The sequence below is a fragment of the Acetobacter ascendens genome, assembly GCF_001766235.1.
Classification (GTDB): domain Bacteria; phylum Pseudomonadota; class Alphaproteobacteria; order Acetobacterales; family Acetobacteraceae; genus Acetobacter; species Acetobacter ascendens.
Window position 1 is genome coordinate 341094 of record NZ_CP015164.1, and the last position, 114118, is coordinate 455211.

Sequence of the window (114118 nt, forward strand, 5' to 3'; positions counted from 1 at the left end):
CGCCCACCAAAGGCGTTACGCCTACACAGCACCCCAAAGGTTCCGGTCTGTTCTGATCGGAAAGGTCTGACGCATGTCCGACCTATTTGCTAAACCCGGTATGGATACAAACCAGCCTGCAACGCCGGCCCATGTGCGGCGGTTGCCAGAGGTTATTGTTAACCGCATTGCTGCGGGTGAGGTGATAGAACGCCCTGCTGCAGCGGTGAAGGAACTGGTTGAAAACGCCATAGATGCAGGTGCCCGCAGGCTGGAGGTTTCTCTGGCAGGTGGGGGTGTGGACCGCATTATCGTTACGGATGATGGTGGGGGCATGTCAGCCGATGATCTGGCTTTGGCGGTAGATCGGCATTGCACATCCAAACTGCGCGATGAAACATTGGTGCATATCAGCACGCTTGGTTTTCGGGGGGAGGCTCTGCCTTCAATCGGGGCGGCAGCGCGGCTGTGCATTACCTCTCGCCCAAAAGGGGAAAGTGGTGCGTGGCGGATTAGGGTAGAAGGGGGCAAGGTCTCCCCCGTTGAACCCGCAGCCGGTGCGCCGGGCACCAGCGTAGTGGTGGAAGATCTGTTTTTTGCCACCCCCGCCCGCCGTAAGTTTCTGAAAAGCGCGCGTGTGGAAGGCCGGCACGCTGAAAACGTGGTGCGGCGTCTGGCCTTGGCTGTGCCGCAAACGGCTTTCCGGTTTGTGCTGGATGAGCGCGTGCTGTTTGATCTACCCGCGCAGGATATGGCCGCCCGTTCTGCTGCTCTGCTGGATGCCAGCGAGGCTGATGGTTTTTTAGAAATTGCAGGTGAGCGCGATGGTATGACCCTAAGCGGGTTTATCTGCCCGCCATCGGTTCATCGTTCCACGGCTAATGGGCAGTTCATGCTGGTGAATGGTCGCCCCGTGGTGGATCCGGTGCTTAAAACCGCCGTGCGCGTGGCCTATAGACGCGTGATCGAGCCCGGCAGGCACCCTGTTGTGGCACTTACGCTCACAGTGCCGCCTGACCGAGTGGATGTAAATGTGCATCCAGCCAAAACAGAACTGCGCTTTGCGGATGAAGCCAGCGTGCGTTCCTTGGTTATTGGCACCATTCAGCGTGCGTTAGAGCATGGGGCTGGTAGCGTGGGCGTGCGGCCTGTTCTGTCCTCTGCACCACGGCAGGCACGTATTTGGTATCCGCCAGAAAAAGAGGCAGCACCGCCGGTTCCTGCTCCTGCGTTCCATGCCCCCACGCCAGAGGGTGTGCGTTTTGCAGAAGGCCGCTTGCAGTTTGGTGATGCCCCGGCAGCCAGAACTTTGCCGCCTGTTGCCATGCCTTCATCCGGTGCGGGGTGGGATGCTCCAGCAGTCAACACCGCAGCCCCCACGCAGGCTATGCCAACCTATGTGGCGGATGGAGCATCTGCGCAGCCAGTAGCGGCGGATCACCCCTTGGGTGCGGCGATCGCACAGGTGTTGGATACATATATTCTGGCCGTAGCCGCAGATGGCAGCTTGGTGCTGGTAGATCAGCACGCAGCGCATGAACGGCTCACGCATGAGCGTTTGCGGGCGCAGTTTTTAAGTGGGCATGTGCAGGCGCAGCGTTTGCTGGTGCCCGATGTGGTGGATCTGCCCCGCGTGCAAGTGGAACTGCTGTTGGCACGCCAGCCCACGCTGGAAAAACTGGGTGTGGAAATAGAAGCCTTTGGCGGCGACTCCGTTTTGGTACGTGCCTTGCCCGCCATGCTGCGCAGCAGTGATGCTGTAAACCTACTGCGTGATCTGGCTGAAGAGCTGGAAGCGGATGAAAACGGTGCACCGGATGAAATGGCAGCGCTTGATGGGCGGCTGGATGCTGTAATTGCCCGCATGGCCTGCCACGGCAGTATTCGGGCCGGGCGCAGGCTGAGCGTGGAAGAAATGAACGCGCTGCTCCGCCAGATGGAAGAAACACCCCGTGCAGGCACATGCTCACACGGGCGGCCAACGTGGCTGAAGCTTAGCAAGGCCGATCTCGAAAAGTTGTTTGGCCGCCGTTAAGGATATGGCTGTTCTGCGTGGTGTGATCGGCTGAACGTGAACGGCTACCTGCTGGTATCAGCCAGTAAAAAAGAGCAGGTTTGCAGCATCTTCATATAACCTGAATGGTGGTGATGCCGTGCAGCCCATCCTGCTTTCGCTCATAACCTATCTTCCTCTTGTTGCGGCGCTGGTGGCATTTTTTGCCCCTGGCAGGCCAGAACAGCAGGATAGTACAGCCCGATGGGTTGGGCTGTGGAGCAGCCTGATTACCCTTGGCCTTAGCGTGCTGATGTGGCTGGAGTTTGATCCTACCCAGCCCGGCCTACAATTTGAAACACGCCTGCGCTGGATGGGGGATTACGGTATTTCCTACCATACGGGGGTGGATGGCATCAGCTTGGTGTTTATTCTGCTTACGGCGTTTCTTACCCCGCTGGCGTTGGGGGCAGGTTGGCGCAGCATGCAAACACAGGGGCGGCAGTTTGTGGCCGCCATGCTGGCGTTGGAAACAGCTTTGTTCGGCCTGTTTTCCGCACAGGATATGCTGCTGTTTTACGTGTTTTACGAAGCAACGCTTATTCCCGGTAGCCTGATGATAGGCGTTTGGGGTGGGCCAAAGCGCGTTTGGGCTTCACTTCAGTTCTTTCTGTTTACGTTTGGTGGCTCGTTGTTCATGTTGGTGGGGCTTATCATCATGTGGCTGCAAACGGGCACCACGGATATTCCGGCCTTAATGCATGCAGGATTCTCCCAGCCCTTGCAGGGGTGGTTGTTGCTGGCCTTTTTGTTGGCCTTTGGGGTCAAACTGCCGCTGTTTCCGCTGCACGCGTGGCTGCCCGATGCGTATTCCGAGGCCCCAACACCGGCTTCAGCCATGCTTTCTGGCGTGCTTTCCAAAACCGGCGCTTACGGGCTGTTGCGTTTTGGGGTGCTGATGTTCCCCGATGCGGTGCGGCTGTTTGCGCCCTATGTGCTGGCCCTTGGGGTTGTGGCCATTATTTACGCGGCTTTTGTGGCCTTTGCCCAAACAGACATGAAGCGCGTGATTGCGTATTCCTCCTTTTCCCACATGGGCATGATTGCCGTGGGGCTGTTTACGCTGACAGCGGAAGGTATTGATGGTGCAATTTTCCAGATGCTCTCGCACGGGGTGGTGATTGCAGCGCTCTTCTTCTGCGTGGCAGCGGTGGCGTGGCGGGCCGAAACGCAGCAGATTGATGCACTGGGTGGCGTTGCGCGCCAGATGCCGGTGCTGGCTTTGTTGGCTATGCTGTTTACCATGGCCAATGTGGGGCTGCCGGGCACGGGGTCCTTTGTTGGGGAATTGCTGGTACTTATGGGCGCTGTGCATGTGTCCTTCTGGGTGGCGCTGCTGGCAGGTAGCACCATGATTATGGGCGCAGTTTACATGCTCTCATTCTATCGGCGGGCGTTGTTTGGCGGCGTAAAAGGCACGGTTAGCCTACTGCGAGATCTAACTGCCGCAGAAATTGCCGTGCTGGCCCCGCTGGCTATTGTAACGTTGTGGATGGGAGTGCATCCGGGCAGTTTTACCCGGTTGTTTGACCCCGTCATCATGCAGGCCATACACGGCAGCGCGGCCAATGTAGCTTCGGCTTCTGGCCATGCTGTTCTGCATGTGGCAGCCCGCTAACAGGGCTTGAAAGCTCAGATTTTTCTAGTTGGGCAGTTCTGGCACATCCTGTGCTGGAGCTGCCTTTCGTTTTGATGTGTCGGGGCTAAGAATAATCCCAGCCGAGGCCGCAACTACGCATAAAATTCCACAGAGCTGAAGGGGAGATGGCGTTTCGTGCAGGATAACCGCGCCAGCCACCGTGGCGCATACGGGTTCCAGACTGCTGAGCATGCCAATATCGCGGGCGTTCAGGTTCTGCATGGCCAGCATTTCCAGAGAATAGGGCAGGGCGGAAGAACAGAACGCCACCAATACGCCCAGCCCCAACATGGCAGGGGCTGAAAAGCCGATAACCAGTGCAGGCACAAAGCAGGGCAAAAACACAACGCACGCCCCGCATGCCATGCCCAGTGCGCAGGCATGTGCCCCCGGCACTTTGCCAGCCACACGTTGCCCGAACAGAATGTAAAGCGCCCAGCAGAGTGCGGCCAACAGGGCAAACCCTACACCTGTAAAATCGGTTTTGGTGGATGCAGATGGGTTAAGCACCAGTGCCAACCCCAGCACGGTAAGCAGAATCCAGCCAATATCAGCCAGCTTGCGAGAGCCCACAAAAGCCACAACAAGCGGGCCAATAAATTCCAACGTTACGGTTGTGCCCAGCGGAATGTGTTGGAGTGCCAGATAGAAGCAGAGGTTCATGCCTGTCATGGCCAATCCGTAAGGGATGACCAGCCGCAGAACAGGAACGGACAGAAATCCCCAGCTCCTAAAAAACGGCACCAGCATAAAGGCTGCCAGGCAAACACGCAGGCCCACCACCCCAGATGTGCCAAACACCGGGAAAATGGATTTGGCGAGGGAGGAGCCAAACTGAATGCACACCATGCTGGTTAACAAATAAGACAGAGCCAGCAGGCGTGTGCGAAGGGGCAGGGCAGTAAAAGTGGAAGATGGGGCTGCTGTCATGCACACCCATCTAGAGGCAGATACGCAAGCCCTATGCCGCCCAGCCCATCTGCCGCGTTGGAGAGCGGGTTAAACATCCAGCAGGTCATCTACGGTGCGTGCATGTTCCTGAATAAACGCAAAGCGCAGTTCTGGCTTACGGCCCATCAGGCTTTCTACCCGCTGGCGTGTTGAGAGCCGGTCTTCTTGCGGGGTAACAACGCGCAGCAGGGTGCGGCGCTTGGGGTCCATTGTTGTTTCTTTCAGATCCCCCGGTGGCATTTCCCCCAGCCCTTTAAAGCGGGAGACATCAATTTTGCCACGCGCCTTGAACTCGGTTTTCATTTTGCGTTCACGGTCTGCGTCATCCATGGCGTAAACCGATTTTGCACCTTGTGTCAGGCGGTAGAGCGGGGGCTGGGCCAGATACAGATGGCCGTTGCGGATAAGCTCCGGTAGCTCACGGTAAAAGAATGTCATGAGCAGCGAGGCAATATGCGCGCCATCCACGTCTGCGTCGGTCATGATAATCACGCGGCCATAGCGCAATTTGGAAAGGTCGAATCTATCGCCCGATCCACAGCCCAGCGCTTCAATCAGATCGCGCAGTTCCTGATTTCCACGCAATTTTTCTGCTGTGGCGCTGGCAACATTTAGAATTTTACCGCGCAGGGGCAAAACGGCCTGTGTTTCACGATTACGGGCCTGTTTGGCAGAACCACCAGCCGAGTCGCCCTCTACCAGAAAAATTTCTGTATCCGGGGCAAATTCCTTGGTGCAATCCGTCAGCTTGCCGGGCAGGCGCAGGCGGCGGGTAGCACTTTTGCGCGGTGTTTCCTTCTGCTCCTTACGGCGCAGGCGTTCTTCCGCCCGTTCTATGGCAAAGCCCAGCAGCGTATCGGCCTGTGGCGGGTTTTGCGCCAGCCAGTGGTCAAACCTATCCCGCAAAGCCGTTTCCACCAGCTTGCTGGCGCTGGATGAGGTGAGTTTTTCCTTAGTTTGGCCTTGAAACTGCGGGTCACGAATAAATACAGAAAGCCGCCCCGCGCTCATGCCCAGCACATCTTCTGCCGTAATGGCAGAGGCTTTTTTGATGGAGCGTTGGTCCCCCCAAGCGCGCAGGCCTTTTACCAGTGCGTTGCGGAATCCGGTTTCATGCGTGCCGCCTTGCGGGGTGGGGATAGTGTTACAGTAGGACACCAAAGAGGCCGGGCCGTTTTCTAAAAACGCCACAGCCCATTCTACCTTGCCATTATCTGTGCCGTCTGCTGCGGGCGGCAGAGGGGCCTCTCCAGCCCACAGAGGGGTAAGTAGCGGGGCCTTGGGGCCAAGCTCATCTGTCAGGCTGTCTGCCAACCCTCCGGGGAAGTGCAGGGTGGCTTCTGTTGGTGTTTCATCTCCTGCTTTGATCAGCGCCGGATCGCAGGACCAGCGGATGGTGACGCCACGGAACAGAAAAGCCTTGGAGCGGCAGAGCCGGTACAGGCGAGAGGGCACAAAGACATGCGTGCCAAAAATTTCAGGGTCTGGCTGAAAGCTGATCTGCGTGCCGCGCCGATTAGGGGCAGCGCCCACTTTTTCCAGCTTTGTTACGGGTTTGCCGCGTTCATATACTTGTTTCCACACAGTACGATCGCGCGCAATTTCCACTTCCATGCGGGTGGAAAGCGCATTCACTACAGAAGAACCAACCCCGTGCAAGCCGCCAGAGGTAGCGTAAGCCTTGCCAGAAAACTTACCGCCAGCATGCAAGGTGGTAAGAATAACTTCCAGCGCAGAACGATCGGGAAAGCGTGGGTGTGGGTCTACCGGAATACCGCGCCCGTTATCCCGAACGGTCAGGCGGTTTTCTGTATCCAGCCGCACATCAATGGTGTTGGCATGGCCGGCCACGGCTTCATCCATGGCGTTATCAAGAATTTCTGCCGCCAGATGGTGCAGGGCACCTTCATCCGTGCCGCCAATATACATGCCGGGCCTGCGGCGTACAGGCTCCAGCCCCTCCAGAACCTCAATAGCGCTGGCATCATAGGCCTGTGCCGAATCTGCCTGCGTTCCCGGCTTGGCATCACGGGTTTTGCCGGTGGAGGATTTGCGGGCCGGTGGGGTATTGGAAAACAGATCGCTCATGCGGGAAATCTGTCCCGCGTTGGCGCTGATTCGTCAAGCGTAGTGGTGAGGGGGCGGCAAGCTTTTAACGGCTTCCTTGCCAAAGCCCCCTTACCAGCGCGCTTTTTATGCGCGGCGTGTGGTACGGCGGCGCGTTGTGGTGTGCGCAGAACGGGAAGCAGAAGGCGCTGCGCAGGTTTCAAAGGAAGCGGGCTGCGTAACGTCCTTGGCATCGGAATAGCTGGAAAGATCTTCCCCGCTTTCCAGTGCGTTCACTTCATCAAACATGGCAAGGCGCTGCTGGCAGAAAATGGTGCCAGACTGCAAGCCACGCTCAGACTGCACGTTGGCCAACTGCGTGATGTAATCATCATGCTCCTGCTGGGCGCGGCGGCCATAGGTGGTGCGGAAGTAGCCGTTCAGGCGTTCTTCTTCCCGCAGGAGGGTGGTGCGAAACTTGGCCACGAATGCGTTGTAGCGGTCCTGCGCACTGCAGGACAGTGCTGTAACCATCAGTTCGCTTTTAAGGCCCTGCACGTTAAAGGCTTCGTGCGCAGGGGAGTGGCCACATTCGCTAGCGGCAAAGGAAGCCGAGCTGTGCAGAACGCCCGCGGCAAGAACCCCCGCGGCAAGGAAACGGGAAAAGGACATAGTACCTCCGACAGATGCTGGGAAGGGAATACCGCATTCACGCAAGAAAGAAACGGGTATTTTTTCATACCGTCTGCCTGCTTTGATAAGTGCGGATAGGCCAGCATGTTATTTTGGCGTAAAAGTTGGAAAAATAGGCGGCTCTGTTTAACAGAATATTTGCGGTTAAAAGATGTTTTCGCGCAGTTGTGTGGACGTTGATATGCGACAAGCTGCCCACCAGTGCTGTATGCCTCTTCCTTCCTGCTGCGGGATGTTTTAAAGGCAGATGCGAATCATGCTTTGTGGGTAGGGGGCAGATGCCCGGTTTGGGCCTCTTTCCATTCAGCCCCGAAGCGTGCAGAAGAGATTGCAAGTTTAATTGATACAACAGAAGCGGAGCTGTCGAGTGCGCTTACGAGGAATTGCCGGTTTGGCGCTAACTGGTGGGATGCTTGCCGGCTGTGCAACAACGGGCGGCCCTATTCATGTCGGGTCCCCCAATCCCTTTGGGTACCTTAAAAAGTCTGCCGTGTGCAGCACAACGCCTATCAAGAAAGAGGCCGATGGCTCACTTTCCACCACCATGACCGTGCGGTCTGATGATGGTCTGTGCGAAGTGCTGGTAGATCAGCCCGGTGGCAAGGCGTATGCATCCTTTGGGGTTTCTCCTGCGCCAGAACACGGCAAGGCGTTCCTGTACACGCTGGATAGCGATACGCACGTTACCTACACCCCAACACTGGGCTATGCTGGGCAGGATAAATTTACGGTTATCCTTATTCCCGGTCCGGGCCAGCAGCGCACGCGCCTGACAGTGACGGCTCAGGTAGATGCAACGGGCGTGGTTATCCCGCACGCGGCTGTAACTGCACCTGCGGCAGAAGCTCCTAAAAAGAAAGCAGTCGTGCGCAAGGCCGTTACGCGTAAGCGTTAATCTGCCCTGCTGCCCTGTTTTTGGGTGCTGAAATTAAAAAACGGTGTTCCAGAAATGGAGCACCGTTTTTTTATGCCAATACGCTCCGGGTAAAACCCGGCAGCGTATTGGGCAGAATAAAAATTAAATGGAAAATGTAATAGGTTCGGCCAACGGACGTTTCAGCCCTGCGGATTCTGCCTGTTTTACCAGATCATCCAGCGTGGTTTTGCCCATCTGCGTAATCAGTTTCTGATCAAACTTATCCCAACATGGGGTCAGAACTTTCTGAAACAGCGCACCCTGCGGGCCATCATTGGCATCGGCATCTGTGTTCAGCACGGCTTCAATAATATCCACCAAGGAAATATCGCGCCGGGGGCGGCCAAGCCGATAGCCCCCACGTGGGCCACGAATGCTTTCCAGCAAACCAGAACGGGAAAGAGCCTGAAGCAGTGGTTCTATGCCACGCCGCGCCAGTTCGGAGCGTTCTGCAATATCAGCAGCACTTACCGTGCCGGAACGCCCGGCGTGAAACGCAACATCCAGCATAATAAGAACGGCGGTCATGGCTCTATCACGACGGAGGATCATGCAAAACAGTCCCTGTCCTGGTTGGGGGTATGGTTGATCATGTTTTATTTCCAGATCTTATGTTCAGTATAGCAGCACAGATATGGTTTATCTACGCTATAAATTCGTATTATATGGGTCTGAGATTTGTAAAACAGACATGGGAGAGCTTCTAATGGCAGCATCAACGCAGGAAAAAGAGGATTACGGCTTTGCCGCACCCAGAGGGCGGGTTTACGAGTCTGTCCTTAATCTGGTGGGGGGCACGCCGCTTGTTGCGTTGCCACGGCTGACACAGGAAGATGAATTAAAAGCCCGCGTGCTGCTGAAGCTGGAATTTTTTAACCCGCTTGGTTCTGTAAAAGACAGGATCGGCACCGCCATGGTGCTGGATGCTGAACGCAAGGGCCTGATTACACCGGGCCGTACCCTGCTGGTGGAACCTACATCGGGTAATACGGGTATCTCTTTAGCGTTTGTAGCGGCTGCACGGGGCTACAGGTTGATTGTGACTATGCCAGAGGGGGCTTCTATTGAGCGGCGGCGTATGCTGCGCCTAATGGATGCACAGGTGGAACTTACCCCCGCACGTTTGGGTATGGCCGGGGCTATTGCCCGTGCGAATGAAATTCTGAACGAAACCCCAGATGCATGGATGCCAGACCAGTTTGATAATCCGGCAAACCCCGCAGTGCATGCCGCCACCACGGCAGAAGAAATCTGGGTAGATACGGATGGCAAGGTGGATGCGGTTGTGGCTGGTGTTGGCACAGGCGGCACGGCTACAGGTATTGCAGAAGCCCTAAAGCCCCGCCGCAATACTCTACAGGTTTTTGGTGTGGAACCGGCAGAAAGTGCGATTCTGAATGGTGATGAACCCGGCCCCCACGGCATTCAGGGTATTGGCCCCGGTTTTTGCCCGGCCACGCTGAATACAAAGCTGCTGGATGGCGTTATCACTGTTTCTGAGCGTGAGGCCATTGCCGCTGCACGCCGATGTGCGCGTCTGGATGGTATTCCGGTAGGTATTTCTTCCGGCGCATCCTTGCATGCCGCGTTACAACTGGCTGGGCAGGATGAATACAAGGGCAAAACCATTGTAGCCATTGCGCCTTCCTTTGCCGAACGTTACCTTTCCACACCTCTGTTTACCGGTCTGTAAGGCCGGTTTTTAGCAGTCAAGTTTGGCCTATTGGCCACAAAAAAGCCCGTTCGGCCATGTGGCCAACGGGCTTTTTTTGAAGCTGTAAAGCTAAAGCAAGTTTTTAGCGGAAAATAATTTCCACACGCCGGTTCTGGGCTTCCTTGGTGTTGGGGCCTGTTGTAACCAGCGGATGTGTTTCACCATATCCGTGAATATCAATGGTAGTACCCGGCACGCCATCACGCATCAGTTCGGCTTTCACCACTTCCGCACGGCGGAGAGAAAGCCGCATGTTGTATTCTTCACCCGCTTTCTGGCCGGGATGGGCAGAGGAGTTATCCGTATAGCCAGAAACCGTAATGCGGGTAAGCGCCACATGGGCGGCAGCTTGCGCCGCTACACCAACAATAGAACGTGACCGATCTGTAAGGTCGGATTTATCCCAATCAAAGAACACCAGATAGCTGCGGGCGGCTGCCGGGGCGGGTGCTGCCACAATAGGTGCTGGCGGAGGTGGGGGCGGGGCCGGATTGAATTCATACCGCAGCCCCAGCATGAGGGTGTGGTTGAAATCGGTTTTGGTATCGTGATGCCCGCTGGAGAACTGATACGGGTGTGTCTGGTTGATGCTGTTGATAGTGCCGCCAATAGTGCCCCATGATGTAGCGCCATGAGACTGCGGGCCAAGCATTGTCCAGAACCGATATTCCGCTGTGGCAGAAAGCCCAACAACCCACGGAATGGGGAAGGCAAGGCCAAAAATGCCCTGATAGGCAAAGTTGCCAAACGTGCCACCCATTTTTTCTGCAAGCTGGTTGCCCGGTGCGGTTACGGATGTGCGCATGGCTGTCCAGCCATAGCCAATACCGGCCCCAAAATACGGAAACAGCCACGGCTTGCCGATATCCAGATCAAACAGGGCATTAGCCATAACGCCATAAGTCTGGCGGCGGCCATCTGCACGGCTGTTGAAGGTATTGGTGACAAACCGCTGATAACCTATGCTGCGGTAATCGCCTTCAACTTCCACACGGAAGCCGTTGCCCAAACCCCAACCGATGGAGCCAATACCCGCAGCGCCCGTGCGCCAGCGGTCTCGCCCATCAGGAAACTGGGCGGACGTACGTACGCGCTGATCCTGGTTAAAGGTGGCACCGCCTTCACCCGCAATATAAAGCCCCTGCACAGGCTGGGCTTTTGCGGTTACGGCAGCACACAACAGAAGCCCCGCGGCCAGCGGCGCAGAAAGCAGCGTTTGCGCAAGCAATTTCTGGCGCGGCTTCATGGTCTTCTCCCTGCTATGGCAGTAGTCGCGCGATACGTCCGGCATCGCATCTAATAGTACGAAGGCACACATGCTTGCCTTCTTTGCTGTAAAGTTGCCCGCTGTGCAACAGGTAGAACGGCCAGTTGACACAAACAGACGGGATTTATGTGTAATAAATGCCGCAGGCGTGTGCGATAAGCCACAATTAAGCAAATTGTATCAGAGCAGTATTGCTTCAAACGAAGGGCTGAAGCTGTCCGATTCAATTTCCAGAACCCATAAATCGGGGTCAAACTTAACCTGACGTTCTATAAACTTTTGAATCTGTTCCGCATCAACAGGCGTATTACCTGTCGCGCGCAACCATGCAGGTTCACCTTCTGGTGTACGAGTCTGGCTTAAAACCACGCCAGAACCGTTGCGTGCCGCCAACACCACCAGAATGCCACCTGCATCCGGGTCTCCCTTACGCAGGAGCATGGCGGATCGGCCATCCTGCCCGCTTTGGCGGAGTATGGCGCGGGCCATGATATCGGTTTTAAGGCGGGGTGGGGGGGGCATGTATCCTGCTTTACGGGGCTGCGGAAATCTGAGGAGCCGTTACGGCATCATCCGGAATGGCGTTGATGGCCGTTTTATACCACTCTGGATTCTCCAGCACGTTGCGCGCCACGTTCACATCCCGGTCAGTGCCCAGAGCGGCCGGACAGGTTTTGCGAATGGACATGATCTGAGAAACGGGAATCGGAAAGCGGGCATTGCGTGAAGCCGTAATGGCGGCCTGATTAGCCACTTGCCCTTCTGCCAGATCATGCAGATTTTTTTCTACATCTGCGGCACCAAGGCTGGTGCAAACCTGCGGCATCACGCCAAGCCCCTGCAACGGCCAGCGCAATGGGGCTATTACACGGCTCCATGTTACAAACAGCTCACCTTCATCGGGCAACTGTGCCACGGTTTGCACCAAACCTTTGCCTAAGGTTGCGCTGCCAATTACCACTGCACGGCGATGGTCCGCCAAGGCTGCGGCCAGAATTTCTGCGGCACTTGCGGTACGTCCATCTACCAGAATGGCAATGGGCAGGCCGTTTGTCATGTCACCACCTTGCACGGCCCATATATGGTTGGCCTGCGCATCCCGCCCACTGGTTACGGCGGCCACGCCTCTATCAAGCAGCAGGGCGGCGGCGGTTACGGCCTGTTGCAGCACACCGCCACGGTTGCCGCGCAAATCTATAATCAGGCCTTTTAAGTGCGTATCCTGCACGGCCTGATCCAGATACTGGCTCATTTCCTCTGCGGTATCGGAGGAAAAGGCCGTAACGCGCAGCACCACAATGGAGCCACTGGCAAAAGCAAATACGGTTTCGGGCGGTGTTTTGGCGCGGCGTAAGGTTACGGTGCGCGCACGGCGTTGGCCGGGTGTGAGCAGGCGCAGCACAACGGGGGTATCTTCCTCTCCCCGCAGCCATTCCATAACCGTTTCTGGTGTTTTGCCTGCCGTTAAACGGTTGTTGACGGAAAGCAGTCTGTCACCTGTATCTATGGCGGCTGTCCACGCCGGGCCGTTGGCATTTATGGCGGATATAACAAGGTAGCGGCCACTTTGCCCAAGACTGACGCCAATATCTGCTTCTCCACCCACGCGCGCAGCCCGATCCGAGGTGGCGGAAGTGGGGCCAATGTAGCGAGAATAGGAGTCTAGGTGGTTAAACAGTTCATCAAAAAACGCCTGCACCAGTTCTTCGCGGCTGGTTGTGCGCACGGCAAGGGAATGTGCGCGTGCGGTATCCAGAAAATCTACGACAATTTGTGCCCAATCATCCGCTGAACCCTCTGTAGGGGCTGGGCGGGAGAGCAGGCTGGTCTGGCCAGAAAGAAGCTGGATATTGGCACCGCGGGAATCGAAGGATAGGGAAGGATCAAGCGCTGAAAGGCTGGCCAGCCCCCAAAGTGTGAAATCCCGATAGCTATGCGCTTCCAGCGTGCGTGGCTGCAAAAACTGAAGAGCCGTGCTGATAACGGATTTAACCATCAGCATATCCGGCACAGGGGCCTTGTCTGGTACCGCAGCGGCGGATGCAGGTTGTTGTTCTGCTATAGGTGATGCGGATGCAGCCGCCTGTGTTGTGGAGGCAGAGCCCGGAGCACTATCTGGTAGCGGTGTATCGGATTTGCTTTGGGCGTGCAGGGGGGCAGGTTGGCAAAAAAGCAACACAGCCAGCACCATGCCCGGTAAGGCACGCGGCAGACCACGCACAAACCAGATGGCGTTTTCAGTGCTCATATACGGCATCAGTCAGCATCAGCGTACCTCGCGCCGGGCAGGTGCCCGCCAAGGTAACTGAAAGCACAGCCCCACTTTGCACGTGGGGGTGATGTGCCGAGGCATGGGTGTGCTGCGAGTCGTCATTCATCCCTGTGCGATCCGGAAAAGCTGACCATGCAAGGAAAGACGGAGTTCCGGTTTTCGTCAATCTCACTCGCAAGCCATGCCGTGTTGCTGTCATGACATGGGCAAACATTTTCTGGCCAACAAACGGGGCAAGAAAGATAGCAGCCAGCCGGTTCAGACTATCCTGCATGATGGTAGCTGCCCGGCGTTCTGTAAAGTTTAGCTGTGATGCTAAAGCCACATCTGGCGCAGGCAAGCGAGTATCAGCCTGCGCAGAGGAGTCGTTTATGTGGGTTAAGGCGCGGTGTGCCAGCAGATCTGCATACCGGCGGATAGGGCTGGTAAAATGTGTGTAGTGGCCCAGCCGTAGGTCATAATGTGATGCTGCGCGGGTGCTATAGCGCGCCATGTGGCGTGGGCTATCTGGGCTGGGCTGCGCATGGGTGCGGAATAGTGCTGGCAATGCCTGCGCTTGCAATTTTTCCGCCGCGATCTGATTAGCCAGAATCATGCACGCCGCCACCATATAATGTGCTTCCTGAGTGTTACGCGACACAAAGGCACAGGGTTGCCCGGTGGTATCAAACTGTACGTTCCAACCCGTTTCTTCCCGTTCCATCACACCGCGCTGCGTGGCTGCCTGCCGAATAGCGGCCCCTACATTACGCAGTGCGGGAAGTAGGGCAGATGGTAGCTGGGCCGCAGGATGTTCGGGCGGCAAGGTGGGCTGATGTGCGGGTGTATCAAATACTTGCTGCACGGCTTCGTATGTCAACCGCGCTGCACTTTGCATAATCCCTTGGCCAATTTGGGCAGAAACCACATGCCCTGCAGGGGTGATGTGCATATCTGCAAACACACAAAATCGATCCTGCCCCGGAAGCAGAGAACAAGCTTGCGCAGAAAGAGCCAGCGGCAGCATGGGTACCACTTTGTCTGGCAGATAAATGGAATTGCCCCGTTCTTGGGCTTCTTTATCCAGCGCGGAGCCGGGCTTTACCCAATGCGCTACATCGGCAATGGCCACGATAAGATGAAAACCCTCGGCCGTTTGTTCAGCCCAGAGTGCATCATCAAAATCATGCGCCGAGGCATCATCAATGGTGATGAGTGGCAGGTGGCGTAAATCTGTGCGGCCAGAAGGTGCTGGTGCGCCCTGTAAGGCAGCACTTTGCTGTGCGATCTGCTGGGCTTCGGCCTCGGCCTGCTCTGAAAATGCCGTGGGTGGATGATGGATCAACAGGCTGAGGCGCGAGGGCATGCCTGCATCATTCGCCTTGCCTAAAATGCTATGCACATGCCCCGCATAAGCGCCATTGGGCAGAGTATGAGGTGTTGCCAGCCCAATCTGCTGTGGTGTGAGCGGGAGAGAGCTTGCGTCTTCTTCTGGTGTAAGCGGCAGGTTTAACCGGGCATCACATGGTAACAGCAAGGGTTCCGGTGTACTGGCAGGGGTAACGGGTAGGTTGTTATCAAGCCGGGTAAGCAGCCGCAGGCCACGGACCTCGCGCTTTTGGGTGCCTGTTGCCGGTCGCAGGCGCACAAGCACGATATCGCCGGGAAAGAGATACGGTGTATCCGGCGGCTTTATCAGCAATACAACGGGGCGGGACAGAGCATCATCGGCCAAAAAGCCAGCCGCGCTGCCATCATCTCGAATATAGGACACCCGCATACGGGCGATATCAGGCAGGCCGATGGATGCCTTGAGTGTGCCGGGAGCAAGATCAAGCAGGTTTTCCGCAACAGCCATATCGTGCAGCAGGGCACGTATGGCGGCCTTTTGCCGCATGGGAAGCCGGAAGTTGCGCAGAATGTCTGTTAACCCGGTGGCAGTTCCGGTGCGGCTTTCAAGAAAAGCCCGTAGCTCCTGCTCAGATGGCAGGGCAGAAACATACGGGCTTGCCGACATGACAGATTACTCGGTTTCGGCTTTTTTCTTGCGCGTTGTGGTGGTGGCCTTCTTTTTGGCGGGCGCCTTTTTCTTGGGGGCCGCTTTTTCTGCACCATCTGCATCAGCCTTGGCTGTGCTTTTGGTTGCGGTTTTCTTTTTGGCTGCCGTTTTTGTGGTGGTGGCCTTCTTTTTGGCGGGCGCCTTTTTCTTGGGGGCCGCTTTTTCTGCACCATCTGCATCAGCCTTGGCTGTGCTTTTGGTTGCGGTTTTCTTTTTGGCTGCCGTTTTTGTGGTGGTGGCTTTCTTTTTAGCACCAGCCTTGGCTTTTAGGGGTTTGCCCTTGTCTACCAACAAGGCCACGGCCTCATCCAGCGTTACGGCATCCATATCCGTGCCACGCGGCAGGGTAGCCACTATCTGGCCATGCTGCACATACGGGCCAAAGCGGCCTTTGCGCACCATAACTGGCTCACCATCCTTGGGGTGCACACCCAAATTGCGGATAGAGGCCAGCTTTTTAGCCAGTGCATCCACAGCACGGTTGAGGCCAATGGTCAGAACATCATCGTCCTTGTCCAAAGATCCGTACACCGCGCCCATTTTTACAAACGGACCAAAGCGCCCAAGCCCGGCCTGAATGGGCTCGCCCGTTTCGGGGTGAATACCAACAAGGCGCGGCAGAGAGAGCAGGCCAAGAGCCTGATCCAGCGTAATGCTTTCCCCAGTGATATTTTTGGGCAGGGAGGCACGTTTGGGCTTGGCTTTTTTGTCTTCTGGGTTGGGTTCACCCTGCTGCACATACAGGCCCCACGGGCCTTGGCGCACGGTAATATCCTCATGCGTTTCCGGGTTCTGGCCCAAAAGGCGCATACCGTCCTTAAGGGCGGCCTCATCACCTTCTTCCGCGCTGTCGGCCGTTAAGCGGCGGGTGTACTGGCATTCCGGGTAGTTGGAGCAGCCAATAAACGCGCCATAACGGCCCAGCTTCAGGCCAAGGCGGCCTGTGCCGCAGGAGGGGCAAACCCGTGGGTCTGATCCATCAGCGCGTTCGGGGAAGAAGAATGGCCCCAAGTCCTTATCGAGTGCATTGAGCACATCGGTAATGGTGAGTTCCTTGGTGCCGGATACGGCTTTGGAAAAATCGTTCCAGAACGCGGCCAGAACCTGCTTCCACTGCGCGCGGCCACCGGAGATATCATCCAGCAGTTCTTCAAGGCTGGCGGTAAAGCCCGTATCCACATACCGTTCAAAGAACGAGACAAGGAAGGCCGTTACCAGCCGCCCGCGTGCTTCGGGAATAAAGCGGCGGTTTTCTAGGCGCACGTAGCTGCGGTCTTGCAGTACGGTCAGAATAGAAGCGTAGGTAGAGGGGCGACCAATGCCCAGCTCTTCCATCTTTTTGACCAGAGATGCTTCGGAATAACGCGGTGGCGGCTGTGTGAAGTGCTGCTCGGCATCCACTTTTTCGCGCTTGAGCGGGTCTTTTTCCTGCATGCTGGGCAGCATACGGGCATCATCATCCGCTGCTTTCTCGGTATCATCGCGCCCTTCACGGTAGAGCTTGAGAAAGCCCTCAAACGTGATGATGGAGCCATTGGCACGCAGCACGGTCTGGCCGGAGGGACCTGCGATATCTACTGCCACCTGATCTAGCGATGCAGATTCCATCTGGCTGGCAACAGCACGCTTCCACACCAGTTCGTACAACCGGCGCTGGTCATTATTCAGGAATCGGGCAACGGATTCAGGCGTGCGGGACACATCGGTGGGGCGCACGGCCTCATGCGCTTCCTGCGCGTTCTTGACCTTGGAGGTATAGATACGCGGTTTGGCAGGCACATATTCTGTGCCAATTTTCTGGCCGATATGCTGGCGAATAGCGTTGATGGCTTCTTGCGCCATCGTCACGCCATCGGTTCGCATATACGTAATCAAACCTACGGTTTCACCACCCAGATCCATACCTTCATAAAGCTGCTGGGCGGTGCGCATGGTGGTTTGCGCGCTCATGCCCAACTTGCGGGAGGCTTCCTGCTGCAAGGTGGAGGTGGTGAACGGCGGTTGCGGATTGCGGCGAACCTTGCGGCGTTCGATAGATTTTACGGCAAGGTTTTCAGCTTCCACCGCTTTTTTGGCGGCCTCGGCCAGTTCCGCATTGTGCAGATCAAACTGATCCAGCTTTTTGCCGTTCAGATGTGTTAGCCGAGCGCTAAAGGCAGCACCTGCGGGGGTAAGCAGCGATGCAATAACGCTCCAGTATTCCCGCGGTTTAAAAACCTCAATCTCGGCTTCCCGCTCACAAATCAGGCGCAGTGCCACAGATTGCACACGCCCCGCACTGCGAGACCCCGGCAGCTTGCGCCACAACACGGGGGAAAGCGTAAAGCCCACCAGATAATCCAGCGCCCGGCGGGCCAGATAGGCCTCAATCAGCGGGAAATCCAGATCCCGCGGGTGCTCCATGGCGTAGCGAATGGCAGATTTGGTAATTTCGTTAAACGTAACGCGCTGAACGTCTACCCCTTTCAGGGCTTTGCGTTCTTCCAGCATGGCGCGCACATGCCACGAAATGGCTTCACCCTCACGGTCCGGGTCAGTGGCCAGATACAAACGGTGTGCGCCTTTAAGCGCTTTGACAATGGCGGCAACCTGCTTCATGCCCCGCTCATCAGACTGCCACTTCATGGCAAAGTCTTCATCCGGCAGCACGGAACCATCCTTGGGTGGCAGATCGCGCACATGCCCGAAGGAGGCCAGCACCGTGTAGCCATCCCCCAGATATTTGTTGATCGTTTTTGCCTTTGCGGGCGATTCGACCACAACAACGTCAGTCATACTCTCTCCGACCTGCCTGCAAGCAGCACTTACCCTGCCGTTTCTGCCTGATTATCCGCCAGACCGACCATGCCCCCAGAATAAGTGGAGACGCAGCCGGAAAGCTCAAGTTCCGTGAGCGCGACAAGCACGGCAGAAGCCGAGAACTGGCAGCGCCTAATCAGATCGTCAACCGCTATGGGCGTAAAGGAGAGGAGCGAAAGCAGGTTTTCACGCACATCTTGTGCGGTGGAGGGCGCTGAAAAATGCGGTTTTAGGGCAATTGGTTCTTTTTCATCCACATTTTGGGGAGAAGCAAAAAATGCAGGCTCCGGACGGTCTAAAACAAAAGGCAGACCGGTTTGAGCAGAGGATGCAGATTTTTTTTGGCGTGGCGCAGAAACGCCGGGAAGGGATACGATAGAGCCAGCAGGTTGAGGGACGACTGGTGGCAGATGCGGCAAAATATCTGCCACACTTTCTGTGAGAATAGCGCCGTTACGCAAAAGATTGTTACTGCCCCGGCAACGCGGGTCTAGCGGTGAGCCGGGAACAGCAAATAATTCCCGCCCGTAATCCACCACCATGCGGGCCGTAATGAGGGTACCGGAATGGGGTGCAGCTTCTACCACAACACACCCAAGGCCCAAGCCTGCAATAAGCCGGTTACGGCGTGGGAAGTGGCGGGCCAAAGGGGCCGTGCCCAGCGGGGCTTCAGTGACCACTGCGCCTTTTTGGGCAATTTCTGCCTGAAGGTTGGCATTTTCTGGCGGGTAGGGGCAATCCAGCCCGCCAGCAATGGCGGCAATGGTGCAGCCTTGGCGATGCAGTGCGCCTTTATGGGCAGCTTTATCAATGCCGCGTGCCAAGCCGGAAATAACACTTAGCCCGGATTCTACCAGCTCTGTTGCAAGGCTTTCTGCCAGCCGCATACCCTGTGCCGAGGCATTGCGTGCGCCCACAATGCTTACCCCCGCACGGCTGAGGCATAAAACATCACCCAGAACACTTAGCACAGGTGGCGCATCTGGAATCTGACGTAAAAAAGCAGGGTAATCTGCATCAAAAAGTGTGAGGAAACAGCCTCCCATCTGCAAGGTGGCGTCTATCTCCCGCATCACCACAGCCATGGGGGGTATCACCGGCTGGTTGCGGCCTTTCACTGGCAGATAAGGCAGGGCTTCCAGCGCTTCTGCGGCAGAACCGTATTTATCTACCAGTTTCCGCCATGTGCGTGGGCCAACCTGTTCGGTACGTGCCAGACGAAGGCAGGCGGGCAGGGATGTCATGCTTGGGTAATCAGGCAGCCAAATTGCGGATCACGGCTTCTTCTCACCAATCCGCGGTTCTTTTCCGCTGAAAATGCGGACAATGTTTTCATGATGCCGCGCAATCACCAACACACTGATAAGCACAGCCGCCAAGGGCTTGGGGGAAGCCTGAAAGGAAAAGCCATAAAGTGCCAGCAACACCACCGGCATGATGATGAAGGCTGCCAAAGCCCCGGCAGAAGAAATACGCGTGAGCTTGGCAACACTCAGCCACGTGGCGCAGCCAGCCAGCCCGGTAAGCGGAGAAAGAGCCAGCATGGCACCCAGCCCGGTTGCAACACCTTTACCGCCCTTAAACCCCAGAAAAATCGGGTAGCAATGCCCCACCACAGCGGCCAGAGCCGCTACGGTTACGGTGCGGTCTGAAAAATCAGGCGGGGTCATAATCCAGGCAATGGCAACTGCCAAAAAGCCCTTGGCAGCATCTAGCAGCAGTGTTGCTGCGGCCAGATCCTTACGGCCTGTGCGCAGCACATTGGTGGCCCCGATATTGCCGGAACCAATTTTGCGCAAATCTCCTGCACCCGCCAGATTGGTAAGGAGCATGCCAAAAGGCACGCTGCCCAGCGTATAGCCCATGAACGCCATGGCCGCGACAAGCTTTAAGGCATAGGGAGGCAGGGATTCCATTATGCCTGTCCTGCCGCATACACCCGGCGGCCAGCTTTCCATGTGCCAAGCACGCGGCCTTCTAGCGGGCGGCCATCAAAGGGTGTGTTTTGCGCACGGCCCGGCAGTTTACCAGCCTCTACCAGCCAGCTTTGTTCGGGATCGAACAGGCACAGATCAGCCGCAGCACCCACAGCCAGCGTGCCGCATTCTGCACCTAGCAACTGCGCAGGGCGGTGGGTGAGCAGGGAAAGTGCTTGAGGCAGCGTGAGCGTGCTATCATGCACACGTGCCAGCGTAACACCCAGAAGCGTTACCAAGCCTGTGCCACCGGTTGCGGCCTGCGCAAAGGGCAGGCGCTTATCATCCGCATCACGCGGGAGATGGTCCGAGCCAATGGCGTCTATCGTGCCATCAGCCAGTGCTGCGCAAATGGCCAGCCGATCATCCTCGCTCCGCAATGGGGGCGAGAATTTGGCATAGGTGCGGAAATCGCCAATCGTGTTTTCGTTCAGGTCAAAATACGGCGGAGCGGTATCACACGTTACATTCAGCCCGCGTTCCTTGGCCTGCCGAATAAGGGCCACACCTTCACCGGTGGAAACATGGGCAAAATGCAGGCGTCCGCCCGTAAGTTCAGCCAGACGAATATCCCGCGCAATCATGATGGCTTCTGCTGCGGCCGGAATGCCGGGTAGCCCCAACCGTGTGGCCAAAGCCCCAGCCGTGGCGCAGCCAGACCCTGCCAATGAGGGTTCTTCAGGGTGCTGTACAATCATGGCCCCAAAGCCGCTGGCGTAGGAAAGGGCCAACCGCATCAGGCGTGCGGGGTCTAGCGCACGTGCACCATCCGTAAAGGCTACGGCACCGGCTTCGTGCAGTAGGCCAATTTCTGCCAGTTCCTTCCCTTCGCACCCTTTGGTGAGGGCACCGTAGGGCAAAATAGTGATAGCCCCGGTTTCTTCCCCACGGGTGCGGAGCATCCGCACAAGGGCCGGGTTATCTATGGCCGGTTTGCAGGTGGGCAGCACGGCAAGGGTGGTAATGCCCCCGGCAGAAGCGGCCCGCGCGGCGGAGGAAACGGTTTCACGGTATTCATATCCCGGTTCACCAATTTCTACGCGCATATCCACAAGGCCAGGGCACAGCACAGCGTTTTTGCCATCAATAACGGTGGCATTTTCTGGCGTGCCTTCGGCTCCGGCTTTATCCGTGCCAACAATAACGCCATCACGCACCAGCAGGCGGCCGGGTTGGTCCAGCCCGGATGCAGGGTCTATCAGGCGGACGTTTTCAAATAAAAGGGTATTCATGCGGCGGGCCTGCTGCGGGTAAGGCGGTCCAGAACGGCCATGCGCACGGCAACGCCCATTTCAACCTGTTCCTGAATGACGCTCTGGCTAGAATCAGCGACAAGACTGTCTATTTCCACCCCACGGTTCATGGGGCCGGGGTGCATAACCAGCGCATTCTTGCGGGCCAACTGCAACCGGCGCTGATCCAGCCCGAAAAAGCGGAAATATTCACGCGCGCTGGGGATAAGGCCGGAGGACATGCGCTCACGCTGCAAACGTAGCATCATCACTACGTCCACATCCTGCAAGCCTTCTTCCATATTGTGGAAGATTTCCACCCCGCGTTGCTTCATGGCGCCGGGCACCAGCGTTGGCGGGCCAACAAGCCGCACTGTGCTACCCATGCCAGTAAGCAGGAAGATATTGGAGCGCGCCACGCGGGAATGTGAAACATCCCCACAAATGGCCACTTTCAGCCCAGCCAACGTGCCCAAGTGGCGGCGAATTGTCAGCGCATCCAGCAGGGCCTGTGTGGGGTGCTCGTGCATGCCGTCACCAGCGTTTACCACGCTGGCTTCCACCTTTTGCGCCAGCAGAGCCGGTGCGCCGGATTGAGAATGACGCACCACCAGCAGGTCTGTCCGCATAGCGTTGAGCGTTGCGGCCGTGTCCAGCAGCGTTTCACCCTTGTTCACCGAGGATTGGGCAACGGACATATTGATAACGTCCGCCCCCAAACGCTTGCCCGCCAGCTCGAAAGATGTGCGGGTGCGCGTACTATCCTCAAAGAACAGGTTGATAAGGGTGCGCCCCCGCAGCACATCGCGCGGCACCTTGCGGGAGCGGTTTAACAGGGCATAGCTTTCGGCCAGATCCAGCAAAGGCTCGATCTGGTCGGGCGTCATGCCTTCCAGCCCGAGCAGATGCCGGGTGTGGCGGCCGGAAAAGCTAGCCATGCAGAACGGCTCCCAAACGGGCGAGGGTTTCATCCTTGCCCAGTGCTTGCAGGGTGGCATCAATGCCGGGGGAGGTGTTGGAGCCTGTTACGGCAGCGCGCACAGGCTGGGCCACCTTGCCCAGCTTCAACTCATGCTTTTCAGCAAAGGTGCGCAGGGTGGTATCAATGGCTTCTGGGGTAAAATCTGGCACGGCGGCCAAGTCACGCGCCAGTTCACCCAGCATGGTACGGGCTTCTGGTGTGAGCAGCTTTTGCGCTTTGTCATTGAACGTTAGCGGCACCTGACGGCCAAGGAAAGCTGCACTTTCTGCCAGTTCAACCAGCGTGCGTGCGCGTTCCTTCAGCCCCGGCATCAGGGCGGCCACGCGGGCGCGGGTGGTTTCATCCACGCTTACGCCATCCATCTTTTTAAAGCGTTCCATCACATCGTTGGTCAGGCGTTCATCATCCGCCTGCCGCAGCCATACGGCGTTGATGTGCAGCAGCTTGGCGTAATCCATGCGGGAAGGAGAGCGGCCAACGCCATCAATATCAAACAGCTTGATCTGCTCTTCACGCGAGAGGATTTCCGCATCCCCGTGACCCCAGCCCAGACGCAGCAGATAGTTGCACAGGGCTTCGGGCAGGTAGCCCATTTCACGGAATTCCACCACAGATTGTGCACCGTGGCGTTTGGAAAGCTTAGCGCCATCCGGTCCATGAATAAGCGGTAAATGCCCAAAGCGTGGCAGGTCCCACCCCATGGCGCGGTAAATCATGGCTTGGCGGAAGGTGTTGGTTAAGTGGTCATCACCACGGATCACGTGGGTAATGGCCATATCGTGGTCATCCACCACAACGGCGTGCTGATAGGTGGGGGTGCCATCGGAACGCAGGATGATCATGTCATCCAGTTCGGCATTGGCAACGCGCACTTCACCCTGCACGAGGTCATTGATTGTGGCTTCCCCTTCACGCGGGGCTTTAATACGCACGGCAAAAGGTGCGCCAGCCGGAGCTTCGGATGGGTCCCGATCCCGCCACATGCCATTATAGCGCGGGGGCAGGCCTTTGGCCTTGGCGTCCTCACGCATTTGGTGCAGCTCTTCAGGCGTGCAATAGCATTTATAGGCAAGGCCCTTTTCCAGCAGATCAAGGGCCACTTCCCGGTGCCGAGCCTCACGCGAGGACTGGAAGACCGGTTCTTCATCCGGTTCAATTCCCATCCAGGCCAGACCGTCAAAAATAACGTCTACAGCCTGTTGGGTGGAACGCTCACGGTCGGTATCCTCAATACGCAGGAGGAACTCGCCGCCGTGATGACGGGCAAAGAGGAAATTGAACAGGGCTGCGCGGGCGTTGCCAATATGCAGCAGGCCTGTAGGACTCGGAGCGAAGCGTGTACGGATGGTGGTCATGGGGTGGTTCCATACCATGCGCAAGCGCAAGGAGCCATATGCCACGCCTGATGTTACACCTGCATTCTAGGAACAAAGGCGGCTGGTGCTGTGGGCACCGGTGGGCTTGGCGCTGGGTGCAGTGCTGTATTTTGGCTTGTTGCATTCAGAACCCAGCCTGCTGGCGGGGGGTATGCTGCCGTGCGGTGTGGCTGCGCTGGCCAGTATTGCGGCGTGGCGTATGCGTTATTCGCTTTGGGGGCGTCTGCTCTGGGGTGGGTGCATAACTGTGGCCCTTGGGTTTGCAGCAGCTTGGGGTGGCACGCACAGGCATACGCCCATGCCCGATTTGCCCCGCTTTGCCACAGAAATATCGGGCACGGTGCAGGTCATAGCCCTGTTGCCACCAGAAGATGGCACGGATGCACCGTTTGAGCGCAGAGTAGATCTGGCGCAGGCTGTTTTTTTATAATGCGCTGGATGATGGCATGCCGCCCTTACGGCGCGTGCTTTCTGTGTATCTCCAACCAAATGATTCAGCAGAGCTACGGGTGGGGGATCAGTTGCGCGTAAAGGTTCTTTTGCAGCCGCCACCATTTCCAGCACTTCCCGGCGCGCGAGACAGACAGTTTGAGGCATGGTTTGCCAATCAGGCCGGAAGTGGCCGTGCCTTGGGGCATGTGCAGCGTGTCACAATAGCGCAAACAGGGCAGGGTTATAAACTGCAACTGTGGTTTGAAAGCCTGCGTGAACGTATAAATGCGCGCATTCACACCGTTTTACCCGGCCCGGAAGGTGGCGTGGCGGCTACCGTGCTGGTGGGGGCTTCCGAAACTGTGGAAAAACAGGTGCGTGAAGATTTTGCGGCCTCCGGCTTAGCGCATCTTCTGGCCGTTGCTGGGCTGCATCTGGGTATTGTGATGGGCCTTGTTATGGCAGCAAGCCGCCTGCTTTTGGCCACCACGGAATACACAGCCTTGCGTTGGCCCTGTAAGGCCTTGGCCGCTTTATGCGCGTGGGGTGTGGGGCTGGTTTACGTGTTGCTGACAGGGGCACATCTGCCTGCCCAACGCAGCCTGTTAATGGCCGCAGTGGCAGTGCTGGGTATTGCAGCGGGGCGGCGCGTTGTTTCCATGCGCGGCTTGGCAGTGGCGGCCTGTGTGTTGGTGCTGTGTATGCCGCAGGTGGTTGTGGGGGTTGCGTTTCAGATGTCCATGGCGGCGGTTATGGCGCTGGTGGCTGGGTATGAGGTGTTGCAGCCAAAACTTACGCGTTGGCGGGCCAGTAAACCGGGGTTTGGGCACTGGCTGGCATGGCACAGTGCTGTTTTGGCATTAACCAGTGTGCTGGCAGGCTGCGCCACCTTGCCGGTGGCTATGGCGCATTTTGGCGTTATCCAGCCGTTTTTTGTGGTGGCCAACATGGTGGCCGTGCCGCTGATGGCTGTGTGGATTATGCCGTTTGGCCTGCTGGCCGTGGGCTTCATGCCCCTGCATATGGATACCCCGTTTTTGTGGCTGATGGGTGCAGGTGTCCGTCCCGTTATATGGCTGGCGCATATAGTGGCGCACTGGCCTGCTGCACGTATGGCTGTGCCACACATGCCGGGGTGGGGGGTGTTGGCCGTTATGCTGGGGCTGTGCTGGATATGTTTATGGCGGCAGCGCTGGCGTTGGGTTGGGTGCGCTGGTTTGGTGCTGGGCATGGCAAGCCCGTGGCTTGTGGCACAACCCGATGTGGTGATCAGCCCGGATGGCGGCCTAGTGGGTGTGAGATGGGGTGGTTGCCGTCCTCCCCGCACGGCATCGCAATGTGCCAGAATGGTCGTTGGAAGAAACGACTGCGCGAAAGGACGGCAGATGAAGGATACAGTGATAGGCGTTGATCTGGCAAAGAACATTTTCCAGGTTCATGGAGCTTCGCGTGCGGGCGAGGTGATGTTTCGCAAAAAGCTGCGTCGTCAGCAGTTTATGCAGTTCATGGCCACGCAGCCGCCTGCTCTGGTCGTTCTTGAAGCGTGCGGGAGCGCGCATTACTGGGCTCGCGAACTGGCAGGAGCTGGTCACGAGGTCAGACTGATCGCTCCGCAGTATGTGAAGCCTTTCGTGAAGCGCCAGAAGAACGATGCTGCTGATGCGGAAGCGATTGTCATTGCGGCCCGTCAGCCGGAAATGCGCTTTGTCGAACCACGCACTGAAGCGCAGCAGGCGCGTGGCGTTCTTTTCCGGGCCCGGCAGCGTCTGGTGCACCAGCGCACGGAACTGGTGAATGCCCTGCGTGCCGTTCTGTATGAATTCGGTCTCGTCGTGCCACAGGGGATTGCGCATATCAGACACATTGAAGCCATGCTGGATGAGGCGGTTCTGCCAGAGGCTGTGAAGCAGGAATGCCTTGATCCGCTGCGACAGATTTCGGAGCAGAGTGTGCGGATTGATGTCAGAACAAAGAAGATCAGGATGCTTGCCCAGGAAAGTGAAAACACCTGCAGATTGCAGAGCATGCCTGGAGTGGGTCCTCTGACCGCTCTTGCGATTGAAGCTTTTGCGCCTGACCTGCAGAGCTTCCGGCGCGGGCGCGACTTTGCTGCGTGGCTGGGGCTGGTGCCCCGTCAGTTCTCATCTGGCGGAAAGGAAAGGCTGGGGAAGATATCAAAAGCCGGGCAGGCTGATATCCGCAGGCTTCTCATCATGGGCGCCATGACCCAGGTGAACTGGGCCAGCCGTAAGGCCCCTGCACCGGGAAGCTGGCTGGCACGGATGCTGGCCCGCAAGCCCCGTATGCTGGTAGCCATTGCGCTGGCCAACAGGATGGCACGAGCCATCTGGGCCATGGCAACAAAACAGGAGGATTATCGGGATCCGGCCCTGTCCGTGGCAGCCTGAGCGATGGCTCGGCTCCCGCGGATGGAACCGGTAGGGGTGTGAGAGGGCGATGACCTGAATGGGCGCATGATCGTCTGATCCGGATCGGAAAAACCAGTGGATTTCTCTGTGCTTTAAAGCACGCCTGTGAGATTTGGATCTGATCCGCTGATCACCATACTGGCCAGTGGCTTCTGAAAGGCCACATCAACAGGCCTTACAGAAGACCGCACACGATCACACGTCAATATGGGTCAGAAAACTCTTGCATAACGGACGGCAACCATATGTGGACGGCTCCCCCTTATGTGGACGGCTCCCCCTTGCAAGGGGCTAGGCAAGAAAATGATCGGATCTTTGCTTCCATATGTCCGGCCTGTTGATGCGGCCATAGGGTCGCTGGCCAAGATGGCTTCCGCAGCGTGAGCCCCAAACACAGAAGCGGTCTTTGATGACCACTGGTTGCCACGGGTTTTCTCACGCCATGGATCGATCGATCACACCATCTGCTCTATTACTTGCAAGCCACGACCTCAGCTCGGCACGAGAGCGTCAAATGTCAGCGCATCGTGCCAGGCTAAGCTCAAACAGCAGCTGCGCCGGGTTGCTGCAGAAGGCGCTTATAGTGTTCGCCGCTGACCATCAGTTTCCAGGCAATCCGCGCAATCTTATTGGCAAGGGCCACCGCTGCGAGTTTCGGTTTTTTGCGCTCCAGCAATTCACGTAACCAAGATGAGGCATTCTTCCCATTGGTCCGCCGGGCATGCGACACGACTGCGGTCGCGCCAACCACCAGCGTGCTTCGCAAGACCTCATCGCCAGCGCGTGTGATTCTGCCAAGCCTTGTTTTTCCACCGGTTGAGTGATCCCTGGGCGTCAATCCGATCCAGGCCGCAAAGGCTCGACCCGATTTGAACAGATGCGGATCAGGCGTTTTCATCATCAGCAGCGCTGCGCCGATCGGGCCAACGCCCGGAATTTTCGCAAGACGCTGACTGCATTCGTTGGCGCGGTGCCATGCCATCACCTTGCCCTCAAGCTGTTCGATTTCACCTTGCAATTCAGCATATTCCTTTGCGTGAAGGGCAAACAACTCGCGCGTCAATGTGGGCAGGCTTTCGTCCGCAGCGATCCGATCAAGGAGTGCCTCAATCCGGCACATGCCTTTGGGCGCCGTGATCCCAAACTCGGCAGCATATCCCCGGATCGTATTGGCGAGCTGTGTGCGGTTCCGGATAAGTCGTGCCCGCATTCCAATCAGCATCAACGCTGCCTGCTCTTCCTCGCTCTTGAGCGGGACGAACCGCATTGTAGGCCGACTCATCGCTTCACAGAGGGCTTCCGCGTCGGCGGCATCGTTTTTCCCGCGCTTGACATAAGGCTTCACGAGCTGCGGCGCGATCAGCTTCACTGTGTGTCCCAGACACGAGAGCACCCGCCCCCAGTAATGGGAGGCGCCACAGGCCTCAATCGCGATTTCAATCGGGGGCAGTTTCTCAAAAAACTTTACCATCTCCCGGCGGGATAGCTTCCTGCGCAAAACAGGCTGCTCCTTCGCGTTTACACCGTGCAATTGGAAAACACTTTTTGACGTGTCCATGCCAATACGGATAATTTGTTCCATGGGTGGCCTCCTCTGTGAATTCTGCAACGACTTCACCTTGGCACATCGCGATGCCGTTGGGAGCCGTCCACCCCATCACAGAAGAAATTCCGGTAAGGTCTATGTCATAGGCCAATCCCGCGCAGTGCGGCCTGTTATGCAGGTATGGGGGCAATATTTTGCCCAGCCCATAGAAATGTTCCCGCCAGAGGGGGAAACGAAATGTTCCCGCCAGAGGGGGAAACGCCCGATGGCGCGCTGACATGCGGGGCAGAAGATACGCCAGATACTTGCGTGGCTTTGCTGCACGGGCAAGGTGTGGTGGTGCGCAGGCAGGATGCCTCAGATGGACGTGTGCCATTGTCTGCCGATATCTGCACGGGGGCGGATGTGGTTATCAGCGTAGCACCCTTACGTGCTTCCTGCCTGAATGTGCCCATAAGGCTGGATCGGTTTTCAGCGTGGGAAAACGGGGCGGAAGCCGTGTTTTTGCATAAAAGCAGAAATGTGGTCAGAACAGATCGTGCATGGCGCGGGCAACGCCCGTGGGTGTTAAAGTCCGGTGGCCACGGTATGCCTGTTCTGCCACTGGCACCTTCTGAATAAGTGAAAGGATGCTTATTCAGGCGTATCTTCAAACGCTTCCATCACGCGGCTGGAATACACAAGTGCTGCCCCGGCATTCAGCGCCACGGCCACGCCAAGGGCTTCTGCAATTTCTTCCTTGCTGGCACCGGCTTTTTTGGCAGCGGCAGAATGCACGGCAATGCAGCCATCGCACCGGGTGGTAACAGCCACGGCCAGCGCAATCAGTTCGCGCGTTTTGTCATCCAGATGCTTTTTTTCTGGCAGGGGTGTTTCCAGCGTTTGCAGTCCTTTAAGAGTATTGGGTGTAAGGGACGCCAGCGTTTTGACATTCTGTGCCATGTTTGCGCGGTAAGCATTCCAGTCTGTCATGATCGCCTCTCTCAATTATGTGGTCTAAACCGATCACAACTGCATCAGATGTGGCGCTTTTTGTCACGACACGGTTAGGAGAGGCTTGTACGCTTGCGGAATGTGCGGTGGAGCCGTTATCGGGCAGGGTTATGACACAGACAGACATGAACGGGGCATCGGTCGCAACACGGCTGGGGCCATTGGCAGTTTACCAGCAGCGTATTGCCGCAGGGGAACTGAAGAGTGATCCAGACCAGCTGCGCGTTATAACGCGGCTGAACACCTTGTGGCAGGAGCTTGCAACCATGCCAGCCTTGGCCGCGCCAGTGCCAGCACAAGGGATGGAAGGCAAGGCCAAAGGCCTGCTGGCTGGTTTGGCCCGCAGGTTGCGCCCGCAGGCAGATACCTCGGCCTCTCGCCCGGCGCGCCCGCGTGGGTTGTATATTGTGGGCCGTGTGGGGCGCGGCAAAACCATGGTGATGGATCTGTTTTACGCCTGCGCACCTGTGCAGAAAAAAGCACGTATCCACTTTTTGCGCTTTATGCAGGATGTGCACCGTGATGTGCATGATCTTAAAGCTGCCAACCCCAATATGGCAGACCCCATTCCACCTTTGGCCAAAACCATTGCCAGTAAGGCGCAGCTTCTGTGCTTTGATGAGTTTCAGGTGAACGACATTGCCGATGCCATGATTCTGGGTCGGCTGTTTGAGGCCCTGTTTGCCAATGGGGTGGTGATTGTTGCCACTTCCAACACAGAGCCTTCGCAGTTGTTCCAGAACCGCCCGGGGGCCGATGCGTTTAAACCATTTATTGCCGTTATCCAGCGCGAACTGGATACGATTGAGCTGGATTCGCAGCGTGATTACCGCCGCGGGCGGGAGCAGGACCGTGAAACATGGCTTGTACCAGCGGATTCTCAGGCTAAAAGCAGGTTGGATAGAATTTTTGCCCGCTATGCAGGGGATGAAAAGGCCGCCCCAGTGGACTTAAAGTTCAGCGGGCGCGTGTTCGAGGTGGATCAGGCAGCAGGCCCGGTGTGCCGGTTTGATTTCAACTCTTTGTGTGGCAAGCCGCGCGGGCCGAATGATTATCTGGCGCTGGCAAAGCGCTTTCCGGTGGTTGTTGTCGATAACATTCCGTGCATGGGGCAGGATGATGCCAACCTTGCCCGGCGCTTCATCACGCTTATAGATGCCTTGTACGACAACGGAAATCTGCTGTTTGCCTCGGCTGATGCCCAGCCCGACCAACTGTTTACAGATGGGGATGGCGCCGATGCGTTTGCACGCACAGCATCACGTCTCGCTGAGATGGGAAGTGAAAGCTGGCTGGAGCATGGGGCGCAGGCTGCGCAACAGGCCCACAGCCTCTCTAGAGCGTGACATCCCACGCCCTTGTTCCCGCCACATACGCGGTCTAGCTCTTTGATACAGAACAAGCCGAAAGCGGGATGGCTTTCCGGCAAAAAGGACACAGGGGACGCTCCGCGCTATGGGGCGGAGTGAAGAAAAAATGGTCCGGTTTACGGTGGAGAACGACACAATATCTGGCCAACGGCGCGCATGTGCCCCGTGGCAAGGAGGAATGTGAGATGGCGGTTTCGGACGTACTGGCAACCGCTCTTAACGGTGCCAATATCGCTTACCTTGCGGATCTGTATGCCCAGTGGGCAAAAGATCCCAAAAGTGCGGATCCGTCCTTCGATATTCTGTTCAGCTCACTGGGCGATGATGAAGCCGCAGTGCTGAAGGATGCCGTTGGGGCCTCTTGGGCGCCACGCCCTTCCATTATCACGGGGGATGAACCCGCACCTGCTCCGAAGGGGAAAGGTGGCCCGGCTGGTGGGTTGGCCGCGCAGGATAGCCTGGCCATTGCCCGGCTGATCCGTGCGTATCGTGAATACGGCCATCTGGAAGCCTCGCTTGATCCGCTGGGCCTGAAGGAACCTCATAAAACCGAGGAACTGGACCCCGCCACATACGGTTTTGGTGAAAAAGACCTGAACCGCGAAGTGTTTATTGGCTCGCTGCTTGATCCGCTGCTCAAGGGCAAGAACACGGCCAAGGTTTCCGAGGTTATTGCAGCACTCCGTTCTGTGTATTGCGAAAGCATTGGCGCGGAATACATGTATGCCCGTAACCACGAACAGCGCGAATGGCTGCGCAAACGCTTGGAAGGCGATAACTGGCGCGCCCACGTAACGGTGGAAGAGCAGAAAGTTATCCTAGCTAACCTGACCGAAGCCGAAGGTTTTGAGGCATTCTGCCAGAAGCGTTACGTGGGCGCCAAGCGTTTTGGTCTGGAAGGGGGCGAAATCTCCATTCCATCCCTGCACGCCATTATTGATTCCTGTGCCAGCCAGGGGGTGACATCGGTTGCCATCGGTATGGCGCATCGTGGCCGCTTGAACACGCTGGTTAACGTGGTGCGCAAGCCTTACGTGGCTATCTTTAACGAATTTGCCGGTGGTTCCTTCAAACCAGATAACGTTGAAGGTTCGGGCGATGTTAAATACCACCTTGGTTCCTCCACAGATGTAGATGTGGCAGGCAAGGCAGTGCATATTTCGCTCCAGCCCAACCCTTCACATCTGGAAGCGGTTGATCCGGTTGTGTGCGGTAAGGTGCGCGCCATTCAGGATGATGCGGGCGATACGGAAAAACGTCTTTCCAGCCTTGGCGTTATTATCCACGGTGATGCTGCATTTGCCGGACAAGGCATTGTTTACGAAACCTTTGCCATGTCCCAACTGCCGGGATACCGCACGGGTGGCACCATCCATATGGTGGTGAACAACCAGATTGGCTTTACCACCAATCCGGAATGTGGGCATTCGGGCGTTTACGGCACCGATGTTGCAAAATCCATTGAAGCCCCCGTGCTGCATGTGAATGGTGATGATGCCGAGGCGGTAATTTACGTTTCTCGCCTTGCAGCAGATTACCGTCAGGCTTTTGCAAGTGACATTGTGCTGGATATCGTCTGCTATCGTCGCCACGGGCATAACGAAACGGATGAGCCAGTCTTCACTCAGCCGGTCATGTACAAAGCCATTGCCGCGCATGATACCCCGCACACGCTTTATGCAAAACGCCTTGTAAAAGCAGGCGTTGTGACGGATGACGAAGTGAAGGCCCAGTGGGATGCCTTCCATGCCAAACTGGATGATGATTACAAGGCTGCCCAGTCTTACAAGGTGAACAAGGCAGACTGGCTGGAAGGTGGCTGGAAAGGCTTGGTGGCTGCTGGTCATGATCCGGAACGCGCCTTCCCTGAAACAGGTGTTGCACTGGATGCGCTGCGCAAGATTGGCGAAGCCATTACAAAAGTGCCAGAAGGCTTCAACCTGAATTCCAAAATTGCCCGCCAGCTTAAGGCCAAGGCAAATATGTTCAGCTCGGGTGAAGGGTTTGACTGGGCAACCGGTGAGGCTCTGGGCTTTGGCTCCCTGTTGCTGGATGGCCACCGCGTGCGTCTTTCTGGTGAGGATTGCCAGCGCGGCACGTTCAGCCAGCGTCATGCCGTTTGGACGGATCAGGAAAACCAGACACCCTTTACGCCGCTGAACCATATTCAGGACAAGCAGGCAAAAATCGAAATCTGGAACTCGCTTCTTTCAGAATACGGTGTGGTTGGGTTTGAATACGGATATTCCGTGCGCAACCCGCAAACGCTGGTGCTGTGGGAAGCCCAGTTTGGTGATTTTGCCAACTGTGCTCAGGTAATTATCGATCAGTTCATTGCTTCGGGTGAAACCAAGTGGCTGCGTATGTCCGGTTTGGTCATGCTGCTGCCGCATGGTTACGAAGGGCAGGGGCCGGAACATTCTTCTGCCCGTCTGGAACGTTATCTTCAGCTTTGTGCTGAAAATAACATGTTTGTTTGCAACATCACCACGCCAGCAAACTACTTCCATGCCCTGCGCCGCCAGCTCAAGCTGGATTACCGCAAGCCGATGATCCTGATGGAGCCGAAGTCTCTGCTGCGGCATAAACTTGCGGTTTCCGCTCTGGCAGATTTTGGTCCGGGCACACGCTTCAAACCCGTGATTGGCGAAATTGATGATCTGGGTGCCGATAACAAGGTGCGCCGCGTGGTGATCTGCTCTGGCAAGGTCTATTACGATCTGCTGGCCGAACGCCGGGAAAAAGGCATTAAGGATGTTGCCATCCTGCGTCTGGAACAACTCTACCCCTTCCCGGAAGCAGCCCTAGCCGCCGAACTTAAGCGCTATCCTGAAGCAGACATTGTCTGGTGTCAGGAAGAAACGGAAAACGGCGGTGCATGGCATTTTGCAGACAGGCGGATTGAAGCAGCTCTTGTTGCCGCAGGCCATAAGGCAGGCCGCCCGCAATATGTGGGCCGTGCCGCAGCAGCCAGCCCGGCCACCGGCCTTGCCCGTATTCATGCGGCAGAGCAGGCGGACTTGGTTGAACGCGCATTGGGGCTGAAAAAGTCTGGCTGAACCGGATTAGGCTGAATTGAAGAAAACGGCCCGCAAATACGGGCGCCCCCCCGGTGCCACTGCCAAAAGTTCAAAGTGGCACCGGGGATTTAAAAGAAGATGGGGAACAGGATGTCTGTCGAGATCAAGGTGCCGACACTGGGTGAAAGCGTAACCACAGCAACCGTGGCCAAATGGCTGAAGCAGCCGGGCGAAGCAGTGCAGGCAGATGAACCGATTGTTGAGCTGGAAACCGATAAGGTGAGCGTGGAAGTTTCTGCGCCGCAGGCTGGTGTTCTGGGCCCGCAGGCTGCCAAGGAAGATCAGGAAGTGGAAGTGGGCGCACTGCTGACCACTCTGGAACCTGGTAAGGCCGGTGCAGCACCAGCCGCCAAAGCCGCAGCCCCGGAAAAGAAAGCAGAACCCGTAGCTGCTGCCGCTCCGGCAAAAGCAGCCGCGCCAGCACCTAAGGCCGCAGCACCTGCTCCGGCAGTGGATGCCGGTGCCGCTCTGCCAGCAGCCCGCAAGATGATGGCAGAAAACGACCTGAGCGCACAGCAGCTTGCAGGCACTGGCCTTGGTGGCCGTATTACCAAGGGTGATGTACTGGGCTTTTTGGCTAACCCACAGGCCGCAACACCAGCCGCAGCCCCCAAGCCGCCGCGCAATGATGACCCGCGTGAAGAACGCGTGAAGATGACGCGCCTGCGCCGCACCATTGCCCGCCGCCTGAAGGAAGCACAGAACACGGCGGCCATGCTGACAACGTTTAATGAAATCGACATGTCCGGCGCTATGGCGCTGCGTGCCGAATATCAGGACTCGTTTGTTAAAAAGCACGGTGTCAAGCTGGGCTATATGTCCATCTTCTCTCGCGCTGTTGTGGCAGCCCTGAAAGAGTTCCCGGCTATTAACGCAGAAATTGACGGTGATGATGTTATCTACCGTGATTTCGTAAACCTCGGCATTGCCGTGGGTGGGCCAAACGGGCTGGTGGTGCCGGTTATCCGTGATGCCGACAAAATGGGCTATGCCCAAATTGAAAAAACCATTGCAGGTTTTGGCAAGGCTGCACGTGAAGGTACGTTGAAGCTGGATCAGCTTTCTGGCGGCACCTTCTCCATCACCAATGGCGGTATTTACGGCTCTTTGCTGTCCACCCCCATCCTGAACGCACCGCAGTCTGGCATTCTGGGCATGCACTCCATTCAGGAACGCCCGGTGGCCGTGAACGGGCAGGTGGTGATCCGCCCGATGATGTATATTGCCCTTTCTTATGATCACCGCATTGTAGATGGCAAGGAAGCCGTCAGCTTCCTTGTGCGGGTGAAGCAGAACGTGGAAGACCCGCGCCGCCTTCTGATTGAAGTCTGATAGCGCGGTTGCCGAAGGGGTGAATGTGCACCTCTTCGGCCAATTTTTCTGCATATCACTACGTGAGCGAGACGAGACCCATGCCGATTGAAATTAAAGTTCCCACACTTGGAGAAAGCGTTACGACCGCCACGGTGGGGAAGTGGCTGAAACAGCCGGGTGAAGCTGTAAAAGTGGATGAACCAGTTGTTGAGCTGGAAACAGATAAAGTAAGTGTGGAAGTGCCTGCTCCGGCATCTGGTCGGCTTGAAAATCATGCCGTAAAAGAAGGTGATGAAGTAGAAGTTGGCGCTGTGCTGGCTACGCTGGAAGCCGGTGCCGCAGGTTCTGCGCTCGCCGCAAAAGCTACTGCACCTGCTGCCAAGGCAGAAGATGCCAAACCAGCCGCAGCACCAGCAGCGCAGGCTCCGGCAGAAACAGATTATGATGTTGTAGTTATTGGTGCAGGCCCCGGTGGGTATGTGTGCGCCATTCGTGCTGCACAGCTTGGCTTTAAAGTGGCGTGTGTGGAACAGCGTGCAACACTTGGTGGCACCTGCTTGAACGTGGGTTGTATTCCTTCCAAGGCATTGCTTCAGTCTTCCGAAAACTATCATGCAGCCGGGCATGATTTTGCCGCTCATGGTGTGGTGATTGATAGCGTAAAGCTGGATCTGGCCCGTATGCAGGCCCGTAAGGCAGATATTGTGGGCGCCAACGTGAAGGGCGTTGAATATCTGTTCAAGAAGAACGGCATCACCTGGCTGAAAGGCCACGGCAAGGTGGAAGGCACAGGCCGCCTGAGCGTGGATGGCAAGCCGGTAACCGCTAAGCACATTGTTATTGCCAGCGGCAGCAATAGTGCCAACCTGCCTGGCATTGAGATAGATGAAAAAGTTATTGTCACCTCCACCGGTGCGTTGGAACTTTCTGAAGTGCCCAAGCGCCTTGTGGTGATTGGTGGCGGTGTTATCGGTCTGGAACTTGGTAGCGTATGGGGCCGTCTGGGTGCCGATGTAACTGTTGTTGAATTCCTTGATCGTCTGGTGCCGGGCACGGATAACGAGGTGGCCTCGCAGTTCCAGAAGCTATTGGTGAAGCAGGGCTTCAAGATGAAGCTGGGCCATAAGGTCACCAAAGCCGAAAAAACCAAAAAAGGCGTGGTGCTGACGGTTGAACCTTCAGCCGGTGGCACTGCCGAAACGCTTGAGGCCGATGTGGTTCTGGTTGCTGTGGGCCGCACGGCTGCCAGCAAGAACATGGGGCTGGAAGAAGCTGGTATTGCGCTGGATAAGCGTGGCCGTGTTGAGGTGGATGCACATTACACCACCAGCGTGCCGGGCATTTACGCCATTGGCGATGTAATTGCAGGCCCCATGCTGGCCCATAAGGCAGAAGAAGAAGGCGTAGCCTTGGCAGAACTGCTGGCTGGTCAGGCTGGGCACGTGAATTACGATGCTATTCCGGGTGTAATTTACACATGGCCGGAAGTTGCTTCTGTTGGCTTTACGGAAGAACAGCTTAAAGACAAGGGCGTGGCTTACAAAATCGGCAAGTTCCCCTTCATGGCCAATGGTCGTGCCCGCGCTTTGGGCATGACGGATGGCTTTGTAAAGGTGCTGGCAGATAAGCAGACAGACCGCGTTCTGGGTGTGCACATTATTGGCCCATGTGCTGGCGAACTGATTGCTGAAGCCACAATGGCCATTGAATTTGGGGCCTCTGCCGAAGATATCGGTCGCGTGTGCCACGCACATCCAACCCTGAGTGAAGCCGTGAAGGAAGCCGCGCTGGGAGCTGACAACCGCGCGATCAACATCTGAAAGTTTCCTTCTAGCTGAAAGTGGTGCCATACTCTCTCCTATTCAGAAGATGGGAGAGAGGTGGCATGTTCGTGCCAAGGCATCCAACTGTATGGGCAATGGCTGGTAGCCTGCTTTTGGCACCGGGTGGGCTTGCTGCGGCCCAAACGCCTGCGCCAGATGCAGCCTCTCAAACCGAAGAATCCCGCCCAGAAAAATCATCCATACAGGGTGATGGCGCGCAAACACAGGCTCCTACGCAGGAAGCGCCGGATGGCCATGTGCCTTACGCACCACCACCCGAGGAAGCCGCGCAGCTTCCCCCCATGCCTGTGGTGGATAATGAGGAAGCCCGTAAGGAAGCCGATAGCCTTACGCGGGATTTCCGGCACGAAGTGCCCGTAGCCCTTAAAGTTTCAACTGCACGTAAAACCGCATGGATCGCACTGGCCCGCCAGCAGTTGGAGCAGGCCGGGTATGTTATTGACCGGCCTCAGGTGCTGGTGGTGGTGGATCGTAACCCTTCGGTGCAGCGCCTGTGCCTGATTCTGACCCTGCCGAATGATCCAGACTGGCAGGTTATTGGCAGCACCAAGGTTTCTACAGGCACTACGGGGCGCAAGTATTATTACATTACGCCCACCGGAGTGTTTACCAACACGGCAGATCGGCTTGGTTACCGTGCGCTTGGCACCAAAAATGAAAATGGGATCCGCGGCAACGGTATCAAAGGCATGCGGGTGTGGGATTTTGGCTGGCAATGGGCCGAAAAAGGTTGGCTACCCAGCCGGGAAAAAGGTCAGATTCGGTTGGAAATGCACGCAACAGATCCCGTTTATCTGGAGCAACGGCTAGGCCACACGGCATCTGAAGGATGCATCCGTATTCCGGCATCGTTAAACGTGTTTATAGATAAGCACGGCTTGATAGATGCGGAATATGAGCAATGGGCCGCCGTAGATATGCGCTTTAAAGCCCTGTTACGGCCAGATAGAAAGCCCACAGCTATTTCAGGCGTAGCCGTAGTGGTGGTGGATTCGGCTGATTATCGTCCAGATTCAGATAAAACCGCAGCACTTAAAGAAAATGCAGGCCCATCCAAATTAGCTGCGCGAGGGTAAAATTAGGGCGGACAGGGTGTAACTGTTTGGGGGGCTATAAAACCGCAAACGCCGCCTGTGCCTGCCTGATGCCTCAACAAAAAGGTGTGCCACCCGTAAGCAGCACGCCTTTTTGTTTCAACCGGTAAAACTGGTTTTTCTTACCAGATATTACAGGCCAGCAGGCACTTTGCCGCCGTTTTCGGCCAATTTCTGGCGGACTTCTTTAATCAGCCATACGTTCATGGTGGCGCTATCGTTCGTGTCACCCGTATAGCCCAGTTCGCCTGCCAGTTTCTTGCGGGCGTCCAAGGAGCTGTCGAGGCCCAGAAGCTTCAGCAGATCCACAATGGATTCCTGCCAGTTCAGGTTCTGGCCATTTTTTGCAGCCATATCGGCCAGCACGGCATCAACATTTACCGGTGAGCCAGCAGGCGGAATGGAACCCGGAGCCGCAGCGGCAGCAGCAGAAGGCTGTGCACCAGCGTTGGCAGGGGATGTGGTGTCTGGCGTGGCAGCCTTGGCATGATGGAAAATGGCGGAGAGAATGGAGCCAAAAATGCTCATGTTCAGAAATCCTTTCGCAAGAGCCAGCATGACTTTTACAATACAAGAAGCAGAATGCTTAAAGGCAAGCCATGCAATACCCCTAAGCATACAGCAGCATTGCTTGTTGCATAGAGCGCTTAATGCTTTCTGAATATTAAGTTTTTTTACAAGACATGGCCGGAAAAAGGCAGCCTATACCACACAGGCAAAGCAGGCAGAACATAAAAAAAGGGGTATGGGCCAACTGGCAGCCCATACCCCTTTTGTGCACCGATTTAAAAAATCAGTAGCGGTAATCGTGGTGCTTGAACGGGCCGTTAACGTGCACGCCAATATATTCAGCCTGCTCTTTGTTCAGCTTGCTCAGATGTGCGCCAACCTTGGCCAGATGCAGGGCAGCAACCTTTTCATCCAGCTTTTTGGGCAGGGTGTACACCTTGGCTTCGTATTTACCTTCCGGCGCTGTCCACAGTTCAATCTGGGCCAGTGTCTGGTTGGTGAAGGAAGCGGACATCACAAAGGAGGGGTGGCCCGTGGCGTTGCCAAGGTTCACCAAACGACCTTCGGACAGAACAATCAGGCGCTTGCCATCGGGGAACACAACTTCGTCCACCTGTGGCTTGATGTTGTCCCACGTGAAGTTACGCAGCGCGTTGATCTGGATTTCAGAATCAAAGTGCCCGATGTTGCACACAATGGCGCGGTTTTTCATGGCGCGCATGTGGTCAAGCGTAATCACGTCCACGTTGCCGGTGGCGGTTACAAAGATGTCACCACGGAGGGCACCTTCTTCCATCGTTACCACTTCGTAGCCTTCCATGGCGGCCTGAAGGGCGCAAATGGGGTCTACTTCCGTAACCAGAACGCGGCAGCCTGCATTGCGCAAGGAAGCAGCGGAACCTTTGCCCACATCACCATAACCGGCAACAACGGCAACCTTGCCAGCCATCATCACGTCTGTGCCACGGCGGATAGCGTCCACCAGGCTTTCACGGCAGCCATACAGGTTATCGAACTTGGATTTGGTAACGCTGTCGTTCACGTTAATGGCCGGAACTTTCAGCGTGCCTTTTTTCTGCATTTCCCACAGGCGGTGTACACCTGTTGTGGTTTCTTCAGAAAGGCCTTTCACGTTGGCCAGCAGTTCGGGGTATTTGTCGTGCATCAGCACGGTCAGATCACCGCCGTCATCCAGAATCATGTTCGGGGTCCAGCCATCGGGGCCCTTCACTGTCTGTTCAATGCACCACCAGAATTCTTCTTCCGACAGGCCTTTCCATGCAAATACGGGAATGCCCGCAGCAGCAATGGCAGCCGCAGCGTGGTCCTGCGTAGAGAAGATGTTGCAAGATGACCAACGCACCGTGGCTCCAAGGGCCACCAGCGTTTCAATCAGCACGGCGGTCTGGATGGTCATGTGCAGGCAGCCGGCAATGCGTGCGCCTTTCAGCGGCTTGCTCTGGCCGTATTCCTCGCGCAGGGCCATCAGGCCGGGCATTTCGCCTTCGGCAATGGAAATTTCCTTGCGGCCCCACTCAGCGAGAGAGAGATCCTTAACCTTGTAATCGCTCATATTATCCTGTCTTCCTGTGCAGATCGGGCTTTTCTATACAGCGTGGGGCAGGTGGATGCCAGCCGAAACAGGCATGGCAGATGCAGCACCTGTATGCTTGCCGCTTGCATATGGGCTTTTTTTCTGGTGTCCAGATGCAACATATCCTGAATGATCTTTGAGGCTACGCCGGGTTTTTTGAATGTCTGTGCTTCGTTCTGTTCTATTTAACGTTCTGGCTTTTCTGCTTACGCTGCTTATGGGTTTTGGGGCTTTTCCCATTCGCTGGTTTGCGCACAGGCTGGCGCTGCCTTATGCAAAATTGTGGTCTCGGCTGGTTTTGGCGCTGTTTCGCAGCATCTGCGGTGTAAAGGTAGAAATTACGGGGCTGGAGCATCTGCCTGCCAATGGTCCGGCACTTATTGCATCCCAACATCAATCCGCTTTTGATACGCTGGTATGGATGCTGCTGCTGCCCCGGCCGTGTTATGTTATGAAGGGTGAATTGCGGCGTATTCCACTGCTTGGCCCCATGCTGGTTTTAACCGGTATGATGCCTATTGAGCGTGCAGCAGGGGCCAAGGCTATGCGCATGTTGTTGCAGGAAACAGACAAAGCCCTGAAGGCAGACCGGCAGATTATTATTTTTCCTGAGGGCACACGCACGGCACCGGGTGAGCACGTAGCACTTAAACCGGGCATTGCCGCCATGGCCAACCACGCCAAACTGCCGGTTATTCCGGTTGCTACCAATTCTGGCCTGTTCTGGGGGCGCAATGCGTTTTTCAAACGCTCTGGCGTTTTGCACATTGCCATTGGCCCAGCCGTAGGCCCAGCCAAGCGTGCGGCCTTGCTGGCGGATATTGAAACAGGGTGGCGCGAACAAGAAAAAACATTTCAGCCGATAGCTTGATGGCAGGGGATAAAACCCCAAAAGCATGTGGATAACTTTGTGGAATTTATCTTGACCAAATGCATGGGCACATCAGTAATCGGGGCTGTTTTTCTGTAAATATCTGTAAAATGCAAAACGAATACTTTGTAAATTTTTTGTGAATGGCAGAGATCTCGCGTTTTTGTCTTTCATATTAAGAGCTTTTTTTTAAGCGGGTGTTTGCGCACAAAAAGCAGCATCAGGTTTTCCCCTACAAACTGTTTTGAATATGACAGAATAAGGGCGAAGCACCCTTGCCTGTGGATAAAAGGCGGGACTCTGTAGAAAACCGCCATGAATGTTCAGGAAAAGGGTGTGAATGAAAAAAGCTTTTCTTAGTTTTGCTGTGGGGGCTGGCGGCTGCTTTTTGGTTTTAAGTGGCTATTGGTGGGCAAGTGCGCAGTATCTGCAAAAGCAGGCAGATAACATGCCATCTGGGTGCCAAGCGCATTACACATCCCGCGCGGTGAATGGATGGCCGTGGTATGCGCAGTTGGATACGCAAAATACGCGCATGGTATGCACGCCATTATTAGCGGCGCGCTCTTCTGCTTTTCAGATCATTTACGCTGCAGCCCGCGTTACGGCAGATACCGCTTTCTGGCGGCCCTTTTCCATACATGTGCGGCTGATTAGCCCGATGGTAATGGAAACACTCCATGATGAGCAGGAAGGGGAAGATGCTCCCGTTATGCTGCGTATGGAGGGAGACCCCATAGAACTTGATCTTCCGTTAAGCAGAAAGGCGGCAGGCCATGCCGTTTTCCAGGTTTCTTTTCTGCATGTACTGTTTCCTGCTGGTGCCAGTCAGATGGGCGATATGGTGCTGCAAAATGTGCGCGGCAAAGCCTTTTGGAACATGCAGGCTACGCAGGAACAAAGCACTGCCGCCATTTTTGTTAAGGCCCAGCGTTGGGGCATAACAGATTGGCAGACGGCGTTGGAGCATGTGCAAGCCGCTGTTGCTATTCCTGGGCCTGCAACAAATGTGAGAGAAAGTGTTTTTCCATCTAATGGTGCCGCTGCATGGCCCGATGTGTTGGTGCAACGTTTTACAGCCCGTTGGCGTGATCTGAACTTGAACATGACAGGGCAGGTGCGCGGAGGAGAGCTTTTACGCCCTACGGGTGATTTCTGGCTAAGCGTTGCAAACTGGCAGCCTTTTTTAGAAAACTTGCGGCGTGAAGGCACACTCTCTGCGCAGGAGGCCTCGGGCATGGCTACCATGCTGGCACGTATTACGCGGGAACAGCCGGGTAACCTGCAAATGCCGTTGATGTTGCGCAACGGCACCATGCAGTTGGGAACACTTCCTGTTTCTGCCTTGCAACCTGTTTTTCAGGCGGCGCGCCATGCAGCGCAAGAAGCCGGAGCACAAACCGGACATGCATCTGCAAACTGAAGGGCTTAGAACGTATCTTTTTCGCGGCGCAGTTGTGCAAAAGCTTGCACGTTTGGGGCGCGTAAAAAGGGGTTCGTGGCGCGTTCCATCCCCAATGTAGAAGGCACGGTAGGTTTGTTTTCAGCCCGCAGGCGGCGCACTTCTGCCACACGTTCCTTTAGGGCGGCATTATGTGGCTCTGCATGCAAGGCAAAGGCGCTGTTGCCCAACGTATATTCGTGCCCACAATAAACGCGCGTTGTATCCGGTAGGGCATCCAGCTTATGCAGGCTTTCAAACATCTGCTCGGCAGTGTCTTCAAACAGCCGTCCACATCCAAGGCTAAACAGCGTATCCCCACAAAATAGGGAAGGCGGGTTGGGGAAGTCATAGCAAATATGCCCCAGCGTATGCCCCGGAACAGCAATAACGGTGCCGGTGCATGCACCTACGGCAATGCTATCTTGGTCATGCAGTGCAATATCCAGCGGCGGCATACGCTGTTGTTCGGCAGCGGGGCCAACCATGTGGGCATGATAACGTTGGCGCAGCGCTTCTGCGCCGCCAATGTGGTCATGATGATGGTGCGTGAGCAAGATCAGATCCAGCCGCCCGCCTTCCTTTTCAATAAAGTTGGCAACGGGTGCGGCTTCTCCGGGGTCTATCACTGCGGTTGTGCCTGTTTCCGTATCACGCAGAAACCACGCGTAATTGTCGGATAGAACGGGAATGGCCTGAACATCCAAAGGCATGGGGAAAACTCCTGCTGTGAAAGTTTGGGAATAGGGAAGGCAAATCATGACGGCGTCACAAACCGTATGATAGACATGCAGAATGCTCGATGTCATGCCGCCGGAAAGCAGTTTTTACACAACAGCAAGAGGCCAGTGTTTTCTGGCTCTGGTTGGTGAACGCCTGCGCTGGTTCTGGCCAGATCTGGGGCAGCAGCATGCTGTGCTGGGTTTGGGGCATGCCGCTGCGTATCTGGAAAAGCTGGAGAGCGGCAGAAATACGCCAGCCTGTTTGGTTGCGGCCAATGCGCCGCAATGGGGTGCAGCATCCACCCTTGGCCGAAGTTGTGTGGTGGATATGCACAGCCTGCCGTTTCAGCCCGAACAGTTTGACCGTGTGCTGATGGTGCATGCACTGAATGATCGCAAAAAATCCGTGTCTATTTTGCGGGCTGCCGGGCAGGTCATGAAGCCCGATGGCAGGCTGTTGTTAATTGTGCCCAGCCGTTTTGGTGGTCGGGCACGATTACGGAGCACGCCGTTCCGGCACGATGCGGCTTTTTCTCGCCGATGTCTCAAACACATGCTGGCAGCCGCCATGCTCAAGCCAGAACAGTGGGATGAAGCTCTTTTTCTGCCCACAGGTGCCATGCGCTGGATGCGCCATAACGGGCGAAAAATGGATATTGCAGGCAAGGTGCTATGCCCCGGCGCAGGTAGCCTGATACTGGTGGAAGCGGTGCGGGATGAGTATTCAGCGCTTTCTCTGCCAGTAAAGCTGCGGCAGCGCTGGCTCTCCCGTTCCTTGTTGCCTGTAAGGAGCACTGCAAAGGCTATACAGGACAGAAAATACGTTTCACGCATTTCGCGGCGCTGAATAGATTGTCATTAACCGGCTGTCATGGTGTTATCCGCCGGATTTCATAGCAGGTTGGGGCCGGGTTCCATTTTCACCTCCTTTGTTCTTTGCAGTTTGCTGGCGATATTTGCTGCGCTGGGCGTTTTTGCAGTGCTGCCAGACAGGCTTCTGCGCGGCGCTGCGGTTTGGCGGGCAGAAATTATGGGTGGCCTGTGGGCGCTCTCTGGCGTGTTGGCCATTGTAGGGGCTGCGTGCAAGCTGGAGGGCGAACTTAGCTGGTTTCCGGTTTTTGGGCTGGATGGCCCGGCCTTGCCTATGCTTGTTTTGCTGGCGTTTGCTGGTGGTGTAGCAGGTAGTGGCGCAGCGGCGCTGGCGTGTGTGTTTGTGGGCGTGGGTTTTCTGGCTCTTTCTCCGCTTGTTTTTGGGTTGCTTACGGGCACGGCTTTGGTGCTTCTTGCCGCAGGTGGGTGGCGCAGTGTGTGCCTGCCATTTGCCGTGCTGCCAGCCTGTATTCCCGCTGATAGCCCCTTTTGTGTACCGCTTTTGTGCCTGACAGTGCTGCTGATGGGGTGGGCTGTTTCTGTGCAAAAGGGGCCTACGGCTGTGCTGCCCGGTATGGTTGGGCTGTTTCTGCTGGGTCGTCTTTTGGCAGAAGTGGGTGAGCTTTCCGTGCTGCCGCAAGTCATACTGGTGGCGAGCGGCTGTTTGGTGGCGGCAACAGGCACTTTGCAGGCTATGCGGGATAAAGATCTGGCACGTATTGCATCAGGCCTATGTGCAGCATGGTATGGCATACTGGTGGTGGCCGTTGCGCTGGCTCTTGTTTCCAGTTTTGGCGGTATGGAAACATTCCGTATGGCCATTATTCTGGGTATGGGCGCGCCCATGCTGGCTCTTATTGGTTTGCTATGGCTGGCCCAATGGCAGCAGGCAGAACCAAAGCGCCGCATTGCCTCTCTTTCCGGGCATGTGCTGGTTGCGGGCTTGTTAATGCTGTTTTCCATTATGCCACCATTTGGCGGGTTTGCCGTTTTATGGAGCCTGCTTGTTGGCGCGTATGATGCCATTGCCGTGGCGCAACCTATTGGCGCGTTAACTATCATGCTGCTGCTTACGCTGCTGGGCAGCATTATGGTGCTTATGGGGGCCGGGTTGCTGCGGGCAGGTGCGGCCCTGCTGTTTCCTTCCACTGTTTTTCAGCCGCATCGGGCCCCCGTGGCAGCCGAGTTTGTGTGGCCAAGCTGGATATGTGCCGGGGCGGCCATGTTGCTTGTGCTGTTGCCGGGGGTATGGCTTTCGCTGGCAGACCATCTGGTGGTGGGGCCTGTTGTGCCACCGCTAAAGTGGAGCCGCATTGCCACAATTTGGTTGGAAGGCGGAGGGGCCAGTTTTACGCCTGTCTTTACCTTTTTGGCATTAGGTGCGGCCTTGGCTGCTGCTGCCATGCTGGTGCGGCTACTGGGTTTTCTGCCTTTTGGGCGTGTTATCAAACCCGTGCCAGTGTGGCGCCAAGGGGCACCGGTGATACAGCCAGCAGAAGGGCGCACAGTTTCTTACGAGGGCGCGGCTCCTTTATGGCCTGCCTGCATGGCGCTGTTTGGGCTTGCACCAGAAACCCGAAAGGACAGAAGGCTGGCCCGCCGTGGCCGTGTTGCTTTGCGTTATGGCAGGCGCTGGTTGTTTCGGGGGGCCGAATGGTGTGAAACACAGGACCTTGTGCTGATTCTGCTGCTTTTGGGGGGCGGCCTGCTGGTGGGGCTGTTTGTAGGAAAATGAAGCAGGATTTGACATGGGGCTGGGCGTTTGGCTGCGTTGCTGCTCTGGCTATTCAGGCTGCCCTTATGGTGCTGGTGGCGCCGTGGTTTGCGGGGTGGGTGCATCGTCTTGCAGGCAGATTGGTAGGTGAACCGCGCTTTCCCGCAGGGGGAAGGTGGCAGGAAATCTGGCATCAATTCCGCCGTCCGTCATTATATGGGCGGCAAGATGGGCTGAACGGCATTTTTTGTGCCTTGGCGTTGGTGCTGGCGGTGTTGGCTTGTGGGTTGGTGCCGGTATTTACACTCACAATGCCGGGCTTTCCCGCACCGGGTATGCTGCTTGTATGCACCATTTTGGTGGCCGTAGGTGTTTTACTAGATCTGCCTCAGGCCGTGCAGGAGGCCTCTGCTGCACAACAAGGGTGCGCAGCCATTGTGGCAGATGCGTTGTTGTTGCCTGTGTTAACGCCCGTGCTGTTATTAACCGGAGCACATGATCTGGTTGCATTTTTGGGCAGGTTGCATGTGCTTTCTCCCATTACAGAAGGTGCGCCTTACGTTTTGGCAGGTGTGGCGCTATTTCTGGCAACAGCCCTTGCACGGCGGGATGAGCAAACAGCCTCTGCCACACTTTCTGGCCCGGATAGAGCCATGTGGCTTTTGGCCGCAGATTGTATGCAGATGTGTTGGGTTACGCTGGCAGCAGATGTGGCATGGGCAGGCAGCTTGGCCATGCCGGGAGAAAGCGGGGCTGAAAACTGGCTGACCCAATGTGTGGAAGGCATGGGCCTGTGGATGTTCAAACTGCTTGTGGCATCCTTCATGCTGGCGGTGCTGCGTATGGCTTTGCTGCCTGCGGGCCGCCGGGCACGGGTGCGGCTGGGCGCCATTTTTCTGCTGGGCGTTCTGGCATGGCAGGTTACTTCCTCTCACGTTGCTGCTCCGTCTGCTGAGCCGGAAAACCACAACGTTGAGGATGAAAACACCCAAGGCTATTCCACAGAGCCAGCGCCAGAAGGAGAACCTTCATGACACTGGCCGCCATTCTCATGCCCTTGCTGGCGCTGTGCGTTGTGGCGCGGGGTATCGGGTTTTTGCCTTTGTTGGGCCTGGTTGCTGCTGCTGCCATGTTGGTGGATGGGCATACCCCTTTGCAGCAGGCCGGGGCGGCTATGGCCGTAGTGTTTGCCATAGGGCCGGTGCTGTTTCTGCTGCGCTATCAGCATGATGCCGCGCGGGAGCGTACGGGAAGTGCCATTCCGTTTTTTGCACTGGGGCTGATGGTATTGCTGCTTCTGGCTTGCACGCGCGCAGGTGTTGCGGTGTTTCCTGCCAGTTTATGCGTGGTTGTGGCTGGTCTGGTTTCGGTTATCTGCCGGCACAGCATGGTATGGCAGTGGGCTGGGTTGCTTACATGCGTTGAGGGCGTGTTGTTGTGTGGCGTGCAGGCGTATCAGCCCTCTGTGGTGGGTGTGGCTGGCTTGGCCGGTGCCGTTGTGGCTGTGCTGGGCGGTATGTGCATCCATCGCATTATGCCGCGTGTGGTGCCATTGCGCCCGCCATCTGCGCGTAAAAAATCTTCTCCCGACTCTCCAGAAAAGAACGGAGATGCAGCATGACAGGCACAGCAGGGGCCGGCATGTTTCTGGCAGCACTGGCGTTTGTATGGCCCTTTTTGGGGGCAGCAGCCGTATGCGCGGTGCCTGTAGCACGTAGCCGTGAGTTGGCAATATGGATGTCCGCCATAGGCTGTGTGCTGGCGCTGGCTGTTTTTGTTTTCCCCGCATCGGGCGCTGTGGCTGCCGGGTGGGATGATGACCCCGTGCAGCGTGCTGGGCGTGTGATGCTGGCTTTTGGCCTGCTGCTGATGGTGCTTGAAAACGGCATCCTGCATGACAGGCTGGTGCGCAGCCTGCCGCATGTTTCCACCGCCTTGGCGGGGCTTGCCTGCGTTGCGCCAGACCCCGCTGTGGACTTGGGTATTCTGGAAGCTGCTTTGGCATGGGGTGTATTTGTTTTTACGCGCCCGGCTGGGCAGGCCAGAATGGGGTGGGGGCTTATCCGCAATGGCTCGGTTGGCACGTTTTTGGTGCTTTCTGGCCTGTTGCTGCCAGCCAATACCGTTGTTTCCGGCTTGCTGATGGCCTGTGGTTTGGTGGTGTTAACTGGCCTTTCTCCGTTTGGGCAGTTCTGGCAGGATGAAAACGACACCTTTCTGTTTCTGCCATTTGCTGGGGCCGCCTTGCTGCTGGCTATGCGTTTGCGCACGCATGGGGGCGAGGCATTTGAAACGGCTCTTGTGTTATGTGGCCAGCTTTCTGTGTGGCTTACAGCTTGTGCCGGGCGCTTTCCAGACAGGCAAAGGTTGTTCCGCACCTTTCCATCCGCATTGGCGTTGATAGCTGTTGGTATTCAGGCCGATGTCGCAGCTTTGTTGTTTTTATGCGGTTGGTGCCTTGCAGGCGGCGGGCGTGCGGGCCGTGGTTGGGCTGTTAACACCTTGGCCTGCTTTCCACCGGGTGCGCCGTTTGTGGGGTGTCTGCTTCTGCTTTCCATGATGAGTGATTGGTCATGGCCGTTGGCGCTGCTTACGGTTGCGGGCATTTTGGCGGCGGTTACGCGGGCTGTGCCTGCGCGGGACATTACGCATCATTTCTGGCCGCAGGATGCTGCCGGGCGGGTGGCCTGTTCCGTGCTAACAGCAACGGGCCTGCTGGTGCCATTGGCCATGATGCTTGGAGCTTTCTGATATGAATGCAGCTTCTCATATCTGGGCGGGTGAGGAAACAGAAACCCCGTGGCGCTTTAGGCTGCAAGAAATGGCATGGCGTGATCTGGTAGATGCGCTCAAGCATGATGATCTGCCATTTGTGGGCCTGTGGTGTGATGGCACAGATGTGCACGCACTGTTTCTGCCAGATGGACAGCCATTGGCGGCCACGTTGGCGCTGGAAGATAGCCGATACCCTGCACTTTCCCCCGCAAGAGATATTTCCTGCCTGTATGAACGCCGCATTTATGATCTGTATGGCGCAGAGGGCATGTGGGCGACGGATGTAAGACCTTTATTGGATCATGATGTGTGGTCATCCTCCATGCCTTTGGCGGAGCATCCGGGTGCAGGAGGTGGGCAAAAAGGGCTTATCCATTTCCAGCCCGCAGAACATATGCACCAAGAGGGTGACATGGCAGATGGCTGGGGCCCAGCTACAGGTGGTATGGAACCGCCTTTGCATGTGGCGCTGGCTCTGCGGGAAGGGCGTATTCGCGCAGCGGAAACCGTAACAGGTTATGCGCATAGGGGTATGGAGCTGCGCTGGCGTAATAGCCGTGTGGAAGATGCCTGCAAACTGAGTACACGTGTGGCGGCCGGGCAGTCTGTGGCGCATCAGGTGGCATTTTGTTTGGCTGTGGAAGATGCCTGCAAGGAGCAGGTAGGCCCGGAAATCCGGTTGTTGCGTGTTGCGTTGCTGGAACTGGAACGTATTTGCCACCATCTGTTTCTGCTGGCGGATATGGCGCGCCTTGCTGGCGCACGATTGGTGGCCTCTGCCTGCATGGCATTACGAGAGCGGCTGATACAGGAAGCTGCCCCCATTACCGGCTCACGCTTGCTGATGGATGTATGCGTGCCCGGCGGCCTCTCCCTACGCCACGCCACGCAAATGGGCGATATGTGTGGCCGCCTGTGTGAAGTGGCAGAGCGTGATTATCCGGCCTTGTTGGCCTTGTGGCAGGAATATCCGGGCCTTTCCATGCAGTTGGCGGGTATGGGTAAGGTTACGGCAGATTTACTGGAGCGTGTCGGGCTAGATGGCCCTACAGCACGCGCTGCCGGGTGGGATTGTGATGGCCGCCGCATGATGCCGGGTTACGAAGGCATATGGCGTTTTACCTCAGGCAGGCAGGATGGCACGACGGAAGACCGCGCTATGCTTTTGCTGGAAGAAGTAGGCGAAAGCCTGCGTATGTTGGATGAAGTGGCATCCCGCATTGGGTTAACAGCAGGTGGCAGTGTGCAGCTTTCCATGCAGGATAGTGAAGGCACAGGCATGGTAGAAGGGCCGTGGGGCGGCATTTTGTACTGGGTGAGCCTAAAAGAGGGCCGGGTGGAACAGGTGTTTGCCCGCAATCCATCTTCCGCCGCTTTGTTAACGTTTGAGGCTATATTGCCGGGGCATCAGCCAGATGATGTTGCCTTGCTTGCGCGATCATTGGATATCAACGCAGCAGCTCTGGATCAGTAAGCTGTGCAGGCGGGCGGAATGAAAGGCAAAAACACATGGGGCTGATACGCGCAGTATTTGATGCAGCCTTCAAGCAGGATATGCAGCGCATGAAGCCCGTAGGCCCGCGCTGGCCGCTGCTTCTGTTCCATGTTGATACAGGTGGCTGTGGTGGCTGCGGAATGGAACTTCAGGCCCTGCGATATGCGCCATACGATATGGAAGGCGCAGGTTTTGGCTTTGTAACATCGCCCCGCAATGCCGATGTGTTGCTGATAACGGGTGCACTCACTCGTGCCATGGCTCCGGTGCTGGAAGCAGCATGGCAGGCCATGCCAACCCCTAAAGGGCTGATTGCCATAGGAAGCTGCGCTTTAGATGGCGGCATGTTTCCTGAAAATTATACAGTATTGGGTGGGTTGGAGCGCCGGGTTTCCATAGATCTGAAAATACCCGGCTGCCCGCCAGCGCCTCAGGATGTTTTAAACGGCCTGTGTTCCCTGTTTGGCAAACAGGCCGTGCCCCCAAAGGAAGCTGAAACCTCAGCCGTGTGAAGGGGCTGGGGTTTCTTCTATGTCGTCTTCATCGGTTTGTAGGTCTTCCGCTGCTTTTTTAAGCCGCAGAAAACTCAGGCGGCTAAGCGGCAGAAGGAAAACGTAAATCACGCCCGCAGCGGCCAAAGCGGCCCACGGATCTGCCACCAGCACCACAGCATAAAGCCCGGTGCCCAGCATAAGGGGCAGAACATACTGAGCAGGCACTTTGAAGTTCTTGAACGACCATACCGGCAAAGTAGAAACCAGCAGCAACCCTGTGCTTGCCAAGGTAAGCGTGGGAATCCACGGTAGGCGTGTTAGCCGGTAAAGCCAGTCTATGCCCAGCTTTTGTGCTTCCAGCCCCAAAAAGAGCGGGAAAAGAGCCAGCCCGGCACCCGCGGGGGCTGGTACGCCGGTAAAGAAGTTACTGGCATATTGGGGCTGATGATGCTCGCCATCCAGATTGGCGTTAAACCGTGCCAGCCGAAGCGCCATGCACACGGTAAACATAATGCACGGCAGAAAAGCATAACGTCCGCCATCCTTTAGTGCCCAGAAATACAACAGGAAGGAAGGCGCTACCCCAAAGCACAAAAAGTCAGACAGGCTGTCAAACTCAGCGCCAAAGCGGGTGGAACCACGCAGCAGCCGGGCAATACGGCCATCCAGCCCATCAATAAAGGCGGAAATCAGCAAAGCCACGGCAGCGGCCTGAAAACGGCCATCCACCGCAAAGCGCATGCCCATAAGGCCGCCGCAAAGCCCCAACATAGTGAGAATATTGGGGATGAGCCGGTTAAAGGATGGCCCGCGTATTTTGCTGCGTACCCGCCGCCGCAAACGGCGACGACGGCGCGGTGTTTCAGAAGTCTGCTGCGCAGGAGCAGAGGGAGATGAGGAAGGTTGTGTCACGATTGCTCTGTTTTACAACCGCGCCATGACGGTTTCACCGCCTACCATCGTCTGTCCGACAGAAACCAGAGGTTCCACACCCGGCGGCAGATACAGATCTGTGCGGGAGCCAAAGCGGATAATGCCAAAGCGCTCACCAGCTTCTACTTTATCGCCTTCCTTTACGGAGCAAACAATGCGGCGCGCCACCAGCCCGGCAATCTGCACCACAGCCATCATACGGCCATCAGGCAGGGTAAGGCTGAGGGCGTTGCGTTCATTCTGTTCGGAAGCCTTGTCCAGGCTGGCGTTCAGGAACAGGCCGGGGTGATAGGCAACCCGTGTGACTGTGCCTGCTGCGGGCATGCGGTTAACATGCACATCCAGCACGGAAAGGAAGGTGGCAATGCGCCATACCGGTGTTGTGCCCATATCCAGCTCTGCCGGTGGGGCTACTTTTTCGATAGAAACAATGTGCCCATCAGCCGGAGCTACGGCGACATCATTACGTGCCGGTGTGACCCGCGCCGGATCACGGAAGAAATACAGGCAGAAGCCAAAAAAGCCTGCGCTGGCATGGCCCACGCCGCGCAATACGGGGTAGCGCAGTTTACGGCCAGCCCAGTAGGCCAGAGCAGCCGTGGCACCAGATGCCAGAAGGAAAGGGCGCGCTTCCCGGTGCGGGCGCGCAACAACTAGTTTAAGCGAAGCAAGTAGCGACATAAATAATCCTTACGCGAAAGCCGACATGAAGGGAAGAAAACGGGAAGGCACCTAGGAGTTCCTTCCCGTCTGGCCGATGTTTCAGGCCATGGTCTTCAGGGCTTCCCGCACGGCGGCAAAAGCTGCATCCGCAGCCTGTGCATCCGGGCCGCCAGCCTGCGCCATATCGCGCCGCCCACCGCCACCTTTGCCGCCCATGGCGGCACTGGCAGCACGCACAAGGGCTACAGCATCTACTTTTTCCACCATTTCCGGGCCAACGGCAGCCACAACGCTGCCTTTGCCATCAGCGGTGGAAATCAGTACCACCACATCGGCATTGCCCTGCTTGAGAATAGTTTCGGCCAGCCCTTTGAGTTCACGCGGGGGTGTTTCACCCATATTACGGGTGGCCAGACGTACTGCGCCAATTTTATCCACTCCCGCAGCAGCCACGTTGCCGGTGGCGAGTTGGCGCTGCAAATGGGCAATCTGTTTTTCCATCTGGCGGCGTTCTTCAAGCACAGCGGCCAGACGCTCTGGCGCGTCAGCTACAGAAACCTTCATCATCGCGGCCATTTGGGTCAGGCGCTGTTCGTTAGAAACAGTCAGATCCTGCGCAGCTTTACCAGCCACAGCTTCAATACGCCGCACACCAGCAGAAACGCCGCTTTCTGAAACAATGCGGAACTGCCCGATATCCCCCGTGCGGTTCACATGCGTACCGCCGCACAGCTCCATAGACCACGGGTTTTGGTTGTCCGTGCCAGCGCCCATGGAAACTACGCGCACTTCATCACCGTATTTTTCACCAAACAGGGCGGTAGCCCCTTCGGCAATAGCTTCATCCGGTGTCATGGAGCGCGTGACAACCTGCGAGTTATCGCGGATACGGTTGTTCACTTCGGCTTCAATGGCAGCCAATTCCTCATCCGTAATGGGGCGAGGCTGGCTTACGTCAAAGCGCAGGCGTTCGGCTGTGTTCAGGCTGCCTTTTTGGGCCACATGCGCACCCAGATGGCGACGTAGAGCCTCATGCAGCAGGTGGGTGGCAGAGTGATGGGCGCGAATGGCGCTGCGGCGGTCATGGTCCACCGTAGCGGTTACAGCCATGCCTGGGCGCAGTGTGCCTTCTGTTACCGTGCCGTAATGCACGATCAGATCACCGGCTTTTTTCTGCGTATCCGTAATGGCAATTTTAACGCCAGATGCCGTCAGGAAGCCGGTATCACCGGCCTGACCACCACTTTCACCATAAAAAGGTGTCTGGTTCAGCAGCACAGCTACTTCGGAGCCAACCGAGGCTTTTTTCAGGAATTCATTGCCAGCAATAACAGCCTGAACTTCACCATCAGCCTGTTCTGTGCTGTAGCCCAGAAATTCGGAAGCCCCAAATTTGTCGCGCGCTTCAAACCAGATGGTTTCTACGGTTGTATCGCCAGAGCCTGTCCATGCGGCGCGGGCGCGTTGGCGCTGCACAGCCATGGCATCTTCAAAGCCTTTAACGTCCACATCATGGCCGGAACCACGCAGGGCATCCTGCGTAAGATCCAGCGGAAAGCCGAACGTATCATACAGGCGGAAGGCCACATCGCCCGGCAAAGATGCGCCACTGGCCAGATGAGATTTTTCTTCTTCCAGCAGGTGCAGGCCACGGTCCAACATGGCTTTAAAGCGTTCTTCCTCACCGCGCATGGTTTCACGGATAAGAGCTTCACCATGCACCAGTTCAGGATACGCACCGCCCATCTGCTGGATAAGAGCAGGCAGGAGTTTGTAGAACGTGGGTTCTGTGGTACCCATCATGTGCAGGTGGCGCATGGCGCGGCGCATGATGCGGCGTAGCACATAGCCGCGGCCATCCTTGGAGGGCAACACGCCATCGGCAATCAGGAAGGCGCTGGAGCGCAGATGGTCGGCCACAACGCGATGGCTGGCCTTGAACGGGCCCTCAACCGCCTGATGTGTCAGATCTGCCGAGGCCTGAATAAGGGCTACAAACGTATCTGTATCGTAGTTATCGCGCTTGCCCTGCATGATGGCGGCAAAGCGTTCTAGCCCAAGCCCTGTATCAATAGAGGGACGCGGCAGAGGGGAACGCGTGCCCGGTGGGTCTTCGAAATACTGCATGAACACGAGGTTCCAGATTTCTACAAACCGATCCCCATCTTCATCGGGGGAGCCGGGCGGGCCACCGGGAACATCCGGGCCATGGTCGAAAAAGATTTCGGAGCAAGGGCCGCAGGGGCCGGTATCACCCATCCGCCAGAAGTTATCTGATGTAGGAATGCGGATAATGCGACTGTCATCCAACCCGGCAATGGAACGCCATAGGCCCGCGGCATCTTCGTCTTCTGCAAATACAGTGACCAGAAGTTTGTCTTTGGGCAGGTTGAAGCCCTTGGTGACCAGATTCCATGCAAATTCAATGGCTTCGGGTTTGAAGTAATCACCGAAGGAGAAATTGCCCATCATTTCAAAAAACGTGTGGTGCCGTGCTGTATAGCCCACATTGTCCAGATCGTTATGCTTGCCGCCGGCGCGTACAACCTTCTGCGCAGTGGTTGCGCGAGAGTAGGGGCGCGTTTCCTGGCCGGTAAACACGTTCTTGAACTGCACCATACCCGCGTTGGTAAACAGCAGGGTGGGGTCGTTCTTGGGAACCAGAGACGATGAAGGTACGATCTGGTGACCGTTGCTGGCAAAATACTCCAGAAAAGCGGTGCGAATTTCGTTTGTTGTCAGCATGGCGTGAGGCAGACGATCCTGAAACTGGTTGGGCACGTGATGCTTCCACACTTGCGGAAAGGGGCCTCACGGCCAGATGAAAACGGCAAGGTTCTCTTAACCTGTGTTCCTGATGTAGCGCACACTGCGCTGATCTGAAAGAGGGCAGAGAATGGCCGGTGATATGGCCAAATTATGTATCGGACGTTTGGTGCGGGGGAGAAGGTGAAATTTCAACCGACATTTCAGCCAGTTCCAGCGCAGAAGCTGGCGGTTTTTCCCGAAAGACCACTTTCTGGCTCATGCTAAAATTAGCCAGCATACCGGCTCCGGCCCCTGCGGCCAGCGCAATAATGGGATGCTGCATGCAAAACGGAAAAATGTAGAAAAGCAGATAGACAGTGCCGCGGTTGAGGAAAAAACCAAGGCTGTTGGCGCTTAGGAATCTGAGCCACTGCAGCACAGGGTGCTCATGATGGCCTGCGCCTTTGAACGTCCAGATTCGGTTAAAAACCCAGTTAAGCGTGGCTGCCACAAAATAGGCTACTAACGTTGCAGCCGTAAGCCCAATGAGCGGACGCAATGCGTAAACGGTGCCAGAATCCCACAAAAAGCCAAGGCTGCCCACCATGCCAAACTTTATCAGGCGGATAAGCTTGGTTGTGGCGGCAGAAGGAGAGGGGGATGCATTGCTCATGGCATAAAGCTTTAAACTGGAATGCAGAAAAAGCAGACATAAAAAAAGAGGTGCCCGAAGGCACCCCTTTCTTTTTTCCGAAAACCGGAAGCAGGCCGCTTAGTGGAGGATGATTTCCACGCGACGGTTCTGCGGTTCGCGAGTGTTCGGGCCGGTCGGAACCAGCGGGTGAGCTTCACCGTAACCGTGCACGTCAATGGCGGAAGCCGGAACGCCGTCACGGATCAGTTCTGCCTTCACGCTGTCAGCGCGACGCAGGGACAGACCCAGGTTGTACTTTTCACCGCGCGGGCCGGGGTGAGCAGCGGAGTTATCGGTGTAACCGTTAACTTCGATGCGGGTTGTCTGAACGTGGGTGGAGGCCTGAGCAGCTTCTGCCACGATCTGGCGAGCGCGAGCGGTCAGGACAGACTTATCCCAATCGAAGAACACCAGGTAGGAGCGAGCCGGCAGCGGAGCCGGAGCAGCAACAACCGGAGCCGGCGGCGGCGGCGGCGGAGCCGTATCGAACGCATAACGCAGGCCCAGAATGAACTGGTGGTTGAAGCGGTGATCGAAGTTCACGTTACCGCCGGTGCCCTTGGAACCGGAGTAGTGGAACGCACCGTCCATGAAGGAGCCCGGCTGACCGATCATGCGGTATTCCGTGGTCACCTGGAAGCCCGGGATGCCTGTGTCATAAGCGGCACCGACGATACCCTGGTAAGCGAAGCCACCGTTCGTGCCACCAATGCGGGTGTGCGAACCGTTAGCATAGTGGGTGTCGATCGGGTTGTAGTGCTGCCACAGGTAACCGGCACCAACACCAACAAACGGGGTGACGGGTGCATCAATACCGAACTGCTTCAGGTCGATATCATACAGCACGTTCACGAAACCGCCGTAGGACTGGTCGGAACCACGGGTATGACCAGGAACGGACGTGCCCGGACGGTGGTCAATGTTGGAGTAGTTGTAAACGCCTTCAACTTCAGCGCGCAGGCCGTTGCCGAAGCCCCAACCGAACGCACCAAAACCGGTGAAGCCGGTGTTGTGGCGCAGCTGAGAGGAGGTTCCACCCGGAGGGGCACCAGCAGCGTTTGCACCGTTCAGGTGAGCGTGCTGATTCTGAACCAGGTTATAACCACCGGCCACGTTTACATACGGGCCTGTAATCGTGGTGGCAGATGCGGCCGCCGGAGCCGCTGCCATCAGTGTCGTTGCAAGTAACGCCGTGCGGAGACGCATTTTTTTGGTCCTCAATATTTCATCTGTTCGACTAACCCACCAACCATTTCAGCGGGCAGGTCCAGCTAGATGCCTAAAGCCGTATAAAACGATCAGTTCCAAAATAGGAACCCGAAGCTTCATACTCTTAGTGATTACAAGCCATAACCGTGTTGTATTTGCAACAGTTCATTTCGTGGGACGAATATGTTTCTGGCGCAAAAGTATTTCCACGGTTTCTGGCCCTTTCCATAACATGTTGCAAAAGCATGTATCTCGCCCTCATTCTCGTCTGATTAAGGCGGAATTGCGGCGAGGTGACACATTTACAACCCGATGCTTTGCGGTGGGTATGCGTAGCCGCTTTTAAGCCACGCTACCGTCTGCTTCCAACACCTCTTTCACGGCTGTTGCGGGCACATCCCGCGTGGTGAAGGCCTGACCGATTCCGTGCGCCAGTACAAAGGATAGGCGCCCATCCTGCATCTTCTTATCACGCTGCATATGGGCCATCAGATCCTGCGTGCGGAAGGTGTGGGGCAGGTCTCGGATGTGCGCGGGTATGCCCAAGGCTTCCAGATGGCGATTCACACGCTCCATGTCCGCGCGGGGGCACAGGCCCAAACGTACAGAAAGCGCAAAAGCCAGATTCAGGCCGATGGAAACGGCCTCGCCATGTAAAAGCCGACCATCATAACCCAGTTCGGCTTCTAGTGCGTGCCCAAATGTGTGGCCCAGATTGAGCAGGGCACGGCCATTGCTTTTCTGCTGCTCGCGTTCATCGGTAGCCACAACGCGGGCTTTGAAGGCGCAAGCCTGCTGTACAGCCATTGCCAGCGCTTCTGGGTCCTGATCCAGCACGGCGGCACCGTTTTCTTCACACCATGCAAACAGGGCTTCATCGCCAATTAAGCCGGACTTCACGATTTCGGCATAACCGGCCACCAGCTCACGACGCGGCAAGGTTGCAAGGGTGGAAACATCTGCCAGCACGCAAAGTGGCTGATGGAACGCCCCCAACAGATTCTTGCCCCAACGGGTATTGATGCCCGTTTTGCCCCCAACTGAAGAATCCACCTGAGAGAGCAACGTGGTGGGAATCTGCACAAAGGGCAGCCCACGCAGGGTGGTAGCAGCGACGAATCCGGCCAGATCTCCCACCACGCCGCCGCCCAGTGCAATAATGCTGGTGCGGCGTTCTATGCCGTGCTCCAGAATATTGTCTGTCAGCTTCTGATACATCTCCAGACACTTGGTCTGCTCTCCCGGCGGCACGCGCAGGCTGCGGGATGTAATGCCGGTTTCTGCTAAAGCAGCTTCCAACTGATGCAGGTAGCGCGGGGCCACGTTTTCATCCGTAATGATAACAACGTTTTTCTGAGGCAGCACCGGGGCCAGCAAGGCACCCGCGCGGCTGATCAGATTCGTGCCAATCACCACATCATAAGATGTATGCGCCAAGGTAACAGGTAACCTTAACGGGCGGCGCGAAAGGGCAAGGGCTTCCATAACGCGCGTGGTTGTGTGCTCCACGTTGTTGTCTCCACAATCAACAATAATATCCGCCTCGGCATAAACCGGATGGCGGATGGCCATAAGGTTTTCCAGCACTTCACGCGGGGATGTCGTGTTCAGGAGCGGGCGGTGCGTGCGCCCACTCACACGGCGTACCAGCACGGGCAGGGGGCAACGCAGCCAGATGGAAACTGCACGCTCACGCACCAAGGCGCGGGTGGTGGAATCCATAAATGCCCCCCCGCCAGTAGCCAGCACCATAGGTGGGCCTTCCAGCAACCTGCGAATCACCCGCCGCTCTCCATCACGAAAGGCGGCTTCACCGTACAGGCGAAAAACATCTGCAATGGAACAGCCCGCTGCGCGTTCTATTTCTACATCGGCATCAACAAAAGGCAGCCCCAGCCGGGTGGCAAGGGGGCGGCCAATAGTGGTTTTTCCTGCCCCCATAAGGCCCACAAGCACAATGCTGCGGCCAAAGGGAATGATGCCAGAACCGTGGCTACGGCTGACCCGTTCCAGATCAAGCGGAATGGGTGGTGGGTCCGTTGTTTCGGAGTGGGGAGAAGAGATACGTGATGACATGGAACACAGCTTAACATACAGCAGACAGAACACACCTATATCAGTTAAGGGAGCCAAGCTGCATGAACCGCACGGTTCTGATTGTTGCCGCCGCAGTGTTTGCGGTTGTTCTGGGCGGTTTTGCCGCGCTGGGCCTAAGCGCACATCCACCCGTCCCCCAGCCAGTGCATCGTGATCTGCCGCTGGCCGCTCCGGCTACGTCTGCCGCCGCTCCAAGCGTAGCGGTGCCTGCGGCACCTCCCGCTCCGGTGGTTTCTGCTGTTGTGCCTGCAGCTCCGGCGCAGCCCACCATTACGCAAACAGCTCCACCGGCACAGCCTGCTGCTGTTGCGCCACCAGCACCTGTGGCACCTCCGCCGCCGGTTGCAGCTCCGGCTCCGGCAGCGCCGGCGCATCCGTAAGCCATGCTAAGCGGGGGCGTTGATCTTTTTCTGGAGATGTTGGCTGCCGAGCGCGCAGCCGCCCCCAATACACTAGCTGCGTATGAAGCGGACCTGACCTCCTGCGCTGAAAGTCTGGCGCGGGGGGGGCAAACCCTGCAAACGGCCACAACCGAGGGTTTGCAAAACTGGATGGCTGCATTGGTTGGCAGCGGGCAGGCACGGCGCACGGTAGCGCGGCGCTTGTCCTGTATCCGACAGTTTTACCTATTCTTGCTGCGTGAAGGGATGCGCGCAGATAACCCCGCAGCACATCTGGATAGCCCCAAACCCCGCACACCTTTGCCCCGTTTTTTATCCGAATCGGAAGTGCTTGCACTGCTGAATGCCTGTGCGGAACCCGCTGGGGCATCCTTGGCTAAAAAACGACGCGGAATTTTGGCCAAGGCAGCGCTAGAGCTGCTGTATGCCTCTGGCCTGCGTATTTCCGAATTATTGGCTCTGCCACGTAAAGCCATAGCCGGTGACCAACGCATGATCATGGTGCGCGGTAAAGGCGGGCGGGAACGCTTAGTGCCGCTTTCAGGCAGTGCGCGAGAAGCCGCGCAGGCTTTGCTGGAAGTGGACGCGCATTTGGAAAGCCCATTCCTTTTTCCCGGCCGCGACCCAGCAAAACCCATGACACGGCAGGCGTTTGACCGGATTCTGCACACTGTGGCCATACGGGCGGAAATTGATCCGGCGCGTCTTTCCCCCCACGTGCTGCGCCATTCCTTTGCTACGCATTTGCTGGCGCATGGGGCGGATTTGCGGGCTTTGCAGATGTTGTTGGGGCATGCAGATATCGCCACCACCCAAATTTACACCCATGTGCAAACAGAACGCCTGCAAAAGGCCGTGCAGGCGCATCATCCTTTGGCGGCGGATTCTGCCCACACCAAATGAAAAATCGACATTCAGATATGTTTGGTTGCATGAAGTGACTTGGTTTTACACGTCATTGTGCTATCGGCTTCTGCATGCGTCAGTTCCTGGATTTCGAAAAGCCCGTCGCCGAACTTGAAAACAAGATCGACGAACTGCGGCAAATGACTGACCCCAACGGGGTCAACATAGAAGAAGAAACGGCCCGTCTTTCTGAAAAGGCGGAAAAGCACCTGCGTGCCATCTATGCCAAGCTTACGCCGTGGCAGAAGGTGCAGGTGGCCCGCCATGCGCAGCGTCCGCATACGCAGGACTATGTGAATGCGCTGATAACAGACTTTACGCCGCTGGCGGGGGATCGTCTGTTTGCAGATGATAAAGCTGTTATTGGTGGCATGGGCCGTTTTGACGGCACACCGGTTATGGTGATCGGGACTGAACGCGGTTCAGACCTAGAAACCCGGCTCCAGCATAATTTTGGCATGGCGCGGCCAGAAGGCTACCGCAAGGCGCAACGGCTGATGAGAATGGCCGGGCACTTTAATATGCCGATTCTGACATTTATTGATACCGCAGGCGCATGGCCCGGTATTGATGCCGAGCAACGCGGGCAGGCCGAAGCCATTGCCCGTTCTATTGCCACCTGCTTTGAAGTGCCCGTGCCACTTGTTGCTACTGTGATTGGTGAAGGTGGCTCTGGCGGTGCTGTGGCATTGGGAGCTGGTGACCGAGTGATGATGTTGGAAAACGCCATCTACTCCGTTATCTCGCCTGAAGCTTGTGCCTCTATTTTGTGGCGTGATCCCAAGCAGGCCAGCACAGCGGCAGAAACGCTGCGCTTAACGGCGCAGGATTTGCAGAAACTGGGGCTGATTGACCGGATTATTCCAGAACCCGTAGGTGGTGCGCAGCGTGAGCCAACCGTGGCAATGGAATCTGTCCGCACCGCGCTGACAGAAGAACTCAAAACGCTTTTGCCAATTGCTCCCGCACGCTTGAAAGAATTGCGGCGTGAAAAGTTTCTGGCAATGGGGCGCGAAGCCCTAAGCTAACACACGCATTGTACCCTCCCGCTAGTGCAAAACTGGCGGGAGGGTAAGTTAAAGTGTCAGACAGGCGGCTCTCCTTCTATGGGGATGCCGCCTTTTGTTTTGATAAGATCATGGATAGCACTGGCTGCTTCTTCCACTTCGGCTCGGTTTTGCCCTTTGGCAACAAGGGCTACACCGCGGCGGCCATCTTCGCGGTGGAAGGGGTAGGAGCCGATATCCAGATCTGGAAAGCGATTCTGAATATCCTCTAACCCATCGGCCAACGTGCCTTCAAAAAGTGATGTGGTGTGCCATGTGCGAGAAAAAACTGGCGCACCTTTTTGCAGGCTAGGGGCAAGGCTATCAAACATACCGCGCATAATGCGGGGCACGCCCGCCATAACGTGCACATTGCCAATGCTAAAGCCAGGGGCCAGTGAAACCGGGTTTACAATGGGGGTGGCGCCCTGTGGCAGCTTGGCCATACGCTGGCGGGCGGCGTTAAACTCTTCCGGCCCAAAATAGGTTTCCAGCAGCTTAAAGGTGGGGGGGTGGAACTCCCACGGCACACCAAAAGCTTCGGCAACACAAGGGGCCGTGATGTCATCATGCGTGGGGCCAATGCCGCCGGTGGTAAAGACCTCATCATATTTCGCGCGCATTTCTGTCACGGTGTTGATGATGGTTTCCCGAATGTCCGGAATCACACGGATTTCACGCAGAGGAATCCCCAGTTCTCCCAGCCGGAGGGCTAGAAACTGAATGTTTTCATCTTTTGTGCGGCCGGAAAGGATTTCGTTGCCAATAAGAATAAGGGCGGAGGTGCGGCGCATGGGTTGGGCCTATCCTTTGTTGAAGTCTTCTTGATTTAGGTGCAAAGCATGAAACGCAGGGCTGTTAACGTCAATGATATGGTAAAATTTGCCTCTATCCATCCTGTGCTGCGCGTTTTTGGATTGACCGCAGCGTGTCCAGTTCATAGCTTCCTGCCATGTCAGAAAGCCGATCTGTTCCCGTTTCCGATCTTCCGCGTGCCTGGCCTTTTGAGGAGGCGCGTAAACTAGCCGATCATGTTGGTGTGCGGAGCACCACCAACGGTGAGGACGATGCACGCCCAGCGCTGCTGGAAACGGGCTATGGCCCTTCCGGTCTGCCGCATATCGGCACGTTTGGTGAGGTTGCCCGCACATCCTGGGTGCGGCAGGCCTATACAGCCCTCACAGGCCGCCCCTCGCGCCTGTTGGCTTTTTCCGATGATATGGATGCTCTGCGCAAGGTGCCCGATAACGTGCCCCAGCGAGATATGCTGGAAAAATATATCGGTCAGCCACTTTCTCGCGTGCCAGATCCGTTCGGCACGCACGAATCGTTTGCAGCACATAACAACGCCCGCCTGTGCGCGTTTCTGGACAGCTTCGGCTTTGAATACGAATTTGCGTCTTCCACCCAGTATTACACTTCTGGCCGGTTTGATGCCGCACTCCGCCGCGTGCTGGAAGTGCATGATGAGATTCTAAAGGTTATTCTGTCCACTTTGGGGGCAGACCGCCGCGCCACTTATTCCCCCGTTCTGCCGCTTCATCCCCGTACGGGTGAGGTAATGCAGGTGAAGATGGACGCCATAGATGCCGCAGCAGGCACTGTGCGTTGGACAGATCCTTCTAACGGTGAGGTGTTTGAAACACCCGTAACCGGTGGCCATGCTAAAATGCAGTGGAAGGCCGATTGGGCCATGCGTTGGTATGCGCTGGGCGTTGATTATGAAATGTCTGGCAAGGATCTGATAGACAGCGTGCGGCTTTCTGGCCGTATTTGTAAGATTCTGGGTGGCACACCGCCAGCAGGGCTGACGTATGAGCTATTTCTGGATGAAAAAGGCCAGAAGATTTCCAAATCCAAGGGCAACGGGCTTTCTGTTGAAGAATGGCTGCGTTATGCCCCGCCGGAAAGCCTTGGGCAGTTCATGTTTAATCAGCCGCAGCGCGCCAAGCGGTTGTATTTTGATGTTATTCCCAAAACAGCGGATGAATATCTGACGCATGTTGATAAGGCTAAGGTGTTGCAGGCCGAAAACCCTAAGGGGAATGACCTGCGCGCCAATCCGGCATGGTTTATCCATAAGGGCCAAATCCCAGCAGATGCAGGCAGCCCGGTACCGTTTAGCATGCTGCTGAACCTTGCCAGCGTTGCCAATGCAGAAACGCCAGAAGTGCTATGGGGCTTTATCCGTCGGTACGATGCTGCCGTTTCGCCCGAAACACACCCTATGCTGGCGGGTTTGGTTAAACATGCTGTAGCGTATTACGCAGATTTCGTGCGCCCGGCCAAAACCTTCCGTGCGCCAACCGAACAGGAACGCGCTGCCCTGAGTGACCTGGCAGAATGCCTGCGTGGCTATGAAGGTGAAGCCGCAGATGCTGCCACCTTGCAGAATCTGGTGTTCGAAGTAGGCAAGCGCCACGCGTTTGAACCGCTGCGTAGCTGGTTTACCTGTTTGTATGAAGTTTTGCTGGGCCAGAAGGAAGGGCCGCGCTTTGGTGGCTTTGTTGCGCTGTATGGCGTGGCAGAAACTGTGGCCTTGATAGATACAGCCCTCCTGCGTGAGACGCAGGTTTAAAATATAGCACCGCAAGTTACATGACGCAGACCTCACCCCCACCAGCTCCCCCTTCTTCGCTTCCGGGCGGAGGGGGATGGAAAAAGTGGCTCAAGCATTTGCCGCACATTCTTGGCTTGCTGCTTATGGTGGCCGCCATTGTGGTGGTGCAGCACGAGCTGCGGCATCTGCGCATTTCAGACATTCGCCACGCCATGGAGGCCATTCCGGCCCGGCAGATGTGGATGGCGGTAGGCTGCACGCTGCTCTCTTACTTTATTCTGTCCTTTTATGATCGGCTTGCCGTCATTCAGGTGGGGTATAGTAAGCTGCCGTTCCGGCGGGCGGCTTTTGCGGCGTTCTGTTCCTACGTGCTTTCACATAATTTGGGATTTTCTGCTGTATCTGGCGCAGCAGTGCGGTATCGGCTTTATCGCAACTGGGGTGTTAATTCCTTTGCCATAGCCCAGATTATAGCCTTCTGCTCCGCCACCTATCTGTTGGGTGCTGCAGTGCTGATAGGTGCCGTGCTGATCTGGGAACCCACGGTGTTGCCGGGCATTGGCCACCGCGTGCCCGCATCTGTGCTGGCGGTTATTGGCGCGTTGATGTGGTGCGGTGTGGCCGCTTATATCGGGCTGGCGTTTAAGGTGCGGGAATTCCGCTTCCGTAAATGGGTGGTGGAACTGCCATCCCCCCGTATGGCCATTATGCAAACACTGGTGGCCACGGCAGAAGTTGCGGCCACGGCCAGCATTGCTTTTGTGCTGCTTCCCCCCAGTGCCGGGGTGGATTTTGGCTCTTTTCTGGCCATTTACATTGCGTCTTATACTGCCGGGCTGGTGGCCAGTGTGCCGGGTGGCCTTGGTGTGTTTGATGGCGCCATGCTGTTGGCTTTAGGCCCCTATATGCCAGCGCCGCAGATTTTGGGCATGGTGCTGATTTTTCGGCTTTTCTATTACATCATTCCGCTGTTTCTGGCGGGGATCATGTTTGCCGGGCACGAGCTGTTTTTGCGTGGTGATGCCGCTCTGGCAGAAAAGAAAAACCGCAAGATACAAAATAACCCGGATGCTGCCGCAGCCCCTGCACCTGCGCAGCGCAGGCCCAGCCAAGTGGTGCGGGAAAGTGAAGCCGCTTTTTCTGTTGCCGTGGCAACAGGCACGGTTTCACTGTGCGGGGTTATGCTGATCTGTTTGGTAATGCTGGACCCCGTGCCCAAATTTGCCATGGTGCCAGAAAGCCTGCTGACAATGGCCCGTGTGGGCGGCAACTATGTGCTTTCCCTCATGGGGGTGGTGCTTATCAGCTTGGCTATTGGGCTTTCCCAGCGGGTTACGTTGGCATGGCGGGGGGCGCTTTATTTGCTGCTTACCGCAACCGTGCTGACATTTTTGCGGGGCAATACATTTTTTGTGCCGGTTATGCTGGGTCTTTCTGCGCTGTTTATTGCGCCGTTCCGCTCCTGCTACTACCGGCATGCACGGCTTTTGAGCGAACCTCTTTCCACGGGCACCTTGCTTTCTCTACTGCTTCTGTTTGGCTGTGTGATCGCGCTGGCCACACGCCATGATACATCTGGCAGTTGGTGGCAGATGATGCTGGCCACACATGCCCGTGGCTCGGTGCGGTGGACAATTGCGCTTTCTGTGGGCTTGGCGCTGTTTGTTGTGGCGCGGCTGATGTGGCCGGGGCGTATTGCCGTGCGGAAGTGGGATGAAGATGCTTACACTCATTACAAAAATCTGAATCACGCCCTGCCGGATATTCAGGCATTTCAGCCCTATGGCTATGTGACAGGTGAAGCCGGTGAGGCCATGTTGCCACTGCATCGGCGCGATGCTTATCTGGTGGCATTTGGAGACCCAGCAGGGGAGGAAGCGGATAGTATTTCTGCTATCTGGAAAATGCGTGATCTTGCCTTGCAGGAAGGGCTAAAACCTGTGTTTTGGCATGTGGGGGATGACTTCCTGCGTATTTACGATGATATCGGGCTGAGTGTATGGGCACTTAATGATGGCAGTGGATTTCATTTCTGCTATCCAGCGGACGATATTGCGCAGGCATCACGCTTTGTTAAAACGTACAAGGGTGGTGTGGGCAATTTGGTGCCATCAGATTTTTCGTGATTAAACGGTGTTTCCTCGGGTAGAGGGCGGATGCCTCGGACAGAACGGTGAGGGGTTATGTCAGCTCATTTTCCCGCAATGCTGTTAACGGCAACAGCATTTACATCTTCAATTTCCTCGTTTCTGCTGGCGTTTCCTGCGCTATTTTCCATCGTAAACCCGTTTGGGGCTGCGCTTATTTTTGCGCAGGCAACAGCAGGCCGCTCGCAAACTGAAATTATGGCATTGGCGCGGCTGGTGTCTTTTTATTCCCTCTGCCTCATCATGGCCTCGCTTTGGCTGGGCAGTATGGTGCTGGCGTTTTTCGGTATTACCGTAAATGCGCTACGTGTTGCGGGTGGGCTGGTTGTGGCTGTGCGTGCGTGGGATCTGCTGCAAAGCCCAGAAACGGTTGAAGCACAAAAGGAAAAACAGGCTCTACAGGGTGGCCGTACGGTTATGGCCCCTAACTGGGCAGATGCTGCGTTTTTCCCGCTTGCCATGCCATTTACAGTGGGGCCGGGCACAATTGCCGTGGCCATTGCCCTTGGTTCTGGCTGCCCGGCAGATGAGCCTTTCTGGGCTTACACCATTGGCACCACGCTGGCAGGTGTGTGCGTAGTGGCTATTGTATGGGCGGCTTATTCTGGCGCAGATAAGCTGGTATCTATGCTGGGTGTTACCGGCACGCGCATTGTCAGCCGTATGGCAGCGCTGGTGCTGCTGTGCATTGGCGTGCAGATTTTGGCTGCAGGCGTGCAGGGCTTTGCCACGGATATGTGGCGGCACCTGCTTGCCATAAAATTACACGCATAACGCAGGTAAGGGCGTTATTCCTCTACAAGCTGGGTGACGCAGCTTTCATGCGCGCCCAGCACGTGTTGTAGCCGTTCAAGCTGTGTGTTTGCTTTTTCTGCAAAACCAAAAGGCGGACGGATAACAAGTAAGCCCGCGCCGTTAAGCTGCTCTGGATTGTATGGTGGGCGCATAAGCAGTTCTGCCACGCAGATATTGCGGATACCGGTGCCCATTAATGTTTCATGAAAAATCCGAACCGGTGTGCGGTGCTTGATGGGGTACCAAATGGCAATAATCGCATTGGCAAAGCGGGCCTGAATGGTTTGCACAGCTTGGGCAAGACGGTCGAATTCCCCCGGTTCTTCAAATGGTGGGTCAATCAGGATAAGCCCGCGCTTGGCGGTTTTGGGGGGTAGCAGCGCGCGCAGGGCCTCATAAGCATCTCGCTCATGCACCGTTACATTGGGAGTGTTGGTAAATAGCCGGTAGAGGCTGCGTTTATCTTCCGGGTGTTTTTCACAGCAGATTAACGAATCCTGCGCCCGCAGCATCTGCGCAATAATGAGTGGAGAACCGGGGTAAAACTCCGGGCCGCCCGTTTTTTTGACTTGTTCCAGCCAATCCGCCAGCGGGCTGGAGGCTCCTTCAGCCCACAGTTTGCCAATGCCATCTTGCCATTCCTGCGTTTTTTCGGCTTCAGGGCTGTGCAGATCATACCGGCCGATACCGGCGTGCGTGTCCAGCACCATAAAAGGCGCGGGTTTGCGCAAAAAACTTTGCAGCAGGGTGACAAGTAGGGTGTGCTTCATGCAGTCGGCAAAGTTGCCGGCGTGGTAGGCGTGGCGATAGTTCATGCTGAGGGTGTTTCTGCTTCAAAACGGCTGGCCATATCTTCCAGTGGCCAGCGCGGGCGAGGGCGTAGGGCGTTATCGTTTATGGGGGGCAGATTACGCTTTGCGGCTTCCTGCCATGTTTCCAAGGCTGCCCACCCCACCATAACTGCGTTATCCGTGCACAGGCGCAAAGGAGGCGCAGCAAAGCGCAGGCCGCGTTGTGCGGCTGTTTTTTCCAAAGCGGCACGCAAAACTGTATTTGCGGCCACGCCACCAGCGGCTACCAGAAGTTTGGCTTCAGGCATCATATCCAGCGCGTGTTCAATGCGGTTGGTCACCACATCGGCCACGGCCTGTTGAAAAGAGGCAGCTAGATCTGCTGCAAACTGGCGGGGCAGAGGTTCCTTGCCAAAAGGTGCAAGCTTTTGGGAGATGGCGGTTTTCAGGCCAGAAAAAGAAAAATCGCAGCCTTCACGCCGCCAGAGCGGACGGGGAAGGGAAATGGCCTTGGGGTTGCCCTTACGCGCCAGTTTTTCCAGCTCCGGGCCGCCGGGCCAACCCAGACCCAGCATTTTGGCAACCTTATCAAACGCTTCACCGGCGGCATCATCAATCGTGCCACCCAGTTTACGGTAATGGCCTACGCCTTCCACAGCAATGCACTGGCAATGGCCGCCAGAAACCAGCAGCAGCAGGTAGGGGAAGGGCGCGCCATCTGGCACAATACCGGGTAGACGGGCCGTGAGAGCATGGGCTTCTACATGGTTGACCGCCACAAATGGAATGCCCAGCGCCAAAGCCAGCCCCTTGGCAAAACCACTGCCTACAATCAGCCCGCCAATAAGGCCCGGCCCGGTGCTGGCAGCAATGAAAGACAGAGTCGCCGGAGCGATGTTGGCATCTTGCAAAGTGGCCTTAACCAGATTCGGCAGTAGGGCCAAATGGGCGCGGGCGGCAATTTCTGGCACCACGCCGCCAAAATCTGCATGCCCGTCCTGAGAAATAACACGCTGTGCCAGCACCGTGCCATCGGGGGCCAGAATGGCGCATGCGGTTTCATCGCAAGAAGATTCAATGGCCAGTATTGGGCCATCTGGCCTGCGGTTTTGTGCGGTTTCGTTCATGGACGCATCATGCAAAACGGCGCATCCTTACGGCAACGCAATAGATGGACGGGGGCGGAATGTTTTTTCGGTCGCGCAAGTTTTTCAGACCAGCCGGGCATCATCACTTCTTGTCCTTTCTCTACTCCCGGTAATAGACACTCTTATGGATTCAGCCTACCCTTCCTCATCCGCCCCTTCTCCTGCGTTGCAGGAACTTGCGGCGGAAGCGGCGGCCCGCCAGAAAAAGGCAAGTGGCCATTCTGGGCGCCGCACCCTGCCTTTGCGTGTTGGCACGCGGGGTTCGCCCCTCGCGCTGGTGCAAACGCGCGCCTTCCTTACCACACTGACACGCTTCTGCCCCGTCTTGCGGGATATGGGTGCGTTTCAGGAACACCAGATTAACACTACGGGTGATCAGGTGCAAAATCGGCGTTTGGCCGAAATTGGTGGTAAAGGCCTGTTTGCAAAGGAAATTCATGAAGCCCTAGCCGATGGGCGGATTGATTTTGCCGTGCACAGCCTCAAGGATCTGGAAACCACGTTGCCCCCCGGCCTTGTGCTGGCCTGCACGCTTAAGCGGGAAGATGCGCGTGATGCCCTGATCCTTAGCCCCGGCCTTGCGCAGTCCGATCCGGATGATCCGTATTCCGCCCTGCCAGAGGGTGCGCTTGTAGGCTGCGCATCCGTACGCCGGCAGGCGCAGATGCTGCATGTGCGGCCAGATCTGCAATTTGGCCTGCTACGCGGCAATGTGCAGACCCGACTCGATAAACTCGCTGCCCATCAGTGTCAGGCTACGCTGTTGGCTCTTGCCGGGCTTAAGCGCCTTGGTATGGCAGAACGTGCCAGCATTGTGCTGGACCCCACAGTTATGGTGCCAGCCGCAGGGCAGGGCATTGTGGGCGTAACCGTGCGCGAAGATGATATTGAACTGCGCGAACTGCTGTCTGCGATTGAAGATTACGAAGCCCGTGCCGTCGCCACGGCGGAACGTTCCCTGTTGGCGGAGCTGGATGGGTCTTGCCGTACACCTATTGGTGGTTATGCGCAGCTTCTTCCTGCCGAGGCTGGGAAAGATCCCAAGCTGCATCTTACGGGCCTTGTTGCGCGTGAAGATGGGTCCTTCCTATTAAAGCGTAGCATCACAGGTATGCCGGAAGATGCTGCAAGACTAGGTAAGGAACTAGGTGAAAGCCTGCGTAAAGACAGCCCGTCTGATATTTTTGAGGAAAACTGAGGTAAGGCCATGCATCCGCGCAGCGTGATTGTCACGCGCCCGGAACCGGGGCTGAGTGAAACAATGGCAGCCGTTGCAGATGCAGGCTGGCTGCCATTGGCCTCACCCGCATTGGTTGTGCAGCGGCATACGTTGCATCTGCCGCAAAAATTACCCGCAGCTATATTGCTTACCAGTGGGCAGGCTGTTTCTGCTGTGGTTGCAGCGGCACAGCCGGCCAAAGCGCTGGATATACCGGTTTACGCGGTAGGGGATCGCACAGCCCAACGGGCGCGGGATGCCGGATTTACGCACGTTAAAAGCGCGGATGGTGATGCCCGTGCGCTTGTCTCGCTTTTACAAATTCACCAACAGCCAGAACGAGGCAGCCTATTGCTATGCTCTGGGGCCGGGCAGGGGGTAGAACTTGCGGCTTGGTGTAGGCAGGCGGGGTTTAAGGTTGTGCGCCGGGTTGTTTATGCGGCTAAACCGATCCAGCAAATAAACGCGCAAACATGCACCGCCATTCAGGCCGCCAAGGTGGCGGTGGTTCTGTTTTTTTCGGCAGAAAGTGCAGCCGGTTGGTTTGCGGCTTTACCTGAGGCAGAACAGAAGCTGTTAGCTGCGCAGGCAAGTGCCGTGGTAATATCTGGCCGTGTTGCTCAAGTGTTGCGTGCTGCTGGTTGGCAGAACATACGCGTTGCAAAGCATGTATCCGCCGCAGCGGTTATGGAGGCTCTGGGGCCATACCACGCATAAAAAAACCTCCGCACCCGTAAGTGCGAAGGCCTTTTGTAGCCCTTACAACAAGGACAACGCGATTATGCGTGGCCTGCTGCTTCGGGGAATTCTGCGCGGCGAGCCTGCCACAGAGCCACAAAGTCGATCGGCTGCAGCACGATGGGCGGGAAGCCGCCGTCACGCGTTACATCGCTGATGATGTTACGTGCGTAGGGGAAGATCAGGCGCGGCACTTCAACCAGCAGGATCGGTTCAATCAGTTCCTGCGGCGGGTTCGTCAGGGTTACCACAGCAGCGTAAACCAGCTCGGTCAGGAACACAGTGCGGCCAGCGGGGCCACCTTCCTTTTCCGGGGCTTCCTTGGCTTCTGCCTTAATGGACAGAACAACCTCGTAAACCATCTGGTCATCCTGCAGGCGGTTGGCCTGCACATCAATGTTCACGCCAATCTGGGGCTGGCTGCGCAGGGTGGCAAAAATTTCTGCACCAACCGGCACTTCAAACGACAGATCGCGGGTGTACTGCAAATTAACGGCAAGCGGCAGTGCGGGTGGGGCACTCTGTTCTGTTTCAGACATCGGTTCTGCTTTCGTCAGCTTCAACTTTGGATACCCTTCGTGGTAGCATGCCCGCAGGCATCCGCCAACCGCAAGCGGCACGTTTGGCAGGGTATCTGGGCTGTGTGTGCGCCTTTTTATGCGTGCTCAGGGTGAAAAATGCTGCCAGTCTCCATTTTCAAAACTCTCTCCTGTCAGGCTCAGCAAAAACCACCAGTGAGAGACCACAAGTGTTTCGGATGCTTTGGCATCCTGCACCATGATCTGGCGGAACTGTTGTGCCCGGTTTTCCAGACTGCACTGCTTTCCGGCAACGGAGACCACCAGTGCTCATCTATGTGGGCAAAATCCAGATGCGGCCATGCGGATGCCAAAACAGAGGCAGGTGTACCTTTATCGCATGAATACATGCCGCGTTCACGCACAAGCGGCATAATTTGTGGGGTAATGCCCAAGCGTTGCGCCAAAGGTGTGGCGGTTTGCAGCGCACGTGTGAACGGAGAAACCAGTATGCGCCGGATTCCCCTATCGGCCAGTTTCAGGGCCAGTTCCTGCGCGTGGGCCTTGCCCTCAGCAGAAAGATGCGGGTCTTCCAACCCGGGGTCTCCCCCATGAAGGTTGTAATGGCGGTTGAATTCGCTTTCGCAGTGTCGCAGGATGATCATGATACCCGCAAGGTAGGAAGCATAATGCCCCTTTAGCAAGAGGGTAGGTGATTGTATCCCCCCATGCGCGTGACTATGTGATAAGTAACACGCGATTCTCCTGTTCTGTTTCATATGCTGTGGCAGAACAGGCGCAAGGTTTTTGGTGGACGTAAGACAGATGGATTTTTCTCTCGGCCATTTCCCGGTCGATCTGGTGCTTCTGGCTCTGGTTGCGGCATTTCTGGTGCTGCGGTTGCGTAGCGTGCTGGGCAAGCGCGTGGGTATTCAGCCGGTACAGGTGCAGCTTCAGGTTCGGCCGGATGCAGCGCCCAGAGTTGTGGAAGGCAAGCCAGAGCAGGCCGAAGCTGCGGCGGAATTTGATATTCCTGCGCCGGGCACACGTGTGGGCATATTACTGGCAGATATTCGGCAGAAAGATCCTTCCTTTACGCCCCAGCAGTTTCTGAACGGTGCGCAAATTGCGTTTGCACAGGTGGTTGGTGCCTATGCGCAAGGCAATGTGGATGTGCTGAAAACGTATCTGACACCTGCTGTGCTCTCTGCATTTGAAGCAGGCATTACAGCCCGCACCAATGCAGAAGAAATACAGCGCACAGATGTAAAGGCCATTCGGTCTTTGGCCATTGAGGATGTGCGTATTGCATCCATGGAAGCCGGTACGGCAGCAGCTATTGATGTGCGGATTGTTTCTGACCAGATCAGCCTTGTGCTGAACAAGGAAGGCCAGCCAGTAACAGGCACGGATGCCGTAACCGAGTTTTCCGATTTGTGGACTTTTGAGCGTCTGCTGGATGTTAACGGCAGCACATGGCGCCTTGCGGCGGCGCGTAGTGCGTGAAAGCTGCCAAAGGTAACGGGACATCCCGCGCCAACACCACCCACACCAAACCACCACGTGCCCGCCGTTATAAAATTGGGCAACAGGAAATAGTGATGGGTGATTGCCTGCGTGCGCTCAAGCGCGTGCCGGCGGAATCGGTGGATGTGGTTGTTACGTCTCCCCCCTATAATATCGGTCTCTCCTACCGCAGTTATCCAGACAGGCGGGAGGAAGAGGATTATCTGGATTGGATGTTAGAGGTTGCGCAGCAATTACAGCGTATCCTTAAGGATGATGGCTCATTCTTCCTAAATATTTCCGGCTCATCCGCACAGCCTTGGTTGCCGTTTGAGCTGGCGGTGCGGCTGCGTGATTTGTTTGTGCTGCAAAATCATATCTCGTGGGTGAAATCCATTTCTGTGGGGGAAGATAGCTTCGGGCACTTCAAACCCATGAACAGCCAGCGCTTTCTGCACCGCGGGCATGAGCATGTTTTTCACTTCACACTGCATGGAGATGTGCGGCTTGATCGGCTACGCGCCGGGGTGCCGTATAAGGATAAATCCAACATCGCCCGCCGTGGCCATCGGCAGGATAGGCGCTGTCGGGGTGATACATGGTTTATTCCGTATGAAACCGTGCGGGGCCGGGCGGAAAAGTTTGATCATCCCGGCACATTTCCTGTAGCGCTGCCTGAACAGTGCATTCTGCTGCATGGGCGTGAAGGGGCGCGCGTGCTTGATCCATTTATGGGTACAGGCACCACGCTGTTAGCTGCCCAAAGGCTTGGCTGTTACGGGCTAGGCATGGAGCTGGACCCCGAATACGTGGCCATTGCTCGTGCCCGTTTGAAAGATGATCTGGCGTCCTGAACGCCTGATCATCGAAAAATTCAATTATTAAAATAAAAACAATCGTTTGGACATATTGATATGTATCAAACACAATGCAGGTAACAGCGCATAAAAGCTATTCAATCAAGGCGTAGAAATTAGGAGACCGGGTTTTGAAACGATTAGTTGTGTCAGCAGTGGGTGCAGCTCTGCTGGCTTATGGTGGAACAGTCGCTTATCTGCAGCATTTTGACCATATTACAGCACCAGAATTACCAGCATCTTCCCCCACGCTGAAAGATCCTGTGGCATTGGCGGCCTTTAATGCCTTGCGTGAGGCACGGTGTGATTACTGTCATGCCGAACAGCGTGATCTGCCGTTTTACTTCCGCGTGCCGGTTGCCAAAACGCTTATGGAAAAAGACCGCGCCAACGGGCTGCGTCATTTCCGTGTAGAACCGGTGCTGGATGCGTTTGAACAGGGCACGGCCCCTACGGAAGAACAGCTTTCCCGCATTGAGGAAGTGATTACGCAAAACCGTATGCCGCCAAACCTGTATCTGATGATGCACTGGCACGCCCATCTGTCTAACGCAGAGCGTGAAGCTGTGTTGAAGTGGGTGCAGGATACGCGCCGCAAAAACTACAACAACACAGGTGCGGCAGCGCAGTTTGCAGCAGAGCCTATTCGCCCTGTGCCAGAAAGCATGGAAGCTGATCCGGCCAAATGGACGCTGGGGCGCAAGCTGTTCTTTGATAAGAGCCTGTCGGGCGATAATACGCTCAACTGTGCAAGCTGCCACGGGCTGGATACCGGCGGAGTGGATAATCTGGTTACGGCCACCGGCATTGGTGGGCAGAAAGGCCCCATCAACACGCCTACAGTGTATGATGCCTACTTCAAGATGGCGCAGTTCTGGAACGCCCGTGCCACCACGCTGGCAGATCAGGCCGCTGGCCCTGTGATGAATCCGGTGGAAATGGGTTCTCATAACTGGGAGGAAGTGGCTAACAAGCTGAATGCCAACCCGGAATACGCACCGCTGTTTCAGGCTGCATTTGGCCCAGATGCTCAGGTGGATGAAAAAACCATCACCACGGCTATTGGAGAGTTTGAAAAAACGTTGATCACGCCAAATGGTGCTTTTGATGAATACCTCAAAGGCAAGCCAGATGCCATTAGTGAGCAGGCCAAACGTGGGTATGAACGCTTTAAGGCCATTGGTTGCTCTGGTTGTCATACCGGCATTGGCGCAGGTGGCCGTGGTATGGAAATCATGGGTCTTGAAGGGGATTACTTTAAAGACCGTGGTGGCAAGCTGACAGACGCAGATCAAGGCCGTTACGCGGTGACGCATGAAGCGAGTGACATGAACCGCTTTGTTGTGCCTAACCTGCGCAATGTTGAGCTGACAGGCCCATACTTCCATGATGGCAGCGTAAAAACGCTGGATGAGGCTGTGCGCAAAATGGCCCGTTACCAAACCCCGGATCAGAACATCTCTGATCAGGATGTGGCGGACATTGTAGCTTTCCTGAAAACGCTGACAGGGCGTTACGAAGGCAAGCTGCTAACCAACAGTAACCCGGCCGCCAAATAGTAAATTTGGTGTAAAAAAAGCAGCCTTCCAAATGGGGGCTGTTTTTTTCTTTTCTTGAAAGATGGCCCGCAGGCAGGTGATAACCAAGCCTGACGGGCCATTTTTGGTTTTAGGGCATGAAACGTAGAGGGTGATGTGAACAGGCGTCGGCGGCACTTGCAGGAGGGGGAAAAGGCGCTATGGGCGCTGGTTGTGCGGGATGTTGCCCCCCTGCATGTGGCCGAACTTGTGCCACCCGCTGCGCAGAATGAGCCAGAGTCACAGGCTATTCCACGCGCACAGGCCAAGGTGGGCAAAAAGTCTCAGGCCAGTGGGCTTATGGCGTCTTCATCAGGCGGTGAAAGCAGTATGGCAGCGGCCAATTACGGCTTTACGGCCCCACGCGCCCCTGTTGCGGGCTTGCGCGTGCAGCAGGGGCCGCGCCCGGTAGAAACCATAGGCAAACGCCAGCCCGGTGTGGATGATTACAGTTGGCGGCGCTTTACCCAAGGTAGCTTTAAGGTAGAGCGACGCTTAGACCTGCATGGTATGGTGGCGCAGGAAGCCTTCCATCGGTTGATGGAGTTTATGGATGTCGCCACCCATCGGGGCCTGCGTTGTGTGGAAATTATTACCGGCCTAGGCACAGGGCAGGAAGGCGGTATTTTGCGGCGTGAACTGCCCCATTGGCTGGAAAGGCCAGAAATCCGCCGCCGTATTCTGGGGCTTACATACCCTCATGCAGGTAACAGAGGGTCTGTTCGCGTATTACTCCGTCGGCGGCGTTGAGAGCAGGGCCGGAGGCGTGGCATCGCGCCAGTGGGGCAGGCTTTGGGCAAACCAGCGGCGTAGTGCCATCAGCACATGCGGCTCGGGCATGAGCGTTTCATAAAACGGTGTGCCTGCCGTGCCTGCCAGAATGGTCTGGTTTTCTGCCAACGCGGCCTTTTGAATGGCCGGACGGTTTGCGCATACTTCAGCCGCATGGCGCCAGCGGGCAATGCTATCGGGTTGTGTAAGGGCAGGCAGCACAAGCCCTGCGCGTAAGCTGCATGCTGCGGCAATGGCACCCCAAGCAGGTAGCAGAAACGCAGGTTGGGAATATTTATGTTCCTGTTGCAGCACAGCCAGCAGATCGGGCGGTAGATTGGGCTGATGGATTTGCATATCCGGCCGCGCGTTATTGACAAACAGGGGAGCAAAACCCGCAGCCTGTAATGTGGTGATACGGCTAGGGTAGCTGGCATCTAGCGGCAGTTGGATCACGTCGGTCTGGCCTGCCTGCAAAGTGGACATTGCGGCTTCTGGCGTGGCATGTCCGGCCACGGGCTGCGGGCGCAGGCCCAGCATGTCTATTGCCAGAACGGTGGTCAGCTCCGGCCCTGTCAGTTTGGAAACAGCAACGCGTGTAAGCTGCCCGGTCAGGCGTGCGCGGAAAGACTGATGCAGGCTTACGCGCCCCACAGCTACGCTAGGTTGTGCCACCAGAAACACAGGGGCCCAACGCCGGTAATCAAAATGAATGCACGGCCCACCCAGCATGGCGGACAATATGGCCGTGCCGGGCACCATCAGCCCAATAGGGTCGGGGGCAGATTGTTGTTGGGTATCAAACAGATTGGCCCCGGTTATACCATCCCACCCGGTTGTGGGGGTAAGTTGCAAAGGGGGGCTAAGATGAAGTTCTTCTTCCAGAGCAGGAGCCAGCAAACTGGCCCAGTGCCCACATTCTGAAGAAGTGGTGCCACCAATAATAAGCGCAGATCCGCCATCTGCATTGGTGGCAAGAGAATCCTCCGCGCGTGCCGTGTGCGCACCCGCCACAATGGCGGCAGCACCACCAAGCAGAGTGTTGAGGAACACACGGCGCGAAAACTGCCGTTCAGGCATCACAAAAAGCCGGGGCTGATCAGCGTGGGGCAAGCGCGGGAGATCCTCTTTCTGTTCCTTCCCCATATTAAGCGCATATGAGGGAAGAATCACGCGTGTTTTATTACGGCCATTTTACTTCGGGCGGCATGCTCATCAGAATGGCTTCGGTATGGCCTCCGGTTTTTAGGCCAAACAACGTGCCTCTGTCGTGCAGCAGATTGAATTCTACATACCGGCCACGGCGGATAAGCTGGGCATCGCGCTGTTCCGGTGTCCAAGGTTCCATCATGCGGCTGCGGATGATTTCGGGAAATGCGTTCAAAAAAGCCAAGCCAACATCTTTTGTAAAGGCAAAGTCTTCCTGCACGTCACCACTGTTCAGCCGATCATAAAAAATACCGCCCAAGCCACGGGGTTCATTGCGATGGGGAAGGTAGAAGTATTTGTCACACCATGCCTTGAAGCGCGGATAATATTCCGGGTCATGCGCGTTGCAGGCCTGCGCAAAGGCGGCATGAAAGCGTGCGGCATCATCCTGTGCTTCTGCACTGGCGGGGAACATGGGAGTAATATCCCCACCGCCGCCAAACCAGCCTTTGGTGGTAATAATCATGCGGGTGTTAAAATGCGCGGCAGGTACAAGCGGGCTGCACATATGCGCCACCAGACTGATACCTGTGGCAAAAAAATGCGGATCTTCTGATGCGCCGGGAATGGTGGCGGCAAATTCCGGTGTAAAAGTACCCTGCACGGTGGAAACGTTTACGCCCACTTTTTCAAAAACACGGCCATGCATCACGCTCATCACACCGCCGCCGCCGGGGCTGCCATCTTCGTTCAAGCGGTTCCAGCTTTTGCGCTTAAAACGGCCTGCGGCTTCATGGCCGGGCAGAATAGGGCTGTTCTGTTTTACAGCATCATCCTCAATGGCTTCAAAAGCGGCGCAAATTTTGTCACGCAGGCTTTCAAACCATTGGCGGGCAGGTTCCCTAAGGGCTTGGTGGGCAGAAACATCAGCGGTGTTGGTGGGCGTCATGAACTGTCTTTTCCTCATCGTCCTTGCCTGAAGCTGCCATCTGCTTACAGGCTTTCAAGGGGTGCGCTTTCCGGCGCATCATTGCAAGATGAACCCGAACATCGTTAAACCAACAGCAGATCTGCACAGGACAGAAACATGCACCTTATAAGTGGCGTGAGGGGAGAAAAGGGCAAGATGGCAGCAACACCGGCCCGCCATACGGAGCAGGCAGAAAAGGAAGCACATTCCTTTTTACAGCAGGCACGTGCTTATACAGGGCATTATGGCCGCCTGCCTTTGCCCGCAGACCTGAACTGGTGGTGGACCATTGGCGCCATGCTGGTGGCTGTTCTGGTGCTTATGCTGTTATCGGGGCTAACCCTTACATTGGCTTACACACCAGATGCCTCGCTTGCGTTTGGATTAGTTGAGACCATTGAGCGCCGCATGCCCTCTGGCTGGCTGCTGCGTGCCATGCATATGACAGGAGCCTCGTTTTTTATGGCGGCCCTGTATGTGCATTTATTGCGCGGGTTGTATTACCGCACCTATCTGCCCCCACGGCGCGGTGTATGGTTAAGTGGCTGCGGCTTGCTGGTGTTGGTGATGGTAACAGCTTTTGCAGGCTATGTGCTGCCTTGGGGTCAGATGTCTTACTGGGGGGCAGATGTTGCTGCCAAGGCTGTAGGGGCTGTGCCATTTGTGGGGCACGGGTTGGAGCAGGTTTTTCTGGGGGGGGAAAGCCCAGGCACACCTACGCTGCACCGTATGCTTACCCTACACTTTCTGCTGGCGTTTGTTATTATCGGGCTGGTTTTGGTGCATGTTGCTGTTGTGCATGTAAAAGGCAGTTCCAGCCCTTCTGTGCAACCCGAAACACGCCGGAAATATCTTCCATTTTATCCGTATTTTACCACGCGGGATATTCTGGCCGTATTGGTTATGGCCTTAGGTTTTGTAGCCGTGATGTGCTTTTGGCCGGGGCTGATAACAGAGCCAGCCAATTATCGCCCAGCCAACCCATTGCATACGCCTGCTGATATTGAACCCGAATGGTATTTCCTGCCCTTTTACGGAATGTTGCAGGTTGTGCCTTCCAAATTCTGGGGGCTGCTTGTTTCTGGTGGCGCGGTGGCCGTGTTGTTTGCAGTGCCGTGGCTGGATAAAGGCATGCGCACAGCAAATAGCGGCTTGGCACAGTTGGCAGATGCCGGGGCACTGCTGGCGTGCCTAGGGGCTGCCATTACTGCCGCAGCGGCAGGGGTGCATCATGCTCAAGGTGGGTGGCTTTTGGCCGGACAGGCTGCATGTTTGGTTTATTATCTGTATTTTCTGGTTTTTCTGCCCTTACGCACCCGTTTTGAGGGGAAGGGAGCATGACAGTACAGAAAATACGCCCCACACTTTGGTTCCATGCCGGAGGGATGCTGCTTTTAGGCGCCATAGCGCTGGGGCTAAACATTGCGCGGCCCGCACATGCACAACCCGTTAGCGCGCCTGTGCAGGATTGGTCTTTCAAAGGGCCGTTGGGGCATTTTGATCTGCCATCTGTTCAGCGCGGATACGCTGTGTTTGCGGGCATATGTGGCTCCTGCCATAGTTTGTCGGAAGTGCGTTTTTCCGATCTCACAGATATGGGCTTAACACTGGAAGAAGTGGGGGCCGTTGCCGCAACATGGCAAGTGGCAGATGGGCTGGATGCCGAAGGGCGGCTAAAGCACCGTAATGCCCGGCCAGATGATGCACTTTTTTCCTCCTATTCCGGGCCGGAGGCTGCGCGTGCGGCCAATGGGGGCGTGGTACCGCCTGATCTTTCGCGCATTGTGCAGGTTTACCCCGGTGGGGCAGACAGGCTTTTTGCACTGTTAACCGGTTATAAGCCCGATGCAGCACGCGTGCTGGGTAAAGGGTTTGCCAATTCCTTTGCTATTGGCCATTACACCGCCATGCCGCCGCCTTTGCGAGAAGGCGCGGTAAAATATGCAGATGACACCCCCGCAACCGTTACGCAGGAAGCGCGGGATGTTACCACTTTTCTTGCGTGGGTTTCTGCACCGCATCAGGATACCCGCCGCCGTGTTGGCATAGGTGCAGGTTTGTATCTGTGCTTCCTTGCCGTGTTGTTTGTGATTTTAAACCGGAGACTCTGGTCGCATGTCAGAAAATGAAACTGTGGAACCCGTTATTGGCCTGATAGGCGGGTCTGGTCTGTATGATATTGACGGGTTGGAAGAAAAGGAATGGCGCACGGTAGAAACGCCTTGGGGCCTGCCTTCTGATCAGCTTCTTTTCGGGCGGCTGGATGGTGTGCGCTGTGTGTTTCTGCCGCGCCATGGCCGTGGGCACCCCATTCCGCCTTCACGCCTGAACTATCGGGCCAATATTGCCGCCATGAAGATTTCTGGCGTAACAGATATTGTCTCGCTTTCTGCTGTGGGGTCTTTAAAAGAAGAACTGCCACCGGGGCATTTTGTGGTGATTGATCAATTTATTGATCGCACCATTGCGCGTACAAAAAGCTTTTTTGATACAGGCTGCGTTGCGCATATTTCCATGGCAGACCCGCTGTGTAACCGCGTGGGTGATGTGCTGAAGGCGCAAGCAGACAAGCTGGGCATTACCGCTGTACGTGGTGGCACCTATCTGGTTATGGAAGGTCCGCAGTTTTCAACGCGCGCAGAAAGCGAATTGTACCGGAGCTGGGGTTGCTCCGTTATTGGTATGACCAACATGCCAGAAGCCAGCTTGGCGCGTGAAGCCGAAATCTGTTACGCCACAGTGGCTATGGTGACAGATTATGATTGCTGGCATACGGAGCACGACAACGTAACCGTAGATAGCGTTGTAAAAACCATGCAGGCCAATTCCGCCAACGCCAAAGCGCTGATTAAAGCGGCTATTCCCGCTTTGGGTGGCAAGCGCCATAGCTGTAGCGCAGGCTGCGATCATGCACTGGAACATGCTATTATGACGGCACCCTCTGTGCGTGATCCAGAACTGGTGGCAAAGCTGAAAACCATTGCAGGCCGCGTTCTGTAAAAATGTAAAAATAAGGCATGAGGCATCGGGTTTTTGGTGCTTCATGCCTTTCGGTTTTTAAGGCGTTCTTAAAAGCCCTGCCTTAAAAACCGAAAGGCTGCGTTACATGATAAAATCAGCCGGAATATCGGTCTCTTTGCTTACAATGTGCCTGCTTGTGGGGGACGTGCATGCAGCGCAGGCGTATCGGGTTGTAAAGTCTTGCAAACCGGCTGATTTATCTGTGCATTTTGATAATGGGCAAGGTGAGTTTGATGGCATGTCCCACAGTGGGGCATGGGTTGTTCTTAGCAACCACAGTGCTACGCGCTGTGCTGTGCCTGCATTGCCGGTTGTGCGGCTTGAAGATACACAGGCCCATGTTTTGGCAACGGGTAAGCCAGCACAACCTGCCCCTAACCAACAGCCGGATCAAACAATACTCAAACCCCATGCACAGTGGCGGGCCAGCATGTATTGGGTTTCTGGAAATGTGTATGATGGAGGGCAATGCGTTTCCCCCAATCGTGTTGTATTGAAGTTCCCTTTAGGTGATGTGCACGTTAATTTTCCAGCACGCACTTTATGCGGGCCAGCCCAAACTCCGCTTACGTTTGAGCAAGGACAATTACAGCCGGTACCACGTTAAAAACGCAAAGCGTATTCAAAATCAAACGCTGTGAGTATTGCAGCGGCATCAAGGGTGTACTGTTTTTTATTGCAGCCTGTTCACCTTTTCCGATTTCTCCTTTAGGACGCTTCCAAACCTTTAACCGGAGAGCCGGATAGTTATGCCGCATGTTTTCCTTCCTGTGCTGGCGTTTGCTGCTGCATGGGGTGTTCTTGTTTTAACACCGGGCACAGAAACAGCCCTTATTATTCGGCTGAGCATTAGTGTCGGGCGCACAACTGCTATTGATGCAGTGCTGGGCATTGCCAGTGGCCTAACCTTATGGGGTATTGGCACGGCATTTGGGCTAAGTGCACTTATTGCGGCATCTCACACATTGTATCTGGTGTTGGAATGGGCCTGCGCGGGTTATTTGCTCTCTCTGGCTTTTCGGTTGATGGTAAATGTTCTGCGTTCCACACCAGAGACAGAAACAGATTCCGAAAATCAGGCCCCCAAGGCGTTTTGGTCTGGCTTTCAGCGTGGAATGTTCACCACAATTCTAAATCCGCTTGTTGGGGTGTTTGATCTTACAGCCTTTCCGCAGTTTATTCCCCCAGATGTTAATGCCGTAACATATGCCCTTTTGCTCACCGTAGTGCAGGCAATTTTGACACTGGCTTGGTATTTTATATTGGCCTTTACGGCACTTTTCTTTAGCCGCTTTCTTGCCAACCCGGTTGTTATTCGTGTTCTGGATGGGTTAACGGCTTTGGTTTTTGTTATCTTTGCCATACGGCTTGTTATAAGCGGCTAATGAAGGGAGATTAGGAAAACTTTCGGAGTTTTTGCATGTTTTTCTGAAAACGGGATTCCTTGGTTTTCTGCTGCATGGCAATTAAATGCCGGAAAGCAACAGCCATAAGCGCGCACCCAATAACAAACCCTACAAGGGTAAGCATCACCAAGGCAGATGTGCTGTAAACAGCCCATGATCGGGTATCGGGCAAAGCATCCCATACAGGCTTCAGCCAGCTTATACTGTGCGGATCATGCACCGGTATGTTCGCGCGCAGCATGGCATCCTTAATAATCACCATTAAGGTTATGGGTAATGAAAGTGCCATTAAAAAAGCACCAGATACCCATATCAGAATGTATCTTCGTTCCTCTGTGCACATTTCATATTTTCCCCTTACATGTTCTTGAGATCATGCAATTGTGCATAAGTAACGCCACAATTCTGCTTGAAGTTGCATGCTACGGAGGGGCGAGGGGATGTTTTTTCCCTCTGTGACAAATTATTTTCTATGTATCTACAGGAAAATACTTGAAATTTTTTGTTTGCAGTATGCTTGGGAGGCAGGAACACAAATAAATGCAGCGGATAGGCCTGTATGTGGCAGGCCTATCCGCCATGATTTTTTAAAGATGTGTGAACAGGGCTTTTTCTGGCAAGCGAGATTTGGGCAGCTTGGCGTTGAAATCTGCATCGGAATGATAACCGAGTGAGACAATAACAGCCGAGGTAAGCCCTTTTTCTTTCAGGCCCAGCTCTTGATCCAAAATGGCGCCATCAAACCCTTCCATAGGTGTTGCATCCACCCCAAGAAGTGCGGCTGAAAGCAGAAGAAAGCCTTGCGCAATGTAGGTCTGTTTTTGTGTCCATGCAGTAAGATCGCCTTCCTTTTGGTGCAATCCTACAAAGATATTCCGCCCTTTGGTAATGGACTCTTTGGTGGCATCATCTGCATAGCGCCCGTCTATTTGTTCCTGATCGGTGATGGTCTGGAGATATTCGGCTGGCATGGTGGTGCGGGAACTCAGCACAATAACATGCGAGGCATCCATAACGCGTGGTGCATTAAACGCAAACGGGCCGCTAGTGGCTTTGGCAATGCGGGCTTTGCCTTCATCATTATCAGCAACAAAAAAGTGCCAAGGTTGAGAGTTTACGGAAGAAGGGCTGTAGCGCAGTGCTTCCAGTAACTGGGCAAAAATATCTGCCGGAATTTTGCGAGTTTTATCATAAGCTTTGGTGGTATGCCGGTGGGTAAGAGTTTCAAGAAGCGTCACGGCTGTTCTCCTCAGCTTTTATAACAGGGTGAGGGTAAGCGTAACTTCGTAACCGTAAAAGGTCACGGTGCGTTACGTTAATGGATGCTATGCTCAGGAATATGAAGCCAGAATAGAGCAATGGAGAGATTGCTTGTTTGCAGAAGGCCGCCTTACAGCATGGTGCGTGCTACGCGGCAGGCTGCCAGATCCCATACTGCGCACCCAACGGATTTAAAGAATACAGGCTGCATTGGGTCTGCGGGTGTATCCAGTGCTTGCGCCAGTGCATGCACGCTGTTCCAGTTTACCCCAGCTTGCAAGATATCTCCGGCTTCTGTTGGTGCACCAATCGGGTCATCCACATAAAGCTGGCTGGCGCGTACAATCTGTGGCGCAATTTCTGCCATATCGGGGCGATAGGCACCTACACCAATAATAAGGCAGTGCGGATCGGCTTTTCCATCATAAATGGGCGTTGTGCTGCCTGTGGTGGTGATAACAACATCAAACGGAGTTTCATTGGGGGCTGCTGGGCGCAGTGTGAGTAGGTGCGTTGCATACTGCTTACAAAAATGCTCCGCCTGTTCTGGAGTGCGACCACGGATGACAACCTCAATGCCCGGATACAGGGCTGAGAGTGCCTCTACATGCGCAAGGGCTTGGGTGCCTGTGCCAATAATCAACACCCGTTTTACAGCATCAGAAGCAAATGTGCGAATACCCAGCATGCTCATGGCTGATGTCCGACGCATTGTTACAGTGGGGCCATCCAGATTGAAAAGGAAGCGTCCATCATGTGCATCGGCGCATGTAATCATGCCCTGAATGGTGAGAAGATGGAGTGCAGGGTTTTTACCAAAAATTGTGAGTATTTTGGTGGCAATCAAATCCTCTGCCACGGTTGACATGCACATAAGCGTGCCGTTGCCATCTTGCGTGGGAACAACGGTACGAGGCGGGCATGTAATGGCACCATTTGCGTAATCGCGCACTGTGCGGGCCAGCATGTTCACCAATGCAGGAAATGGTAAAAGTGCCTGCGTTTCTGGCGCACCGTAATATTGCATGTAGGGCATGTTCCATATTTGAGTTCGGGGTTATGGCGCTGATTGCACAGCGCAGCACAGTGAACGTCAAGGGGCAGTAACCTGCACAGATACATGCACTGGTAGAAAAATGCTGGGGTTGAGGCGGTTCGGAACAATCGGACACAAAATGAGTTTCAGGCACCCATTCTTATATAATCTATTTGCTACCTATTATTTTGCTTAACGTATGGCATGGGAAAGGAGGGAATATAAAAAATAGACGACCGGTCTATTTTTTATATGGACAGGCAATGTATTCGTCCATATATAAGCTCCTATGAAGATTGCAGAGAAACATCACGCTGCTCGGCAGCACATCCTGAAAGCGGCTAAACCGCTTATCGGCCAGCGTGGTTTTTCGGCTGTTGGTCTGACGCAAATATTGGATGTTGCGGGAGTTCCCAAGGGCTCTTTTTACCATTACTTCGAATCAAAAGAAGTATTTGGGGAAGAGCTTCTTAGAACTTATATTGAAGATTATTTGGTAAAAATGGATGATCTTTTTGAAAATGCAGATGGTAATGCAGCCGAAAAAATAGCGCGTTACTGTCAGTTCTGGCGCGATACGCATCTTAGTAAGCAGATTGGGAATAAATGCCTGATTGTTAAACTTGCAGCGGAAGTCTCTGATCTTTCGGAACGGATGCGGGCCATTCTGGAAGGTGGCACCAGGAGTGTTATTGACCGGCTTAGCGCACTTATCACGGCGGGGCAGGGAGAAGGCTCAATAGGCAACCGGCAGGAGCCGGAAATGCTTGCGGCCTCACTTTACCAGCTCTGGCTGGGTTCGACCCTGATAGTGAAAATTACACACAGTTCTCAGCCGTTTGACCAAGCTTGGCAGGCAACCAAACGGCTTCTGGAAATCTAGAAAGCAGGGAAAGCGCACAGCGTTTTACTTTGCGCAATAAATAGACGACCGGTCTACTACAAAGGCCGATCTTAATAAGGTGTCTCAATGCAGAACTTTGAATTCTATAACCCTACACGCATCCTGTTTGGCAAAGGCATGATAGCTCGGCTTGATGAACAGCTATCGCCCGAAGCCCGCGTGCTTGTGCTTTATGGTGGTGCAAGTGCCGAACGTAGTGGCACGCTGGCTGAAGTTCGGGCAGCGCTGGGGAACCGCACTTTCCGTGAGTTTGGCGGTATTGAAGCCAACCCTACATATGAAACCCTTATGAAGGCCGTGGCTCTGGTGCGGGAGGAAAAGCTCGACTTCCTTTTGGCTGTTGGTGGCGGCTCTGTCATGGATGGCACCAAGTTTGTCGCGGCTGCTGTGCCGTATGAAGGTGAGCCATGGGATATTCTTGTCAGCAAGGGTAAAGCCGCAACAAAAGCGCTTCCGCTGGGCACGGTTGTCACCTTGCCTGCCACGGGTTCAGAAATGAACTGCCTAAGCGTTATTTCTCGCCAGTCTACGGGTGACAAGTTGTTGTTCTCCAACCCGCTAGTCTATCCGCGTTTTTCTGTGCTGGACCCCATGCGCACCATGAGTTTGCCCATGAAGCAGGTGATTAATGGGGTGGTGGATTCCTTTGTCCATGTGATGGAACAGTACATGACCTATCCGGTCGATGGCATGGCGCAAGATCGCTTCTCAGAAGGGCTGCTGTCCAGCCTGGTTGAGATCGGGCCGCGTATTGTCGCGACACCAGATGATTATGATCTGCGCTCCAACCTCATGTGGGTTGCAACGCTTGCCCTGAATGGCTTGATCGGCGCGGGTGTGCCCCATGATTGGAGCACGCACATGATTGGTCATGAAATTACGGCAAAATACCACATTGATCATGCCCGCACGTTGGCCATCGTATTCCCTGCGTTAATCAAGGTTCGGCGTGCCGAAAAGCGCGCCAAGTTGCTGCAATATGCAACGCGGGTATGGAACCTGACCGATGGTACGGAAGATCAGCGGATTGATGCTGCCATTCGTAAAACTGAGGAATTCTTCGAAGGTTTGGGCGTACCAACTCGTCTGTCTGCCTATGAGATTGGTGCTGAAGGCATCAACGATCTGGTTGGTCAGCTTGAAGATCATGGCATGACGCATCTGGGTGAAAACGGTGATGTTACCCTAGATGTAAGCCGCAAAATTCTGGAAGCCGCTGCCTGACCTGAAGTGTCGCTATCGCCGGGGTAAGGGGGAACAGCCCGTTATCCCGGCAACCAATAAATTAATGAGAAACGAGACTTAAAAATGGCTTACGCCACAACCAATCCTTATACTAACGAAGTTGTTGCAACTTTCCCAGAGGCTACTGATGCGGAAGTTCAGACCGCATTGGCCGAGGCGCATGCTGCTTTCGAAGCTTGGCGCGATACATCCTTTGCAGAGCGAGCAAAGGTAATGAATGCCGCTGCTGCCATTTTGCGTCGTGATGTTGATAAGTATGCCCGTTTGGGCACGCTGGAAATGGGCAAGCTGTTTGAAGAATCTAAAGCAGAAATTATTCTTTCTGCTGAAATTTTCGAATACTATGCAAAACATGCAGAAGCACTTCTGAAGCCGGAATTGTTGCCTGTAGCAGACCCGGCAGAAGGCAAAGCCATGCTGGTGCATGAGCCGCTTGGTATCGTGCTGGCAATTGAGCCGTGGAACTTCCCCTTCTATCAGGTCGTGCGTATTATTGCGCCGCAGCTTTCCGCTGGTAACGCCGTGCTGCTCAAGCACGCTTCCAACCTGCCGCAGTGCGCTGCTGCCTTTGATACACTTATGGCAGAAGCCGGGCTGCCCAAAGGGTTGTTCCGCAACCTGTATGCAGCACGCCCGCACACAGCCATGATTTTGAATGACCCTCGCGTATGCGGTATCGCACTCACGGGGTCAGAAGGCGCAGGCACGGTTATTGCTGGTATTGCTGGCAAGGCACTGAAGAAGGCCACCATGGAACTCGGTGGAGCAGATGCTTTCATCGTGCTTGATGATGCTGACGTTGAAAAAGCAGCGCGTTGGGCGGTCATCGGTCGCCACTGGAATGCTGGCCAAGTTTGTGTTTCTGCAAAGCGCCTGATTGTAGCTGATGCTATTTATGATCAGTTCGTTGCTCTTTACAAAGAAGGTGTCGCAGCCCTCAAAGCAGGTGACCCGATGGACCCCACAACCACGCTGGCTCCGTTGTCATCTCAGGCTGCTGCTGATGACTTGCGCGATCAGGTCACGCGGGCGATGGACCTTGGTGCCAAAGTTGAGGTAATTGGGGCGCCAGTTCCCGAACAGGGTGCTTTCTTCCAGCCGTTGCTTATGTCCAATCTGGATCAGAAAAACCCTGCACGCCATTGGGAATTTTTTGGACCTGTTACCCAGATCTACCGCGCGAAGGATGAGGCTGACGCCATCCGCATTGCCAATGATTCGCCCTACGGTCTAGGCGGCAGCGTATTCACAAAGGATGAAGCCCGAGGCACCCGTGTAGCACGGGCCATCCGCACCGGTATGGTGGTGATTAACCATCCACTATCGCCCAAGGCAGACCTACCTTTTGGTGGGATTAAAAACTCAGGCTATGGCCGTGAATTGATTGGCCTCGGCATTAAGGAGTTCATCAACCACAAGCTCATCAATGTAGTGGATATCGACGCAGCGTTCTGATTTGTATGATTGGAAGTGGCCAACATTTCTGGATGATTTTCCAAAGATGATGCCTGCACCGTATAGTGTGAAAGCCGCATAGGCCGTAACAGACAACCTAAAAAGGGGCTTCCATTATGGAGGTCCCTTTTTTGTATGGGGTTTGGTTGCGCTAAAATGGTATTACGGACTTCATCTCTTACGCAACATGTCGGCTTTATTCAGAGGCAGGCTGATGACGATTGCCATCATGATTTGTGATGAACATTAGAGTTACTGGATCAGGCGCATCCTGCCGGTGCCAGATCTTTCCCGGAACAACCAGAACGTCTCCCTTTTTTGCTGTAGAAGTGGTTTCACCATTTGCCGTGCGTAGGGTCAGCATTGTTTCTCCTTCGACGACGAGAAGGAACTCATCATTTGGATGTTCTTCCCATGGGGTCGAGCCTCTGAAACGCAAAAGCCCGACATCATGGGGGCCAAACGAAAAAAGCATTTTAAGCCCGTTTGTGGAAACTTCCTCTGTCTTTTTGCCAATATCAATAACTGATAGATCAGTGGCTTCTTTGGGCAGATTGAAGATCATCATCAATGTTCCATTTCTTTGTATGGTTGTTGTCAGGCATTGTGTCATCACAAAGGCCCGCAAGTTTTCTGATTGCTGAAACCACAAACAACAGTATGAATGCACCTGTGATCCATGTGATCAAAAAGGTTCTGCTGTATCCGATGATGGATGCCAGAGGTGCGATAGACATGCCGGCAATTACATTCGCCAGACTTTCCCCGCATTGGAGAAAACTATAGTCTGTTCCAGGTCTTTCTTCAGAAGACCAATTCATGAGTGTGGCCCAGACCGAGACGTAAAATCCCCCATCAATGAAGTTTTCCATGCCAAGTCCGGTATATAGAAATGCTGGCGTTCCGATTTTTACGTTCTGCAGGAGTAACAGCGTGCCGAGGAGTAAGGTGGACGGCCAAATAAGTAATGTCACAGCTCGACGGCAACCCAGGAATCTGACGGCAGGGAAGCCGATAAGCGCGCCTCCGAGCGCTCCACAGAGGATGTTTGTCATCTGTAGTGTTCCGGCAAAGTTCAAGCTGAAAGATCGGTCTATAAGCCAAGGCTGGAGCAGCATGGCGAGTGCTGAATTGGCGAATTTGAAAGTAATTGCCATCAGGCATGCCCAACAAAATCCCGGTTGTCGGAAAAGATCCCTAAGGCGAGATGGTTTTTTGGATACGTGGATAGGCTCTATACAGGCTCTTAATGGCAAAAGTGACATCCACAGGATGATGAGTTCACACGCCATTCCCCACATGGCACCGCGCCAACCGAACTGCCCGTAAATAAAGAGTGATCCTGCACCACCTGCAACCATACCCAGAAGAAATGAAATAACCTGCAAAGCATTAGCTAGCCCTGCATTTCGCCCTCTCATATGAGAGACGGCGCAAGCATTTGTGAAAATGTCCTGTGTGGCAAAAATTGTATTCAGAAGCAGGATACCGGATAAGGCCCACAGAAAATGATGTTCAGGAGGGAAAAAACCCAGAAGCAGGCATACCACAACCGCAGACAGATGCGTCCATAATGCGAGGTATCCGTAACCCCAACGCTTGCCGGCATTATCAGCCATGCCAGACCAGAAACATTTTAGCGCCCAAGGTAGAAACACCAGTCCTGTCAGACCGATATCTTTTAATGGGGTGCCACTATGGCGCAAAATGGTTGAAAACGTGTTGAAGGCTAGCCCTGCAGGAATACCCTGCGCGCCATACATGAGTCCGATTGCCAGGAGCCGCCTGAATGGCATTTGCCTTGTTTCAACTTTAGTGACCTGATTGGAATATGGTGTCGTCTTCATGTCAGAAATTCACTCCGACACGGAAGCCAAGCTGCCGCGGATTGGCAGCTACAACATATCCACCGGACAGACCGCGTGTGAAATAGCTCGAATTGGTCAGGTTGTGTCCGTAAAGTGCAATATTCCAGTGCTTCCAACGCTTCTCAATCTGCGCATCCACGAGCACATAAGGTGCGTTCTGAATATTGCTGCTAGGGTAGAGTGTGGTGTGTCCACGCCGAACAATACTGGCACTGACGGTCCATCCGGGAGTGGGATGCCATTCACCGGAGAAGCCGAAGTTGCTTCTGGGCGTGCCTGCCATTTGTTTGCCGCTATAATGAGCCGCCAAATACGAAACGATCATATGCTGCGTAGGTAAGGCCTAGAAACGCATTAAGCTGTAGTGTGTCGAGTGGCTTCCAGTGAGCTGCTGCTTCCATACCCCGAGAGTGTGCAGTGCTAGCTGTTCCGATAAGGGATTCCCCCGCGCCATTTGTTGCAGAAACTTGAAGGTTTGAAAGGAAATTTGCAAATCCTGTAGCTTCTATGGACCATCGATTTGTAAGGTCTCCGAGGCGGTATCCCAGTTCCAGATTATTGCCGTAGCTGGAAGCGTAAGGTATTGAGACCGTACTGGCGTAGGACCCATAAGGGCTGTAGTTCGGCGGTAAAAATGAGCGTGAGTAACTCAGCCAGCCAAATTGGTTCAGCTTCCCGGATGACCGGGGATTATATTCTAACTTTAGCCCAGGGAGAGGCGCTGTTTTGGAAAGAGTCTGCCGTGGGAGGCTTTCCTGTACGCTATAAGCGTAAGGCGTATCTCCGCTCATGGAGCTCGTCCAGTTACTAAGGGAGCTATTAACATGCTCGATACGCAGCGATGGCACGAGGCGCCAATTCTTCGAAAAATGCCAACCTATTTCCCCCATGAAGGCAATGTTAGCTGTTGCTAAGGTGGCAGTCGTGCGGCTGGCGTAGTAAGGCGACATGTCAAAGTCATACGGTGCCCAACGTTTAACCTGCTGTCCGTAGAGTCCACCTTTCCAGTCTATCTTGCCGGACGTTCCTGACAGCATGACGGAACCACCAATCTGGCGCGTTGGCAGCGTGAAACCGGAGTTGGCGGAAAAAACTGAATAGGGATTGCTGTAGCGCCAGTCGGTAGAAACACCCCCGAACGTAACATCCAGAATCATATGTTGGTTAAACCGCCGGTGATATTGCGCGGAGCCGAGAAGATACTCCGTATCGTTCACGCCCTCAGATGTATTGTGCGAAACATGGTTACGGGCATTTTGGGGCGTTTCAAAATAATCGTTTCCCCCGTGATTCAGCATATGATGCAAACTGAAGCGCCATTCACCACCCGCGCTGTCTTTGTGTAGTAGCTTGATGCGGCCAAACCATCCGTGCCAGCCACCCGTATCATGCCGATTCAAAACATGATTGTGGATGTAGCCATCGGCAGTTTCTCCGCCAACAGACAGGCGGAGGCTGGTGGAAGCATTAATAGGAAGATCACCCGAAAAAGTTGCCCGTTTACGGTTTCCTGTCCCGTATTCAAAATCCAGCGCTCCTCCTAAATGGTTTCCGGGGTCTCGTGACTGCGCTGAAACCATACCGCCAAATGCGTTGATACCTTCGGTAAGTTGAGGGCCACGGAGTACGTCTACATTGCTGAAATCAAACATTTGCCCCATGGCAAAACTGGGGACAGGAACACCATCAATCAAAACGGGCGTGTAAAGAACGGGGCCTTCATCCTCCGTGCCGCCAAGCCCACGTACCATCAGAACAGGATTGTTTGGCGTTGTGTTGGTATAGGATAGATTGGGAACACGCTCAGCAATGTCACCCAGAGTTTGCATTCTATAGGCCTGCATTTCTTGGGCGGTAATGTGGGTTGTGCTTACGGGTGAGATAAAAACAGCTCGTTTGCCTCTGACCGTGAAAGTCTCTTTAGTGGCAATGCATCTATCGTCTGAATTTGTAGGATTATGTTCTGGTTTGTAGATGCATTTTACTGTTGGCCCCTTGGCAGCCCCTCCAGAAATAGGGAACGCAGTTAAAGCCGTGCAGAGGAAAGTCAGAGAACTGACACCCCGCAGACGAGAGTTGTTCCTGAACGTTGGAAGGGCGAGGTTTTCTTTCATGAAGCGAGATGATAATAATTATTATTATCCTCGCCACCCGGATCAGCCGACTTACCCCGATCGGACAGGAAAGACAGTGCCATGATGGCAGACGTCAGCTCAACTCAAGTTCATCAATCACATCCAGATATTGTTGCGGGAACATCCTTATTGCATCCGCATGCACGCACCTTTCCTGGAGGGTTGCAGGCAAGTGGGTTTTTAGCTGCACAGGGAGGCGAGTTGAGCGGCTATTTTGATGAACCGAGCGTGACCACCCGCTGCACTGTCATTCTATCAGGAACATGCAGCATGAAGGCCGGGGGCCAAAAGTATCATTTCCAGGCAAGAGATTTGATTCTTGCGCGCACATCTTCTGAAACTTTTACATTTGAGAATAGTGCAGAATTTTCGGCTCTCGAGATTCATGCTCCATCAATGCTTCTTGAACAAATGCACGTTGAGCCTTTTACCGGCATTCAGGCCCGGCCGCTTGGGCTACAGGATCTGGCTATGAGGATAGCTAAGCAACTCCTTGGTTATTTGCGGACGGCGCCTGGCTCTTGCTCGCAAATCAGTACCCCTGACGTGCTGAGGGGGTATGGAATGGCAATGACCATACTAGGATATGCTTTTACATCGTGGGGAACAGAGAAAACGCAGCTTAATAAGAAAAATATAGCGCGCCTTGAAACAGCACGACAGGCTTTGCTCAAACACTTTGACCGGGCTCCAACGATCCCGCAATTGGCAGCGATGTGCGATCTCAGTCCTACGCGCTTCAAGGGTAATCCCCCCATTTTTAGTGGGGCATTGAATGAGAATTCAGGCAGCTGTTTTTAGTTTCTGGGCGGGGGTTAGCCCGCTGTTCCCCATGTTGGGTCTGTCATGGTTATATGTCCAGAGCCATTGTGTTGCGACCTCCTGCACGTCCTGAATGCTTTCAAACAAATACTGCTCCAGCCATTCCTGCCGGACAGTTCTGTTGTAGCGTTCAATATAGACGTTCTGCTGCGGATTACCCGGTTGCGTATAGATCAGGGTAATCCCCTGTTTTTCGGCCCATGAAACCAACGTATGACTGACATATTCAGGGCCATTATCCATTCGGATGGCTTCTGGCCTGCCACGCCACTCCATAACCTGTTCCAGACAGCGGACAACCCGACAGGCTGGCAGGGAAAAATCAACCTCGATCGCCAGTCCTTCACGATTGAAGTCATCCAGAATGTTCAGGAGACGAAAAGCACGTCCATCCATCAGCCTGTCCGCCATAAAATCCATGGACCAGACCCTGTTGGGAAGGGCCGGAACCGACAGCTTTTCAGGCTTTTCGCGAACCAGACGCCTGCGGGGTTTAATCCGCAGGTTGAGTTCCAGTTCCCGATAGATCCGATAAACCCGCTTATGATTCCAGAGCTGTCCCTGCACATTGCGCAGATACAGGAAACACAGACCAAATCCCCATCTCCTGTGAGCCTGAGTCAGTCCCACCAGAAGAGCGGCAATCCTGTCGTTCTCCGCTGCCAGTCGCGGACGATAGCGAAAGCAGGCCTCGGATATCCCAAAAATCCGACAGGCCAGCGCAATGCTGACCCCATGATGCGCCACAGCCTGTGCGGCCAGTTCCCGGCGCTGGGCTGGCCGCTTCATTTTTTTCCAAGGGCTTCCTTCAGGATATCCGTCTGCATGCTCAAATCCGCATACATGCGCTTCAGCCGACGGTTCTCCTCTTCCAGAGCCTTCATCTGACTGATCATCGAAGCATCCATACCGCCATATTTCGCGCGCCACCGGTAAAACGTGGCGTTGCTAATCCCATGCTCCCGGCACAGGTCAGGAACCGGGACACCGCCCTCAGCCTGGCGGATCACACCCATGATCTGGGCGTCAGTAAAGCGATCACTCTTCATCAGAATCTCCTCAATTCTTACGCTGAGAAAATTCTCATTCAAAAGTCACTCTTTTTATTGGGGGATTACCCAAGGAGCTGTTCCGTCAGCAATTTGGGTGTGCACCTTATGCTCTTTATCAGGCGCATCGCATGGAACAGGCACGGCATTTGCTACGGCACAAAAACGTAACAGAAACGGCAATGGAAATTGGCTATAGCAATGTAAGCCACTTCAGTGCGGCTTTTCAGCGACAATTTGGATGCGCGCCCAGCATGTGGCAGCGCCAGATATTGTAAAGGTTTTTTAAGTCTGTATTTTCCAAGTCGGACTCTCTAAAAGTATCCCGGCATAAAGGTGAGGATCTGTGTGACGGAGGTGGGTTGTGGCTCCGTTGTTACTGGTGATACTAAAATGTAGTATCTCACAAGGCATGAAAGCCAAGCACCGCTGCACATTGAGGGATAAACTGTCCCGCGTTATCTCAAATACGTTGAATTGACAGGTTTATTATTCGTCTTTCAACGCCGCAGCCAGTAAATCGGAAACACCGGCTCCTTTTACTTCGGTGGCTTGGCTATCTGGCAGCTCTGTTGCCAGAGCAAGCCGTCCCTACATAATCGGGTCAATCTCTCTTCCCACCTGTACTTCGGGGTCTTTTTCAAAGGCGTGCAGAACGGCGGACCAGAACGCCCTCAGGCTAGGAAAACTGCCCCAGTTTGGTGGTTCTTCAGGCTCAACTGTTGGAATGATACCAAGAACAGCCTTGCTGACGTGCTCGACGCGGAAATCTCACAGAAGGGTTGTACATCGGGTTAGATTATGAAAAAGTCTATTTTGTGTAAAAGAAATTTTCGTAAGCTATAAGAAAACCCGATGCAGACAGAGTGTAGCGCAGGCGCGTATGAATTTCCAGCCTCCTATGGACGGCGTGTTGTAGCCCGTTTTGACGGGGGTCGCATGAGTTCGGATGGCGGTGTCATCCTGGTAAAGCAGGTCGATGATAGTCTGGGGTTCAGTCGCCGTTTTGCTGCATGTTTTCGCGATGAGCGGCATCCTGCCTTTGTGGAATACCGGGTTGACGCGGAAATCTCACAGAAGGGTTGTACATCGGGTTAGATTATGAAAAAGTCTGTTTTGTACAAAATAATTTTTCATAAGCAATAAACGAACCCGATGCAGACAGAGTGTAGCGCAGGCGCGTATGAGTTTCCAGCCTCCTGTGGACGGCGTGTTGTGGCCCGTTTTGACGGGGGTCGCATGAGTTCGGATGGGGGCGTCATTCTGGTGAAGCAGGCTGATGACATTCTGGGTCTCAGCCGCCGCTTTGCTGCCTGTTTTCGCGATGAACGGCATCCCGGCTTTGTGGAATACCGGGTTGAAGACCTTGTCCGTCAGCGGATCATGGGCCTGGCACTGGGCTATGAAGACCTTAATGACCATGACGCTTTACGTCATGATCCTGTCATGGGTCTGGTATCGGGACGTCTGTCAGGAAGCCGGGCCAACTGTGCGGCACTGGCAGGAAAATCCACGCTGAACCGGTTGGAGCGCAGTGGGCAGCAGGCAGATCGTTACTGCCGCATCATTGCTGATCATGAGGCCCTGGCTACCCTGTTCGTGACGCTTTTCATGGACCAGCATGAGCGCGCACCCGCCCGGATCGTTCTGGATGTGGATGCCACCGATGACCGTATCCATGGCCATCAGGAAGGCCGGGCCTTTCATGGATATTACGGCCATAACTGCTATCTGCCGTTATACATCTTCTGCGGGGACCATCTCCTCAGCGCTACCCTGCGCACGGCAGACAGGGACCCGGGGAAGGAAGCACTGGCAGACATCCGCCGGATCGTGGAGCAGATCAGGAGCCGCTGGCCCCGGGTGCGTATCCTGGTGCGTGGGGACAGCGGTTTCGCCCGGGACAGTCTGATGACATGGTGCGAAGACAACCACGTTGACTTCCTGTTCGGGCTTGCAGGCAACACCCGCCTGTATGACCGGATTGCCTCTTTGTCCGCTGAGGTTCGTGACGAAGCCGCCACGACAGGCAGAGCTGCGCGCGGTTTCGCCTCCTTTGACTGGATCACAAAGGACAGCTGGACGCGCCGCAGGCGGGTCGTGGCCAAGGCCGAATGGCGCCACGGCAACCGCTATCATCGCTTTATTGTCACCACGCTACCGCAGGGAATGTCCGACCCCCGCCATCTCTACGAACAGATTTACTGCGCACGCGGGGATATGGAAAACCGCATCAAGGAATGCCAGATGGATCTGTTCTCAGACAGGACCTCGTCCCACACCATCCGGGCCAACCAGCTCCGGCTGTGGTTCTCGGCCGCAGCCTATGTCCTGCTGACCGCTCTGCAAAGACTGGCCCTTGGCCAGACCAGCCTGGAGACGGCGACCTGTGGCACCATACGCGCACGACTGCTCAAAATCGCGACACGTGTAACGCTCAGCGTCCGTCGGATTGTCCTGTCCATGCCGGACATGTTCCCCTGTCAGCATGAATTCGCCCTCGCTCATGCACGATTGCGAAGGCTCCGGCAGGCCATCTGAAGAAACAGACAGTGCACAGACCACATAGCTTCCACCAACACTGCCTTCTCAGGCCGTGACACCCTCACTGCGTTCAGAACCCGCCGCCAGAAGCAGAATATCGTCAATATTCCAGATCGGGCTCCTGTGGGATGGCTGAATTCTACAAAATGACCCGAAATTGCCTCAAGTGTGAGAAATCCGCGTCGATTTCCGCATCATTACAAGCCAATACAGTTCTTAATTCGTTGACTGTTTGTAGCGTGAACAGCAGACGATGCCTCTGAGGTGCATCTTCAATGGCCTCTGCCAATGTATCGCCAAAGAGATCCGCATCCTCGCCGAACGAACTGGCGCCCAGATTAGTGAGACGCGGAAACAGGTCAAGAGTGTCATATTTAGTCAAGTTTAACAGTTTGGACATAGTAAATCATCCCGTTGTATTCTTTTTTGATAATTATAATTTGGATACGCCGTGCAGTCTTGCGCTGCCGATTGGCACTCTCAATTACGACACTTCCCCTTTGCCAGACACACGTTACTTGAAGACATGTCTGAACGTGTTTTATCGAAAGCAACTTATGGGCTGATAAGGGGTTCATACGTTTATAGGTTAGGGGAAAAGTATGGTGCAGCGTATAATTGCCGGGCTGGTACTTGTTGGCCTTCTCCCTTTGAGTACACATATTGTGTGCGCTCAGGATATGGTCCAGAATGAGCTAGAAAAATCGCCTACTACCTATTACTGGCACAACTGGGCAGACCATAATGGCGTAAGCCATATGACAAAGTGCCCACTTCATCATTACACTCTCAAGACAATGAACAAGCCAGCGGCTCCTCAGTGGTCAGACGTGCTTTCCAAAGGAGAGGTGCAAATTATTTCAACAGTGCAGCCCAATCATTGGAACGGTGCATGGCATACCGATCCTAAGGTGCAGTGGATTATTCCACTGAAAGGCACATGGTTTGTTCAGGCAATGGATGGCACACGTGTTGAAATGGGACCGGGGGATATATCTTTAGGCGAAGATCAAAGAACACTTCCTGATGCGCAGGGGCATAAAGGACATTTGGGCGGCAATGTAATGCCTGGCCCGGTAACGCTGATGGTGATTCAGTTGGCAGAAGCGCCTACAGTGGATGAGGCATGTCGCTTCAAATAAAACATCAGGCTTGAGTAAGCAAAATCAGGCATAGGCGGACATGGCTTATGGGAGCGGCATTGCTTGCTGGCGGCTATTTTAAGTGGTGCGGATATTCCCGGCGCTGCTTCTGGTTTCGGTATGGTTGGTCTTGCCGCTGCGGGTATCAGCATCTTTCCGTTATGCTCCTAGCACCATCCAAAATCACTAAGGTGCAACATCACAAAGCAGCGGAATGGAAAAACATTTCAGAAATTATGAATGCTCTTCATCCATGCTGCAGGCACCAAAGGGATGACTGTGCATGGTTTGCGCTCACATTCCGAGACTGGGCTGGGGAGACAAAAGCTTGCTCGCGTGAGGCAGCTTATTTGTAACGGGCCGTTCTGGGCTGCCTTGATTATGCGGCCTGTCTGTGCGGTGTATTCAGGGGTTGCCAATTCCATGGCAATAGTTCGTGGAGCCGATTGATCTTGTGCTCGTTGATACGGGCCAGGACGTCGGCGAGGTAATCGTGCGGGTTGATGCCTGAGAGTTTTGCGCTTTCGATAAGCGTCATGGCATCAGCGATGTTGTCGCCCCCGGCGTCTGAACCGGCAAACAGATAGTTTTTCCGCCCGACGCATACCGGTCGTATGGCCCGCTCGGCAGGATTGTTGTCGATGGCAACACGACCATCTTCGAGGAAGAGGGTAAAGGCTGCCCACCGGTTGAGCGCATAACGGATTGCTTTTGCCAGTTCCCCCTTGCCTGGGATACGGGCGAGCTGTGTTTCGCACCATGCGTGGAATGCTGTGACACGAGGGCGGCTTTTTTCCTGTCGGACAGCCAGACGATACGGAGCAGGAGACCCGGTGAGCTGCCGCTCGATATCGTAGAGTTCCCCGATCTGCTCGAGTGCTTCCCTTGCGATTGTCGAATCACTGCCCTTCCAGACATCATGGAAGGCCCTGCGGAGATGAGCCCAGCAGGCCGCTTCGCGCACATGCACGGTTCCCGTTGCATCGGGTTTATACAGATCCCTGAACCCCGCGTAGGCGTCAGCCTGCAGAATGCCCCGGAACTGTGCCAGATGGGTCTGGGGATTGATCCCCTTGCGATCGGGAGAGAACCAGTAGGCCACGGCGGGCGGATCACTCCCTCCCCATGGGCGGGGATCGCGCAGATAGGTCCAGATCCGCCCTTCCTTCACGCCCCGGGGTTTGCCAGCCTGACGCAGACGGGGGTCAAGAACCTGGATGGGTGTGTCATCAGCATGTAGCAGGTCTGCCTTTACGACATCCTGACGGATCAGATCTGTCAGAGGACGCAGAACGGCAACGGCCTGACCACACCAGTCGATCAGGGTTGAACGGGGAATGTCCACACCCTGACGGGAAAAGATCTCATTCTGACGATAAAGCGGAATGTGATCATCGAATTTTGAGACCAGGATATGGGCCAGCAGCCCGGGGCCAGCCATGCCCCGTGGGACAGGGCGCGACGGTGCTTCAGGCTGTACCATTGTTTCGCAATGACGGCAGGATTTCTTCAGCCGTGCCGTTTCGACAACTTTCAGTTTTGCCGCAATAAAGTCCAGTATTTCGGTGACATCTTCGCCAACGAGGCGTAGGGGACCGCCACAGGCGGGACAGGCCTCGCCCGGGTCGAGAACAATACGCTCCCGTGGTGTCGTGTCGGAAACCTTTGGTTTGCCGCGCCATCTGGGGGAAGAGACCACACCATCGCTGTCATCGTGCTCCCTGATGTCAGGAGAAGGATCGGCTGCCGCGATGGCGATTTTCACATCTTCAAGAAGCAGTTCGAGCTGTTCAATCTCACGGTCTATCTTTTCTGAACTGGCCCCGAATTTCTGTTTCTGAAGACGCGCGATCCGGATTTTGAGAGACTGGACAAGAGCTTCATACGCACGGGCTGAAGCGGAAAGCCGAGCCACTTCAGTCTGCAGGGAAACAATCATGTCCCTCAGGATATCTGGATCATCAGGCAGGACCGCGGGCGCATGCGTCATTATGAAAAAATAGCAGAAAACCCAATAAAAGACAAAAGGTTCTGCACGATCACGCCATAAAAATCAGGCCACGCGAGACGGTGGCGCAGACCAGGAAGGTCGTCTCCACTCCATGCCTTCCCACAGCATGGCCATCTGTGCGGCTGTCAGGCGTGCAACGCCCTCTGCCGGCGAGGGCCATGGAAAACGTCCCTTCTCAAGCACCTTGTAATAAAGACAGAACCCCTGACCGTCCCACATCAGAAGCTTGATCCTGTCCCCACGGCGACCACGAAAGGCAAAGAGCGCTCCCGATGTCGGGTTCTGACGCAGCACGTCCTGTGCCAGTGCAGCCAGACCCGATATCCCCTTGCGCATATCCGTAACCCCGCAGGCCAGATAGACGCGCACACCGTTGCCCACGCCAATCATGCTGTCTCGGCAATCCGGATGATCTTCGCCAGAAACTCTTCTGCAGGATGTCCCGTCACCTTGATACTGCGGCCATTACGCAGCATAATGGCCAGCCCTTCATTATCATCGCCAGAGACCAGAGCAGGTGTCTTCACTGCAGCGACAGGAACAAACGTCACAGACTGATCCGGGGAAGACAGTCTGTGGCGGAAAGACGTCCGCCATTGGTAAAGATGTTGACGGGTCAGGTCATGCCGACGGGCCACATCCGATACACTTGCCCCGTCCACACCAACTTCAGCCAGTATCGCAAGCTTGCGTTCATCCGACCAGCGGCGACGGCGTTCAACGCCAATCAGGATTTCTTGAGCCATAGCTACCTCCCAAACAACGTCAATAACGACGTCGTTAACGACGGTAACTTACCACTCACAATCCTCACTCATAAGGCGGTCTCAAGCGGCCGCTTACGCTTATTTCCAGAGTGACCTTCTGGATTTTCGGCAGGACAAGGCTGGCGATTGGCTGGTGAAGGTGCGCGCCCTCCGGTGAGGGCAGTCATCAGCTTTTTGCTTGTAGGTAGCTTTGTACTAAGGGGTGATTTGCTTTAGCGGAAAGCCTGCGTCTGGAACGCCAACACATGAAAATAGACATCCCTGTATTCGGTGTTGGCGAGCAAGCCGTCTCTACATAATCGGGTCAATCTCTCTTCCCGCCTGCACTTTGGGGTCTTTTTCAAAAGTATGCAGAACGGCTGACCAGAATGCCCGTAGGATGGGAAAGCTGCCCCAGTTTGGTGGCTCTTCAACATCCGCCATGGGACTTATGCTGATCAAAATCAAAGTTGTATGGTCGATTTCCGCATCATTACAAGCCAATAAGGTCTTTAATTCGTTGATTGTTTATAACTTGAACGGCAAGCGACGTCCCTGCGGCGCATCTTCAATAACCTCTGCCAATGTATCGCCAAAGAGATCAGCCTCCTCGCCGAATGAACTGGCACCAAGATTTTTTAAACGCGGGAACATGTCAAGAATATCATCATTGGTACAGTTTAACTGTCTGGACATAGTAAATTATCCCGATGTGTTCTTTTTTGATAATTGTAACGCGGATATGTTGCGCCGCTTTGCGTATCCGATTGGTGTTCTCGATAACAATGGCTCCACTCCCAGAGAGATATCCTTCGGCGTGGACTGAACTCCCGTTTTTGGCACTTTTAAGCCAGCCATCAATCTTATGGGAGTTATCTCTGAGCACTTTATGAATAGCACGTTCAGCCTCCTCCTTCGAAGTGAAGAATGAAACGACAGGGCGTTTTTCCTTCGTAAACCGGCGTTCGATATATTCCTCGGTTGGATCGACGTGCTTCAGCAAGACATGCCCTCCTGCCTTGCGATTATGTGGGGGTGCCTCATGGCGGTTGAGATCGAGCCGCTTCTGTCGATGGGGAGAGAGAAGGTTCTGGTTGGTGGGTAGTCTTGGCGGTTGAGGAGACGGCGAAGGCCGGTGGAAGTGCTCCGGGGCGATATCGGCATGCAGGAAGGTCAGTCGGCCTGCATCCGCTGAGGCCACGCGAATGGCCCGAGTGGCCGCGAAAGACCCCGCTGCATGGAGCAGTCCGCCCGGGATCAGGGCGTCCGCAGCCGCACCTGCCAGACCCGCAACAGAGGGGGGGCGCATGTGCCCTCAGAGCCGCGCCGTAGCTTATGCCAGAGCGCTTTTTGGGAAGATCATGATTTTGTGGGAAAGTCCGGATCAGTGAATATCACTATCCGAACTGTATTTAATATGTAGATCCAAACGACCAGATAGGCTGGTGGTTCGATAACAACATCACCACCCACATCAATATTACGGCCCCGAACGATGATCCAAAAGCCATCGTGAAAGAAGCGCGGAATGCTTTTAATGATATACGCTTTAGGGCCAGGCAGGCCAACTTAGGGCTGACCTGATTTATGCTTGTTGGTGTATGCCGCCAGGAACTATTCAAGATACGGTAGATTTTATCTTGGGTTAATTGCTCTGGCGGTTATTTGCTGGCAATGATTGTCTTTTAAAATGCACAATTTATGAGTATTTGAAATGGCGAAATACTTCATCTGCCGTATCAGCAAGTTGTGCATGATGGATTAAATAAACACCTGTTGTTGCTGCTGCCTCTCGTGCTGATGCTGAAAAAGTCGAGTTTGTAACAACAAGAGCGGCTTGAGCTCCTCGGTGAGTTTTTGCTGTATATACTTGCTGCACAGCTGCGTTTCCAACGGTTCCGCTATAGAGTTTGCATTGCACGACAATCTTCACGCCTTCTTTTTGTGCAATAACGTCTGCCCCTTGGTCGCCGCTTTGCTTTGTGGCTTGGGCATCCCATCCTGCGTTTCTTAATATAAGCGCGCAATATTGTTCATAATCAAAAGGATCCATACGCGGATCAAAAACTGTTGGATCACTACGATACGCTGTTGTGATTGTGTCAGCTTGCAAGGGTTCGGAAGCGATCTGCTCAATTAAAATCCCGGCAGCAGCACGCAGTTTGTCGCGTCTTTTTTCATCTTGTATGCGAGAGGAAATGATTGGAGAAATGCGTGTATTGATAAAGTAATTTATTTCTTTGACCCATTTTGTGACGTCAACGGTCCCATATGCGTCAGCAGTTAATTTCTGAGTTCTCGCTATTTGAAGGTTCTTTTTTTGCGTATAAATCTCGGTTCTAAGAGCCCTTTTGGAAATTCGCTATGATAGGTTTTCAAGAGGTTTTGAGCGTGATTCAAAGGCAGGATGTGGACGCCAGCACAACGAGGCCGCATGGCCGGAATTACACGCAAGACGAAACGCTATCCGTCTGATCTGACAGATGAGGAATGGGAGCGCATAGCGCCTCTGATGCCCCCTGCGAACCGGCGTGGTCGGAAACGGACAACCGATTTCCGTGAGATCATCAATGCTCTGCGCTATCTCGTGCGCTCAGGCTGCGGTTGGGAGATGCTTCCGGTTCATTTTGGCCCATGGCAAACGGTTTACTGGTGGTTCCGCAGGCTGATGCGCCGTTTCCTGTTCCAGACCATTCATGATGTCTGTCTGATGCTCGATCGTGAAGCGGCAGGACGCGAAACCAGTCCATCGGGTGGTGTCATTGATAGCCAGAGTATCAAGGCACCCCACGCAAAGACACGTGGTTATGACGCAGGCAAGAAGATCGTCGGTCGGAAACGTCACATCGCAGTTGATACGGATGGCCGCCTTCTCCTGGTCCAGCTGACAACAGCCGATATTTCGGACAGTGCAGGAGGACAGATGATCCTTGATGCCATTCGTAAACGCTGGCCTTGGGTGAAGCACCTGTTTGCCGATGGAGCCTATGACCGCCTCCAGTTGATGGATAAGGCCACTTTTCTCGACTTCACAGTCGAGATCATCCGGCGGTCAGAGACAGCAAAAGGGTTTGAAATCCTGCCGCGTCGGTGGGTTGTGGAACGGACCTTCGGTTGGATGATCCGCTGGCGTCGCCTTGTGAAGGACTACGAACAGCGGATCGACGTCGCAGAGGCCATGATCCACATCGCCATGGGAAGCCTCATGCTACGCCGAAACGCTCATCCGTCAATTTCCAAAAGGGCTCTAATTAAATCCCATGTAGCTTCATATTCATTCTTTTTGACCTTATGACGAAAGAAGATAAAAGCCATTACAAGAACAGTGATAATAATCATCCATAGGAAAGATTTTCTGCTTTCTTGCTCATTGGTTGGAGCCATAGGTGATGTATATTTCGGCTCACTTTTTGAGGTGACCTGTACAACAGGTGTTGAAGCCATGAGTTTGGGTACATCATCATCGGAAAGGAACCCTGTGGGGTTATGATATCCGATGTTTTTTTGCCATTTTATAATAGCAGCACGTGTGCTTTCTCCATACACACCATCGGCAACACTTCCTGCAGGCATATAGCCGAGATTAATAAGTTGTTGCTGTAGTTTGATATGTTCATTGATATCGCGATTGGCTTCTTCCAAAGAGGCACCAGATAATCTTGTTTTGTATTTATCTGTAATTTCCCCCATTTTGGAAATGTAGCAATCTGGATCTGCTTTAGGTGTTCCTTCCATGGGCGCAGACGAATCTATGCAAACCTTTAAGGCTCCATCGTCAGATATGACCTGCTGCTTAAGTGTTTTCCAACGATCTGCCGCAGCGCGTAGTATGTTTGATCAAAGATCAACTCATGTTGTGCGGCATTACTATTTTCACATAGCAATGTGGCGATGCTATCTTTGGAGTGATCAACGTTACAATCAAAATCAGGATTGTAATGACCGAATGTCTCTAGTCCTGGAGAGCTTTCTGCTGCAGCGGGATGCACCAAGGATGGTGTGGCAGGGAAAGATTTTGATGAATGCCCTCCATTAAAATGAGAGAAGGCAAAAATACCGCCAAAAATAATCGCCATACCAGCAATGCCACTTATACGTTGCTCTGCTTTCTTACGGCGATAGTATTGTCTGGTATAGGCCGCTTTTTTATAGTCCCTAGCCCAGAATGGTTTTGAGCTTCTGCGGCCCATAATACCCCTCCCCAAAAAAGCTTCGTCATACCCTTGGAAGATGATTTTGGGGAGTCAGAGGTTACAATCCTACCGAACCACGGGATGACACATCTCTTTCCACGATTGTTGAAGAGACAAGATTATCTTGCGCCTATCTTGATGCACTGATCAAAGAACGGGCTGAAGACGAAACGGGCCTCGTATCCGGTATCAAGAGGCTTGTGGACCGGTTTGAAGCGGGCTGTCTGCCTAACGGTACAGCAACAAGCGGGCAGGTGCGTTCCGTGATGCGCCGTTTTGGGCTGGTGGCTGCTACTGGTGAAATGGCATCGGTTTACAAGATTCTGCCGTGGCTATCGGGAGAAGCCATACGGGCTGCGAATTTTTGTTTTTATTGAGTATTTTTAAGGAAAATGGTGGAGGGAGTTGGATTCGAACCAACGTAGGCGTACGCCAGCGGATTTACAGTCCGCCCCCTTTAGCCACTCGGGCATCCCTCCGATTTGTTGAGCCGTGATCTAAAGGGTTGGAGAAGTGTTGTCAATGCTTTGAAGGACATTCTTTTTCTTTTTGTGGTTTTGCTTTGCTTCGGGTCGTGGCAGGGCTGGACAGCCGAAGGGGATGCGGGAAAGCTGCCCCCACTTTTGATCTATGATCCTGAACTGAAACAAGGAGAGAATACGCGTGAGCAGACATCAAACAGTCAAGCGGCATACACCGCGATCTTTGGCGGCGCTGGATGCTCCCATCGTGTCTCTTACCGCTTATACGGCTCCCATGGCTCGCCTGCTGGATGCGCATTGTGATCTGCTGCTGGTAGGGGATTCTTTAGGCATGGTGGTGTACGGTATGGATTCTACCTTGGCAGTCACGCCGGAAATGATGATAGCGCACGGTCAGGCCGTTGTGCGTGGTAGTCAGCAGGCCTGTGTGGCGGTGGATATGCCTTTTGGCAGTTATCAGGAAAGCCCGCAGCAGGCGTTTCGGGTGGCGGCACAGATTATGGCGCAAACAGGTGCCGGGTGCGTAAAGCTGGAAGGCGGGCAGGAAATGGCCGAGACCATTCAGTTTTTGGTGCAGCGCGGTATTCCGGTTGTGGGGCATATCGGGCTTAAACCGCAGGCTGTGCATGCGCATGGCGGCTTCCGTACCGTTGGCCGAGGTGATGAGGCCGAACAGATTTTGGCAGATGCGCGCGCTGTGCAAAATGCTGGTGCATGGGCGGTAGTGATTGAAAGTACAATGGAACCGCTTTCCCGCAAGATCAGCGAGATATTGCATATTCCCACCATTGGCATTGGGGCTTCTCCCGCATGTGGCGGGCAGGTGCTGGTAACAGAAGATATGCTGGGGCTGTTCCCTGATTTTACACCCAGATTTGTGAGAAAATTTGCTGATCTGGGTAAGGAAGTTGAGCAGGCTGCGGCTGCATACGCGCAAGCCGTGCGCAGCCGCAGCTTTCCCGGCCCGGCTGAATGTGTGGGAATGCCAGAGAAAAAATAAGTTTCTCACTGTGTTCCGGGCATCTGAGGGAGAGCCCGGAACGCGCGCGTAACTCCGCGTTACTGATAACGCGCCAGCCACCACCCGTAAGAAGGTGGTAGAACTTTTCCGGCATCTTTCACGTGCAAAGCGCGTGCGGCTTCATACGGCCAGTGCGGGTTGGCAAGGAACGGTCGCCCAAGCGTTGCCAGATCCAGCGCACCAGTGCGGATAAGCGCATCTGCCTGTCGGCCTTCGCTAATATACCATGAGGTTGTGACAGGTAGCGCGGCTTCCTGTTTTACGCGTTGAGCGTACGGGGCCATAAACCCGGCACCCCACGGAATATTGGCGGTGGGGGTGGAAAACCCGATACTGACATCCAGAAAATCTAAGCCCACGCCTTTCATTTTCTGAACAAGAGTAATGGATTCCGCCAGAGTTTGCTCATCCTGTCCATCAAATTCAATTACGCCAAAGCGGGCGGAAAGGGGCAGGTTTTCGGGCCATACGGCACGCACGGCTTCTAGCGTTTCCAGCAAAAAGCGGCCACGGTTTTCAGCAGATCCGCCGTATTGATCCGTGCGTTTGTTGGAATGGGTAGACCAGAAACTTTGCGCCAGATATCCGTGAGCAAAATGCAGCATCAGCCATTTAAAACCGGCATCCCGCGCACGTTCTGCGGCACGCACAAAATCGGCTTTTACACGGGCAATGTCATCCAATGTCATTTCCGTAGGCACGCGGGGCAGGTTAGCTCCAAATGCTACGGGAGAGGGGGCAATGGGTTGCCAACCTGCGGGGTCTGATTCTGGAATATGGTCATCACCTTCCCACGGTACATGTGCGCTGGCTTTGCGTCCGGCATGGGCAAGCTGGATACCCGGCACGGCCCCCGCTTTGCTGATGGCTGCCGTAATAGGAGCAAAAGCAGCAGCTTGCTCATCATTCCATAAACCAAGGCAGCCGGGTGTAATGCGCCCTTCGGGGGAAACTGCTGTGGCTTCCACCACAACAAGGGCTGCACCACCACGGGCCAGTGTGGGGTAATGCACGTTGTGCCAATCATTCGGCACACCTTCTTGCGCTGTGTATTGGCACATGGGACCAACCACAATACGGTTGCGCAAGGTAATATCTTTAAAGGTATAAGTATCAAACAGTGTCGGCATGCGTAGTCTCCGTTACAGATTAGGTCTGCACGACCATTAGTTCGACTATAATCGAACTAATCCTGTAGGCAAGAGTTAAGGGCTCAAGCGCAACCCATGAAGCAGTATGATCATCCTGCCCCCGAAGACTTTCAGCTGGCGGGTATTCTGCACGCGCTGGCAGACCCTTTTCGGCTTTCTGTTGTGCAAAAGCTGATGCAGCATCAGCCTCAGGCCTGTGCACCATTGCAAGATGGGCGGCCTAAATCTTCTATCTCTCACCATTTTGCGGTGCTGCGTAAATCTGGTTTGTTACGCACGGAAGTTGTGGGGGTGACGCATATGAACAGCCTGCGTTTGCAGGATATGGAAGTGCGCTTTCCCGGCTTGCTGGCAGCTATTTTGTTGGCGGCGGAGCAAGCTCCGCAACCAGTCTGATATATTGATCTGGCGTTTAGGGCACCAGCACGGCGGCACCATCAAACCGCCCATGCCGTAAATCATCCAGCGCCTTGTTAGCGTCTTTCAGGGCATATGTGGTTGTTGTGGTGTGAATGCCAATTTTGGGCGCGATAGACAGAAAATCTAACCCATCCTGACGTGTGAGATTAGCAACGGAAACAATTTCACGCTCTTCCCACAAAATATCGTAAGAAAAGGCAGGTATTTCGCTCATATGAATACCTGCGCATACCACGCGTCCGCCTTTACGCAGAGTTTTAAGGGCCGCTGGCACCAAGGCCCCCACAGGTGCAAAAATAATGGCGGCATCTAATTGTTCTGGCGGCAGTTCATCAGAGCCCCCAGCCCATGTTGCCCCTAACTCGCGCGCAAAGGCTTGGGTTTTTGCATCACCGGGACGGGTAAAAGCGTAAACCTGCTTTTTCTGCCAGACCAGAACCTGCGCAATAATATGGGCCGCAGCACCAAATCCATATAGTCCCACTTTTTGCGCATTTCCGGTTTTTACCAAGGAGCGCCAGCCAATAAGCCCAGCACATAAAAGAGGCGCGACTTCTACATCAGATCCTTCCTCCCCCAGCGGGAAGGCAAAGCGCGCATCGGCTACGGCCATTGTGGCGTAACCGCCATCTCGCGTGTAACCGGTAAATACGGGATGATCACACAGGTTTTCATGATGATCACTGCAATAAAAACAGTGCCCGCATGTATGCCCCAACCACGGAATACCTACGCGCTGCCCAACAGACAGAGAGGTAACACCGGAGCCAATCTGGTCAATCCGCCCGACAATTTCGTGGCCGGGAATAATAGGTAGCTTGGGGTGTGTGAGGTCTCCATCTACCACGTGTAAATCTGTGCGGCACACACCGCAGGTCAGCACTTTTACCCGAATTTCACCGGGGCCGGGCACCGGGTCTGCCACTTCCTCCCATTGCAGGGGTGTTTTGGGCTGGTGCAGACGCATGGCAAACATGGAGCTTTCCTTTCTGCGGTATCAAACCTTGGCATTTTTCTACCAGACTGAAAGATACCCTGCGCAGGAGAAAGTGAGATGTCCTTGATCTGTCGCAGTTACCGCGGGATTTTTGCTAGTTCTGGCTTAAAAGTGGCACAGCACGGCCACCAGCACCATTGGTGAATGCCTGAACCTGCACACCAATAACATGCCATCCAACCTGATCATGAAACAGTAAAGGCGCGCCGCTGCTGCCATGTGTGCCAGCGCAATTATGCACTAGCATGGGGTTTCCGCCACCATCTTGCGTAATGCTTAAAAAATGGCAGTTCTGATCAGCCGTGATGATATCTGGCTGATTTTGCTCATAACCGCCCAATACAACAGGCATTCCGGGTGTAAGGGCCTGTTGGGGCGTATTAATATGGAAAACCTCACCCGGTTTGGCGATGGCATGGTCCAGAATAAGCGTGGCATGGTCTAGCCCGCCGCTATTGTTTTCCTGATCCGTTCTGTAACTGGGAGGAATAATAATTTGCACGGCACGGGCATGGGCCATGTAATGGTCCCCCGTATAGGCACGTAAAAAATGCACGCTTTCAGGCTGCACAAACCCGCGCACATGGCTGAGCCATAGGCAGTGCCCAGCAGTTTCCACCACGTTAGGCGCAATTAAAAAACCGGTGCACCGGCTGCCCAGTTCTGTTTGCACACGCCCCACGGCAGACCAAGGCGGCTGTGTGGCATCCACTCTTTGGCGTGGGTCATGTAGCCCCACACCAGCCAGATGCGTGCGATAAGCTGGGCCTTCAGCCAAGGCAGCATGGCCTGCAAAGGCAGTTTGCATGGCAGCGGTAAATGCTACCATGCAGGAAAAAAGAAGGTTACGCGTCATAACCCTGCGGATGGTTTTTGCGCCAGTTGAAGGCTGTTTCCACAATCCGATCAATATCCGTAAACTCTGGTGCCCAACCGGTTGCTTCCATCAAGCGGGCTGGGCTGGCAACCAAGCTAGCCGGATCACCCGCACGGCGCGGGCCCGCCTGCCAAGGCACCTCCAAATTGCTTACGCGGGCAACGGCATCAATAATTTCACGGTTGGAGTTACCGCGCCCTGTGCCAACGTTAAACACTACACTTTTATCATTCAGTAGCGGCAATACGGCCAGATGTGCACGTGCTAGATCTGTAACGTGCACATAATCACGAATACAGGTGCCATCTGGCGTGGGGTAGTCCTCACCAAACAGGGTCAGGGCAGGGCGGCGTTTCAAGGCAGCATCAATTACCAGCGGGATCAGGTGCGTTTCTGGGCGATGGTCTTCCCCCGCGCGGCCAGCCGGATCAGCCCCAGCGGCGTTGAAATACCGCAGGCACGCACTTTTTAGGCCATGAATTTTGTCTGCCCAATACAGGGCGCGTTCCACCATATATTTGCTCTCACCATAAGGGGAGCCGGGGTTGATGGGAGCATCCTCGTTAATTGGGCCTTCCCCGGCGGAACCAAACAGATTGGCGGTGGAGGAAAACACAAAGCGTTTCGCACCATGGCGGACACAGGCATCAATCAGCCCAAAGCCATAACCAGCATTGGCTGTCATGTACATCATGGGGTTTTGCATGCTTTTCCCCACCAAGGAGAGTGCTGCAAAATGCAGAATCCCATCCCACGGGCCAGAGGAAAGAACCTTATCCAGACAAGAAATGTCTGAAATATCGCCTTGCACAAAAGTAGCCTGTTCTGGCACGGCAGCGCGGTGGCCAGTGCGCAGGTTGTCCAGCACAACAACGTCGTGCCCATCATCCAACAGGGCCAGAACAACGTGGCTGCCAACATACCCAGCGCCACCGGTTACCAGAAAACGAGCCATACTCTCTTTTTGCTCCGTGCAATGTAAAAAGTCTTATCCGGCTGGCCGTGTTGCTAAGCCGAGTAGAATTAGCGTGCCTAATTTATGTTTCAGAACGGTTTGAGCAGGCGGTCAAGATAATCCAGTTCCTGCTGCGGGCGTGTGCGGTCTGAATCACGCCGCCTGAGTTCCTGCTCAATTTCTCTGGCACGCTGGCGCGCTACGTTGTCTGGAATGTGGGTGGAATCATCCTCTGTCTGATCCTTGCCTTCACCCAGTTTACGGCCCAACGGATCGCGCTTGCCGCCCTGTTTATCTTCTTCTTCCTGATTTTCAGAGGAATCAGAAGGTGTGCCAGAGCCATTCTGGCCATCGGATGCACTGCCAGAACCAGAAGATCCATCAGACGGGCTGCCAAGAGCAGGCAAAAAGCTGGGGATACTGTTTTTGCCATTGCCCTTAACGGCATCCTGCATTTGCTGGCGTGTTTTGCGCAGGGCTTCCAGCGCTTTTTCCTCAGCATTAGCGGCGGCGGCATCATCCCCATCGGCCAGCGCCTTGCGGGCATCCTGCATGTTTTTGCGGGCTTCATCAAAAGCGCCGGGGGTTTTGCCAGTTAGATCTTTAAATTCGTCTTTTAGCTCATCTAGCGCGTGTTCCAACGCATGCTGCATAGCACGTTCATTGCGGCGGGTAGCGGCTTGAGCCTCTGCTTTTGCAGGATCAGGCATGGCCGGTGTTTCGGGCTGCGAGGGCGGCGGCGGTGTAGGCTGCGCACCTTCCGAACCCGGCGGCGTAGGCAGGCCAAGGCGGCGCAACAATTCGGATGTCGGCATGTTGGCGTAATCGGCCTCACCATCACCGTCGTCTGCCAGATCACTTTGTTTCTGGGCCTGCGCTTTCAGGTTTTCATCAAGGCGAGATTGTGCATGGTCCAACAGGGTGGTTTGTTTGCCGGCCAGATCATGCAGGGCGGCAGCTTGTTCGCGCATTTTTTGCTGCGCCATCATCTGCTGCGCCAAGTTTGCCATATCCTGCGGCGTGGCGTTGCGCATGCGTTCGGTGGCGTTTTCCATATCCTGCAAACGTTTGAGCGCTTCATCCGCATGACCATTGGAAGCATCGGACTGAAGCTGGCGCATTAGGCGGGAAAAAGCCTGATTACCCGCGCTGGTAAAGCCCGGAAGATCAGGGATAACAGTGTGGTCTTTCATGGCCTGATGAGCCAGCGCCTGCATTTTGCGGCTGATGGCGTTTTGCAGGGTTTTTAGTCTGTCTTCCAGTTCCTGCTGGGCTTGTTGCCCTTGCTGCCCATTTTCGTGCATGTGCTGGAGTTGCTGTGCCACGGCAGCTTGGGCTGCACGCACATCAATAGATGCCTGAGCACTTGCATCATCCCCTTTACGGCGGTCTTCTATATCCAGCGCCAGATCCCATAGCAGGTTTGTGGCTCCAGCGCGGGCGGTGGCGGTGTCTGTCAGACTGTCATCTAGCATGGCCACCACGCTACTGAGTGCCAGCAGCATGCCGGTATGCTCACGCACAGGGCCGGGGGCATCGGCCAGTGCCTCCAGATCTAATGCAGCATCTGGCCGGCTTTCCTGCCCTAGTGCGAAGCGTTTGCGCACATCCAGCAAAGCGCGAGCAATAGGGGAGTGAAAAACACGCGCGCCCATACGGAATGTGGCGGGGGCACTCATGCCCTCATGCCCACTTACGGAGGTGGCAATCACGCGGCCGGTTACGGTTTCACCTGCCCAAGGATCTTCCGACAGATCGGGGCTGATGGCGCCTTTTACAGATTTGGGGTGCCCAACAAGGGGGAGAGGAATAGTGAGTGTGCGTTCCGCCCCATGTTTGGCATGAGCCAGATGCAGTTCCACTTTAAGGGACGCCAAACCGTAGGCATGGCTGGCCTCATACGGTAAAAGTGTGCGCCATTCTTCCTTACGGGGGGAGCCAGGGTTAGGCCCCCATTTCACGCTGGGGTTTGCATCCGGCAGAACGGTGACAGGCCATTGGGCTAATGTGCGGCCACGGCCTGTAAGGCGTACGGTGCCAGAATGCTCCAGCACCACATCCAGCTTCCAACTATGGCCATCCAGCTTGTGGCGCGTGGCATCATGCAGCACCATGCCGCCTTGTTCCCCCAAGGTAGGGTGTGAGGCCAAGCCTGTAACAATAGCGGTAAGGTGTGCCCCTTGCGGCGTTTGGGGTGGTGTTTTGATATTGCCCAGAAAAACCGGGGCATCCGGCGCATAAGCAGGTGGGGTTATCCATGCCTCTACACGCGGGAAAGGCACATCAGGATCATCCCGCCCCGGGATAAACCCGGCAAGAATACGCCCCGGTGCGGAGGAACCCGCAAGCCCAGCAGTGCCTGCAAGGGCTGCAACCAACACCCAAGCCCCAATCTGCCGCGTGCGGGCTTGCGGCCAAAGGCGCGGCCAGCCTGCCCGTAACGTGCCGAGTGATGCCAGAATGCGCTGTTGATGCGCTTGCCATAAGGTAATGGAGCTTTGAGAGGATGTGCCCGCAGGGTGGTCTGTCAGCGTAGCAAGGGGGCGGTTGTGTAGGTTGGATGCCTGTTCAATCCGCCGGTCAACTTCGCTTGGGGTGGGGGGCGTAAGGTTTTCAATATCCTTGTGCAGCCGCCAGCCACATAAGCTTAGCCATCCGGCCACCAGTAGCAACCGGATGCCATCTGGCAGGTGCTGGGGCATACGCAGCAAAGAGGCCACGCAGTAAATGCCCAGCAGGGCAAGAGCAGGCTGCAGTGCAGGCCACAGCCGTTCTATCCGCAAAACAATGGCGGCGTGGCGGCGTGCGGTGGCAAGGCGCTCCGCCAGCGCTCCATCCTCAGCGGTGGAGGCGGTCAGGGATTGGTGCAGACCGCCTTGGTTCATGTGGCTTTGGCAAGGTGGGAGGGCACAGTTTCATCCTGCCACAGTTCTTCAACGCTCTGCCTTTGGCGTATCACCTGCCACTGGCCATCTTCAACCAGAACTTCTGCGGCAAGCGGGCGGCTATTGTAAGTGGAACTCATAACCGCACCATACGCGCCTGTATCCAACAGGGCTATACGTGCATTGCGTGCCAGCGGGGGCAAAAGCCTGTCACGCGCAAATGTATCTCCACTTTCGCACACAGGGCCAACCACATGGGTCAAGGAAACAGGCTGGCTGAACGCCTGCGGTGCCAGCGGCAGAATACCATGCCACGCATCATACATGCTGGGGCGCAGCAGTTCGTTCATGGCCGTATCCAGCACAAGGAAAGGTACATCCATGCCTTGTGCTTTACGCAGGATAACGCTGCTGAGCAGTACACCTGCCGGGCCAATGGGCCAACGCCCCGGTTCAATTGCCAGTTTTACGCCCAGCCCCCCCAGTTCTGCCTTAATGGCGCCTGCAAGAGCTTCGGGCTGACCTTCGG

At 55.1% G+C, this 114118-nt stretch carries 102 protein-coding genes, 1 tRNA gene and 5 pseudogenes (2 of these 108 only partly in view); 52 read left to right on the forward strand and 56 right to left on the reverse strand.

What is annotated here, in order from left to right; all coding sequences use genetic code 11:
- The 3 genes from A4S02_RS01745 to A4S02_RS01755 all read left to right on the forward strand — a co-directional run.
- Window positions 1–56, forward strand: the final stretch of a protein-coding gene (locus tag A4S02_RS01745; RefSeq protein WP_070322758.1) for a DUF3035 domain-containing protein. It extends 475 nt beyond the left edge of the window; the window shows 56 of its 531 coding nt (coding positions 476–531); its start codon lies off the left edge, out of view; the stop codon is at window positions 54–56.
- A 17-nt stretch (window positions 57–73) separates the two neighbouring features.
- Window positions 74–2014 (forward strand): DNA mismatch repair endonuclease MutL, encoded by a 1941-nt coding sequence (mutL, locus tag A4S02_RS01750; RefSeq protein ID WP_082246723.1) that lies wholly within the window; start codon window positions 74–76, stop codon window positions 2012–2014.
- A gap of 118 nt (window positions 2015–2132) precedes the next feature.
- Window positions 2133–3650, forward strand: coding sequence for a complex I subunit 4 family protein (locus A4S02_RS01755; protein WP_070322759.1), 1518 nt, complete (start codon window positions 2133–2135; stop codon window positions 3648–3650).
- A 24-nt stretch (window positions 3651–3674) separates the two neighbouring features.
- Here A4S02_RS01755 and A4S02_RS01760 read toward each other — a convergent pair whose 3' ends face one another.
- The 3 genes from A4S02_RS01760 to A4S02_RS01770 form a co-directional block, all read right to left on the reverse strand.
- The gene (locus tag A4S02_RS01760) at window positions 3675–4601 is read right to left on the reverse strand and encodes an EamA family transporter (RefSeq protein WP_070322760.1); all 927 of its coding nucleotides are present in this window, start codon (window positions 4599–4601) and stop codon (window positions 3675–3677) included.
- A 69-nt stretch (window positions 4602–4670) separates the two neighbouring features.
- Window positions 4671–6710, reverse strand: coding sequence for a DNA topoisomerase IV subunit B (gene parE, locus A4S02_RS01765; RefSeq protein WP_019089717.1), 2040 nt, complete (start codon window positions 6708–6710; stop codon window positions 4671–4673).
- A 105-nt stretch (window positions 6711–6815) separates the two neighbouring features.
- Window positions 6816–7340 carry a hypothetical protein gene (locus A4S02_RS01770; protein WP_070322761.1) on the reverse strand — a complete coding sequence of 175 codons (525 nt, stop codon included), beginning with the start codon at window positions 7338–7340 and terminating at the stop codon, window positions 6816–6818.
- A gap of 388 nt (window positions 7341–7728) precedes the next feature.
- Between A4S02_RS01770 and A4S02_RS01775 the strand changes: the two genes are divergently transcribed.
- Window positions 7729–8256 (forward strand): Ig-like domain-containing protein, encoded by a 528-nt coding sequence (locus A4S02_RS01775; protein WP_019089715.1) that lies wholly within the window; start codon window positions 7729–7731, stop codon window positions 8254–8256.
- A 123-nt stretch (window positions 8257–8379) separates the two neighbouring features.
- On the opposite strand, the gene A4S02_RS01780 is transcribed toward A4S02_RS01775, so the two are convergent.
- Complete coding sequence (locus A4S02_RS01780; protein WP_070322762.1) at window positions 8380–8829, reverse strand: RrF2 family transcriptional regulator; 450 nt, start codon at window positions 8827–8829, stop codon at window positions 8380–8382.
- A 139-nt stretch (window positions 8830–8968) separates the two neighbouring features.
- On the opposite strand from A4S02_RS01780, the gene cysK reads away from it, so the two are divergent.
- Window positions 8969–9970, forward strand: a complete 1002-nt coding sequence (gene cysK, locus A4S02_RS01785) for a cysteine synthase A (protein WP_185303265.1) — start codon at window positions 8969–8971, stop codon at window positions 9968–9970.
- 103 nt (window positions 9971–10073) lie between these two features.
- On the opposite strand, the gene A4S02_RS01790 is transcribed toward cysK, so the two are convergent.
- The 10 genes from A4S02_RS01790 to gltX all read right to left on the reverse strand — a co-directional run bounded on the left by A4S02_RS01790 (window position 10074) and on the right by gltX (window position 23912).
- Window positions 10074–11309 carry an OmpA family protein gene (locus A4S02_RS01790; protein WP_208858903.1) on the reverse strand — a complete coding sequence of 412 codons (1236 nt, stop codon included), beginning with the start codon at window positions 11307–11309 and terminating at the stop codon, window positions 10074–10076.
- 129 nt (window positions 11310–11438) lie between these two features.
- Entirely contained in the window at window positions 11439–11780 is a 342-nt protein-coding gene (locus A4S02_RS01795) for a DUF1491 family protein (protein ID WP_070322764.1), read from the reverse strand.
- A 10-nt stretch (window positions 11781–11790) separates the two neighbouring features.
- Entirely contained in the window at window positions 11791–13449 is a 1659-nt protein-coding gene (locus A4S02_RS01800) for a S41 family peptidase (protein ID WP_208858933.1), read from the reverse strand.
- A gap of 46 nt (window positions 13450–13495) precedes the next feature.
- Window positions 13496–15526 (reverse strand): RNB domain-containing ribonuclease, encoded by a 2031-nt coding sequence (locus A4S02_RS01805; protein WP_070322766.1) that lies wholly within the window; start codon window positions 15524–15526, stop codon window positions 13496–13498.
- Window positions 15527–15532: 6 nt separating this feature from the next.
- A complete protein-coding gene (gene topA, locus A4S02_RS01810; RefSeq protein WP_082246724.1) occupies window positions 15533–18343 on the reverse strand; it encodes a type I DNA topoisomerase in 2811 nt (936 codons plus the stop codon).
- A gap of 29 nt (window positions 18344–18372) precedes the next feature.
- Complete coding sequence (dprA, locus tag A4S02_RS01815) at window positions 18373–19611, reverse strand: DNA-processing protein DprA (protein WP_070322767.1); 1239 nt, start codon at window positions 19609–19611, stop codon at window positions 18373–18375.
- Window positions 19612–19641: 30 nt separating this feature from the next.
- Window positions 19642–20283, reverse strand: coding sequence for a glycerol-3-phosphate 1-O-acyltransferase PlsY (gene plsY / locus A4S02_RS01820; protein ID WP_070322768.1), 642 nt, complete (start codon window positions 20281–20283; stop codon window positions 19642–19644).
- Complete coding sequence (locus A4S02_RS01825; RefSeq protein WP_070322769.1) at window positions 20283–21575, reverse strand: dihydroorotase; 1293 nt, start codon at window positions 21573–21575, stop codon at window positions 20283–20285. The genes plsY and A4S02_RS01825 overlap by 1 nt, the downstream gene beginning before the upstream one ends.
- Window positions 21572–22513, reverse strand: coding sequence for an aspartate carbamoyltransferase catalytic subunit (locus tag A4S02_RS01830; RefSeq protein ID WP_070322770.1), 942 nt, complete (start codon window positions 22511–22513; stop codon window positions 21572–21574). Before A4S02_RS01830 ends, A4S02_RS01825 begins: the two co-directional genes overlap by 4 nt.
- Window positions 22506–23912 (reverse strand): glutamate--tRNA ligase, encoded by a 1407-nt coding sequence (gene gltX, locus A4S02_RS01835; RefSeq protein WP_070324142.1) that lies wholly within the window; start codon window positions 23910–23912, stop codon window positions 22506–22508. The genes A4S02_RS01830 and gltX overlap by 8 nt, the downstream gene beginning before the upstream one ends.
- An 85-nt stretch (window positions 23913–23997) precedes the next feature.
- Between gltX and A4S02_RS16000 the strand changes: the two genes are divergently transcribed.
- The 3 genes and pseudogenes from A4S02_RS16000 (at window position 23998) to A4S02_RS15780 (ending at window position 26773) form a co-directional block, all read left to right on the forward strand.
- On the forward strand, window positions 23998–24363 hold the full coding sequence (locus A4S02_RS16000) for a hypothetical protein (RefSeq protein WP_162272815.1): 366 nt from the start codon (window positions 23998–24000) through the stop codon (window positions 24361–24363).
- Between the two features lie 16 nt (window positions 24364–24379).
- Window positions 24380–25501, forward strand: a pseudogene (locus tag A4S02_RS15830) (ComEC/Rec2 family competence protein); the annotation flags it as partial.
- A gap of 249 nt (window positions 25502–25750) precedes the next feature.
- A complete protein-coding gene (locus tag A4S02_RS15780; RefSeq protein WP_070323524.1) occupies window positions 25751–26773 on the forward strand; it encodes an IS110 family RNA-guided transposase in 1023 nt (340 codons plus the stop codon).
- A 562-nt stretch (window positions 26774–27335) separates the two neighbouring features.
- Here the strand turns inward: A4S02_RS15780 and A4S02_RS01850 are convergent.
- Entirely contained in the window at window positions 27336–28376 is a 1041-nt protein-coding gene (locus A4S02_RS01850) for an IS110 family RNA-guided transposase (RefSeq protein WP_012813095.1), read from the reverse strand.
- 201 nt (window positions 28377–28577) lie between these two features.
- Here A4S02_RS01850 and A4S02_RS01855 point away from each other — a divergent pair, with 201 nt between their 5' ends.
- The gene (locus A4S02_RS01855; protein ID WP_070322771.1) at window positions 28578–28961 is read left to right on the forward strand and encodes a hypothetical protein; all 384 of its coding nucleotides are present in this window, start codon (window positions 28578–28580) and stop codon (window positions 28959–28961) included.
- Between the two features lie 12 nt (window positions 28962–28973).
- On the opposite strand, the gene A4S02_RS01860 is transcribed toward A4S02_RS01855, so the two are convergent.
- Window positions 28974–29312 (reverse strand): carboxymuconolactone decarboxylase family protein, encoded by a 339-nt coding sequence (locus tag A4S02_RS01860; RefSeq protein WP_003628378.1) that lies wholly within the window; start codon window positions 29310–29312, stop codon window positions 28974–28976.
- 17 nt (window positions 29313–29329) lie between these two features.
- Here A4S02_RS01860 and zapE point away from each other — a divergent pair, with 17 nt between their 5' ends.
- From zapE to A4S02_RS01885, 5 genes are all read left to right on the forward strand, one after another.
- A complete protein-coding gene (gene zapE, locus A4S02_RS01865; protein WP_082246725.1) occupies window positions 29330–30679 on the forward strand; it encodes a cell division protein ZapE in 1350 nt (449 codons plus the stop codon).
- 209 nt (window positions 30680–30888) lie between these two features.
- Window positions 30889–33762: a 2-oxoglutarate dehydrogenase E1 component gene (locus A4S02_RS01870; protein ID WP_070322773.1), complete on the forward strand. Its 2874-nt coding sequence runs from the start codon at window positions 30889–30891 to the stop codon at window positions 33760–33762.
- A gap of 111 nt (window positions 33763–33873) precedes the next feature.
- A complete protein-coding gene (odhB, locus tag A4S02_RS01875) occupies window positions 33874–35115 on the forward strand; it encodes a 2-oxoglutarate dehydrogenase complex dihydrolipoyllysine-residue succinyltransferase (protein ID WP_070322774.1) in 1242 nt (413 codons plus the stop codon).
- Between the two features lie 80 nt (window positions 35116–35195).
- A complete protein-coding gene (gene lpdA / locus A4S02_RS01880; protein ID WP_070322775.1) occupies window positions 35196–36917 on the forward strand; it encodes a dihydrolipoyl dehydrogenase in 1722 nt (573 codons plus the stop codon).
- A gap of 65 nt (window positions 36918–36982) precedes the next feature.
- The gene (locus A4S02_RS01885) at window positions 36983–38017 is read left to right on the forward strand and encodes a L,D-transpeptidase (RefSeq protein WP_070322776.1); all 1035 of its coding nucleotides are present in this window, start codon (window positions 36983–36985) and stop codon (window positions 38015–38017) included.
- 150 nt (window positions 38018–38167) lie between these two features.
- On the opposite strand, the gene A4S02_RS01890 is transcribed toward A4S02_RS01885, so the two are convergent.
- Together A4S02_RS01890 and ahcY are read right to left on the reverse strand one after the other, a co-directional pair.
- Window positions 38168–38653: a DUF3597 domain-containing protein gene (locus A4S02_RS01890; protein WP_019089696.1), complete on the reverse strand. Its 486-nt coding sequence runs from the start codon at window positions 38651–38653 to the stop codon at window positions 38168–38170.
- 175 nt (window positions 38654–38828) lie between these two features.
- The gene (gene ahcY / locus A4S02_RS01895) at window positions 38829–40118 is read right to left on the reverse strand and encodes an adenosylhomocysteinase (protein ID WP_070322777.1); all 1290 of its coding nucleotides are present in this window, start codon (window positions 40116–40118) and stop codon (window positions 38829–38831) included.
- Window positions 40119–40299: 181 nt separating this feature from the next.
- Between ahcY and A4S02_RS01900 the strand changes: the two genes are divergently transcribed.
- Together A4S02_RS01900 and A4S02_RS01905 are read left to right on the forward strand one after the other, a co-directional pair.
- On the forward strand, window positions 40300–41010 hold the full coding sequence (locus A4S02_RS01900; protein ID WP_019089694.1) for a lysophospholipid acyltransferase family protein: 711 nt from the start codon (window positions 40300–40302) through the stop codon (window positions 41008–41010).
- Window positions 41011–41350: 340 nt separating this feature from the next.
- On the forward strand, window positions 41351–42433 hold the full coding sequence (locus A4S02_RS01905) for a DUF2125 domain-containing protein (protein ID WP_070322778.1): 1083 nt from the start codon (window positions 41351–41353) through the stop codon (window positions 42431–42433).
- Between the two features lie 5 nt (window positions 42434–42438).
- On the opposite strand, the gene gloB is transcribed toward A4S02_RS01905, so the two are convergent.
- Window positions 42439–43164: a hydroxyacylglutathione hydrolase gene (gloB, locus tag A4S02_RS01910; protein WP_070322779.1), complete on the reverse strand. Its 726-nt coding sequence runs from the start codon at window positions 43162–43164 to the stop codon at window positions 42439–42441.
- Between the two features lie 82 nt (window positions 43165–43246).
- Here gloB and A4S02_RS01915 point away from each other — a divergent pair, with 82 nt between their 5' ends.
- Genes A4S02_RS01915 through A4S02_RS01945 form a run of 7 tightly spaced genes read left to right on the forward strand, consistent with a single transcriptional unit; the run spans window position 43247 to window position 50539 of the window.
- Window positions 43247–44020: a methyltransferase domain-containing protein gene (locus tag A4S02_RS01915; RefSeq protein WP_026019438.1), complete on the forward strand. Its 774-nt coding sequence runs from the start codon at window positions 43247–43249 to the stop codon at window positions 44018–44020.
- Window positions 44021–44044: 24 nt separating this feature from the next.
- Window positions 44045–45778 carry a hypothetical protein gene (locus tag A4S02_RS01920; RefSeq protein ID WP_070322780.1) on the forward strand — a complete coding sequence of 578 codons (1734 nt, stop codon included), beginning with the start codon at window positions 44045–44047 and terminating at the stop codon, window positions 45776–45778.
- Window positions 45775–46791, forward strand: coding sequence for a hypothetical protein (locus A4S02_RS01925; RefSeq protein WP_019089689.1), 1017 nt, complete (start codon window positions 45775–45777; stop codon window positions 46789–46791). The genes A4S02_RS01920 and A4S02_RS01925 overlap by 4 nt, the downstream gene beginning before the upstream one ends.
- Window positions 46788–47378, forward strand: coding sequence for a hypothetical protein (locus tag A4S02_RS01930; RefSeq protein ID WP_019089688.1), 591 nt, complete (start codon window positions 46788–46790; stop codon window positions 47376–47378). Before A4S02_RS01925 ends, A4S02_RS01930 begins: the two co-directional genes overlap by 4 nt.
- A complete protein-coding gene (locus A4S02_RS01935; protein WP_070322781.1) occupies window positions 47375–48508 on the forward strand; it encodes a hypothetical protein in 1134 nt (377 codons plus the stop codon). The genes A4S02_RS01930 and A4S02_RS01935 overlap by 4 nt, the downstream gene beginning before the upstream one ends.
- Window position 48509: 1 nt before the next feature.
- A complete protein-coding gene (locus tag A4S02_RS01940) occupies window positions 48510–50006 on the forward strand; it encodes a hydrogenase large subunit (RefSeq protein WP_070324143.1) in 1497 nt (498 codons plus the stop codon).
- 35 nt (window positions 50007–50041) lie between these two features.
- Window positions 50042–50539, forward strand: a complete 498-nt coding sequence (locus A4S02_RS01945) for an NADH-quinone oxidoreductase subunit B family protein (protein WP_070322782.1) — start codon at window positions 50042–50044, stop codon at window positions 50537–50539.
- On the opposite strand, the gene A4S02_RS01950 is transcribed toward A4S02_RS01945, so the two are convergent.
- The 6 genes from A4S02_RS01950 to aroB all read right to left on the reverse strand — a co-directional run bounded on the left by A4S02_RS01950 (window position 50528) and on the right by aroB (window position 58844).
- Entirely contained in the window at window positions 50528–51433 is a 906-nt protein-coding gene (locus tag A4S02_RS01950) for a CDP-alcohol phosphatidyltransferase family protein (protein ID WP_070322783.1), read from the reverse strand. The genes A4S02_RS01945 and A4S02_RS01950 overlap by 12 nt on opposite strands.
- A gap of 12 nt (window positions 51434–51445) precedes the next feature.
- Window positions 51446–52135 carry a phosphatidylserine decarboxylase gene (locus A4S02_RS01955; protein ID WP_070322784.1) on the reverse strand — a complete coding sequence of 230 codons (690 nt, stop codon included), beginning with the start codon at window positions 52133–52135 and terminating at the stop codon, window positions 51446–51448.
- Between the two features lie 81 nt (window positions 52136–52216).
- Complete coding sequence (gene alaS / locus A4S02_RS01960) at window positions 52217–54862, reverse strand: alanine--tRNA ligase (protein ID WP_070322785.1); 2646 nt, start codon at window positions 54860–54862, stop codon at window positions 52217–52219.
- Window positions 54863–55034: 172 nt separating this feature from the next.
- Window positions 55035–55538 carry a GtrA family protein gene (locus tag A4S02_RS01965; RefSeq protein ID WP_070322786.1) on the reverse strand — a complete coding sequence of 168 codons (504 nt, stop codon included), beginning with the start codon at window positions 55536–55538 and terminating at the stop codon, window positions 55035–55037.
- Between the two features lie 99 nt (window positions 55539–55637).
- Window positions 55638–56765, reverse strand: a complete 1128-nt coding sequence (locus A4S02_RS01970) for an OmpA family protein (RefSeq protein ID WP_012812684.1) — start codon at window positions 56763–56765, stop codon at window positions 55638–55640.
- A 345-nt stretch (window positions 56766–57110) separates the two neighbouring features.
- Window positions 57111–58844 carry a 3-dehydroquinate synthase gene (gene aroB, locus A4S02_RS01975; protein WP_082246857.1) on the reverse strand — a complete coding sequence of 578 codons (1734 nt, stop codon included), beginning with the start codon at window positions 58842–58844 and terminating at the stop codon, window positions 57111–57113.
- A 62-nt stretch (window positions 58845–58906) separates the two neighbouring features.
- Between aroB and A4S02_RS01980 the strand changes: the two genes are divergently transcribed.
- The 3 genes from A4S02_RS01980 (at window position 58907) to A4S02_RS01990 (ending at window position 61200) form a co-directional block, all read left to right on the forward strand.
- Window positions 58907–59245 (forward strand): hypothetical protein, encoded by a 339-nt coding sequence (locus tag A4S02_RS01980; RefSeq protein ID WP_070322787.1) that lies wholly within the window; start codon window positions 58907–58909, stop codon window positions 59243–59245.
- A 3-nt stretch (window positions 59246–59248) separates the two neighbouring features.
- Complete coding sequence (locus tag A4S02_RS01985) at window positions 59249–60169, forward strand: site-specific tyrosine recombinase XerD (RefSeq protein WP_070322788.1); 921 nt, start codon at window positions 59249–59251, stop codon at window positions 60167–60169.
- 74 nt (window positions 60170–60243) lie between these two features.
- The gene (locus A4S02_RS01990) at window positions 60244–61200 is read left to right on the forward strand and encodes an acetyl-CoA carboxylase carboxyltransferase subunit alpha (protein WP_019089679.1); all 957 of its coding nucleotides are present in this window, start codon (window positions 60244–60246) and stop codon (window positions 61198–61200) included.
- 56 nt (window positions 61201–61256) lie between these two features.
- On the opposite strand, the gene A4S02_RS01995 is transcribed toward A4S02_RS01990, so the two are convergent.
- Window positions 61257–62012 carry a competence/damage-inducible protein A gene (locus tag A4S02_RS01995; RefSeq protein WP_070322789.1) on the reverse strand — a complete coding sequence of 252 codons (756 nt, stop codon included), beginning with the start codon at window positions 62010–62012 and terminating at the stop codon, window positions 61257–61259.
- 158 nt (window positions 62013–62170) lie between these two features.
- Between A4S02_RS01995 and A4S02_RS02000 the strand changes: the two genes are divergently transcribed.
- The 3 genes from A4S02_RS02000 to A4S02_RS02010 are packed head-to-tail and all read left to right on the forward strand — an operon-like array spanning window position 62171 to window position 66699.
- Window positions 62171–63796 carry a lysine--tRNA ligase gene (locus A4S02_RS02000; protein ID WP_070322790.1) on the forward strand — a complete coding sequence of 542 codons (1626 nt, stop codon included), beginning with the start codon at window positions 62171–62173 and terminating at the stop codon, window positions 63794–63796.
- 20 nt (window positions 63797–63816) lie between these two features.
- Window positions 63817–65904: a lysylphosphatidylglycerol synthase domain-containing protein gene (locus A4S02_RS02005; RefSeq protein WP_070322791.1), complete on the forward strand. Its 2088-nt coding sequence runs from the start codon at window positions 63817–63819 to the stop codon at window positions 65902–65904.
- Window positions 65905–65961: 57 nt separating this feature from the next.
- Window positions 65962–66699 (forward strand): MarC family protein, encoded by a 738-nt coding sequence (locus A4S02_RS02010; protein WP_003628324.1) that lies wholly within the window; start codon window positions 65962–65964, stop codon window positions 66697–66699.
- Between the two features lie 14 nt (window positions 66700–66713).
- Here the strand turns inward: A4S02_RS02010 and A4S02_RS02015 are convergent, their stop codons facing one another.
- The gene (locus A4S02_RS02015; protein ID WP_070322792.1) at window positions 66714–67535 is read right to left on the reverse strand and encodes a 23S rRNA (adenine(2030)-N(6))-methyltransferase RlmJ; all 822 of its coding nucleotides are present in this window, start codon (window positions 67533–67535) and stop codon (window positions 66714–66716) included.
- Window positions 67532–68638 carry a tRNA (adenosine(37)-N6)-threonylcarbamoyltransferase complex transferase subunit TsaD gene (tsaD, locus tag A4S02_RS02020; protein ID WP_070322793.1) on the reverse strand — a complete coding sequence of 369 codons (1107 nt, stop codon included), beginning with the start codon at window positions 68636–68638 and terminating at the stop codon, window positions 67532–67534. Before tsaD ends, A4S02_RS02015 begins: the two co-directional genes overlap by 4 nt.
- A gap of 145 nt (window positions 68639–68783) precedes the next feature.
- Between tsaD and hemC the strand changes: the two genes are divergently transcribed.
- Window positions 68784–69857, forward strand: coding sequence for a hydroxymethylbilane synthase (gene hemC / locus A4S02_RS02025; protein ID WP_019089673.1), 1074 nt, complete (start codon window positions 68784–68786; stop codon window positions 69855–69857).
- A gap of 9 nt (window positions 69858–69866) precedes the next feature.
- The gene (locus A4S02_RS02030) at window positions 69867–70595 is read left to right on the forward strand and encodes a uroporphyrinogen-III synthase (protein WP_070322794.1); all 729 of its coding nucleotides are present in this window, start codon (window positions 69867–69869) and stop codon (window positions 70593–70595) included.
- A gap of 62 nt (window positions 70596–70657) precedes the next feature.
- On the opposite strand, the gene secB is transcribed toward A4S02_RS02030, so the two are convergent.
- On the reverse strand, window positions 70658–71155 hold the full coding sequence (gene secB / locus A4S02_RS02035) for a protein-export chaperone SecB (RefSeq protein WP_003628317.1): 498 nt from the start codon (window positions 71153–71155) through the stop codon (window positions 70658–70660).
- 126 nt (window positions 71156–71281) lie between these two features.
- Window positions 71282–71913, reverse strand: a pseudogene (locus tag A4S02_RS02040) (histidine phosphatase family protein).
- Window positions 71914–71959: 46 nt separating this feature from the next.
- Between A4S02_RS02040 and A4S02_RS02045 the strand changes: the two are divergent.
- From A4S02_RS02045 to A4S02_RS02060, 4 genes are all read left to right on the forward strand, one after another.
- Complete coding sequence (locus tag A4S02_RS02045; protein WP_070322795.1) at window positions 71960–72640, forward strand: Tim44/TimA family putative adaptor protein; 681 nt, start codon at window positions 71960–71962, stop codon at window positions 72638–72640.
- A complete protein-coding gene (locus tag A4S02_RS02050) occupies window positions 72637–73494 on the forward strand; it encodes a DNA-methyltransferase (protein ID WP_019089668.1) in 858 nt (285 codons plus the stop codon). Before A4S02_RS02045 ends, A4S02_RS02050 begins: the two co-directional genes overlap by 4 nt.
- A gap of 134 nt (window positions 73495–73628) precedes the next feature.
- Complete coding sequence (locus A4S02_RS02055) at window positions 73629–75056, forward strand: cytochrome-c peroxidase (RefSeq protein WP_070322796.1); 1428 nt, start codon at window positions 73629–73631, stop codon at window positions 75054–75056.
- 135 nt (window positions 75057–75191) lie between these two features.
- Window positions 75192–75824, forward strand: a complete 633-nt coding sequence (locus A4S02_RS02060) for a Smr/MutS family protein (RefSeq protein ID WP_070322797.1) — start codon at window positions 75192–75194, stop codon at window positions 75822–75824.
- Here A4S02_RS02060 and A4S02_RS02065 read toward each other — a convergent pair.
- Together A4S02_RS02065 and hemF are read right to left on the reverse strand one after the other, a co-directional pair.
- A complete protein-coding gene (locus A4S02_RS02065) occupies window positions 75804–77018 on the reverse strand; it encodes a hypothetical protein (RefSeq protein ID WP_070322798.1) in 1215 nt (404 codons plus the stop codon). The two genes, A4S02_RS02060 and A4S02_RS02065, sit on opposite strands and share 21 nt — an antisense overlap.
- 10 nt (window positions 77019–77028) lie before the next feature.
- A complete protein-coding gene (gene hemF, locus A4S02_RS02070) occupies window positions 77029–77943 on the reverse strand; it encodes an oxygen-dependent coproporphyrinogen oxidase (protein ID WP_070322799.1) in 915 nt (304 codons plus the stop codon).
- Window positions 77944–78081: 138 nt separating this feature from the next.
- Between hemF and A4S02_RS02075 the strand changes: the two genes are divergently transcribed.
- From A4S02_RS02075 to A4S02_RS02095, 5 genes are all read left to right on the forward strand, one after another.
- The gene (locus A4S02_RS02075; protein ID WP_070322800.1) at window positions 78082–79305 is read left to right on the forward strand and encodes a cytochrome b; all 1224 of its coding nucleotides are present in this window, start codon (window positions 78082–78084) and stop codon (window positions 79303–79305) included.
- The gene (locus A4S02_RS02080; RefSeq protein WP_070322801.1) at window positions 79302–80093 is read left to right on the forward strand and encodes a cytochrome c1; all 792 of its coding nucleotides are present in this window, start codon (window positions 79302–79304) and stop codon (window positions 80091–80093) included. The genes A4S02_RS02075 and A4S02_RS02080 overlap by 4 nt, the downstream gene beginning before the upstream one ends.
- On the forward strand, window positions 80080–80964 hold the full coding sequence (locus A4S02_RS02085) for an S-methyl-5'-thioadenosine phosphorylase (RefSeq protein WP_070322802.1): 885 nt from the start codon (window positions 80080–80082) through the stop codon (window positions 80962–80964). Before A4S02_RS02080 ends, A4S02_RS02085 begins: the two co-directional genes overlap by 14 nt.
- Window positions 80965–81070: 106 nt before the next feature.
- Complete coding sequence (locus tag A4S02_RS02090; RefSeq protein WP_070322803.1) at window positions 81071–81592, forward strand: DUF4232 domain-containing protein; 522 nt, start codon at window positions 81071–81073, stop codon at window positions 81590–81592.
- A gap of 142 nt (window positions 81593–81734) precedes the next feature.
- Window positions 81735–82370, forward strand: a complete 636-nt coding sequence (locus tag A4S02_RS02095; protein ID WP_070322804.1) for a LysE family translocator — start codon at window positions 81735–81737, stop codon at window positions 82368–82370.
- 10 nt (window positions 82371–82380) lie between these two features.
- On the opposite strand, the gene A4S02_RS02100 is transcribed toward A4S02_RS02095, so the two are convergent.
- The 3 genes from A4S02_RS02100 to A4S02_RS02110 form a co-directional block, all read right to left on the reverse strand.
- Window positions 82381–82734, reverse strand: a complete 354-nt coding sequence (locus A4S02_RS02100; RefSeq protein WP_019089658.1) for a hypothetical protein — start codon at window positions 82732–82734, stop codon at window positions 82381–82383.
- A gap of 244 nt (window positions 82735–82978) precedes the next feature.
- On the reverse strand, window positions 82979–83629 hold the full coding sequence (gene nfsB / locus A4S02_RS02105; RefSeq protein ID WP_070322805.1) for an oxygen-insensitive NAD(P)H nitroreductase: 651 nt from the start codon (window positions 83627–83629) through the stop codon (window positions 82979–82981).
- A 152-nt stretch (window positions 83630–83781) separates the two neighbouring features.
- Window positions 83782–84678: a delta(1)-pyrroline-2-carboxylate reductase family protein gene (locus A4S02_RS02110; RefSeq protein WP_070322806.1), complete on the reverse strand. Its 897-nt coding sequence runs from the start codon at window positions 84676–84678 to the stop codon at window positions 83782–83784.
- A 298-nt stretch (window positions 84679–84976) separates the two neighbouring features.
- Between A4S02_RS02110 and A4S02_RS02115 the strand changes: the two genes are divergently transcribed.
- The 3 genes from A4S02_RS02115 (at window position 84977) to A4S02_RS02125 (ending at window position 88291) form a co-directional block, all read left to right on the forward strand.
- Complete coding sequence (locus A4S02_RS02115) at window positions 84977–85570, forward strand: TetR/AcrR family transcriptional regulator (RefSeq protein WP_019089655.1); 594 nt, start codon at window positions 84977–84979, stop codon at window positions 85568–85570.
- An 87-nt stretch (window positions 85571–85657) separates the two neighbouring features.
- Window positions 85658–86815, forward strand: a complete 1158-nt coding sequence (locus tag A4S02_RS02120; RefSeq protein ID WP_019089654.1) for an iron-containing alcohol dehydrogenase — start codon at window positions 85658–85660, stop codon at window positions 86813–86815.
- An 84-nt stretch (window positions 86816–86899) separates the two neighbouring features.
- On the forward strand, window positions 86900–88291 hold the full coding sequence (locus A4S02_RS02125) for an NAD-dependent succinate-semialdehyde dehydrogenase (RefSeq protein ID WP_070322807.1): 1392 nt from the start codon (window positions 86900–86902) through the stop codon (window positions 88289–88291).
- A gap of 196 nt (window positions 88292–88487) precedes the next feature.
- Here the strand turns inward: A4S02_RS02125 and A4S02_RS02130 are convergent, their stop codons facing one another.
- Genes A4S02_RS02130 through A4S02_RS02145 form a run of 4 tightly spaced genes read right to left on the reverse strand, consistent with a single transcriptional unit; the run spans window position 88488 to window position 92273 of the window.
- Window positions 88488–88859 (reverse strand): cupin domain-containing protein, encoded by a 372-nt coding sequence (locus A4S02_RS02130; protein ID WP_070322808.1) that lies wholly within the window; start codon window positions 88857–88859, stop codon window positions 88488–88490.
- The gene (locus A4S02_RS02135; RefSeq protein WP_228142431.1) at window positions 88825–90138 is read right to left on the reverse strand and encodes an MFS transporter; all 1314 of its coding nucleotides are present in this window, start codon (window positions 90136–90138) and stop codon (window positions 88825–88827) included. The genes A4S02_RS02130 and A4S02_RS02135 overlap by 35 nt, the downstream gene beginning before the upstream one ends.
- 1 nt (window position 90139) lies before the next feature.
- Complete coding sequence (locus A4S02_RS16255) at window positions 90140–90442, reverse strand: TonB-dependent receptor (RefSeq protein WP_070322809.1); 303 nt, start codon at window positions 90440–90442, stop codon at window positions 90140–90142.
- 10 nt (window positions 90443–90452) lie between these two features.
- Complete coding sequence (locus A4S02_RS02145) at window positions 90453–92273, reverse strand: TonB-dependent receptor (RefSeq protein WP_208858905.1); 1821 nt, start codon at window positions 92271–92273, stop codon at window positions 90453–90455.
- Window positions 92274–92354: 81 nt separating this feature from the next.
- Between A4S02_RS02145 and A4S02_RS02150 the strand changes: the two genes are divergently transcribed.
- A complete protein-coding gene (locus tag A4S02_RS02150; RefSeq protein WP_157885525.1) occupies window positions 92355–93095 on the forward strand; it encodes a hypothetical protein in 741 nt (246 codons plus the stop codon).
- Here the strand turns inward: A4S02_RS02150 and A4S02_RS02155 are convergent.
- A protein-coding gene (locus A4S02_RS02155; RefSeq protein WP_099046874.1) for an IS3 family transposase occupies window positions 93078–94165 on the reverse strand; the annotation gives its coding sequence in 2 pieces (ribosomal slippage) (window positions 93078–93904 and window positions 93904–94165; 1089 coding nt in all). The genes A4S02_RS02150 and A4S02_RS02155 overlap by 18 nt on opposite strands.
- A 131-nt stretch (window positions 94166–94296) precedes the next feature.
- Here A4S02_RS02155 and A4S02_RS14730 point away from each other — a divergent pair.
- The 3 genes and pseudogenes from A4S02_RS14730 (at window position 94297) to A4S02_RS02170 (ending at window position 96706) form a co-directional block, all read left to right on the forward strand.
- Window positions 94297–94443 carry a helix-turn-helix domain-containing protein gene (locus A4S02_RS14730; RefSeq protein ID WP_265733695.1) on the forward strand — a complete coding sequence of 49 codons (147 nt, stop codon included), beginning with the start codon at window positions 94297–94299 and terminating at the stop codon, window positions 94441–94443.
- Between the two features lie 577 nt (window positions 94444–95020).
- Window positions 95021–95245 (forward strand): annotated as a pseudogene (locus A4S02_RS02165) (transposase); the annotation flags it as partial.
- Between the two features lie 75 nt (window positions 95246–95320).
- Window positions 95321–96706, forward strand: a complete 1386-nt coding sequence (locus tag A4S02_RS02170; protein WP_070322584.1) for an IS1380 family transposase — start codon at window positions 95321–95323, stop codon at window positions 96704–96706.
- Window positions 96707–96890: 184 nt separating this feature from the next.
- On the opposite strand, the pseudogene A4S02_RS02175 reads toward A4S02_RS02170, so the two are convergent.
- Window positions 96891–97109: pseudogene (locus tag A4S02_RS02175) on the reverse strand (hypothetical protein); the annotation flags it as partial.
- A gap of 202 nt (window positions 97110–97311) precedes the next feature.
- Here A4S02_RS02175 and A4S02_RS02180 point away from each other — a divergent pair.
- Window positions 97312–97851 carry a cupin domain-containing protein gene (locus A4S02_RS02180; protein ID WP_070322813.1) on the forward strand — a complete coding sequence of 180 codons (540 nt, stop codon included), beginning with the start codon at window positions 97312–97314 and terminating at the stop codon, window positions 97849–97851.
- A gap of 379 nt (window positions 97852–98230) precedes the next feature.
- Here A4S02_RS02180 and tnpC read toward each other — a convergent pair whose 3' ends face one another.
- The 6 genes and pseudogenes from tnpC to A4S02_RS02210 form a co-directional block, all read right to left on the reverse strand.
- On the reverse strand, window positions 98231–99841 hold the full coding sequence (gene tnpC, locus A4S02_RS02185) for an IS66 family transposase (RefSeq protein WP_070322814.1): 1611 nt from the start codon (window positions 99839–99841) through the stop codon (window positions 98231–98233).
- 63 nt (window positions 99842–99904) lie between these two features.
- The gene (gene tnpB, locus A4S02_RS02190) at window positions 99905–100252 is read right to left on the reverse strand and encodes an IS66 family insertion sequence element accessory protein TnpB (RefSeq protein WP_012812355.1); all 348 of its coding nucleotides are present in this window, start codon (window positions 100250–100252) and stop codon (window positions 99905–99907) included.
- Window positions 100249–100608 (reverse strand): IS66-like element accessory protein TnpA, encoded by a 360-nt coding sequence (gene tnpA / locus A4S02_RS02195; RefSeq protein ID WP_070322815.1) that lies wholly within the window; start codon window positions 100606–100608, stop codon window positions 100249–100251. Before tnpA ends, tnpB begins: the two co-directional genes overlap by 4 nt.
- A gap of 312 nt (window positions 100609–100920) precedes the next feature.
- Window positions 100921–101304, reverse strand: a pseudogene (locus A4S02_RS02200) (hypothetical protein).
- The gene (locus tag A4S02_RS02205; RefSeq protein WP_228142432.1) at window positions 101276–101917 is read right to left on the reverse strand and encodes an RNase A-like domain-containing protein; all 642 of its coding nucleotides are present in this window, start codon (window positions 101915–101917) and stop codon (window positions 101276–101278) included. Before A4S02_RS02205 ends, A4S02_RS02200 begins: the two are co-directional and overlap by 29 nt.
- A gap of 390 nt (window positions 101918–102307) precedes the next feature.
- Complete coding sequence (locus A4S02_RS02210; RefSeq protein WP_070322816.1) at window positions 102308–102721, reverse strand: restriction endonuclease; 414 nt, start codon at window positions 102719–102721, stop codon at window positions 102308–102310.
- A gap of 294 nt (window positions 102722–103015) precedes the next feature.
- Between A4S02_RS02210 and A4S02_RS14745 the strand changes: the two genes are divergently transcribed.
- Complete coding sequence (locus A4S02_RS14745) at window positions 103016–103903, forward strand: IS5-like element IS12528 family transposase (protein WP_408736036.1); 888 nt, start codon at window positions 103016–103018, stop codon at window positions 103901–103903.
- Here A4S02_RS14745 and A4S02_RS02215 read toward each other — a convergent pair.
- Both A4S02_RS02215 and A4S02_RS02220 read right to left on the reverse strand, forming a co-directional pair.
- Window positions 103831–104343, reverse strand: a complete 513-nt coding sequence (locus tag A4S02_RS02215) for a peptidoglycan-binding domain-containing protein (RefSeq protein WP_070322817.1) — start codon at window positions 104341–104343, stop codon at window positions 103831–103833. The genes A4S02_RS14745 and A4S02_RS02215 overlap by 73 nt on opposite strands.
- A gap of 26 nt (window positions 104344–104369) precedes the next feature.
- Window positions 104370–104798, reverse strand: a complete 429-nt coding sequence (locus tag A4S02_RS02220) for a hypothetical protein (RefSeq protein WP_157885526.1) — start codon at window positions 104796–104798, stop codon at window positions 104370–104372.
- Between the two features lie 203 nt (window positions 104799–105001).
- Here A4S02_RS02220 and A4S02_RS14750 point away from each other — a divergent pair, with 203 nt between their 5' ends.
- Entirely contained in the window at window positions 105002–105178 is a 177-nt protein-coding gene (locus A4S02_RS14750; protein ID WP_228142433.1) for a hypothetical protein, read from the forward strand.
- A 16-nt stretch (window positions 105179–105194) separates the two neighbouring features.
- Here A4S02_RS14750 and A4S02_RS02225 read toward each other — a convergent pair.
- A tRNA-Tyr gene (locus A4S02_RS02225) sits at window positions 105195–105280 on the reverse strand.
- 184 nt (window positions 105281–105464) lie between these two features.
- On the opposite strand from A4S02_RS02225, the gene panB reads away from it, so the two are divergent.
- Entirely contained in the window at window positions 105465–106283 is an 819-nt protein-coding gene (gene panB / locus A4S02_RS02230; protein WP_019089976.1) for a 3-methyl-2-oxobutanoate hydroxymethyltransferase, read from the forward strand.
- 59 nt (window positions 106284–106342) lie between these two features.
- On the opposite strand, the gene A4S02_RS02235 is transcribed toward panB, so the two are convergent.
- Entirely contained in the window at window positions 106343–107434 is a 1092-nt protein-coding gene (locus tag A4S02_RS02235) for an NADH:flavin oxidoreductase/NADH oxidase (RefSeq protein ID WP_070322819.1), read from the reverse strand.
- A 96-nt stretch (window positions 107435–107530) separates the two neighbouring features.
- On the opposite strand from A4S02_RS02235, the gene A4S02_RS02240 reads away from it, so the two are divergent.
- On the forward strand, window positions 107531–107851 hold the full coding sequence (locus A4S02_RS02240; protein WP_070322820.1) for an ArsR/SmtB family transcription factor: 321 nt from the start codon (window positions 107531–107533) through the stop codon (window positions 107849–107851).
- A 16-nt stretch (window positions 107852–107867) separates the two neighbouring features.
- Here A4S02_RS02240 and A4S02_RS02245 read toward each other — a convergent pair whose 3' ends face one another.
- The 5 genes from A4S02_RS02245 to lysA form a co-directional block, all read right to left on the reverse strand.
- Window positions 107868–108851 carry a zinc-dependent alcohol dehydrogenase family protein gene (locus A4S02_RS02245; RefSeq protein WP_070322821.1) on the reverse strand — a complete coding sequence of 328 codons (984 nt, stop codon included), beginning with the start codon at window positions 108849–108851 and terminating at the stop codon, window positions 107868–107870.
- A 115-nt stretch (window positions 108852–108966) separates the two neighbouring features.
- Window positions 108967–109701 carry a trypsin-like serine peptidase gene (locus A4S02_RS02250; RefSeq protein WP_208858934.1) on the reverse strand — a complete coding sequence of 245 codons (735 nt, stop codon included), beginning with the start codon at window positions 109699–109701 and terminating at the stop codon, window positions 108967–108969.
- A 16-nt stretch (window positions 109702–109717) separates the two neighbouring features.
- A complete protein-coding gene (gene galE / locus A4S02_RS02255; protein ID WP_070322823.1) occupies window positions 109718–110704 on the reverse strand; it encodes a UDP-glucose 4-epimerase GalE in 987 nt (328 codons plus the stop codon).
- An 89-nt stretch (window positions 110705–110793) separates the two neighbouring features.
- Window positions 110794–113589, reverse strand: coding sequence for a DUF4175 domain-containing protein (locus A4S02_RS02260; protein ID WP_070322824.1), 2796 nt, complete (start codon window positions 113587–113589; stop codon window positions 110794–110796).
- A protein-coding gene (lysA, locus tag A4S02_RS02265) for a diaminopimelate decarboxylase (RefSeq protein WP_070322825.1) crosses the window boundary here: on the reverse strand, window positions 113586–114118 show its 3' portion. Its footprint extends 811 nt past the window's final position; 533 of the gene's 1344 nt are visible here — the last part of the coding sequence; its start codon lies beyond the right edge, outside the window — the gene reads right to left on this strand; the stop codon is at window positions 113586–113588. Before lysA ends, A4S02_RS02260 begins: the two co-directional genes overlap by 4 nt.

What these genes read in the sequence shown, in the direction of transcription:
- mutL (WP_082246723.1), top strand. Translation starts at nt 74, where the DNA reads ATGTCCGACCTATTTGCTAAACCCGGTATGGATACAAACCAGCCTGCA.
- A4S02_RS01760 (WP_070322760.1), bottom strand. Translation starts at nt 4,601, where the DNA reads ATGACAGCAGCCCCATCTTCCACTTTTACTGCCCTGCCCCTTCGCACA.
- parE (WP_019089717.1), bottom strand. Translation starts at nt 6,710, where the DNA reads ATGAGCGATCTGTTTTCCAATACCCCACCGGCCCGCAAATCCTCCACC.
- A4S02_RS01770 (WP_070322761.1), bottom strand. Translation starts at nt 7,340, where the DNA reads ATGTCCTTTTCCCGTTTCCTTGCCGCGGGGGTTCTTGCCGCGGGCGTT.
- A4S02_RS01780 (WP_070322762.1), bottom strand. Translation starts at nt 8,829, where the DNA reads ATGATCCTCCGTCGTGATAGAGCCATGACCGCCGTTCTTATTATGCTG.
- cysK (WP_185303265.1), top strand. Translation starts at nt 8,969, where the DNA reads ATGGGAGAGCTTCTAATGGCAGCATCAACGCAGGAAAAAGAGGATTAC.
- A4S02_RS01790 (WP_208858903.1), bottom strand. Translation starts at nt 11,309, where the DNA reads ATGTGTGCCTTCGTACTATTAGATGCGATGCCGGACGTATCGCGCGAC.
- A4S02_RS01795 (WP_070322764.1), bottom strand. Translation starts at nt 11,780, where the DNA reads ATGCCCCCCCCACCCCGCCTTAAAACCGATATCATGGCCCGCGCCATA.
- A4S02_RS01800 (WP_208858933.1), bottom strand. Translation starts at nt 13,449, where the DNA reads ATGGTGCTGGCTGTGTTGCTTTTTTGCCAACCTGCCCCCCTGCACGCC.
- A4S02_RS01805 (WP_070322766.1), bottom strand. Translation starts at nt 15,526, where the DNA reads ATGTCGGCAAGCCCGTATGTTTCTGCCCTGCCATCTGAGCAGGAGCTA.
- topA (WP_082246724.1), bottom strand. Translation starts at nt 18,343, where the DNA reads ATGACTGACGTTGTTGTGGTCGAATCGCCCGCAAAGGCAAAAACGATC.
- dprA (WP_070322767.1), bottom strand. Translation starts at nt 19,611, where the DNA reads ATGACATCCCTGCCCGCCTGCCTTCGTCTGGCACGTACCGAACAGGTT.
- plsY (WP_070322768.1), bottom strand. Translation starts at nt 20,283, where the DNA reads ATGGAATCCCTGCCTCCCTATGCCTTAAAGCTTGTCGCGGCCATGGCG.
- A4S02_RS01825 (WP_070322769.1), bottom strand. Translation starts at nt 21,575, where the DNA reads ATGAATACCCTTTTATTTGAAAACGTCCGCCTGATAGACCCTGCATCC.
- A4S02_RS01830 (WP_070322770.1), bottom strand. Translation starts at nt 22,513, where the DNA reads ATGGCTAGCTTTTCCGGCCGCCACACCCGGCATCTGCTCGGGCTGGAA.
- gltX (WP_070324142.1), bottom strand. Translation starts at nt 23,912, where the DNA reads ATGACCACCATCCGTACACGCTTCGCTCCGAGTCCTACAGGCCTGCTG.
- A4S02_RS15780 (WP_070323524.1), top strand. Translation starts at nt 25,751, where the DNA reads ATGAAGGATACAGTGATAGGCGTTGATCTGGCAAAGAACATTTTCCAG.
- A4S02_RS01850 (WP_012813095.1), bottom strand. Translation starts at nt 28,376, where the DNA reads ATGGAACAAATTATCCGTATTGGCATGGACACGTCAAAAAGTGTTTTC.
- A4S02_RS01855 (WP_070322771.1), top strand. Translation starts at nt 28,578, where the DNA reads ATGTTCCCGCCAGAGGGGGAAACGCCCGATGGCGCGCTGACATGCGGG.
- A4S02_RS01860 (WP_003628378.1), bottom strand. Translation starts at nt 29,312, where the DNA reads ATGACAGACTGGAATGCTTACCGCGCAAACATGGCACAGAATGTCAAA.
- zapE (WP_082246725.1), top strand. Translation starts at nt 29,330, where the DNA reads ATGTGGTCTAAACCGATCACAACTGCATCAGATGTGGCGCTTTTTGTC.
- A4S02_RS01870 (WP_070322773.1), top strand. Translation starts at nt 30,889, where the DNA reads ATGGCGGTTTCGGACGTACTGGCAACCGCTCTTAACGGTGCCAATATC.
- odhB (WP_070322774.1), top strand. Translation starts at nt 33,874, where the DNA reads ATGTCTGTCGAGATCAAGGTGCCGACACTGGGTGAAAGCGTAACCACA.
- lpdA (WP_070322775.1), top strand. Translation starts at nt 35,196, where the DNA reads ATGCCGATTGAAATTAAAGTTCCCACACTTGGAGAAAGCGTTACGACC.
- A4S02_RS01885 (WP_070322776.1), top strand. Translation starts at nt 36,983, where the DNA reads ATGTTCGTGCCAAGGCATCCAACTGTATGGGCAATGGCTGGTAGCCTG.
- A4S02_RS01890 (WP_019089696.1), bottom strand. Translation starts at nt 38,653, where the DNA reads ATGCTTAGGGGTATTGCATGGCTTGCCTTTAAGCATTCTGCTTCTTGT.
- ahcY (WP_070322777.1), bottom strand. Translation starts at nt 40,118, where the DNA reads ATGAGCGATTACAAGGTTAAGGATCTCTCTCTCGCTGAGTGGGGCCGC.
- A4S02_RS01900 (WP_019089694.1), top strand. Translation starts at nt 40,300, where the DNA reads ATGTCTGTGCTTCGTTCTGTTCTATTTAACGTTCTGGCTTTTCTGCTT.
- A4S02_RS01905 (WP_070322778.1), top strand. Translation starts at nt 41,351, where the DNA reads ATGAAAAAAGCTTTTCTTAGTTTTGCTGTGGGGGCTGGCGGCTGCTTT.
- gloB (WP_070322779.1), bottom strand. Translation starts at nt 43,164, where the DNA reads ATGCCTTTGGATGTTCAGGCCATTCCCGTTCTATCCGACAATTACGCG.
- A4S02_RS01915 (WP_026019438.1), top strand. Translation starts at nt 43,247, where the DNA reads ATGCTCGATGTCATGCCGCCGGAAAGCAGTTTTTACACAACAGCAAGA.
- A4S02_RS01920 (WP_070322780.1), top strand. Translation starts at nt 44,045, where the DNA reads ATGGTGTTATCCGCCGGATTTCATAGCAGGTTGGGGCCGGGTTCCATT.
- A4S02_RS01925 (WP_019089689.1), top strand. Translation starts at nt 45,775, where the DNA reads ATGAAGCAGGATTTGACATGGGGCTGGGCGTTTGGCTGCGTTGCTGCT.
- A4S02_RS01930 (WP_019089688.1), top strand. Translation starts at nt 46,788, where the DNA reads ATGACACTGGCCGCCATTCTCATGCCCTTGCTGGCGCTGTGCGTTGTG.
- A4S02_RS01935 (WP_070322781.1), top strand. Translation starts at nt 47,375, where the DNA reads ATGACAGGCACAGCAGGGGCCGGCATGTTTCTGGCAGCACTGGCGTTT.
- A4S02_RS01940 (WP_070324143.1), top strand. Translation starts at nt 48,510, where the DNA reads ATGAATGCAGCTTCTCATATCTGGGCGGGTGAGGAAACAGAAACCCCG.
- A4S02_RS01945 (WP_070322782.1), top strand. Translation starts at nt 50,042, where the DNA reads ATGGGGCTGATACGCGCAGTATTTGATGCAGCCTTCAAGCAGGATATG.
- A4S02_RS01955 (WP_070322784.1), bottom strand. Translation starts at nt 52,135, where the DNA reads ATGTCGCTACTTGCTTCGCTTAAACTAGTTGTTGCGCGCCCGCACCGG.
- alaS (WP_070322785.1), bottom strand. Translation starts at nt 54,862, where the DNA reads ATGCTGACAACAAACGAAATTCGCACCGCTTTTCTGGAGTATTTTGCC.
- A4S02_RS01965 (WP_070322786.1), bottom strand. Translation starts at nt 55,538, where the DNA reads ATGAGCAATGCATCCCCCTCTCCTTCTGCCGCCACAACCAAGCTTATC.
- A4S02_RS01970 (WP_012812684.1), bottom strand. Translation starts at nt 56,765, where the DNA reads ATGCGTCTCCGCACGGCGTTACTTGCAACGACACTGATGGCAGCGGCT.
- aroB (WP_082246857.1), bottom strand. Translation starts at nt 58,844, where the DNA reads ATGTCATCACGTATCTCTTCTCCCCACTCCGAAACAACGGACCCACCA.
- A4S02_RS01980 (WP_070322787.1), top strand. Translation starts at nt 58,907, where the DNA reads ATGAACCGCACGGTTCTGATTGTTGCCGCCGCAGTGTTTGCGGTTGTT.
- A4S02_RS01985 (WP_070322788.1), top strand. Translation starts at nt 59,249, where the DNA reads ATGCTAAGCGGGGGCGTTGATCTTTTTCTGGAGATGTTGGCTGCCGAG.
- A4S02_RS01990 (WP_019089679.1), top strand. Translation starts at nt 60,244, where the DNA reads ATGCGTCAGTTCCTGGATTTCGAAAAGCCCGTCGCCGAACTTGAAAAC.
- A4S02_RS01995 (WP_070322789.1), bottom strand. Translation starts at nt 62,012, where the DNA reads ATGCGCCGCACCTCCGCCCTTATTCTTATTGGCAACGAAATCCTTTCC.
- A4S02_RS02000 (WP_070322790.1), top strand. Translation starts at nt 62,171, where the DNA reads ATGTCAGAAAGCCGATCTGTTCCCGTTTCCGATCTTCCGCGTGCCTGG.
- A4S02_RS02005 (WP_070322791.1), top strand. Translation starts at nt 63,817, where the DNA reads ATGACGCAGACCTCACCCCCACCAGCTCCCCCTTCTTCGCTTCCGGGC.
- A4S02_RS02010 (WP_003628324.1), top strand. Translation starts at nt 65,962, where the DNA reads ATGTCAGCTCATTTTCCCGCAATGCTGTTAACGGCAACAGCATTTACA.
- A4S02_RS02015 (WP_070322792.1), bottom strand. Translation starts at nt 67,535, where the DNA reads ATGAACTATCGCCACGCCTACCACGCCGGCAACTTTGCCGACTGCATG.
- tsaD (WP_070322793.1), bottom strand. Translation starts at nt 68,638, where the DNA reads ATGAACGAAACCGCACAAAACCGCAGGCCAGATGGCCCAATACTGGCC.
- hemC (WP_019089673.1), top strand. Translation starts at nt 68,784, where the DNA reads ATGGATTCAGCCTACCCTTCCTCATCCGCCCCTTCTCCTGCGTTGCAG.
- A4S02_RS02030 (WP_070322794.1), top strand. Translation starts at nt 69,867, where the DNA reads ATGCATCCGCGCAGCGTGATTGTCACGCGCCCGGAACCGGGGCTGAGT.
- secB (WP_003628317.1), bottom strand. Translation starts at nt 71,155, where the DNA reads ATGTCTGAAACAGAACAGAGTGCCCCACCCGCACTGCCGCTTGCCGTT.
- A4S02_RS02045 (WP_070322795.1), top strand. Translation starts at nt 71,960, where the DNA reads ATGGATTTTTCTCTCGGCCATTTCCCGGTCGATCTGGTGCTTCTGGCT.
- hemF (WP_070322799.1), bottom strand. Translation starts at nt 77,943, where the DNA reads ATGACGCCCACCAACACCGCTGATGTTTCTGCCCACCAAGCCCTTAGG.
- A4S02_RS02075 (WP_070322800.1), top strand. Translation starts at nt 78,082, where the DNA reads ATGCACCTTATAAGTGGCGTGAGGGGAGAAAAGGGCAAGATGGCAGCA.
- A4S02_RS02080 (WP_070322801.1), top strand. Translation starts at nt 79,302, where the DNA reads ATGACAGTACAGAAAATACGCCCCACACTTTGGTTCCATGCCGGAGGG.
- A4S02_RS02085 (WP_070322802.1), top strand. Translation starts at nt 80,080, where the DNA reads ATGTCAGAAAATGAAACTGTGGAACCCGTTATTGGCCTGATAGGCGGG.
- A4S02_RS02090 (WP_070322803.1), top strand. Translation starts at nt 81,071, where the DNA reads ATGATAAAATCAGCCGGAATATCGGTCTCTTTGCTTACAATGTGCCTG.
- A4S02_RS02095 (WP_070322804.1), top strand. Translation starts at nt 81,735, where the DNA reads ATGCCGCATGTTTTCCTTCCTGTGCTGGCGTTTGCTGCTGCATGGGGT.
- A4S02_RS02100 (WP_019089658.1), bottom strand. Translation starts at nt 82,734, where the DNA reads ATGTGCACAGAGGAACGAAGATACATTCTGATATGGGTATCTGGTGCT.
- A4S02_RS02110 (WP_070322806.1), bottom strand. Translation starts at nt 84,678, where the DNA reads ATGCAATATTACGGTGCGCCAGAAACGCAGGCACTTTTACCATTTCCT.
- A4S02_RS02115 (WP_019089655.1), top strand. Translation starts at nt 84,977, where the DNA reads ATGAAGATTGCAGAGAAACATCACGCTGCTCGGCAGCACATCCTGAAA.
- A4S02_RS02120 (WP_019089654.1), top strand. Translation starts at nt 85,658, where the DNA reads ATGCAGAACTTTGAATTCTATAACCCTACACGCATCCTGTTTGGCAAA.
- A4S02_RS02125 (WP_070322807.1), top strand. Translation starts at nt 86,900, where the DNA reads ATGGCTTACGCCACAACCAATCCTTATACTAACGAAGTTGTTGCAACT.
- A4S02_RS02130 (WP_070322808.1), bottom strand. Translation starts at nt 88,859, where the DNA reads ATGATGATCTTCAATCTGCCCAAAGAAGCCACTGATCTATCAGTTATT.
- A4S02_RS02135 (WP_228142431.1), bottom strand. Translation starts at nt 90,138, where the DNA reads ATGAAGACGACACCATATTCCAATCAGGTCACTAAAGTTGAAACAAGG.
- A4S02_RS16255 (WP_070322809.1), bottom strand. Translation starts at nt 90,442, where the DNA reads ATGGCAGGCACGCCCAGAAGCAACTTCGGCTTCTCCGGTGAATGGCAT.
- A4S02_RS02145 (WP_208858905.1), bottom strand. Translation starts at nt 92,273, where the DNA reads ATGAAAGAAAACCTCGCCCTTCCAACGTTCAGGAACAACTCTCGTCTG.
- A4S02_RS02150 (WP_157885525.1), top strand. Translation starts at nt 92,355, where the DNA reads ATGATGGCAGACGTCAGCTCAACTCAAGTTCATCAATCACATCCAGAT.
- A4S02_RS14730 (WP_265733695.1), top strand. Translation starts at nt 94,297, where the DNA reads ATGGAACAGGCACGGCATTTGCTACGGCACAAAAACGTAACAGAAACG.
- A4S02_RS02170 (WP_070322584.1), top strand. Translation starts at nt 95,321, where the DNA reads ATGCAGACAGAGTGTAGCGCAGGCGCGTATGAGTTTCCAGCCTCCTGT.
- A4S02_RS02180 (WP_070322813.1), top strand. Translation starts at nt 97,312, where the DNA reads ATGGTGCAGCGTATAATTGCCGGGCTGGTACTTGTTGGCCTTCTCCCT.
- tnpC (WP_070322814.1), bottom strand. Translation starts at nt 99,841, where the DNA reads ATGACGCATGCGCCCGCGGTCCTGCCTGATGATCCAGATATCCTGAGG.
- tnpB (WP_012812355.1), bottom strand. Translation starts at nt 100,252, where the DNA reads ATGATTGGCGTGGGCAACGGTGTGCGCGTCTATCTGGCCTGCGGGGTT.
- tnpA (WP_070322815.1), bottom strand. Translation starts at nt 100,608, where the DNA reads ATGGCTCAAGAAATCCTGATTGGCGTTGAACGCCGTCGCCGCTGGTCG.
- A4S02_RS02205 (WP_228142432.1), bottom strand. Translation starts at nt 101,917, where the DNA reads ATGCGCCCCCCCTCTGTTGCGGGTCTGGCAGGTGCGGCTGCGGACGCC.
- A4S02_RS14745 (WP_408736036.1), top strand. Translation starts at nt 103,016, where the DNA reads ATGTGGACGCCAGCACAACGAGGCCGCATGGCCGGAATTACACGCAAG.
- A4S02_RS02215 (WP_070322817.1), bottom strand. Translation starts at nt 104,343, where the DNA reads ATGGAAGGAACACCTAAAGCAGATCCAGATTGCTACATTTCCAAAATG.
- A4S02_RS02220 (WP_157885526.1), bottom strand. Translation starts at nt 104,798, where the DNA reads ATGGGCCGCAGAAGCTCAAAACCATTCTGGGCTAGGGACTATAAAAAA.
- A4S02_RS02235 (WP_070322819.1), bottom strand. Translation starts at nt 107,434, where the DNA reads ATGCCGACACTGTTTGATACTTATACCTTTAAAGATATTACCTTGCGC.
- A4S02_RS02240 (WP_070322820.1), top strand. Translation starts at nt 107,531, where the DNA reads ATGAAGCAGTATGATCATCCTGCCCCCGAAGACTTTCAGCTGGCGGGT.
- A4S02_RS02245 (WP_070322821.1), bottom strand. Translation starts at nt 108,851, where the DNA reads ATGTTTGCCATGCGTCTGCACCAGCCCAAAACACCCCTGCAATGGGAG.
- A4S02_RS02250 (WP_208858934.1), bottom strand. Translation starts at nt 109,701, where the DNA reads ATGGTAGCATTTACCGCTGCCATGCAAACTGCCTTTGCAGGCCATGCT.
- galE (WP_070322823.1), bottom strand. Translation starts at nt 110,704, where the DNA reads ATGGCTCGTTTTCTGGTAACCGGTGGCGCTGGGTATGTTGGCAGCCAC.
- A4S02_RS02260 (WP_070322824.1), bottom strand. Translation starts at nt 113,589, where the DNA reads ATGAACCAAGGCGGTCTGCACCAATCCCTGACCGCCTCCACCGCTGAG.